Here is a 114,872-nt window from a genome sequence, read left to right as displayed (position 1 = left end):
CCTTTCTCGATGACTTTAATGTTCGCGCCTTCGCGGGAAAACAGCGGCTTCACCACGTAGTGATCCAGTTCCGGATGCGGGTCTTCGGCAAAATAAGCCGGTAACAGGTTCGGGTGATCCGGGAACATTTCCCACAACAGCGGTAACAAGGCTTTATTCGACAGAATGGCTTTCCAGGCCGGTTCCAGCCAGCGAACACCGGCATCTTCCAGTTTGGTCGCGAAGACTTCGCGGAACATGAATTCCCACGGATACAGCTTGAACAGATTCGAAATCACCTGATTCTGCGTATCGGTGAATTGTCCGCGTTCTCCCAGCCCGATTTCCTCGATAAACAGGAATTCGCTGGCCAGTTCTGCTTCCAGCGCGCAGTCCTGCAAATATTGCACCGTACCGCGATCTTCTTCAGTGTCCTGACAGCAGGCGATGTGCAGCAACGAGAAACCATGCTGATTTTTCAGCTCGGCAAAACGCTCAATCAGCTTTTCCTGCAGACTGTTGTACTGATCAGCGTCTTGCGACAAATTGCCTGCCGCTATCTGATCTTCAAGCCATAGCCACTGGAAGAAAGCGGCTTCATACAAAGACGTCGGCGTATCGGCGTTATTTTCCAGCAGCTTCGGCGGATTGACGCCGTCATAGGCCAGATCCAGACGTGAATACAGCGAAGGCTGTTGCGTGCGCCATGAACTGCGGACAAATTCCCAGACATGTTTTGGGATCTGGAATTTCGCCATCAGTTTGTCGTCATTCACCACGCGCTCAACGACCTTCAGGCACATCTGATGAATCTCCGCTGTCGCGTCTTCGATCTCTTCGATCTGCGCCAGCGTGAACTGGTAATAAGCATCTTCACACCAGTAGGGTTCGCCATACATGGTGTGGAAGTTGAAGCCAAACTCCGTGGCTTTTTCGCGCCAGTCCGGGCGCTCGTTAATGGCTAAACGTTTCATCAGAGTCTCTTAGCCACCCATGCTGCGGCCAGGGCTGCGTGACGTGGCAGAAGAGCTGCGTTGCATTGACGTTTGTTTTGCCACGCTGTCGCCAAAACCGCCACGGGTGATGGTGTTGGTCACGGCAGGTTTAGGGGCCATCGCCGTTCTCGGAACGTTCATGGTCCGGCCGCCCGCAGTTGCCGGGCCGTAGTTTTTACCGGTCGCATCGACGAATTTACCGTTCGCCGGGCTGGCCGGGTTTTTTGAGCTGAATAATGGCTGTTGCGCGTAACCGCCACCGCTCATCATGCGGCCCATCATGTAACCTGCCATCAGCGGCATCCACATGCTGCCACCGCTGCTCTGGTTTTCAGCCGTCGCGACGCCAGACTGTGCCGGAGCCTGAGTACACTGGCCTTCGCCGAATTCAGCGATACAGTCTTCGCGGCTGGCATATTTTGGTGCGGTTTTAGCCGCTTCCTGTTTCGCTGCATCATACGCTGCGACACATTGCGCGCTGCCGGAAGGATTGGCTTTCGAGCAGTCATCAGCGTTCTGATACAGAGAAACGGTTTCGTCGGTTTTCTCGCAGCCGGCCAGCATAAAGACTGCGCTGACTGCCAGAGCGACAGGAGTGATTCGAGAGCTACGCCATGATTTACGGAAGGTAGCCAGGTTAACGCGTTGTGTCCGTTTCATCGTTCTTATCCCATGTGTAGGGCTTTTTTGCCCTTTCCCAGTAGGGCCTAAGAATAGGGGAAAGCGGCTGATTGTTAAAGCAGCGACAGGCAATTGTTACGAGACTTTACAGAGCGGCGTGACACAGGCAAAAAAAAGCAGCCTTTTCAGGCTGCCTTAGTCGAAACGCAGGGAAACTTTTCCGTATCAGTTCTGGAAAGGATTGCCGCTTTTCTTCGGTGTGGTCGTTGCTGTGGATGCGCTGGCTTGTTGAACGCGTGGTGCAGATGCAGCCGCGGTTTTGTTGCCGTAACCGTCTGCAGCGGCATCCTGATCTGGCGTTTCTGGCGCAACCTGATCGGGGGCTGTCGGAACAGGTTTACCCAAAGCACCGTTCAGTGCCAGCAGGTCGCTTTCGTTCAGCGTACCCAGTGCTGATTTAATGTTCAGCTGGTTAATCAGGTACGTGTAACGTGCGCTGGAAAGCTGTTGTTTGGCGTTGTACAGCGTGGTGGTGGCATCCAGCACATCAACGATTGTACGGGTACCGACCTGATAACCGGCTTCCATCGCATCTAAAGAACTCTGTGCAGAAACAACGGCTTGTTTATACGCGTTGATGCTGCTGATCGAGGCAGAGATGTTGTTGAAGGAAGAACGAACGGTTTGCACGACGCTGCGGTGTGCGCTTTCAAGCTGTTCGCTGGCACCCACGAAATTATACTGCGCCTGTTTCACCTGAGAGGTGACAGAACCGCCGCTGTACAATGGCAGGGAGAAGCTCAGACCAATTTTGTTCTGGCCTGCGTCAGCATCCTGATAGCTTGAAGAACCGCCGGTTTTGTCGCCGTGGTATTTGGTATTGCTGATACCGGTAGAGGCCGTCAGATCAACCGTTGGCATGTGGCCGGTTTCCGCATAGCGGATTTGCTCACGTGCCAGATCCTGTGACAGACGCGCAGACAGCAAGCTCAGGTTACGGCTTTCAGCTTCTTTCAACAGCGTGGCGACCGGTTGCGGACGCGTGGTGTTGAAGTTGTCGACATTCAGGGAAGACAGTTGCGGATAATACATACCGGTAACCTGACGCAGGGATTCCAGCGCGTTATCCAGGTTATTACGGGCAGTCACTTCGTTTGCCAATACGGTGTCGTATTGTGAACGGGCGTTCTGCACGTCGGTAATAGCCACCAGGCCCACGTTAAAACGCTGAGTGGTTTGATCCAGCTGACGATAAATAGCCTGTTTCTGCGCTTCGGTATACGAGAGTGAATCGATCGCACTCAGGACGTTGAAATAAGCCGTTGCGGAATTCAGGATCAGTGATTGTTGATCAGTCTGATAAGACACATCCTGAATACCGGCAGTTTTTTCCTGCAGCGTCAGGGCGCGCCATTTTGACATATCAAAGATGGTCTGCGTTAATTGCAGGCTGGCGCTGCCAACATCGCTGTTAACGCCATTCGCATCACGGTAGCCATTGGTATAATTGTAATCCGCACCTAATCCGAGTTGCGGTAATAAAGGACTGCGGCTTTCGTTAATTTTTTCGAATGCAGCATCCCGGTCAGCAGCAGATTTGCGCAGGTCCGGGTTACTTGTCCTGGCTTGCTGATAGACCTGCATCAGGTTTTCGGCCTGGCTTATCGTACTAAAGCCGCCCAGGCTGAGTCCGATGAGAAGGGGGAGCAGTTTCTTCATTTGCATTCCTTGTTGTGCAGCAATGTTGTTATGTATGGTGGCGCAGTCAAATTAACCAATAGACGCGGATTCTAGCAGAGTCAGGCTAGCGGGGCGGTTGGCTTAACGTGCCTTCCCGAGTGAATGAGCCTAAATCTATCACAAACAACCTTGATTATTATTAACGCATTTTCATCAAATTGACCTCAAAGGGCGATAAATTACCTTTATGAGGGATAAGGAAACATTCCATGTCTTCATTTAAACGGTCACCGGTTACTTTCGGCAAAGATGATGTAGAAATTATTGCACGTGAGACGCGATATAAAGGTTTTTTTTCTATTATTGCATATCGGTTTCGCCATCGGCTGTTTAATGGGGAAATGAGCGGCGAAGTCGTCCGTGAAGTCTTTGAGCGCGGTCATGCCGCCGTATTATTACCTTATGATCCGAAAAGGGATGAAGTCGTGCTGATCGAACAGATCCGCATCCCGGCTTTGGATTCCAGTGATACTCCTTGGCTTCTGGAGATGGTCGCCGGTATCATTGAAGAAGGCGAGACAGTTGAAGATGTTGCCCGCCGCGAAGCACTCGAGGAAGCGAACATTGTGGTGAAACGCTGCAAACCGGCTGTGAATTACCTGGCAAGTCCGGGCGGAACCAGCGAGCGTCTTTCCATTATGGTTGGTGAAGTCGATGCCTCGACGGCAGAAGGAATTCACGGTCTGGAAGCAGAGAATGAAGACATCCGGGTACATGTGGTTAGCCGTGAACAGGCTTACCGCTGGGTGGAAGAAGGAGCGATAGACAATGCGGCGTCAGTGATTGCCCTGCAATGGCTGCAGCTGCACCATGAATCCCTGAGAAAAGAGTGGGCCAACTAATGATTAAGCGCTATACCCCTGATTTCCCTGAAATGATGAGATTGTGCGAAACTAATTTTGCACAATTGCGCCGTTTGATGCCACGTACCGATGAACCTGGTGAAACTGTGGCATATCAGGTGAGTAGCGCAACGTATTGCCTGACGATCCTCGAATCAACGCGTTACACATCCCTGATAGAAATCAAACAGACCGCACCGGCGGTGAGTTACTGGAGCCTGCCTTCGCTCACCGTTCGCCTGTACCATGATGCGATGGTGGCCGAAGTGTGTGCGAGTCAGCAGATCTTTCGCTTTAAAGCACGCTATGATTATCCGAATAAAAAGTTGCATCAGCGTGATGAAAAGCATCAAATTAACCAGTTCCTTGCGGATTGGCTGCGTTATTGCCTTGCGCACGGAGCGATGGCAGTTCCGGTTTGTTAGACAGACTTCAACAACAAAGGAAACGATTTGGAAAGCCTGTTTACACTGCCTTTGGTGAATGGGGCCAAAGTCAGGATTCTACAGATTACTGATACCCATCTTTTTGCCGGTGAAGATGAAACGTTGTTAGGCGTGAATACGTTTAACAGCTATCGCGCGGTGCTGGACGCCATCAAAGCGCAGCAGCGTGAAGTCGATATTATCGCGGCAACAGGTGACCTGGCACAGGATCAGTCGGTGGAAGCCTACCATCAGTTTGCCCGCGGCATCAGCGAGCTGACCGCGCCCTGCGTCTGGCTGCCGGGCAATCATGATTTCCAGCCTGCCATGGTCAATGCCTTGCAGGATGCGGGGATCAGTCCTTCTAAACACGTTCTGCTCGGCGAACATTGGCAAATTATCCTGCTTGATACGCAGGTGTTCGGTGTGCCGCACGGCGAGCTGAGTGAATATCAGCTGGAATGGATGGAGCGCTGTCTGAATGCGTACCCCGATCGTTTCACTCTGCTGATGTTACATCATCATCCGCTGCCTTCTGGCTGCACATGGCTCGATCAGCACAGCCTGCGCAATGCGCATATGCTGGCGAACACCCTGGTAAATTACCCGAAAGTGAATACGCTTTTGTGCGGACATATTCATCAGGAGCTGGATCTCGACTGGTATGGCCGCCGTCTTTATGCCACGCCGTCAACCTGCGTACAGTTCAAACCGCATTGCACCAATTTCACGATTGATACCGTTGCGCCGGGCTGGCGCTACCTTGATTTGTATCCGGATGGCCGTGTGGAGACTGAAGTCTTCCGTCTGGAAACCAATGAGTTTCATCCTGACACGGAGTCGGACGGCTACGAATGAACACCTTACTTTACCTGCACGGATTCAACAGTTCTCCCAACTCGGCAAAAGCCACGGCGTTAAAAAACTGGCTGGCGGTTAATCATCCCCATATCGATATGGTTATCCCGCAATTACCGCCTTATCCGGCCGAGGCTGCCGAAGAACTCGAGAGTCTGGTGATCAGCAATGCAGGTAAAAAACTGGGGATTGTCGGCTCCTCGCTGGGCGGCTATTACGCTACCTGGTTGTCGCAATGTTTTGCCGTGCCGGCTGTGGTGGTGAACCCCGCCGTGAAGCCGTATGAGCTGCTGATCGACTTCCTGGGACAAAACGAGAACCCCTACACCGGCCAGCAATATGTGTTAGAGTCACGCCACGTTTACGATCTGAAAGTCATGCAGGTCGAACCGCTGGAGTCGCCGGATTTACTCTGGTTACTGCAACAAACGGGCGATGAAATTCTCGATTACCGTCAGGCTGTGGCGTACTACACCACCTGTCGCCAGACGGTCGAACCCGAGGGGAATCATGCATTTGTCGGCTTTGAACGCTATTTTTCGCCGATTGTAGATTTCCTGGAACTGGCCGCAGACTAACATCGTCAGGGTGACTTTTTCCCCCGGATTTATAGCGTCTGCTTGCTGCCAGAGCTTCCACCCGCCCACATACTGTATCGTTAGCCCACAAACCTATGAGCCACGAATAATCAACGATGAGCCAATCAACTTATAACGCGGATTCCATAGAGGTCCTCAGCGGACTCGAACCGGTGCGCCGCCGTCCGGGCATGTACACCGATACAACCCGGCCAAACCATCTCGGCCAGGAAGTTATTGATAACAGCGTGGATGAAGCATTAGCTGGCCACGCCAAACGCATCGAAGTGATCCTTCACGAAGACCAGTCTCTCGAAGTCATTGATGACGGTCGCGGCATGCCGGTGGATATCCACGCGGAAGAAGGCGTTCCGGCGGTCGAGCTGATCTTCTGCCGTCTGCACGCGGGCGGTAAATTCTCCAACAAAAATTACCAGTTCTCCGGCGGCCTGCATGGCGTGGGGATTTCGGTGGTTAACGCCTTATCAAAACGCGTCGAAGTGGCGGTAAAACGCGGTGGCGAAGTGTATGAAATGGCGTTTGAAAATGGCGATAAAGTGCAGGATCTGCACGTCACCGGTACCTGCGGCAAACGCAACACCGGAACCAGCGTTCATTTCTGGCCTGACGGCAGCTTTTTCGACAGCCCACGTTTTTCGGTCAGCCGCCTCAGCCATTTGCTGAAAGCGAAGGCCGTACTGTGTCCTGGCGTAGAAATCCTGTTCAAAGACAAAGTGAATAACACCGAGCAACGGTGGTGTTATGACGATGGTCTGACTGATTACCTGATGGAAGCGGTCAACGGCCTGATTACTCTGCCTGAAAAAGCGTTCGTCGGTAATTTTGCCGGTGATACTGAAGCTGTCGACTGGGCGCTGTTATGGCTGCCGGAAGGCGGTGAATTGCTGACCGAAAGCTACGTCAACCTGATCCCAACCATGCAGGGCGGTACACATGTTAACGGTCTGCGCCAGGGCCTGCTCGATGCCATGCGTGAGTTCTGCGAATACCGCAATATTCTGCCACGCGGCGTCAAGCTTTCTGCAGAAGATATCTGGGAACGTTGTGCGTATGTGCTGTCGGTAAAAATGCAGGATCCGCAATTCGCCGGCCAGACCAAAGAACGTTTGTCTTCGCGTCAGTGCGCGGCCTTCGTTTCCGGTGTGGTGAAAGATGCCTTCAGCCTGTGGCTGAACCAGAACGTTCAGGCGGCAGAACAGCTGGCGGAACTGTGCATTTCCAGTGCTCAGCGCCGTCTGCGTGCCGCAAAAAAAGTTGTGCGTAAGAAACTGACCAGCGGCCCTGCGCTGCCGGGCAAACTGGCTGACTGCACGTCACAAGATCTGAACATGACAGAATTGTTCCTGGTGGAAGGGGATTCCGCAGGCGGTTCTGCCAAACAGGCGCGTGATCGTGAATATCAGGCGATCATGCCGCTCAAAGGTAAGATCCTCAACACGTGGGAAGTCTCTTCTGATGAAGTGCTGGCCTCGCAGGAAGTGCACGACATTTCTGTGGCGATCGGTATCGATCCGGACAGTGAAGATCTGACGCAACTGCGTTACGGCAAAATCTGTATCCTGGCGGATGCGGACTCCGACGGCTTACACATCGCCACCTTGTTGTGCGCGCTGTTTGTCCGTCACTTCCGCTCCCTGGTGCGTGGCGGTCATGTGTATGTGGCAATGCCGCCTTTATACCGTATCGATCTGGGCAAAGAAGTGTTCTATGCGCTGGATGAGCAGGAAAAAGAAGGCGTGCTGGAGCAACTGAAACGTAAGAAAGGCAAGCCGAACGTGCAGCGTTTTAAAGGTCTGGGTGAAATGAACCCGCTGCAACTGCGCGAAACCACGCTCGATCCGAACACCCGTCGTCTGGTGCAACTGACCATCGATGAGGACGACATCGACCAGACGCTGCGCATGATGGATATGCTGCTGGCGAAGAAACGGTCTGAAGATCGCCGTAACTGGTTGCAGGAAAAAGGCGATACCGCCGAACTTGACGTCTGATCCTTTCGCCGTCGCCATAAAAAAATGCCGGACGCTTTGCAGCGCCGGCATTTTTGTTTCCGAATTTAGCGATGTTCAGAAAATCAGACTTTCTCAATAATGTGGATCACCACATCCAGCACGTCGGCTTTGATGTTTTCACGGTGCTTATCCATGTGCTCAGCCTGCTGATGCGCTTCGAGGTGCGCCAGGCTTTCCCAGTCTTCCAGCATGAAAATGGAATCAGGTACTGTTTTACGCCAGGGGATCTGGCCGTTGAAATCAACATATGGCTCATAACGATGACAGCCTTTCTCTGCCAGAACGCTGGGCAGAAGTGCTGTAATTTTTTCTATAACCGAATCGCGACGGCCTGGTTTTACTTTGATTTCAGCAATAACAGTGATCATAAAAACCTCTTTCCCGGGTGACCTTCAACCTTAGGCCTGACCGAATACATTTTCAAGGTGAGCACGATAGCGTGCGAAATCGCCTTCCACATCAGGTTGTTTGATCACGTCGTTACACATAAAGGTTGGCAATGTATCAAGGCCGATAAACTGGTTGGCTTTGTGCTGTGCCATGTATACGCCGTCAACGCCTACGCCGTGGAAGAACTGTTCTTTATCTTCGAACGCTTCCAGCGGTGCGTTCCAGGTCACAGACAGCATGTAGCATTTGCCGTGCAACAGGCCGCCGGAACCGTATTTTTTCGATTCATCAGAACGGGTACGTCCATCGCTGGCGTACAGTTTACCGTGGCCTTCTGTGAACACTTCATCGATGTATTTTTTCAGTGTCCATGGCATCCCCATCCACCAGCCCGGCTGCTGATAAATGATGGCGTCCGCCCACAGATAGCTTTCGATTTCGGTCTGCGCGTCGTAACCGTCTTCCAGAACAGTCACGCGCACGTCGTGGCCTTTGTCACGCAGAAAGCCGGTGGCGACGTCGGTCAGGCTGTTGTTCAGCGCGCCTTTGGAATGGGCAAAGGTCTTACCGGCGTTGATTATCAGGATGTTGCTCATGGTTTTTTCCTTATCGGGAATGCTTAAATTCTGGTGGTCAGGCTGTTACCACGTAGTGTACTGAACTCTGCATGGCAGAAAAATGTGATATTGCGCACAAGACTATTGACTCAGATGCAATAATTGAAGAAAGAACGCGGCAATTTAACCATTTTGTTGTGCAAAAACTGTTTAAAAATAAAGCATGAACACAGCAACTGTGACAGTCATACGGCAGATGATGTACTATCGCGAACATCATTGCCTCGCGGCAGCGGACATCGCGCGCCTGCGGGTGCAAGCTTCCTTAATTTCCAAAACGATAACGCCACGGGTCTGAGGATTAAACATCAATGAGCGAAATGACTCATGACGGAACAGAACGTTTAGCTCTGCACACGTTTACTGAGAACGCCTATCTCAACTATTCCATGTACGTCATCATGGACCGCGCGCTGCCGTTTATCGGTGACGGGCTCAAGCCGGTGCAGCGTCGTATTATTTACGCGATGTCCGAGCTGGGCCTGAGTAATAACGCCAAATTCAAAAAATCCGCGCGTACCGTCGGTGACGTGCTGGGTAAATATCATCCGCATGGCGACAGCGCCTGCTACGAAGCCATGGTGCTGATGGCGCAGCCATTCTCTTACCGCTATCCGCTGGTTGACGGGCAGGGAAACTGGGGCGCGCCGGATGACCCGAAATCCTTCGCCGCGATGCGTTATACCGAATCGCGCCTGTCAAAATATGCCGAAGTTCTGTTACGTGAATTAGGTCAGGGCACGGTTGATTATGTGCCGAACTTTGACGGCACCATGCAGGAGCCGAAAATGCTGCCTGCGCGTCTGCCGAATATTCTGCTTAACGGTACGACCGGCATCGCGGTCGGGATGGCGACCGATATTCCACCGCACAACATCCGTGAAGTGGCTGCCGCTGCGGTGGCATTACTTGAGAAACCGAACAGCTCGCTCGAAGATCTGCTGGAATTCGTACAGGGGCCTGATTTCCCGACAGAAGCTGAAATCATTACGCCGCGCAATGAAATTCGCAAAATGTACGAGTCGGGTAAAGGCTCGGTGCGCATGCGTGCGGTCTGGCACAAAGAAGACGGCAGTGCGGTGATCACTGCGCTACCGCATCAGGTTTCCGGCGCGAAAGTGCTGGAGCAAATTGCCAGCCAGATGCGTGCCAAAAAGCTGCCAATGGTTGAAGACCTGCGTGATGAATCAGATCATGAGAACCCGACCCGCCTGGTCGTCGTGCCGCGCTCCAACCGTATCGATCTGGATCAGGTGATGAATCACCTGTTTGCGACTACCGATCTGGAACGCAGCTACCGCATTAACATGAACATGATCGGTCTTGATCATCGTCCGCAGGTCAAAGGGCTGCTTGAGATCCTGACGGAGTGGCTGGCATACCGCCGCGATACCGTACGCCGTCGTCTGAACTTCCGCCTTGATAAAGTGCTGAAACGCCTGCATATCCTCGAAGGTTTGCTGACCGCGTTCCTTAATATCGATGAAGTGATCCACATCATCCGTACGGAAGATGAGCCGAAACCGGTACTGATGCAGCGTTTCGAACTGTCAGATACGCAAGCAGAAGCTATCCTTGAGTTGAAATTGCGCCATTTGGCGAAACTCGAAGAAACTAAAATCCGTGGTGAGCAGGATGAGCTGGCGAAAGAGCGCGATCAGTTGCAGGCATTGCTGGCGTCAGAACGTAAACTCAGCACGCTGATCCGCAAAGAGATTCAGGCAGATGCCGAAGCCTTTGGTGACGAGCGACGTTCGCCGATCACTGAGCGTGAAGAAGCCAGGGCGATGAGCGAGCACGATTTTATTCCGTCCGAGCCGGTGACCATCGTGTTGTCAGAGTCAGGCTGGGTGCGCAGCGCCAAAGGCCACGACATCGATGCTTCCGGCCTGAGTTACAAAGCCGGTGACAGTTTCCGCGCTGCGGCCAAAGGCAAGAGCAATCAGCCCGTGGTGTTTATGGACTCCACCGGCCGCAGTTATGCGCTCGATCCGACCACGCTGCCTTCTGCGCGCGGCCAGGGCGAACCGCTGACCGGTAAACTGACACCACCGCCGGGCGCAACCATCGAGCACGTACTGATGGCGGCGGACGACCAGAAACTGCTGATGGCATCAGATGCCGGTTATGGCTTCGTTTGTACTTTCAACGATTTAGTGGCCCGTAACCGTGCCGGTAAAGCGATGATTACCTTGCCGGATAACGCCAAAGCCTTCACGCCAATGGAACTTCATGGCAGTGACGATATGCTGTTGTCGATTACTGCAGCGGGACGTATGTTGCTGTTCCCGGTGGCGGATCTGCCACAGTTGTCGAAAGGCAAGGGTAACAAAATTGTTTCAATTCCGGCAGCGCAGGCGGCCAGTGGCGAAGATAAACTGGCGTGGTTGCTGGTTCTGCCACCGCAAACGTCGATCACGTTGCATGTCGGTAAACGTAAGCTGGTTCTCCGTCCGGAAGACCTGCAGAAATTCCGTGCCGAACGTGGCCGCAAAGGAACGCTTCTGCCGCGCGGGCTGCAACGTATCGATCGTGTTGAAGTCGATTCACCTGTTCGCATCAGCGGCGGTGACAGCGAAGAATAAGACCGCTGTTAATCGGCAAAAGTCAGGGCACATTTGTGCCCTGAAATCTTTCGATGGAATTCAGTGGCCTGAGACTGCCGCGCAGTGCAAAGATTTTACATTTGTATTAATAAAACCGTTGTGCCGTGTTGAATGAGGCTTGAGAATAGTTCACCGCACAGGGAGCGAAACTGCACAGGTTTCTTACCGGCTTCGGCTGTAGTTTTAAGAGGATGTTATGTTATTTATTTTGCGTCTGATTATCGTGGTGATTTACTCGATTCTGGTTAGTGTCTTTGGTTGCATCTACTGTCTTTTCAGTCCGCGGAACCCGAAACATGTGTCGACTTTCGGTAAGCTGTTTGGTCGTCTGGCACCGGTATTTGGTCTTCGTGTTGAAAAACGTATTCCTGCAGAAGCCGTGAATAATGGTAACTGTATTTATATTGCCAACCATCAAAACAATTACGACATGGTGACGGCTTCGTCCGTCGTCATGCCCGGTACGGTCACCGTGGGCAAAAAAAGCCTGGCCTGGATCCCGTTCTTTGGTCAGCTTTACTGGCTGACGGGCAACCTGCTGATTGACCGTGATAATCGCGCCAAAGCGCACGGTACTATTTCTCAGGTTGTGGCCCAGATTAAGAAAAAGAATCTGTCGATCTGGATGTTTCCGGAAGGTACCCGCAGCCGTGGTCGTGGCCTGATGCCATTCAAAACAGGCGCTTTCCATGCGGCGATTGCTGCCGGCGTGCCGATTGTGCCGATTTGTGTATCGAACACCAGCAACAAGGTGAAATTAAACCGCTGGTCTAACGGGCTGGTGATTGTCGAAATTTTGCCACCGATCGACACCAGTGGTTACACCAAAGAACGCCTGCGTGAATTGTCCGAGCATTGCCGTCAGATCATGGCGGACAAAATCGCCGAGCTGGATGCCGAAGTGGCACAGCGCGAAGCCGCCGCAAAAAAATAATACTATTTATAAATCCACTAAATAATTCGAGCTGCCAACGCACCCGCAGCCTGAAGTATGACGGGGATTCTTCCCGCTGCCATTGATGGCGGCGGCGTTCAATACAGTTTATGGTTCGTTTTCATGGAGAAGATATGTCACTCAGTCGTCGCTCGTTCCTGCAAGCCTCCGGCGTGGCTCTTGCCGCAGGTGCTCTGCCTTTAAAAGCAGAAGCGAGTGGTTCGCAACCGGCATTACCTGTTCCCCCGTTGCTTGAATCGCGCCGCGGGCAACCGCTGTTTCTGACGTTGCAGGCCGCGCACTGGTCATTCCTGGGTGGCGCAAAGGCACCGGTCTGGGGCATTAATGGCATGTACCTCGGTCCGACCGTCAAAGTGCACAGCGGCGATGACGTCAAACTTATTTACAGCAACCGGCTGGCTGAACCGGTTTCTATGACCGTCAGCGGCCTGCTTGAACCAGGAACGTTAACCGGTGGCGCAGCGCGTCTGATGCAGCCAGGCGTGGACTGGTCTCCGGTATTGCCTATTCGTCAGGCGGCGGCCACCTGCTGGTATCACGCCAATACCCCCAACCGCATGGCGCCACACGTTTATAACGGGCTGGCGGGGATGTGGATTGTTGAGGATGAAGTCAGCAAGAATCTGCCGTTACCGAATCACTACGGCGTGGATGATTTCCCGATTATCATTCAGGACAAGCGTCTGGATGGGTTCGGTGTGCCGCAATATGACACGCCAGCTTCAGGCGGGTTCTTCGGTGACACCATGCTGGTAAACGGTGTGCAAAGTCCTTATGTCGAGGTTTCGCGAGGCTGGGTGCGTCTGCGCCTGCTGAATGCATCGAATGCCCGCCGTTACGAACTGAGCATGACTGATAACCGCGCGTTTCACGTCGTGGCTTCCGATCTTGGTTTTCTGCCTGCGCCTATGACTGTTAAACGTCTGTCGCTCGGACCGGGAGAACGCCGCGAAGTGCTGGTGGATATGTCGCAGGGCGAAGAAGTGTCGATTACTGCCGGTGAAGCCGCAGGCGTGATGGACAGACTGCGTGGCCTGTTTGAACCCTCGAGCATTCTGGTGTCGACGATCGTGTTGACGCTGAAACCGACCGGCTTGTTGCCGCTGGTGACGGATAATCTGCCGATGCGTTTGCTGGCCGATCAGATCCTCTCCGGTAACGTTGTCCGCACCCGTGATTTGCGTCTCGGTGACAGTGAGCCGGGAATCAACGGCGCGATGTGGGATATCAACCGTATCGACCTGACTGCGCAACAGGGCACATGGGAACGCTGGACCGTTCATGCGGACATGCCGCAGACATTCCATGCAGAAGGCGTGTCCTTCCTGGTGAAAAGCGTCAACGGTGCGGCACCGCTGGTGGAAGATGCCGGATTCAAAGACACGGTCTGGGTGGATGGCGATGTCGAATTACTGGTGTATTTCAATCAGCCTTCCTATGAGCATTTCCCGTTTGTCTACCGCAGCGGAGCGCTGGAACTGGCTGACCGTGGTTCAGCGGGAAATATGCTGGTTCAGCCGTCGATGTAACGTTGTTCTGCTACATAAAAAACCCGCCATGGCGGGTTTTTGCGTTATGACATTGACTGAATGGCTTACAGGCCTTTTTCCGGATCCGGCCCCAGACGGTGCTCTTTATCCAGCTTGGTGACTTCCGCCAGTTCTTCCTTCTCCAGTTTAAAGTCAAACACGTCGAAGTTTTCACGAATACGTTTAGGTGTCACCGATTTCGGGATAACAATCAGTCCGTTATCCAGATGCCAGCGGATGACAATCTGCGCAGGTGTTTTGTCATATTTTTCTGCCAGTTTCTGGATCAGCGGCTGATCAAATACCCCTTCGCCGCCCTGCGCCAGCGGGCTCCAGGATTCAGTGGCGATGGTGTGGGTGGCATTCCAGGTGTGCAACTGGCGCTGTTGCATCAGCGGGTGTAACTCAATCTGATTCACAGCAGGGAAAATACCGGTTTCGTCTTTCAGCTTCTGTAAGTGTTGCAGCGGGAAATTACACACGCCGACACTTTTCGCCAACCCTTGCTCTTTGAGTTTCAGCAGGGCTTTCCAGGCATCGACGTAATGCCCCTGGGCCGGTTGTGGCCAGTGGATCAGGTACAAGTCGACATAATCAGTTTTCAGCTTTTTAAGGCTGGTTTCCAGCGCCTGTGGCGCGTTTAGCTGATCGTCATTCCACAGCTTAGTGGTAATAAACAGCTCTTCACGCGGAACAAGGTTAGCAGCAATTGCTTCGCCGACGCCTTCCTCATTTTTGTAGATGGCGGCGGTATCGATGTGGCGATAGCCGGTTTCAATCGCCGTTTTCACCGCACTGGTGGCTTCCTGATTACTGGCTTTCCATACGCCAAGTCCTAACTGAGGCATCAGATTGCCATCGTGAAGTTTGATGATGGGTTGCGTTGCCATGAGTTTCTCCTTTCAGGGCAGAGTGCCCGCCGGAATGCACGGGCACCGTGTAGGGATTGACGTTAAGTCTAGTTAACGAAACGGCATCTTGCTGAGCAGGCTACTTATTTTAAGTGTAAAAAATACCTAAGCATGCATATCCAGTACCACGCGGTAGCGCGCTTTCCCTTCATGCAGATGCTCCACCGCGTCATTGATTTTACTCAGCGGGAAGTGCTCAACCTGCGGGGTAATGCCATGACGGGCGCAGAACGCCAGCATGTCGGCAAGACGGGAAGGGGCACCGGTCGGTGAACCGGAAATTTCTGCCTGTTTGCTGATAAGCGCCATCACATGCAGCGGTACGGCTTCGGGCACCACCCCCACAAAGTGCAGACGGCCTTTGGGTGCCAGCGCGCCGAGAATGGCGTCCCAGTCCAGCGAGGCATTGGCGGTCACCATAATAAAGTCCAGCTGACCGGCGATTTTCTTCAGTTCTTCGCTGTCTCGGGTGGCGATAACGCGGTGCGCGCCAAGTGAAATCGCTTCGTCACGTTTAGCCAGTGATGACGTAAAGGCGGTGACTTCGCAGCCCCATGCATTCAGGAAGCGCAGCGCCATATGACCTAAACCGCCGATGCCAATCACACCGACGCGGTGAGTTGGCAGTACGCCAAACTGCAGCAGCGGGTTGAAGACGGTGATACCGCCACAGAACAGCGGACCGGCGCTGGTGATATCCACGCCTTCCGGCAGCGGGATCGCCCACGCCCAGTGGCTGCGGATGCGGTCAGCGAAGCCGCCGTGATGGCCGATGATGGTGGCTTCCACGTCATGACAAAGGTGCTGATCGCCGGACATACAAGGATGGCAATGCATGCAACTGCCACGGTTCCAGCCCACGCCGACAATCTGGCCGACTTTCAGCCCTTTGTTTTGCGCATGATTACCTATTTTGACGATTTTACCGACCACTTCATGGCCTGGTACGAACGGATACTGCGTGATACCCCAGTCATTATTGAGCATAGACAGATCTGAATGACAGACGCCGCAGTAATCAATCGCGACTTCAATTTCTTCATCGCCAATCGGACCTGCGTCGAAAGCAAATGCTTCCAGTGGCTGGTTCGGGCCGGCAGCGGCCCAGGCGTTAAAGGTGTTTTCAGCAGCAACAGGTGCAGACATACAATCCTCCGAACTTTCGGGTTAGACAAATAATGAATTGAAATAAGAAGTTATCAGAAAAATGAATCGGCGAACGAAGGTCGCTCACGATCAGCGAATCAAAAGTGCGTTCATACAGACTAGCAGTTCATCGCGTTTATGCAGGTGTGTCCCCCTGCGGAAGGCGACATTAACTGTAAGAGAAAATGCGCAACAGGATGATGCCCATTTCTGCGAGAGTCTTGCCTGATTCTGCTTCTCTCTGTAGGAACGTAGGGTGTTATGGCAAAATCAATGTCAGTTTAATGAATGTGTGGAGCGGAATGATGGAAAACGTGAACAGCCTGTGCACCCGCATGGCAGCCAGAGTCGCCCGGCTCAGCGGAGATAAAAACCTGATGCCGTCGGCGGTACCGCAGGTGACGCTGATGTACACCACGCGTTACCATCCGCGCCAGCCGGTTTTGTACAATCCCGGCATCGTGATCCTTTTTCAGGGACGCAAAGTCGGTTATCTGGGCAAGAAAACCTTTTCCTACGATCCGCACAATTATCTGATGCTGACCGTGCCGTTGCCTTTCGAATGTGAAACGTTCAGCAGCCCCGAAGAGCCGCTGGCCGGTATCCAGATCAGTATTGATAACCTGATGTTGCAGGATTTACTGATGGATATGGGCGACGAAAGCGTGGTGCGTCAGAAAGAACCTTCAACCGGTATCAACTCCGGCGTGCTGGATGGCGATATTCTGTGTGCCACAGAGCGTCTGCTGGATGTGATGGATAAACCGCTGCATGCCCGCATTCTGGGGCCGAAGATCATCCGCGAAATCCTGTTCTTTATTCTGACCAGCGAAAATGGCGGGGCGTTACAGGCGCTGGTCAACCGTCATACCCATTTCAGCCAGATTGCTAAATCCCTGCGCCGGATTGAAGCGCAGTACGCCGACAATCTTAGTGTGGAAGCGCTGGCCAGCGAAGTGAACATGAGTATTTCTGCGTTTCACCATAACTTCAAAGCCGTGACCAGCACGTCGCCACTGCAGTATCTGAAAACCTATCGCCTGCACCGCGCGCGTACGCTGATGATTTTTGATGGTGTGAAAGCCAGTGTGGCGGCACTGCAGGTCGGGTATGAAAGCGCGTCACAATTCAGTCGTGAATTTAAGCGCTATTTTGGCGTCACGCCGAGTGATGAGATGGCACGTCTGCGCGAAGGGAGTTCCGGTGTGCTTGCGTTAGCGGATGTGGCGTTTAAAGCCTGAACTGCGTGTTCAGGCCCGGCATTTGCGTTTCTTCCACACCACCACCAGTCCGCCAGCCAGCCCCATCACCAGCAACAGAACCGGTAAAATCATCAGCCCCGCCATGACCTGATCTTCATGGCGTTTAACCACCGGAATGTGGCTCAGCGCAAAACCGATGGTGATCACTCCGCCGACCCACAAAATGGCGCTCAGCCAGTTGAAGAACTGGAAGCGGGCATTGTTCAGACCGGAGATGCCCGCCATCGTCGGCAGCAGGGTGCGGATAAACGCCAGAAAACGGCCCACCAGTAAAGCCATCAGCCCGTGTTGGGTAAACATCTGATGTGCGCGCTGATGATAATGCGCCGGAAGCTGTAACAGCCAGCCTTTTACCAAGCGGGTATGTCCGAGCCAGCGCCCCTGAATATAGCTCAGCCAGCAGCCCAGGCTGGCAGCGGTCACCAGGATAATCAGGGTCGGGAAGAAGCTCATGACGCCTTTGGCGATAAGCGCGCCGGTCAGCAGCAATAAGCTGTCGCCGGGCAGGAAAGCGGCGGGAAGCAGCCCGTTTTCGAGAAAAAGCGTGGCGAACAGAACAGCGTAAATAACCCAGAGAAGTTTCGGGTCGGCGAGCATAATAAAATCATGTCGCCAGAGCGCATGAAAAATGTCGCAAATAACTGCCATATTCTGTCCTGTTTCTGTTCATTAAAAACTGTCACTTGCCAGTGTACCGCGATTTGCGCCGGAAGACGTTGATCTGAGGACACTGTGAAAAAGACAGAATGCTCCGGCGTAAATTTACCGGAGCTAAAAGTAGAGCTTACAGATTATTCTCATTTTGCGAACGAAAATACGTCACACACCTTACCGATCTGCGCGGTGTGTCGCAATCTGTGCGGTTCAGGATGTCGCAATCCGTTCAAAGGCTGTTGAAAGATCGGCGATCAGATCGTCACAGTTTTCCAGCCCGATATGTAATCTAACCAGCGTGCCGGTAAAGTCGACGGTTTCCGCCGGGCGGATAGCCTGAATTTCTTCCGGCTGATTGGCTAAAACCAGTGATTCAAAACCGCCCCAGGAATAGGCCATGCTGAAATGTGCGAAGTGATCGAGATAGTCGGAAAGTTGCTGTTTGCTCAGGCGCTGTTTCAGCACGAAAGAGAACAGGCCGCAACTGCCGGTGAAATCACGTTTCCAGAATTCATGGCCTTTGCTGCCGGGTAATGCCGGATGGTTGACCACCGCCACTTCCGGCCGCTCTGCCAGCCACCGCGCAATGCGGAGACTGCTTTCTGCATGCTGTTTCAGCCGCACGCCCATGGTGCGTAAACCGCGGCTGGCCACATACGCGGTATCAGCATCGACCATCTGGCCCATCAGATATGAGTGTTCCCGCAGTTGCTCCCAGCAACGTTCATTAGAAACGGCGGTGCCAATCATCGCATCAGAATGACCGACGATATATTTGGTGCCTGCCTGAATCGAAATATCGATATCGAATTCCAGCGCTTTAAACAGAATGCCCGCCGCCCATGTGTTGTCGATCATGATGACGATGTCCGGATTCACGGCCCGCACGGCTTTCACCATCGCCGGAATGTCCGGGACTTCCAGGGTGATTGAACCCGGCGATTCCAGGAACACCACTCTGGTGTTGGGTTGCATCAGCGAACCTAACCCCGCGCCGATATTGGCCGGAAAATAGGTGGTGGATACGCCGAGTTTTTTCAGCACTTTTTCGCAGAAATCCTGCGTCGGTTCGTAGGCTGAACCGGCCACCAGAATGTGGTCGCCACTGCTGACAAATGAGAGTACGGCGTTACTGACTGCCGCCGCGCCACAAGGATACAGCGCGCAACCTGCGCCGCCTTCCAGCTCCACCATCGCTTCCTGGAATGAGAAATGCGTCAGGGTGCCACGACGACCGTAAAATAGTTCGCCGTTGGCGCGGTTAGCGGTGGCGTGTTTTTTATCCGCCACGGTTTCAAACACCAGCGATGAGGCGCGCTGGATCACGGCATTCACTGAACCCTGCGTGAATTTCTTGTCCCGTCCGGCGCTGACCAGCGCGGTTTCAATTTTCTTAGACGACATAATCCGTATTTCACCCTGTTTTATAGCGCGGTGCTCTCTGCATCCGCCGATATGTCATTAACTTAACATGATGAATTTCAGGGATCAGGCTTTTGGCGGGTGGATGAGAAAATTTCAGCAGCACGGCCAAAAAAAAGCCCGTCGTCACGACGGGCAAGGGAGAAACGAGTTTTGGGCATCAGCCGGTATAAACGCCAAACAGTTTGGGCAGGAACAGCGAAATGGTCGGAATATAGGTCACCAGCATCAGCACCACGAACAGCACGCAGTAGAACGGCAGCATGGCTTTCACCACTTTTTCGATGCTCTGTTTACTCACCGCGCTGGCCACAAACAGCACCGAGCCGACCGGCGGGGTGATCAGGCCAATCCCCAGATTCACCAGCATGATCATGCCGAAATGCACCGGGTCGATGCCGAGCGATAACACCACCGGCAACAGCACCGGCGTCAGGATCAGGATGATCGGCGCCATGTCCATCAGTGTGCCGATCACCAGCAGCATGATGTTGATCCACATAAGGATCACGTACTTGTTGTCAGAGATCGAGGTGAAGAATTCGGTGATGCGCATCGGCAACTGCATGTAAGTCATGACTGCGCCAAAACTGGCGGCAAACCCTATCAGGATCATCACGATGCTGACGGTTTTCACCGTGCGATACATCAGTTTCGGTAGTTCGCTCCACTTGTAATCGCGGTAGATAAACATGGTGACGAAGAATGACCACAAACACGCGATCGCTGCGGATTCCGTCGCGGTAAATATCCCGCTGAGAATGCCGCCCATGATGATCACGATGGTCATCAGCCCCCACAGCGTGTCGATAAAAATCTTCAGCGCCTGGCGGAACGGCACGCGCTCACCTTTCGGGTAACCGCGTTTGTGAGCAAACACCACGCACATCACCATCAGCGTCAGGCTGAGCAGTAAACCGGGCAAAATACCGGCGATGAACAGCGCGGCAATCGACACCGTACCGCCGGTCGCCAGCGAGTAAATCACCGAGTTGTGGCTGGGTGGCGTCAGGATCGCCTGTACCGAGCCGCTGGCGGTTACCGCCGCCGCAAAGTCACGCGGATAGCCTTTCTTCTCCATTTCCGGGATCATCACCGACCCGATCGATGCGGTATCCGCCACGGAAGAACCGGAGATCGCGCCAAAAAATGTCGAGGCCACAATGTTCACCAGCGACAGCCCGCCGCGGATAAACCCGACAAAGATGTAGGCAAAACTGACCAGCCGGCGGGCGATCCCTCCCTCAGCCATGATCGCGCCCGCCAGAATAAAGAACGGGATCGCCAGCAGTGAAAATTTGTTCACGTCGTTGGTCAGTTGGATCATCAGCGCTTCAAACGGCAGGTCAATCCACCAGGCTCCTGCCAGCGCGCTCAGCCCGACGGCGTAAGCGACCGGCACGCCAATCGCCAGCATCACCGCCAGCGTTAACAACAAGATTAATGCATCCATAACAGGCTCCGGTCAGGCGTCAGAATTGCCCAGCATCACCACAGGCCGCTGATGTTGCGGGCCGGCAATGATCTGCTCAATGATGAATAACAACGTCAGTGCAGAACCTATAGGTAGCGGCAGATAGGTTTGTCCGGCGGTCAGCAGCGGGAATTCCGCCACCGGCTGTTGCCAGAGTTCACTGCACAATTGCAGGCTGTACCAGAAAATAAACACGCTGATGGCGAGCATCATCAGGTCAGCCAGCAGGGCAGAAAATTTTTTCAGCGCAGGTGGCAGGCGGTCAGTGACCATCGCAACGACGATGTGTGAACCAGCGCGGTAACTGACAGCGGCTCCGATAAAGGTGAATGTCACCATGCACATAATCGCGATCGGCTCCGGCCACGACAGGGCGCTGTTCATCACGTAACGGGCAAAGATCCCAACCGGGATCACCGCCACCATCAGCAGCAACGCGATGCCCGCGATCCACATCGCGCAGCGGTAAAGAATGTCCATCAGGGTGTGATAACTCGAAACCATAAATCCCCCGGCGAAAGATCAGAAAGAAGCAGCCCGCAGGCTGCCGGTGTCAGGGTTTACTTCACGTCAGCGATTTGCTGCATCAGATCCTGATGGTCTTTGCCGAATTCATCGCGCACGGATTGCGTGGCTTTGACATACGTCGCGGGGTCAATCTCATAGAATTTCACGCCGCCCGCTTTCATCGTGGCGAGGGCTTTCTCGTTATAGGCTTTCCACAGCTCGCGCTGTTCGTCCTGTGCTTCTTTCGCCAGTTTGAGGATTAACTGCTGGTCTTCCGGTTTCAGTTTGTCCCATTTCACTTTTGAATACAGGAACAGCTCCGGGATGATGAAATGGCGGCTGTAGGTATAGTTTTTCACTACCGGCAGGTAGTTATGGGCGACAAAGGTTGGCGGGTTGTTTTCGGTGCCGTCGATGACGCCGGTCTGCATGCCGCTGAACACTTCACTGACGCCCATCGCCACCGGATTGGCACCCATCGCTTTCAGCGTTGCCAGCGCAATCGGACTGCCCTGTACGCGGATTTTCATGCCGTGCAAATCTTCCGGTTTCACCACCGGTTTTTTGGTGATCAGGTTACGCGTCCCGCCATCCATCCAGCCGAGAAAAACCAGTCGCGAATTCGGGTTGTTGGTGATTTTATCGCCGATTTCTTTACCGATCTGACCGTCGAGCACTTTGTGCATATGGTCTTCGTCGCGGAAAATATAGGGCAGGGTGAAGACATTAATTTCTGGCAAAATCGAAGCAACCGGCGTCATCGACACACGGATGATATCCAGCGCACCGAGCTGCGCCTGTTCAATTTCCTGCTTTTCATCTCCCAGCACGCCGCCCGGAAACGTTTTAATTTCGAGGCGTCCGTCTGTTTGCTTTTGCAGTTTTTCGCCCATGTGCTGGACGGCGACCACGTTGGGATAGCCTTGCGGATGCACGTCGGCGGCTTTCAGCGTTTGTGCTGACACGCCATGCGTAAATAAGAGGGTCGCGGAACTCAGGCAAAGGCTGAGAAGTGCTTTTTGCATTTTCATCAGTTTGTCTCCAGGGTACTCGGTAAGGGAAAGATAAATGTAAACAAGTATCGAACAGGACGGGCGCAGAGGCGTTGCCGGTTCATTTTGAAAAATGTCTGAATAAGCTTTTAAATGATAGGGATGCATGACGTGCCGGTGTGAGGTCTTCGCCAGTGAATGCACCTTATCCTATTTTTTGTTGTGCGGTATTTGAGCGTTATCACAAACTCGTAACAAATGTAAAAAGCTGTTGCTTAATATTTAAAACATTGTTTTAACTTGAGTAATGAAGCTCAGATGATTGATTTACTGTGTGATTTTTTTTGAAAGTGTGACGGAGGTTAAATTGTTCAACCTTTGTACAAACAGGAAAAACCTTGTCATCTGTCAATGACACGTCGGGCGGCAGGCGGGACAATGTAAATAATAATGAGAACGACTATCAATTAGGCCTTTTTCTTTGATATCATTCGGCGTTATTCATTCCTTCTACACACTGATTCTGGCTGGAGGCGACGCGTGAAAACGGCTCGCAATAAGATGAAAGAGGCGACCTCATTACTGATGTCGTTAATGTTGGTTGCTGGTCTGAGCGGCAACGCGATGGCTGCACCTGCGACGCCGGCGGGACAAGCCGTCAATTCTGCAGCAACTCAACCTGCAACGGCTGACGCACCGGCGACCGGTGACGCAACGCCAGCTCCGGTGATGCAACCCGCGCCAGCAGAGACGGCACCCGTGATCCCAACCGATTTGTCTGTTATGGGCATGTACCATCACGCTGATGTGGTGGTGAAGACCGTCATGATCGGTCTGCTGCTGGCTTCTGTAGTCACCTGGGCATTGTTATTCAGCAAGGGTGCGGAAGTCTTCACGGGCAAACGCCGTATGCGCCGTGAATTTGATGCGTTGTCCTCCGTTCGTACGCTGGACGAAGCCGCCGAGCAGGCTGAAAGTTTCGCTGCCAGCAGCATCAGCGCGCAGATGATCCGCGATGCGCAGAACGAGCTGGAACTGTCTGCCGGATCGACTGACAACAACGGCATTAAAGAGCGTACCGGTTTTCGCCTTGAGCGCCGCGTCAGCGCCGCGGGTCGTTACATGGGCCGTGGCAACGGTATTCTGGCGACCATCGGGGCAATCTCTCCCTTCGTCGGTCTGTTCGGTACCGTGTGGGGCATCATGAACAGCTTCATCGGTATCGCACAGACGCAGACTACCAATCTGGCGGTCGTCGCACCGGGTATCGCCGAAGCCTTACTGGCCACGGCTGTGGGTCTGGTTGCAGCCATCCCTGCGGTGGTCATCTACAACATTTTCGCCCGTACCATCACCTCTTACCGTCATCAGGTAGGCGATGTGGCGGCGCAGATTATCCTGTTACAGGGCCGTGATTTGGATCTGGCTGCCAGCGAAGGCAATGCGCCACGCGGTCAGACAGGTCAGTTACGCGTAGGGTAAGAACAGATTATGGCTATTCGGTTAAACGACGATATCGACGAAAGTGGTGAAATGCATGACATCAACGTCACGCCTTTTATCGACGTCATGCTGGTATTGCTGATCATCTTCATGGTGGCGGCACCGCTGGCCACCGTAGATGTGCGGGTGGATTTACCGGCTTCGACGGCAAAACAGCAGCCGCGTCCGGAGAAACCGATCTTCCTGTCGGTGAAAGCTGACAAGCAACTGTTCCTCGGCGACACGCCCGTGAACAGCGATAATATGACCGCGATGCTGGATCAGCGTACTCAGGGTAACAAGCAGAGTACGATTTTCTTCCGCGCGGACAAAAGTGTCGATTACGAAACGCTGATGAGCGTGATGGATAACTTGCGTAAAGCCGGTTACCTGAAAGTCGGGCTGGTGGGTGCAGAACAAACCGGTGCCGCTGCGGCGCAGTAAGTTGTGAATTAAATCAGACGCACAAAAAAGGCCAGCATTGCTGGCCTTTCGTTTATCTGCAAAACGGTAACTCAGGTCACCGGCGCCGGGTTAAACACCGCCAGCGCATTATGGATGCCCCAGGTGTCTGACCAGGTTTTCTTGCGACCGCTGGCGATGTCCAGAATGAAATGGAACAGTTCCCAGCCCACATCCTCGATGGTGGCATCACCGGTCGCAATTGTCCCGGCATTGATATCCATCAGATCGTGCCAGCGGTTTGCCAGCGTGGTACGTGTTGCCATTTTAATCACCGGCACGGCAAGCAGGCCATATGGCGTACCGCGTCCGGTGGTGAATACCTGAACGGTAATACCGGAAGCCAGTTGCTGTGTCCCGCAGACGAAATCGCTGGCAGGTGTGGCGGCGTAAATCAGGCCTTTTTTGGTCGGACGTTGTCCCGGAGACAACACTTCTGAAATCGCACTGGTACCGGATTTAGCAATCGAACCCAGGGCTTTTTCAACCACGTTAGCCAGACCGCCTTTTTTGTTGCCCGGAGACGGGTTGGCGCTGCGGTCGGTCTGACCCAGCGACAGATAATTATCGTACCAGGCCATTTCTTCCAGCAGACGTTTACCCACGTCGACGTCCGCTGCACGCGGTGTCAGCAGATGGATAGCGTCGCGCACTTCTGTGACTTCTGAAAACATCACTGTTGCACCGCAGCGCACCAGCAAATCCGAAGCGTAACCGACTGCCGGGTTGGCGGTGACACCGGAGAAGGCATCACTGCCGCCGCATTGTGTGCCCACAACCAGATCGGAAGCCGGACAGGTTTCGCGCTGGCGGCGGTTCAGGCGTTCCAGATGAAATTGTGCGACCGTCAGGATATCGTCAACCATCGACTGGAAACCGACATGTTGCTCATCCTGCAAACGCACAATGTGCGTGTCATCGAGTGAAATCGCCTGCACATCCGGCGTGCCTTCCAGCAGGCGCTCGGGTTGCAGCTTCTCACAGCCCAGACCGACCACCATGACTTCGCCGCCAAAGTTCGGGTTCAGCGCCAGATTGTGGATGGTACGGATCGGGATAATGGCCGCAGGGGCGTTAATCGCCACACCGCAACCGTACAAATGATTCAGTGCCACGACACCGTCGACGTTGGGGAATTTCGGCAGCAAATCACGTTCAATGATTTTCACTACGTAATCCACTACGCCCGCCACGCAGTGCACACTGGTGGTGATTCCCAGCAGATTTTTGGTGCCGACGCTGCCGTCGGCATTGCGGTAGCCTTCAAAGGTATAGCCTTCGAGTGGTGGCAGCGCGGGTGGCACACGGGTGGCCAGCGGCAGGCTGTAAAGTTCAGGGGCGACCGGTAATTCCACCAGGGATTCATCAATCCAGCTGCCCTGCGCGATATCCCGTACGGCATAACCAATGACTTCTCCGTAACGAATAATATCGCCGCCTTTAGCAATGGGTTCTAACGCCACTTTATGGCCTTGCGGAATATGCTCAATTAATTCCAGACCATTCGCAAATCGGGTGCCGGCTTTTAAGCCGTTGTCATTCACAATAATCGCCACGTTATCGCTTTCATGAACTTTAATAAAAAGCGCTTCGGTAGCGTGTTCTTTATCTTTATTACGTGACATAACTGTCTCCGCGTTTATTAAACATCCCGGAAAAAAATTCCGGTAAATTATCTGAAGTTGACGCTCAATAATGTTCTTGTAAACATGCTCTGGTAATACAGGGTATGGCATCCATTATAAGGCAGTCTTCCGGCAACCTCATTGTGCAACTGACCAGCTTTTTGCCCGATGAACGTCATTCTGTGTGGCAGGTGACAGAATAAATGTGATGTAAATCACCCTTTGATTTGAGCGGTTATCGGTTCCACACAATCTGTGATTCTCCTCCCACACCGATGTGTGGATGCAAAAGAATAGTCACAATCAACGGGGCTATTCTTGGGCGAATGCACAGTGTTATTTCGTGGCCTCCTTTTTATACTGTATTGGCCCTCTGAAGGTGACGTTGAAAGTAATACAGGTAAATTTCAGGCGATCATAAATAAAGTGTTTATTGCCTGTTTCGAATTAAGACGCTGTGCGGCGAATAACCACAGGTGAACGAAAAACGTTATTTCAATAACGGTGAGCTCCCTGAAAAATTTTCGCATTATGACAATGAGGGGCACCATGAACATTCAATCTCAGTCCGGGACAATCGCGCAAAGTAAGGTACGGACTCATATCCGTTACTATATTTTGCTGATTATCTTTTTAATCACGGCGGTGAATTACGCTGACCGCGCCACGCTCTCTATCGCGGGAACCGAGGTCGCGCGTGAGCTGGGCCTGGATGCTGCCGACATGGGACAAATCTTTGCCGCGTTCGGCTGGGCTTATCTGATTATGCAATTGCCCGGCGGCTGGCTGCTGGACAGATTTGGCTCCAAAAAAGTGTACACCTACAGCCTGTTCTTCTGGTCGCTGTTCACCCTGTTGCAGGGTTTTGTGGGCTGGTTCCCGCTGGCGTACGGCGCACTGACGCTGTTCATGTTGCGTTTCATGCTCGGTTTCTCCGAAGCTCCATCGTTTCCGGCGAACGCCCGTATTGTGGCTGCCTGGTTCCCGACCACTGAACGCGGCACGGCTTCCGCGATTTTTAACTCCGCACAGTATTTCTCACTGGCACTGTTTTCGCCTTTGCTGGGCTGGCTGACTTATGCCTGGGGCTGGGAACATGTTTTCATCGTGATGGGCGTGCTGGGTTTTGTGCTGACGCTGGTGTGGATCAAATTCATTCACAACCCGCCGGAACATCCACATATTTCTAAAAGTGAGCTGGAGTATCTGACAGACGGCGGTGCCGTTGTTGATATCGACCACAAGAAAACGGACAGCGCGAAAAGTGGCCCGAAATGGAGCTACGTTCGTCAGATGCTGAGCAGCCGCATGATGCTTGGGATCTTCTTCGGACAGTATTTCATTAACAGTATTACGTGGTTCTTCCTGACCTGGTTCCCGATTTATCTGGTTCAGGAAAAGGGCATGTCTATTCTTAAAGTGGGGATGATTGCCGCAATTCCTGCGCTGTGTGGTTTTGCGGGCGGTGTGCTGGGGGGCGTGTTCTCAGATTTTCTGATCAGACGCGGCTACTCGCTGACCGTGGCGCGTAAAATTCCTATCGTGCTGGGCATGTTATTAGCCACCAGCATCATTTTGTGTAATTACACGGACAATAACGTACTGGTCGTCACCCTGATGGCGCTGGCGTTCTTCGGTAAAGGTTTCGGAGCGCTCGGCTGGCCGGTGATTGCGGATACTGCGCCAAAAGAAGTCATCGGCCTGTGCGGCGGCATCTTCAACGTGTTCGGTAACGTGGCCTCCATCGTGACGCCGCTGGTGATCGGCTACATCGTGAAAGGTCTGCATTCTTTCAATATGGCATTAATTTTTGTGGGCTGTTCAGCACTGATGGCGATGCTTTGCTATCTGCTGGTGGTCGGCGATATCAAACGTCTGGAACTTAAGAAATAGTAAATTGCGATGCGGGGTAATCCGGGCATCCCGGCTCTGCCCCCTTTTATGAGGTCAGATATGAGTAATCAAATGATTCCAAACCGGTTCCGCCAGGACTTATTGCAAGGGAAAACCCTGATTGGCTGTTGGTCAGCATTATCCAGCCCGATCTCAACCGAAGTGCTTGGCCTCGCAGGTTTTGACTGGCTGCTGCTCGACGGCGAACACGCGCCAAACGATGTTAGCACTTTTGTGCCGCAGCTGATGGCGCTGAAAGGCAGCCGCAGCGCGCCGGTAGTTCGTCCGCAATTCAACGATCCGGTGGTGATTAAACGTCTGCTGGATATCGGTTTCTACAATTTCCTGGTGCCGTTTGTGGAAACTCAGGAACAGGCTGAGCTGGCCGTTGCTTCTACCCGTTATCCGCCTGCCGGGATCCGCGGCGTTTCCGTTTCCCACCGCAGCAACATGTTCGGCACCGTGCCGGATTACTTCAACAGTATCAATGACAACATCGCGGTGATGGTGCAAATCGAAAGCCAGCAGGGCGTCGATAATCTGGACGCGATTGCTGCCGTTGATGGCATCGATGGCATTTTCGTCGGCCCGAGTGATCTGGCCGCAGGCATGGGGCATCTGGGCAACGCCGGACACCCGGACGTGCAGGCCGCTATCCGTCACATTTTTGCGCGTGCAAAAGCGCATGGCAAACCGAGCGGTATTCTGGCACCGGTTGAAGCGGATGCGCGCCGTTATCTGGAGTGGGGCGCGACCTTCGTGGCGGTTGGCAGTGATTTAGGCGTTTTCCGTGCAGGCACACAGGCGCTATGCGATCGTTTCACCCAGTGATCCGCTCTCATTACATCAATACAAAGAGGATACCCGAATGAAAATTGGCTTTATTGGTTTAGGCATCATGGGCAAGCCTATGAGCAAAAACCTGCTGAAAGCAGGTTACGAGCTGGTCGTTATGGACCGCAATCAGGATACCGTCGGCGAAATTGTCCAACTCGGCGCGACAGCCGCAGACACACCAAAAGCGGTGGCTGCGGTTTCTGATGTGATCATCACCATGCTGCCAAACTCGCCGCAAGTGAGAGACGTGGCGCTGGGCGAAAATGGTCTGATTGAAGGCGCTCGTCCGGGCACCATTTTCATCGACATGAGTTCTATCGCGCCGCTGGCAAGTCGTGAAATCAGTGAGGCGCTGGCCGCTAAACAAATCGCGATGCTCGATGCGCCGGTCTCCGGTGGTGAACCAAAAGCCATCGACGGCACCATGTCCGTGATGGTGGGTGGCGACAAAGCCGTGTTTGATAAATGCTATGAAATCATGAAATCCATGGCAGGTTCGGTGGTGCATACCGGTGATATTGGTGCGGGCAACGTGACCAAGCTGGCGAACCAGGTGATTGTGGCGCTGAACATTGCGGCGATGTCAGAAGCACTGGTGCTGGCAACCAAAGCGGGCGTGGATCCGGATCTGGTTTTCCAGGCAATTCGTGGTGGTCTGGCAGGCAGTACCGTGCTGGAAGCGAAAGCGCCGATGGTGATGGATCGCAACTTCAAACCGGGCTTCCGTATTGATTTACACATCAAAGATTTAGCGAACGCACTGGACACCTCACACAGCGTCGGCGCACAACTGCCTCTGACCTCGCTGGTCATGGAAATGATGCAGGCATTGAAAGCGGATGGTCACGGGCAATCTGACCATAGCGCTATTGCACGCTATTATGAAACCTTAGCGAAGGTTGAAGTTACCCGTTAGTCTGCGGCGGACGCGCGGCGCTGAATGAACACGGCTGGCGCGCGGCCCTTCAGGCAGGATGCAAAACTGACAGGACGCTTTTCCACATCGGCGCGTGCAGTTTATGAAGGTAATGACTTTATGAAAATAGTGATCGCACCGGATTCATACAAAGAAAGTTTGTCTGCTTTGGATGTGGCAAAAGCCATCGAGAGTGGGTTCCGTGAGATTTTCCCCGAGGCAGAGTACGTCAAGTTGCCGGTTGCCGATGGCGGCGAAGGCACGGTGGAGGCCATGGTGGCGGCTACCGGTGGGCGTGTGGTGAAGGTGAACGTCACCGGACCACTGGGCACCCCGCTTGAAGCGTTTTTTGGCCTTTCAGGTGATGAGAAAATCGCTTTCATCGAAATGGCGGCGGCCAGTGGGCTGGAAAGTGTTCCTCCGGCGCAACGTAATCCGCTGAAAACCACGTCGTATGGTACAGGGGAATTGATCCATTCTGCTCTCGGCCACGGCGTAAAACATTGCATTATCGGGATTGGCGGCAGTGCGACCAACGATGGTGGCGCTGGCATGATGCAGGCGCTGGGCGCGAAGTTGCTGACCAAAGATGGCAAATCTATTGGTCAGGGCGGAGGTGAGCTGGAAAAACTGCACCACATTGATATCAGCGGTTTGGATCCGCGAATTAAAACATGCCGCTTTGAAGTGGCCTGTGACGTCACGAATCCGCTGACCGGCAAGGACGGAGCTTCTGCCATCTTCGGCCCGCAAAAAGGGGCAACACCGGAGATGATCGAACAGCTCGACGGCTATCTGCATCATTACGCCCGGGTGATCAAACAGGATCTGGGTATCGACGTTGAGCATGTTCCCGGAGCCGGTGCTGCCGGTGGCATGGGAGCGGCACTTTACGGGTTCTGTCATGCCGAACTGCGCCAGGGCATTGAGATCGTCACCGATGCGCTGGGGTTGGATGAACTGGTGAAAGATGCCACGCTGGTGATTACCGGTGAAGGGCGGATTGACAGTCAGAGCATCAATGGCAAAGTGCCAATTGGTGTGGCACGGGTGGCTAAACGTTACAACAAGCCCGTGATTGGTATTGCCGGCAGTCTGACAAAAGATGTTGATGTCGTTTACGACCATGGTCTGGATGCTGTTTTCAGCGTGCTCTACAGCATTTGTACGCTCGATGATGCCCTGAAAAACGCCGCAGACAACTTGCGTAAATCAGCACGAAATATTGCCGCCACTATTAAGTTATCGCAAAAGCTTTAACCGACAGCACTCAGGATATAAAACCGGTGTTCAGGCCCAGCCTGCGCCGGTTTTTGTATTTTATTTCCCTCGGTTTTACGTTAGGTTTTAAAGACATTCGCCAATGAGAAAACACGTATGTCAGAGATCGATTTTTCACAGCAGCCGGTTAATACGCAAACGAAAGGGCTGGGGCCGCTGAGTGACGGTGCGCGCATGCGCGATATCCGTGAACAGGGCTGGAATATCCTGCGTGAAGACGTCAGCCTGCCGGTGGCGGTGCTGCTCGAAGAGAGAATCGAACACAACCTTTCCTGGATGCGTGAATTTATCCAGCGTTATCAGCTCAAACTGGCACCGCACGGCAAAACCACCATGAGCCCTGAGTTGTATCAGATGCAGCTGGAATTCGGCGCATGGGGCATCACGCTGGCAACGGCACCGCAGGTTAATGCCGCGTTCCGGCACGGTGTGCGCAAAGTGATCATGGCGAATCAGCTGGTGGGGAAAGGCAACATGGCGATCATTGCCGGGTTGCTGCGTGATGACCCGGCATTTGATTTTACCTGCATCGTGGATTCTGCTGAGAACGCCGATGCGCTCGGGCACTATTTTGCCAGCCAGCGGCAGAAACTGCGGGTGATGTTTGAGTACGGCATAACGGGCGGGCGCACCGGTATTCGCACCGAACAACAGGAAGCCGACGTACTGGCGGCGGTGAAGCGCTGGCCGCAGTCACTGGCGCTGGTCGGCGTCGAGCTTTATGAAGGCGTGAGCAATGATGAAGCGGTGATCCGCAGCTTCCTGCGTCACGTGATGACACGTACCGAAGCGCTGGCGCAGGCCGGAGAATTTGCTGAACCCCAGGTGATTTTGACCGGTGCAGGTTCCGCCTGGTTCGATGTGGTTGCCGAGGAACTGACGCGGGAAGAAACCCATCTCGATACAGAAAAACGCTACGTGCTGGATATCATTCTGCGTTCCGGTTGTTACGTGACACATGACGTTGGCGCGTATCAGGCGGCGCTGGAACGCATGCAAACCAGCAATCCGGTGGCGCGTGAAATGAACAGCAGTTTACAGCCAGCGTTGCAGGTCTGGGCAGCCGTGCAGTCGTTGCCGGAACCGGGCAGGGCCATTATTGCGTTCGGCAAACGTGATGCCGGTTATGATGCCGGATACCCGAAAGCGGCCGGACATTTTCGTCCGCGCAGCGCCACACAGGCCGGATACACCACGGTGGTGCCCGCGCCTGACGACTGGAAAGTATTCGCGATGATGGATCAGCATGCGTTTATGTCGATCCCGGAAGATGCGGATTTGAAAGTCGGCGACATGCTGGTGTTTGATATCTGCCATCCGTGCCTGACGTTCGACAAATGGCGTCAGTTATTGCTGGTGAATGAACAGTGGGATGTGACCGGCGCGGTGACGACCTGGTTCTGACGACACGAAAACGCCCGGACGATGCCGGGCATTAATCTTTTTAATGACTACCTCGGTAAATACGCCACTGCTGCGCGCTTCACGTTGTCAATTTCATCAAGGAGTTCAAACCATTCCGGTTCCAGCGTTTCCACGCTGACGCCCTGACGAAGCTGTTGTTCAATGTAGAAACACAGTCGTTTCAGACGGGGTACGCCGCTGTAGCTGCAACTGCCATGAAGCTTGTGGATCAGCGCCAGAATATCGTCGTCCGGTTCGCCACGCGTGACGGCTTCCACCCGTTCTGCCACCTGCGGCAGAAACTCCACCAGCATTTGCAGCAAATCCTGCGCCAGCGCGACTTTATTGGCTGACTGACTCAGTGCCAGTTGCCAGTCGAGTGTGCTGATCGGCGCGAGTGACTCGCTGGCCTGCAACGGTGAATCCAGCTGTGTCTGATGCTGATGATGGCGCGACAGAACATTTTTCAGCATGCTTTCATCAATGGGTTTAGACAGGTAATCGTCCATCCCCAGTTTCAGTAACTGTTCACGCTCGCCGCTCAGCGAGTGCGCGGTGACGGCCACCACCGGCGTTTTGGCATGGCGCGCCATCTGGTGGATGATTTCGCTGGCGCGAATGCCGTCGATATCCGGCATCTGAATATCCATCAGAATAATATCCAGATCGGTATGACGTGCGACATCGATGGCTTCTTCACCGCTGTGACAAAGCACGGTGGTTTCCACCAGTTCTTCCAGCAAGGCGCCAATCAGTTTGAGGTTTGCCGGATTGTCATCCACCGCCATGGCGGTCAGCGGCAGACGCGAGGTTTTATCTTCGTCGTTACCGATCACCCTGACGGAAGCCTGTTGTTCATGTAACAACAGCGGCAGCAGGCGGATACTCGACATCGGTTTAATCAGACAGGCCTGAACGCCACGCCTTTTCAATTCTTCGGCATCCACCTGGAACTGACTCGGCAGCGCCAGCAGAAGGTGCTGTGTCATGCCCAGCACTTTCTGCAATTTACCCTCGTAGTCCGCCAGAACCTGATCCGGTTTGACCGGAATGCTGCACAACATGATGTCGTACCATGGCTCAGGAAGCGCAGCCAGCGTGGTGCGATGTGTGATATCCAGCGGGGTGGCCTGCAGGATTTCCATCGTGGCTTTCGCCGCCGCCGGATTGGCTTCAACATAGGCCAGACGTTTGCCTTCAAGATGATTCATGGAAACCGGCGTGATATGACGGTTTTCATTCAGCTCGAGCGTGACGTGGAACCAGAAGGTCGAACCGCGGTTCAGCTGGCTGTAGAAACTGATGTCTCCGCCCATTTCTTTCACCAGACGCTGGGTGATCACCAGCCCTAATCCGGTGCCGCCATGTCGGCGCGAAATGCTGGCATCAGCCTGACGGAAAGCCTGGAACAATTGCGACTGCTGACGTTCGGAAATCCCGATGCCGGTATCGTGGATCTGCACTTCCAGTTCCACCTGCAAATTGTTCTGCGAACGCAGCTCGACATTGATATCGATGTTGCCGGTTTCAGTAAATTTAATCGCATTTCCCAGCAAGTTAGTCACCACTTGCTGCATGCGCATTGGATCGCCCAGCACGTTTTCCGGCACGTTGTTGTGGACGTTCAGCGTCAGTTCCAGACCTTTATCATGCGCGGTGTGCGCCAGCAAAATAACCACTTCATCGAGCATTTCACGCAGCGAGAACGGAATATGCTCGAGCACCAGTTTGCCAGCTTCCAGCTTGGAGAAATCCAGCACGTCATTAATGATGGTTAACAGGTGATTCGCGGAGCGCTCAATGGTTTGCAGATAGTCCGCCTGCGTTGGCGAAAGCGGTGTTTTCAGTGTCTGGCGGGTAAAGCCGATCACGCCGTTGAGCGGTGTTCGCAGCTCGTGGGACATGTTCGCCAGGAATTCAGATTTGATACGCGCCGCTTCCTGGGCACGTTTCTTCGCCAGATCCAGCTCGACGTTTTGGATTTCCATCTGCTCGAGCGTTTCGCGCAGGTCTGACGTTGCCTGATCGATATTCTGCTGCACTTCTTCGTGGTAGGCCGTCAGCGACATCGCCATCGAGTTAATGCCGTTTTTTAGCATGCTCAGTTCGCCCGGCATGTTGCCTTCCACGCGGCTGTCGAGCTGCCCGCGGCGGATGCGGTCAACGGTATTCACCATGTTACGGATCGGCCCTGTCACGTCGCGCATCAGGCGGTAAGCGAACAGTGTGGCGATACCCAGACACAGCAATAACAGCATGGTGGATACGAATGCTTCCTGATATTGCGCCAGTTTTACCGAACGTAAATCCAGTTCAATGGCGATATAACCCAGCCGGTTGTCCGGCGAGGCACTGAAGGTTTCGTCATCCGCTTCCGTATGGTTTTCAGCCTGAATGGGCGTGCGCAGGATCAGCACATCGCCGGAACGGGTTTTCGTCAGCTCGCGCGGAATGTCTTCGATGCGTTTTACCTGCAACGGACTGTCATCATGCTGGCTGGTCGAACTGGCAAACAGTTTGTTCTCGCCATCAAACACACTGATGCTGCGTACAATATCTGAGTGATTACGGTGCAGACGGCTGATCAGCCGTTTCACCGGTTCGCGTTCCCGGAACGTCATGCCATATTCGCTTGCGACTGCCAGAGGCTCGATAATACTGGCTCCGGCTTCTGTCAGCTGGTTCTGCAACTCGTTGTAGCGGTGCACCACAAAGAAGGTGCTGAGCAGCAAACCGATCATTAATGTCGGTGCCAGGATCAGGATCATCATCCGTGCGCGAAGGCTATATTTGGTCATGAGGTTCCAATGTGGGAGAATTAGCTAAAGTAAGCTTAATAAACCAGCGTGTAATCGACAATAATGGCTCAATTCTACTCTCCGAACCGTCGCGTGACGACCCGGCAAACGATAACTGTGACCGCCACCGACCTTGATACTTTCGGGCAAGGTGTGGCACGCCACAATGGCAAAGCCGTATTTGTCAGTGGTTTACTGCCCGGCGAACAGGCAGAAGTCACTTTAACAGAAGATAAAAGCAAGTACGCCAAAGGTAAGCTGAAGCGTTTGCTGACCACCAGCGACGATCGGGTAAAACCGCTGTGTCCGCACTATTCCACTTGCGGCGGGTGTCAACAGCAGCACGCCAGCGAGGCACTGCAACAGCGCAGTAAATCAGCGGCGTTATTACGCCTGATTTCCCGCGAAACCGGTATTCTGGCAGATCCGCTGCCAGTGATTGCCGGTCCGCAATACGGTTACCGCCGTCGTGCGCGTCTGGGATTGCAAATTGCGGGCGTTAAACCGGGGCGTAAAGCCGGTGCCGTCAGCGGCCCGCTGGTGATGGGGTTCCGTCAGGAAGGCTCCAACGATCTGGTGGCCATCACTAAATGTCCTGTTCTGCGGCCTGAACTGGAGCAACTGCTGGTGCCGGTGCAGGAATGTTTGTCGTCATTATCGGCGGCGAAACGCCTCGGGCATCTGGAAATGGTGCTGGCGGATAACGGCCCGCTGTTGGTGCTGCGTCATCTTGATCCGCTCAGTGAAGCCGATCGTGCGCGCCTGACGGCGTTTGCGGCGCAACATCAGTTAACGATTTTTCTGGCGCCTGACAGCGAGACTCTGGAGCCTTTGTGCGGCGAACCCCCTTATTATCAGATTGATGGTTTGAATCTGAAATTTGGCCCGCGCGATTTTATTCAGGTGAATGATGCCGTTAACCAGCAAATGGTGGCGCAGGCCCTGGACTGGCTGGAACTGACGCCGGAAGATCGCGTGCTGGATTTGTTCTGCGGGATGGGGAATTTCACCCTTCCGCTGGCAAAAAGAGCTAACCAGGTTGTCGGCGTCGAAGGTGTTGCTACACTGGTGGCGAATGGGCAAGATAATGCCCGGAATAATGGATTAGAGAATGTGTCCTTCTTCCATGAGAATCTGGAAGATGATGTCAGTAAACAACCCTGGGCGGCACAAGGTTTCAATAAAATCTTGCTGGACCCGGCCCGGGGTGGCGCTGCTGGCGTGATGACGCATATTGTTAAGCTTGCCCCGGCGCGTGTGGTGTATGTGTCATGCAACCCCACAACATTGGCGCGGGACAGTAAAATTTTGTTGGAGGCGGGTTATCGTTTGGCCGGGGTGCGTATGCTGGATATGTTCCCGCACACCGGTCACCTTGAATCGATGGCTCTGTTTATCAACCCGTCTGACACAGGTGTTGTGTCAGAAACGTAGGGAGAGGGTATGGTTGCGGTAAGAAGTGCACATCTGAACACGGCTGGCGAGTTCGCGCTCGACGACTGGATCAATAGTTTAGGACTGTCCAGCCAGCAATCATGTGAGCGTTTAGCCGAAACCTGGCGCTACTGCGAGCAACAAACGCAGGGCCATCCTGACGCCTCGCTGCTGCTATGGCGCGGTCTGGAGATGGTTGAAATCCTCTCGACCCTCAGCATGGATAACGACAGTATGCGTGCGGCGCTGCTGTTCCCGCTGGTTGATGACGGCATCATTGATGAAGACACCCTGACCCAACAGTTCGGTAAAGCCATTACTGATCTGGTACATGGCGTGCGTGATATGGATGCCATCCGCCAGCTGAAAGCCACGCAAAACGATTCCATGGCTTCCGAGCAGGTGGACAACGTCCGCCGCATGCTGCTGGCGATGGTGGAAGATTTCCGCTGCGTGGTGCTGAAACTGGCTGAACGTATCGCTCATCTGCGCGAAGTGAAAGATGCGCCGGAAGAAGAGCGCGTACTGGCGGCCAAAGAATGTACCAATATTTATGCGCCGCTGGCTAACCGTCTGGGTATTGGCCAGTTGAAATGGGAGCTGGAAGATTTCTGCTTCCGTTATCTGCATCCTGACGAATACAAACGCATTGCCAAACTGTTGCATGAACGCCGTATCGACCGTGAGCAGTACATCGACGATTTTGTGTCGACCGTTAAAAATGCGATGGCCGAAGAGGGCATCAAAGTTGATGTTTACGGCCGTCCCAAGCATATCTACAGCATCTGGCGCAAGATGCAGAAAAAATCCCTGTCCTTCGACGAACTCTTCGACGTGCGTGCCGTGCGTATTGTGGTGGAGCGTTTACAGGATTGTTACGCCGCGTTAGGGATTGTGCACACTCATTTCCGCCATCTGCCTGATGAGTTCGACGATTATGTCGCCAACCCGAAACCGAACGGTTATCAGTCGATTCACACTGTGGTGCTGGGGCCGCGTGGGAAAACGCTGGAAGTGCAGATCCGCACGCGTCAGATGCATGAAGATGCTGAGCTGGGCGTCGCGGCGCACTGGAAATACAAGGAAGGCACCGCTGTGGTCGGTGGCCGCAGCGGGGGCTACGAAGGTCGTATTGCCTGGCTGCGAAAACTTATCGCGTGGCAGGAAGAAATGGCCGATTCGGGCGAAATGCTCGACGAAGTGCGCAGCCAGGTGTTCGACGATCGCGTCTACGTGTTTACGCCAAAAGGCGACGTGATCGACCTGCCGATGGGCTCCACGCCGCTCGACTTTGCGTATCACATCCACAGTGATGTGGGGCACCGGTGTATCGGGGCGAAAATTGGCGGCCGCATCGTGCCGTTCACCTATCAGCTGCATATGGGCGATCAGATTGAAATCATCACCCAGAAGCATGCGAACCCAAGCCGCGACTGGCTGAACCCAAGTCTGGGTTACGTCACGACCAGCCGCGGGCGCTCGAAAATTCAAAACTGGTTCCGTAAACAGGATCGCGATAAGAACATTATTGCCGGTAAACAAATCCTCGATGACGAGCTGGACAGACTGGATATCAGCATCAAAGATGCCGAGAAACTGCTGCTGCCGCGCTACAACGTCAACTCGCTGGATGAAGTGCTGGCCGCAATCGGTAACGGCGATATCCGTCTGAATCAGATGGTGAACTTCCTGCAATCGCAGCTGAAAAAGCCGAGTGCGGAAGAGCTGGATAAAGAAGCTTTGCGCCAGCTGACGCAGAAAACCACGCCGCCACCGACCCGTACCAAAGACAATGGCCGCGTGGTGGTTGAAGGTGTCGGTAATCTGATGCACCACATTGCGCGCTGTTGTCAGCCGATCCCGGGCGACGAAATCGTCGGTTACATCACTCAGGGCCGCGGGATTTCCATCCACCGTGCCGACTGTGATCAACTGGAAGATTTACGTTCGAATGCGCCGGAACGTGTGGTCGATGCCGTATGGGGCGAAAGTTACTCCAGCGGGTATTCACTGGTGGTACGTGTGGTGGCTAACGACCGCAGCGGCCTGCTGCGTGATATCACCACGATTCTTGCCAATGAAAAAGTGAACGTACTCGGTGTTGCCAGCCGCAGCGACACACGCCAGCAACTGGCGACCATCGACATGGATATCGAAATCTACAACCCGCAGGTGTTGGGACGTGTGATTGCCAAACTGAACCAGTTGCCGGATGTAATTGAAGCCAAGCGGCTTCACGGCAGCTGATCAAACGCTTATAAGGCCCGCCAGTCGGGCCTTTTCTTTTATGTTTTTGACTCATCTCTTTTAAAACGGACAGATCCTATGACCGACTCTTCTTTACAACGCCTGCTCACCATTATGAAAACCCTGCGCGACCCAGAAGCGGGCTGCCCGTGGGATAAAGAGCAAACTTTCGAGACGATTGCCCCGTACACGCTGGAAGAAACCTACGAAGTACTGGATGCCATCGCCCGCAAAGATTACGACGATGTGCGCGACGAACTGGGTGATCTGCTGTTTCAGGTGGTGTTTTACGCGCAGATGGGCAGCGAACAAGGGCTGTTTGAGTTTGACGATATCTGCAATGCTATTTCGGACAAATTAGAGCGCCGCCATCCGCAAATCTTTGGGCAGGAAGCGGCCTGGTCGAAAGACGCCAGCAGTCAGGATGTGCTGGTCAAATGGGAAGCGCGTAAGGCGCAGGAGCGGGCAGAGAAATCCCTGCATTCGGCACTCGATGACATTCCTTCCGCGTTGCCTGCGCTGATGAAAGCACACAAAATTCAGAAACGTTGTTCGAATGTCGGGTTCGACTGGACCACCCTCGGGCCGGTGCTCGACAAAGTCTACGAAGAGATCGACGAAGTGATGTTTGAAGCGCGTCAGGCAGTGATCGATGAAGAAAAGCTCGGCGAGGAAATCGGCGACCTGCTGTTCGCGACGGTTAATCTTTCCCGCCATTTAGGCCACAAAGCGGAAGATGCGTTGCAGGCGGCCAACCGCAAGTTTGAGCGCCGTTTCAGGCAGGTCGAGGAAATTATCCGTGGAAAAGGCTTAAACATGGAAGATGCTACACTTGAACAGATGGAAGACGCCTGGCAGCAGGTGAAAAAGCAGGAAGGCTGAGTTAGCTCTCCGACTTTGATCGGAAACAAGATCTGAATCTGCTGAAACGGTTAAGCTCAATGTCATTCAGTGCTTAACCGGCTGATCTGAGAGCAGTAAAGTCCAACAAATTGAAATCTAAGATGTTTTAGTGCGTCATGCGAACAACACAGCACTTTTTACAAGCTAACTGTTTGTTTTTGAAAGAATGAAAGAACAGCGCTGGCAGGGTTAACCCTTCTGAACTGACGGTAAGGAAAACGATGATGGACAGCAAAACGTTTATTTGTGGCGCACACAAGGTTCCGGTATACTGTTTTCCCGTCTTGGTTACTCCATCATCTTTAAACCTAACCTCTCAGGTTCAGCATGACAACTAATTATATTTTTGTGACCGGCGGGGTCGTATCCTCTCTGGGTAAAGGCATTGCCGCAGCCTCTCTGGCGGCTATTCTCGAAGCCCGTGGCCTCAACGTGACCATCATGAAACTGGACCCGTATATCAACGTGGATCCGGGTACGATGAGCCCAACTCAACATGGCGAAGTCTTCGTGACCGAAGATGGCGCTGAAACCGATCTCGATCTGGGTCACTACGAGCGCTTCATCCGCACCAAGATGACTCGTCGCAACAACTTCACCACTGGCCGTATTTATTCCGACGTGCTGCGCAAAGAGCGCCGTGGCGACTATCTCGGCGCAACCATCCAGGTTATCCCGCACATCACCAACAACATTAAAGAACGCATCATTGAAGGCGGCGAAGGCCACGATGTCGTGCTGGTTGAAATTGGCGGTACTGTCGGTGATATCGAATCCCTGCCGTTCCTGGAAGCGATTCGTCAGATGGCAGTTGAAGTGGGCCGTGAGCATACGCTGTATATGCACCTGACACTGGTGCCTTACATGGCGGCAGCCGGTGAAGTGAAAACCAAACCGACCCAGCATTCTGTAAAAGAACTGCTGTCTATCGGTATCCAGCCGGACGTGCTGATTTGCCGTTCTGACCGCGCAGTGCCTGCCAACGAACGCGCGAAAATTGCGTTGTTCTGTAACGTGCCGGAAAAAGCGGTTATCTCCCTTAAAGACGTTGATTCTATTTATAAAATCCCGGCCCTATTGAAATCTCAGGGTCTGGACGACTATATTTGTAAACGTTTCAGCATCAACGCACCGGAAGCCAACTTGTCCGAATGGGAACAGGTTGTTTACGAAGAAGCCAATCCGGGCGGTGAAGTGACTATCGGCATGGTCGGTAAGTACATTGAGCTGCCAGATGCTTATAAATCTGTGATTGAAGCGCTCAAACACGGCGGCCTGAAAAATCGTCTGACCGTGAACATTAAACTTATCGATTCTCAGGATGTCGAAACCCGTGGTGTCGAGGTGCTGAAAGGCCTGGACGCGATCCTTATCCCGGGTGGCTTCGGCTACCGTGGTGTGGAAGGGAAAGTGGCAACGGCGCGTTATGCACGTGAAAATAACATTCCTTATCTGGGCATTTGTCTGGGTATGCAGGTTGCGCTGATTGAGTTCGCCCGTAACGTTGCGGGTATGGAGAACGCCAACTCCACCGAATTTGTGCCAGACTGTAAGTTCCCGGTGGTTGCACTCATCACCGAATGGCGCGATGAAGAAGGTAACGTCGAAGTACGTTCCGAAGACAGTGATTTAGGCGGCACCATGCGTGTGGGCGGACAGCAATGTCACCTGAACGACGGTAGCCTGGTTCGTGAGATGTACGGCGAGCCGACAATAGTTGAACGCCATCGTCACCGTTACGAAGTGAACAATATGCTGCTCAAACAAATCGAAGCCGCAGGTTTACGCGTAGCCGGTCGCTCTGGCGATAAGCAACTGGTGGAAATCATCGAGCTGCCTAACCATCCGTGGTTTGTCGCTTGTCAGTTCCATCCAGAATTTACGTCAACGCCGCGTGATGGTCATCCGTTGTTTGCAGGCTTCGTGAAGGCTGCCGGTGAGTATCAGAAGCGTCAGGTAAAATAAAATACCGGGGAAGAGATGCGCCATTGGCGCATCTCTTGTCTGAAGCTTTAGTTAACTTGTACTGAGGAAATCTTAATGTCTAAAATCGTTAAAGTTATCGGCCGTGAAATCATCGACTCCCGTGGTAACCCGACCGTAGAAGCTGAAGTTCATCTGGAAGGTGGTTTTGTTGGTCTGGCTGCTGCGCCATCTGGTGCTTCTACCGGTTCCCGCGAAGCGCTGGAACTGCGTGACGGTGACAAATCCCGTTTCCTGGGCAAAGGCGTACTGAAAGCCGTTGCTGCGGTTAACGGTCCTATCGCTCAGGCTGTAACCGGTAAAGACGCGAAAGATCAGGCTAACATCGACAAGATCATGATCGATCTGGACGGTACTGAGAACAAATCTAAGTTCGGTGCTAACGCGATTCTGGCTGTTTCCCTGGCTGCTGCTAAAGCGGCTGCGGCTTCTAAAGGTCTGCCACTGTACGCACACATCGCAGAACTGAACGGCACCCCGGGCAAATACTCTATGCCACTGCCTATGATGAACATCATCAACGGCGGCGAACACGCTGATAACAACGTTGATATTCAAGAGTTCATGATCCAGCCTGTTGGCGCTAAAACGCTGAAAGAAGCTATCCGCATGGGTTCTGAAGTGTTCCACACCCTGGCTAAAGTGCTGAAATCTAAAGGCATGGGTACTGCTGTTGGTGACGAAGGTGGCTACGCGCCAAACCTGGGTTCTAACGCAGAAGCGCTGGCTGTCATCGCTGAAGCGGTTAAAGCAGCAGGCTACGAACTGGGTAAAGACATCACTCTGGCGATGGACTGTGCGGCATCTGAGTTCTACAAAGATGGCAAATACGTTCTGGCTGGCGAAGGCAACAAAGCATTCACTTCTGAAGAGTTCACTCACTTCCTGGAAGACCTGACTAAACAGTACCCAATCGTTTCTATCGAAGACGGTCTGGACGAGTCTGACTGGACTGGCTTTGCTTACCAGACTAAAGTTCTGGGCGACAAAATCCAGCTGGTAGGTGACGATCTGTTCGTCACCAACACCAAGATCCTGAAAGAAGGTATCGACAAAGGCATCGTTAACTCCATCCTGATCAAATTCAACCAGATCGGTTCTCTGACCGAAACTCTGGCTGCGATCAAAATGGCGAAAGACGCTGGCTACACTGCCGTTATCTCTCACCGTTCAGGCGAAACTGAAGATGCGACCATCGCTGACCTGGCTGTGGGTACCGCTGCTGGCCAGATCAAAACCGGTTCTATGAGCCGTTCTGACCGTGTTGCTAAATACAACCAGCTGATCCGTATCGAAGAAGCGCTGGCGGCTGCGGGTACTCCTGCTCCGTTCAACGGTCTGAAAGAAGTTAAAGGTCAGTAATTACTGCCCCGTAACGCTTTCATAAAAACCCGCTCCGGCGGGTTTTTTTATGTCTGCAATTCAGGGAGATCGTTAAGATCTCCGTCTTACAGCAATAAAGAAAGCGTGGCACTCGCGCTGTGTTCGCTGGCTTGCAAATAATCCGGGGAGTGCGTTAACAGCTGATTGATCAGTAATTCCACCAGCAGCATCCCGCCGACTTTGGACGTCAGTAAACCCGCCGTCAGCGGACCTTCGGGTTTGGCGGCCACCAGTAAAATATCGGCCAGTGAGGAAAGCGGGCTGCGCAACGTATTGCTGATACCGATGACTGTGGTGCCCTGACGCTTCGCCAGCGCGGCGGCGTGCAACACATCTTTAGTGGAACCTGAGCTGGAAACCACGACCACAATATCCTGACTATCCAGGCTCACAGCATTCATCGCCGCGCGGTGCATATCAGCGAAACATTGCGACGCTTTGCCCAGACGCAGCAGCTTGTAACCCAGATAATCCGCCACGATAGCGCTGGCTGCAACACCATACACCTGAACGGAACGCGCGTTATGAATGCGAAACGCGGCGTCCGCCAGCACCTGCCGATCGAGCAGTTTTCCGGTATCACGCAGGGCAGTGATGCTGTCTTCGATCAGCGTCTGAACGTCGTCATTCCCTTCAGCGGACGGCAATGTCGGATTTTGTCGCGTCTCAAGCGCGAGACCCATCTTAAATTCGGTAAACCCTTTGCAACCGAGCTGGCGGCAAAGCCGCGTGACGCTGGCTTCACTGGTATCACTCTCACGCGCCAGTTCAGTGATGGTCAGGTAAAGCACACGCTGCGGCTGTTCCAGCACAAAACTGCCCAGCTTGTGCAGCGTCGGACTGTAATTCTCCAGTCCCTGACGCATTCGCAGTAACAGCGTGCCTGTTTCCTTGGTCTGACTCACTCGGCTCTCCTCAGAATAATTGACCTGACTAGTTTGGCTGATGTGACGCAGTTAACGCCAGAAGAATTCCATATGGATAACGTCGCACATTTGATGGTAATTATTATTTTAATTATATAGTGTGGTGAAAATAATTATCACAACAACACAACGCGGAGTCATCTCATGTCAATATTCAATGGTTCAGGGGGCGGGGCGTGGTTCGAAAGAGCCCAGAAGTTTGGCAAGTCTTTCATGTTGCCTATCGCTATTTTGCCCGCAGCCGGATTGCTGCTGGGTATTGGCGGGGCGCTTTCCAACCCCAATACCTTAACGGCATATCCGTTTCTGAATATTCCGGCCTTGCAGGCGATTTTCACCGTCATGGCCAGTGCCGGATCGATCGTCTTTGCCAATCTGGCGGTGTTGTTTGCCGTCGGGGTCGCCGTCGGGCTGGCACGCAGTGATAAAGGAACCGCAGGCTTGTCCGCGCTGCTCGGATACCTGGTGATGAACGCCACCATCAACGCCATCCTGATCCTCAAAGGGCAACTGGTGACCACCAATCTCAGTGCCGCCGGGCAGGGAATGGCGCTCGGCATTCAGACGCTGGAAACCGGCGTGTTTGGCGGCGTGGTAATCGGTCTTGTGACGTGGTGGCTCCATCAGCGCTACAACAAAATCGAATTGCCGCAGTTTCTCGGGTTTTTTGGCGGTTCCCGCTTTGTACCGATCATCTCCTCCGTTGCGGCCATCGTGGTCGGGGCGTTGATGTTCTTCATCTGGCCACATTTCCAGAAATTGATTTTTGGCATGGGCGGGCTGGTGGATGCGACGGGATACCTCGGCACCTTCATTTACGGTTTTGTGCTACGTATGCTCGGCCCGTTCGGCCTGCATCATATTTTCTATCTGCCTTTCTGGACCACCGCACTCGGCGGCAGCGAAGTGATTAACGGGCATCTGGTGGAAGGCACGCAGCGGATCTTCTTCGCCCAGCTTGCAGACCCTAATACGCAGCAGTTTTATATCGGCACTTCACGGTTTATGTCCGGGCGCTTCATTACCATGATGTTTGGTCTGGTGGGTGCGTGTCTGGCGATGTACCACACGGCGCGGCCTGAGAATAAAAAACGCGTCGCCGGGTTGCTGCTTTCGGCGGCACTGACCTCCTTCCTGACCGGGATCACCGAACCTATTGAGTTCTCGTTCCTGTTTGTCGCGCCGATGCTGTATGTCCTGCATGCGGTATTCGACGGTCTGGCGTTTATGATTGCCCACATTTTGCAGATCACCATCGGACAAACTTTCTCCGGCGGCTTTATCGATTTCATTCTGTTTGGGGTTTTACAGGGTGAAAGCAAAACGCACTGGATGTACGTCCCGCTGGTCGGCGTGCCGTGGTTTGCCCTTTATTACTTCTCTTTCCGCTACCTGATCAGGCGCTTCAACCTGAAAACGCCGGGGCGTGATGAGGCTGAAATTCAGCAGGATAACGTCGTGACCGATCGCGCCGGACTGATTATCGAAGCACTCGGCGGCGCGACCAATATCGCGGAGCTGGATTGCTGCGCAACGCGTTTGCGCATCAGCGTTCATCAGGCTAGCGAAGTGAATGAAAACAAGCTGAAGTCGAGCGGTGCACGCGCCGTGCTGATCCGCGGAAACGGTATTCAGGTGATCTACGGACCGCATGTCACGATTATTAAAAATGAAATTGAGGAGATGTTGGGAGTATGAATCAGTCAATGTTAACGACCGTCAGGGGACAGTTGATCGTGTCCTGTCAGGCGCTGGATGACGAACCGCTGCACAGCGATTTTATTATGAGCCGTATGGCACTGGCCGCTATGCAGGGCGGTGCCGCGGGGATCCGCGCGAACAGTGTTGCTGATGTAAAAGCCATTCGCGCCACCGTTCCGCTGCCGGTTATCGGGATCATCAAACGTGATTACCCCACAAGCGATGTCTATATCACGGCAACCCTGAAAGAAGTCCGTGAGCTGATGACTGTTGCGCCGGACATGATCGCGATGGATGCCACGTTCCATCAGCGTCCGGGGGAATTGCAACTTGCGGCGCTGCTACATCGTATCCGTGAGGAGTTCCCGTCCCTGTTGCTGATGGCGGATATCGCGACCTTAGAAGAAGCGCAAAACGCGCAGGCTTTAGGTTTTGATTGTATCGGGACAACATTGCACGGCTATACTCAGGAGACGCAGGGCAGCAAACTCTGGCATGACGACTTCGCTTTCCTGCGTCAGGTGCTGGCGCAGTGCACGACGCCGGTCATTGCCGAGGGAAACGTGGATACCCCAGAAATGGCGGCGCGATGTTTAGCGCTGGGGGCGCATTCCGTTGTGGTCGGCGGGGCAATTACCCGCCCGCAGCAGATCACGCAACGCTTTACTGACGCCATCCGCTCTTTGCGCTGATAAACATTTTTGCACACACTCCCGCTGCGCCCTGTATTTGGCGCAGCGCCTGCGATCTGCGATAATGCGCGCTGATTTTTTTTAGAGATGACTGAGAAACCGATGCAGTACCCGATTAATGAGATGTTCGAAACCCTGCAAGGGGAAGGCTATTTTACCGGCGTGCCGGCGATTTTCGTTCGCCTGCAAGGCTGTCCTGTGGGTTGCAGCTGGTGCGATACCAAACACACCTGGGATAAAATTGCCGATCGGGAAGTCGATATGCAGCGCATTCTGGTCAAAACCGAAGAGAGTGATGCCTGGGGTAACGCCACCTCAGAACAACTGCTCGAGGTTATCGCGCAGCAAGGTTACACCGCGCGTCATGTGGTGATCACCGGCGGCGAGCCATGTATTTACGATCTGACTGAACTGACATCATTACTGGAAAAGAGCGGCTTCAGTTGCCAGATTGAAACCAGCGGCACGCACGAAGTCCGTTGCTCGGTGAATACCTGGGTGACGGTTTCCCCGAAAGTGAATATGCGTGGCGGTTACGACATTGTGCCGCAGGCACTGAAACGGGCCGATGAAGTGAAACATCCGGTGGCGCGTCAGCGGGATATCGACGCTCTGGATGCCCTGCTGGAAACCCTGACTGACAGCAAAGCGCGGATTATTGCCCTGCAGCCAATCAGTCAAAAAGAAGAAGCCACCAGACTGTGCATTGCGACCTGCATTGCAAGAAACTGGCGGCTTTCAATGCAGACACATAAGTATCTCAACATTGCATAAGAGATATGCTGAGTTAACCTTTATATACGCAACCCGCGGTGCAGGTTTCTTTCACGCGCACGGCGCTGAGCAGTGGCAGCTTAGGTTTCATCTCGTTCCAGATCCACGCGGCCAGCACTTCGCTGGTCGGGTTTTCTAAGCCCGGAATGTCGTTCAGATTATAGTGATCGAGACGATCCAGAGTCGGATTAAACGCAGCTTTCAGTTCGGCGAAATCCATCACCCAGCCGGTATGCGGATCCACTTCACCGGTGATTTCTAAACGGACGGTGAAAGAGTGGCCGTGCAACCGTCCGCACTTATGCCCGGCGGGCACATGCGGTAAATGGTGGGCGGCTTCAAACTGAAAATCTTTAAATAATGTGGTGGTCATGAGGCATGTCTCGTTGCTCGAAAAAACGCGGCATAGTACCGGAATACCGGCTTACGTGCCATGACTTAACTGCGCTTTTCTTCACCAAATCCTGACTTTTACTCTCTTTACTCCGCCCGCATTGCTGGCATACAGTGAGCCGGTAGAAACTAACTTGTTGAGATAGTGAATGATTACTGTGCTTCGTTGCGCTGTTCTGGCGTTGTTGTTCTCGGCTGGTGTTCAGGCAGAGACCACTGCCACCCCTCAGCAGTCCGTCCCCGCTGCGGCTAAACCGGTTCAACCCGCGGTTAAAGCCTCTCCGGTTGCCAAAACTCCGGTCAGTAAAGCACCTCTGGTTTTCCCACCGGGATCCGGTGTGATGCATATTGCACTGGCACCGGGTAAAAAGCCGCTGGAAGTTTTCACCTACCAACCGGCCGGTGCGGATGAGACTACGCCGGTGGTGATGGTGATGACCGGCGTGGACCGTAACGCCGCGACTTACCGCAATGACTGGATGACCGTTGCCGATCAGTATCATTTGCGCGTGGTCGTGCCGCATTTCAGTGAGCAGGATTTTCCCGGCGCCGCAGGCTATAACCTCGGTAATCTGACCGACAGCAAAACCCATCACCGTTTGCCGAAATCGCAGTGGGCGTTCAGCATTGTCGATAACTTGTTTACGACGCTGCAAAAGCAGGGCGTCACCAGCCAGAAACAATACTATTTATTTGGAAACAGCGCGGGCTGCCAGTTTGTACATCGCATGCTGACGCTGTTGCCTGAGCCGAATGTGAAAGCCGCGGTCTGTGCGGCGGCAGGCTGGTGGACATTACCGGATACCGATCAGCGCTGGCCTTATGGTTTACGCGAAGCGCCGGTGGCGGTCAGCCAGCAGCAACTGAATGATTACTTTGCCAAACCGGTGCTGATTGCCGTGGGGGCTGAAGACGACGATCCGGAAAACCGCCTGCTGCGCAAATCCAAGCAGGCGATGGCGCAGGGGACAAACCGTCTGGAGCGCGCCGAGAGTTATTTCACCACTTCCCAGCAACGCGCTGAACAGAACAACACACCGTTTAACTGGCACTTTATGGACCTGTCAGATGTTGGCCACAGTGGCAGTAAAATGTCAGTATTTGCCGCCGGACAGTTCGCCTGGTTTGAACAGCACAACGCTTTTCATCTTTAAAATCGTCACGCTTAGCTGAATCCTGAAAAATATTCATCACCCCGCTCCGGCGGGGTTTTTCTTTATGTATCCGGCACTTTGCAAAGAGCCTGCTCGCAGTGAGGTAAATTTTTTAGCGATTTCAGTAGGATAAAAATCATGCCTTACCAGTTTTTCAGATAGACCTTACCTCTAAATCCTCTTAGTCATTTTGGTTATTTATTATTTCCATCACTTCTTTAATTGTTATTATCCTGCTCGTTAACCTACATCCTCTGAAAGGTTTTTCCCGCGCGAACATATACTGTAAAAAGCGCCGGAGGCCGGATTGATGACTTGCTTTTGCATAAGGGAATTCGTACCGCGATGACGACTCAGGCTCCTCCAACTTCACTGCTCCCGCTGACCCCCGAGCAAATGGCCCGCCTTCAATCGGCGATTGGTGATTATTCACCGACTCAGATGGCCTGGCTGTCAGGGTATTTCTGGGGCATGGTTAATCAGCAACCGGGTGCGGTGGCAGCTCCTGCTCCGGTACAGAATGCCGCGTCAGTCACTCTGATTTCCGCCTCGCAAACGGGTAACGCCCGCCGTGTTGCCGAGCAACTGCGTGATGACCTGATCGCCGCGAAAATTAACGTCAATCTGGTGAATGCCGGTGACTATAAATTCAAACAAATTGGTCAGGAAAAGCTGCTGCTGATCGTGGCCTCTACGCAGGGCGAAGGCGAACAGGCTGAAGAAGCCGTCGCGTTGCACAAATTCCTGCAATCCAAAAAAGCCCCGCAAATGAAAGACACGGCTTTTGCGGTGTTTGCGCTGGGTGATACCTCTTACGAATTCTTCTGTCAGGCAGGTAAAGATTTCGATACCCGTCTGGGCGAGCTGGGTGCAGAACGTCTGTTAGACCGCGTTGATGCCGATGTGGAATATAAAGAAGCCGCCGAAAACTGGCGTAAGCGTATTGTCGATGTGCTGAAACAGCGCGTACCGGCTGACACCGGGGCGCAGGCGGCTCCGACGCTGGCAGGCAGTGTGAATCAGGTCGACAGCAGCCCTTACACCAAAGAAGCGCCGCTGACCGCGACACTTTCCGTTAACCAGAAAATTACCGGCCGCGATTCTGATAAAGACGTGCGTCATCTGGAAATCGAACTCGGTGATTCCGGCCTGCGTTACCAGCCGGGCGATGCGCTGGGGATCTGGTTTGAAAACGATCCGCAACTGGTGCAGGAAATCGTTGAACTGCTGTGGCTGAAAGGTGATGAAATTGTCGAGGTGAACGATAAAAAATTGCCGCTTTCAGAAGCGCTGCAACATCACATCGAACTGACCCAAAACACCACGCCGATTATCGAAAAATATGCCGCGCTGTGCCGCGATGAACACCTGACCGGTCTGCTGGCTGACAAGCCTGCGCTGCAGCAATACGCCCAGACCGTGCCGTTTGCTGACATGGTACGCCGCGCACCGACTGAGCTGGATGCCCAGCAACTGGTGGATTTACTGCGTCCGCTGACGCCGCGTCTGTATTCGATTGCCTCCTCGCAGGCTGAAACTGAAACAGAAGTCCATATTACTGTTGGCGTGGTGCGTTATGACATCGATGGTCGACCGCGCTCTGGTGGCGCGTCCGGCTTCCTGGCCGATCGTCTGGAAGAAGACGGCGAGGTGAAAGTCTTCATCGAGCATAACGACAACTTCCGTCTGCCAGCGAATCCGGAGACGCCGGTCATTATGATAGGACCCGGTACCGGCATTGCGCCATTCCGCGCCTTCATTCAGCAGCGTGATAACGACGGCGCCACCGGCAAAAACTGGCTGTTCTTCGGCAACCCGCACTTTACCGATGATTTCCTGTATCAGGTCGAGTGGCAGCGTTACGTGAAAGACGGCTTGCTGACCCATATCTCTCTGGCATGGTCACGCGACCAGGCGGAAAAAGTATATGTACAGGACAAGTTGCGTGAGCAGGGCGCTGAAGTCTGGCAGTGGTTGCAGGAAGGCGCGCACGTGTATGTCTGTGGCGATGCCAACCGTATGGCGAAAGACGTAGAACAGGCGTTACTGGAAATCATCGCGAAATATGGCGAAATGGATCTGGAAACGGCCGACGAATATCTCAGTGAATTACGTCTTGATCGCCGTTACCAGCGCGACGTCTACTAATGCCCTGCATCCTTCTAATTGCAGGGGCGTTGGCTTCCTTCAGTCACCCGAATCACTGACTTGAGTCAGCTCATCGGGATTCCTTCAGTTGCCGCCTACCTGCAACTCGAATGATTTTGGGCATAAAGTTATGAGTGAAAAAATTATGAGCAACAAGTTGTGGAGTGAACTCAATCCCGGTCCGGGCCCGCTGATCGTCGATGCCCCGCTGGCTGACGCCGAACGCCTGAAGAAGGAAAGTAATTTCCTGCGCGGCACCATCACTGAGGATTTAAAAGACGGTCTGACCGGTGGCTTCAACGGAGATAACTTCCTGTTGATCCGCTTCCACGGCATGTATCAGCAGGATGACCGTGATATCCGTGCGGAACGCGCTGAGCAAAAGCTGGAACCGCGTCATGCCATGATGTTGCGTTGCCGTTTGCCGGGCGGCGTGATGACGCCTGCGCAGTGGCTGGGCATCGACAAATTTGCTGAAGACAGCACGCTGTACGGCAGCATCCGTATTACTAACCGTCAGACTTTCCAGTTCCACGGCATTCTGAAACCGAACGTAAAACCGGTGCATCAGTTGCTGAATAAACTTGGTCTGGATGCACTGGCTACGGCTAACGACGTTAACCGTAACGTGTTGTGTACCTCGAATCCGGTGGAGTCTGAACTGCATCAGGAAGCGTATCAGTGGGCGAAGAAAATCTCCGAACACTTGCTGCCGCGTACCCGCGCTTACGCCGAAGTGTGGCTGGATCAGGAAAAAGTCGAAACCACCGACGAAGAGCCGATTCTGGGGGCGACCTATCTGCCACGTAAGTTCAAAACCACCGTGGTGATCCCGCCGCAAAATGACGTGGATCTTCACGCCAACGACCTGAACTTTGTGGCGATTGCCGATAACGGCAAACTGGTCGGCTTCAACGTGCTGGTCGGCGGCGGGCTTTCTATCGCCCACGGTGATAAAGCCACTTACGCACGAACTGCCAGCGAGCTGGGCTTTATTCCGCTGGAGAACACGCTGGCTGTTGCCGAAGCCGTGGTGACCACGCAGCGCGACTGGGGTAACCGTACCAACCGTAAAAACGCCAAAACCAAATACACGCTGGAACGCGTCGGCGTGCCGGTATTCAAAGCCGAAGTTGAAAAACGTGCAGGCATTCAGTTTGGTGATATTCGTCCTTACGAATTTACCGGTCGCGGCGATCGTATCGGCTGGGTAAAAGGCATCGACAAACAATGGCATCTGACGTTGTTTATCGAAAATGGCCGTATTCTCGATTATCCGGGCAAGCCGCTGAAAACCGGACTGGCAGAAATTGCTAAGATCCATAAAGGTGATTTCAGGCTTACTGCTAACCAGAACCTGATCGTGGCCGGTGTCGCTGAAAAAGACAAAGACGCGATTGAAACCCTGGCGCGTAATCACGGCCTGATTGACGACGGTGTCACCGAGCAACGTAAAAACTCGATGGCCTGCGTGTCTTATCCGACCTGCCCGCTGGCGATGGCGGAAGCGGAACGTTTCCTGCCTGAGTTTGTGACCAAAGTAGAAGGCATCATGCACGGCCACGGCGTAGGCGATGAACACATCGTTCTGCGTGTGACCGGTTGCCCGAACGGTTGTGGGCGTGCGCTGCTGGCCGAAATTGGTCTGGTGGGGAAAGCGATGAACCGCTACAACCTGCACCTTGGCGGTAACCGCGCCGGAACACGTATTCCGCGCATGTACCGCGAAAATATTTCTGATGCAGAGATCCTGGGCATCATTGACGAACTGGTCGGACGCTGGTCGAAAGAGCGTGAGAACGGTGAAGGCTTTGGCGACTTTGTGATCCGCGCAGGGATCATTAAGCCCGTGCTGGATCCGGCACGTGACTTTTATGATTAAGAGCGATAACCGACAGGAGGCGATATGAGTTTGCTGAACCTTACTCTGGCTGAACTGAATGAACTGCCGAAGTCCGGACAATCCATGGCGCTGGCGGAAATTAACGTCAGCCTCGAAAAATTGTCCGCGCAGGAGCGTGTGCAATGGGCGCTGGAAAATATGCCCGGTGAATTCGCGCTGTCTTCCAGCTTCGGCATTCAGGCGGCGGTCTGTCTGCACTTAGTCACACAGCAGAAACCGGACATTCCGGTGATCCTGACCGATACCGGCTATCTGTTCCCGGAAACCTATCAGTTCATCGATACATTAACCGAACAGCTGAACCTGAATCTGCAGGTATTCCGCGCTGAACATTCGGCAGCCTGGCAGGAAGCGCGTTACGGCAAACTGTGGGAGCAGGGCGTCGAGGGCATCGAGAAATATAATCACATCAATAAAGTCGAGCCGATGAATCGGGCGATTCAGACGCTCGGCGTGCAGACCTGGTTCGCCGGTCTGCGTCGTGAGCAATCAGGCAGCCGTGCGCATCTGCCGGTGCTGGCGGTGCAACGTGGTGTGTTTAAAATCCTGCCGATTATCGACTGGGATAACCGTCAGATCTTCCGTTATCTGCAAGACAACGGCCTGAGTTATCACCCGCTGTGGGATCAGGGCTATCTTTCCGTCGGTGACACGCACACCACGAAAAAATGGGAAGAAGGCATGAAGGAAGAAGACACGCGCTTTTTTGGACTGAAACGCGAATGCGGCCTCCATGAATAAATCCCCGTCATACTTCGGGTTGCAGATGCGTTGGCTGCGCGCTCTTACCCCGGTCACATAGTAATCTATGCTCCCGGGGATGCGTTCACTTGCCGCCTTCCTGCAATCCGAATTATTTAGGGGATTCCTGTAATTAACGTCTCAACTCCCCATATTTAATCAGGCGTGTTTCGCCGGTTTCGCCAGATCCTTCAGCAACGGGAATAACACTTTCACCGTATCGCGGGAACGTTTTTCAATGCGTCCCGGCAGGGCTTTATCCAGATACTGCAGATTATCGAACTGGCTCTGATAACGCGTGGTACCCAGCGGGAAGTGGCTGGTGATCGCGCGTTGCTGGAGGCCGTCTTTCTTACCCAGCGCATAGTTAGTCGCCGTCACGTTCAGCAGCGGCAGCCGTGCGTCATCCAGCGCTTTTATGCCATCGCAGCAATGTACGCCTTCGTGGCTTTCTGCCGGAATACCCAGACTGTGCGCAATATTCAGCGCCCGTATGCGGGTGAGTTTCGCCACGGCCACGGAAGTATTCGCGCCGCTGTTGAAATACAACCGGTCACCGGTGATCAGCGAATTCAGGTTGATCACCAGCAGCGTATTTTTCTTCTCTTCAGCACTCATGCGGTTCACAAAGTCTTCCGCGCCTTTAGCACCGGTTTCTTCCGCACTCAGCGCCACGAAACGCAAGCTGTAGTGCGTCGGGATGGCCTGCATGCGTTCGGCCAGCTCAAGCATCACACTGACGCCGGAAGCGTTGTCATCGACCCCCTGCAGCGTCAGGCCGCCGAGATTATGGTTGGTATCACTGTCGCTTTGCGGCACATAGGTATCGAAATGCGCCATCACGATGATTTGCTGCGGCACTTCTCCTGCACGTGCGGCAATCACCGACGTGGCGTGAATATTTTGCCAGTTCTTTTTGCCCGCATTGCTGGTGTAAAGATAGCGGGTATCGAAGCCACGTAAATCGCTCGTATATCCTAATTTATTGAACTGCTGATTCAGATAATCCGCGGCGATCAGTTCTGCCGGGCTGCCGGCCATGCGTCCGGGAAAATAGGTGGCGATATGGCGAATTTGCTGACTGGCGATCATCCCCACCGGCGGAAGCGGGGCGGACGCCGCCATCGCATGACCCATACAGACACAGCTCAGGCTCAGCGCCAGCAGCGTCCGCTTCATGCGTAAAAAAGAAAACATAGCCAAAAATCCTTATTTGCTGGTCAATATGACCGGAAGGCAATCAAACAACAGGCCGCGTGTGGCGGTCTTTCTGGGGCGTACAGTATGCGATTGTCTGTGCGATTAGACAATTTCCCGTTATCCCAAACCGCTCTTTTTGCCGGGCTATATTCCATTTAGTAACTAATCATTCCTTTTCGTCATTTCAGATCAATTATTGCCTGCACGTATAGTTTGTTTATTAACTCTGACAATCATTAAAGGCTTTTGTGGACTATCTACCAATATTTGCCGACCTCAAACAACGCCCTGTGCTGGTCGTGGGAGGTGGCGAAGTCGCTGCTCGCAAAATTGATCTCCTCCTGCGGGCAGGTGCGCAAGTACGGATAGTCGCACAGGCACTTTCTCCCGAGCTGGAACAACGCAGACAGGCCGCAGAAGTTAGCTGGTCGGCACAGGCATTTCTGCCGGAACAGCTCGACGATGTTTTTCTGGTGATTGCCGCCACCGACGACGCCGCGTTAAATGCTGAGGTTTTTGAACAGGCCAACCGCCGTCATGTTCTGGCTAACGTGGTTGACGATCAGCCGAAGTGCTCGTTCATTTTCCCTTCTATTGTCGACCGTTCGCCGATTGTGGTCGCGATTTCTTCCAGCGGTAAAGCGCCGGTACTCGCCAGAATGTTGCGCGAGAAGCTGGAAACTCTACTGCCGGGCAGCCTGGGGCAAATGGCCGATATCGCCGGACGCTGGCGCGACAATGTGAAAGCACAGTTCAGTTCAATGCGTGCGCGTCGCCGTTTCTGGGAACAACTGTTTGCCGGACGCTTTGCCAGCCTCGCTTCTGCGGGAAAGCTCGCAGAAGCAGAACAGGCGCTGCAACAACAGTTAGAAAACGCGGAAGACATCTCGCATAGCGGGAATGTCACGCTGGTCGGTGCCGGGCCCGGTGATGCAGGATTGCTCACCCTTCGCGGGCTGCAGGTGATGCAGCAGGCCGATGTCGTGCTTTACGACTATCTGGTCAGCGAAGACGTGCTGGATTTAGTGCGCCGCGATGCGGACAAGATTTGTGTGGGTAAACGTGCGGGCAGCCATTCTGTCGCGCAGGAAGACACTAACCGTCTGCTGGTCGAACTGGCGCAGCAGGGGAAAAAAGTCGTGCGCCTCAAAGGCGGTGATCCGTTTATTTTCGGACGCGGCGGCGAAGAATTACAGGCGGTGCAGGCGGCAGGCATTCCTTTCCAGGTGGTGCCGGGTGTTACCGCGGCTGCCGGTGCGACAGCCTATGCAGGTATTCCGCTGACGCACCGCGATTACGCGCAGAGTGTGATATTCGTGACCGGGCATTGCCGTCCGGAAAACAACGGCGTGCAGTGGGAGACCCTCGCGAAAGGCCAGCAGACATTGGCGATTTATATGGGCACGCTTAAAGCTGCCGAAATCAGCCAGCAACTGATCGCTCATGGTCGCGCAGCGCATACGCCCGTTGCGGTCATCGGACGGGGAACGCGTTCTGATCAGCAGGTGCTGACCGGAACACTCGATAATCTTGAACATCTGGCTCAGCAGGCGCCGGCGCCGGCGTTACTGGTGATTGGTGAAGTGGTATCACTTCATCAGCAACTGGCCTGGTTTGGGCATCATCCTGAGACTGACGGCACCCAACGCCCGTCGGTTGTGAATTTGGCTTAAAGGATCTGTTATGGACGAAAAACGACTGACTCATTTGCGGCAACTGGAGGCGGAGAGTATCCATATCATCCGTGAAGTGGCTGCTGAATTCGCCAACCCGGTGATGATGTACTCCATCGGGAAAGATTCCTCGGTGATGTTGCATCTGGCGCGCAAAGCTTTCTTCCCGGGCACCTTGCCGTTCCCGCTGCTGCATGTGGATACCGGCTGGAAATTCCGCGAAATGTACGACTTCCGTGACCGCACGGCGAAGAATTACGGTTTTGAGCTGCTGGTGCATAAAAACCCGGAAGGTGTGGCAATGGGCATCAACCCGTTTGTGCACGGCAGTGCCAAACATACTGACATCATGAAAACTGAAGGTCTGAAGCAGGCGCTGAATAAATATGGCTTTGATGCCGCTTTCGGCGGTGCACGCCGTGACGAAGAAAAATCCCGTGCCAAAGAGCGTATCTATTCGTTCCGTGACCGCTTCCACCGCTGGGATCCAAAAAACCAGCGTCCTGAACTGTGGCACAATTACAACGGCCAGATTAACAAAGGCGAAAGCATCCGCGTATTCCCGCTCTCTAACTGGACTGAGCTGGATATCTGGCAGTACATCTATCTGGAAAATATCGAGATCGTTCCGTTGTATCTGGCCGCGCCGCGTCCGGTGCTGGAGCGCGACGGTATGCTGCTGATGGTTGATGATGATCGTATTGATCTGCAACCGGGCGAAGTGATCGAGAAGAAAATGGTGCGCTTCCGCACATTAGGCTGCTGGCCGTTGACCGGTGCTGTTGAATCTGAGGCACAAACGTTGCCGGAGATCATCGAAGAGATGCTGGTATCGACCACCAGTGAACGTCAGGGACGCGCGATCGACCGTGATCAGGCCGGTTCGATGGAACTGAAAAAGCGTCAAGGATACTTCTGAGGAGCCGCAGCTAATGAATAACGCAATTGCACAACAAATCGCGGAGCAGGGTGGCGTTGAAGCTTACCTGCACGCTCAGCAACACAAAAGCCTGCTGCGCTTTCTGACCTGCGGCAGCGTCGATGACGGCAAAAGCACCCTGATCGGGCGCCTGCTGCATGACACCCGTCAGATCTACGAAGATCAGCTGTCTTCTCTGCATAACGACAGTAAACGTCACGGCACCCAGGGCGAGAAACTGGATCTGGCACTGCTGGTGGATGGCTTACAGGCCGAACGCGAACAGGGCATTACTATCGATGTGGCTTACCGTTATTTCTCTACCGAGAAACGTAAGTTCATCATTGCGGACACGCCGGGGCACGAACAGTACACCCGCAATATGGCGACCGGTGCATCGACCTGTGATCTGGCGATCCTGTTGATCGACGCCCGTAAAGGCGTGCTGGATCAAACCCGTCGCCACAGCTTTATTGCGACCTTGCTCGGGATCCGTCACCTGGTGGTTGCCGTCAACAAAATGGATCTGGTGGATTACAGCGAAGCGGTATTCGAGCAGTTTAAACAGGATTATCTGGATTTCGCGCAGCAACTGCCGACCGATCTGGACATCAAATTTGTGCCGCTTTCCGCGCTGGAAGGCGACAACGTTGCCACACCAAGCGAGAAAATGAACTGGTACACCGGCCCGACGTTGCTCGACGTGCTGGAAACGGTAAACATTATTAACATTCGTGAACAGCAACCGATGCGCTTCCCGGTGCAGTACGTTAACCGCCCGAATCTTGATTTCCGTGGCTATGCGGGAACGCTGGCATCCGGTTCTGTCCGTGTCGGTCAGAAGGTGAAAGTATTGCCATCCGGTGTGGAATCTACCGTGGCACGCATTGTGACCTTTGACGGTGATTTGCAGGAAGCCTGGGCGGGCGACGCGATTACGCTGGTGCTGGCCGATGAGCGTGATATCAGCCGTGGCGACACGCTGGTCGATGCAGAAGAAACGGTTAAACCGGTACAGAATGCCAAAGTCGACGTGGTGTGGATGGCCGAGCAGCCACTGAGCGTCGGGCAGAGTTACGACATCAAAGTCGGCGGCAAGAAAGCCCGTGCGCGTGTGGAAAATATCGAATATCAGGTGGAAATTAACTCGCTGACGCAGCGTGTGGTAGAAAACCTGCCACTGAATGGTATCGGACTGGTGGAACTGGCCTTCGACGAACCACTGGTGCTGGATAACTATCAGAGCAACGCGGTGACCGGCGGCATGATCTTTATCGATCGGCTGACCAACGTTACCGTGGGTGCTGGTCTGGTACGTGAAGCCATTGAACAGGTATATCAGGAATCGGATAAATACAGCGCATTTGAGCTGGAACTGAACAGCCTGGTTCGACGTCACTTCCCGCACTGGGGTGCGCGTGACCTGCTGGGTGGCAAATAAGATGGCGTCACAAGACAGCACTTTTTTAAAAGATGAGAATGTTGTCTGGCATCCGCACACGGTGACTCGTGCGGATCGCGAAAAGCAACATGGCCATCGTGGTGCGGTGCTGTGGTTCACCGGGCTTTCTGGCTCGGGGAAATCCACAGTGGCCGGTGCGCTTGAACAGGCGCTGTATGCGCAGGGCGTCAGCACTTATCTGCTCGATGGCGATAATGTCCGTCACGGACTGTGCCGTGATCTGGGCTTCACCGACGACGACCGGCGTGAAAACATCCGTCGTGTAGGTGAAGTGGCGAAACTGATGGTGGATGCCGGGCAGGTCGTGCTGACGGCGTTCATTTCACCTCACCGCGCCGAGCGTGAAATGGTGCGTGATTTGCTGGAAGATGGTCAGTTTATTGAAGTGTTTGTGGATACGCCGCTGGCTATCTGTGAGGCTCGTGATCCGAAAGGTTTGTATAAAAAAGCCCGTGCGGGTGAACTGAAAAACTTCACCGGTATTGACTCAGAATATCAGCCGCCGGAAACCCCGGATGTGCATCTTGATGGTGAACAATTGGTAACACAATTGGTGCCTCAATTATTAGAAGTGATGCGCCAGCGCGCTATTATCAATCCCTGAATGTTGCCGGCCAAACGTCACAGAGCGTGCCGGTTTACACTGAAATACAGGGATCATCTATGCAGGCGTTATTTAGCAGACTTGTCAGTCGGAACCGCGTGGATCGCACCGGGGAAATTACCCCCCGGACACGCGTGCCGATACCGGAAACCGACAGTGCAGACACCGAAGATCCTTCCTACTCCATGCAGGGCGGATTCATCGGGTTTGTCTTCTACTGGCTGGCGTTCGCGATCCCTTTTCTGGTTTATGGTTCCAACACCCTGTTTTTCCTGCTCTACACCTGGCCGTTCTTCCTGGCGCTGATGCCCGTTTCCGTCCTGATAGGCATTGCGTTCAGCACGTTCTTTGGCGGTGGCTGGTTTAAAACCTCTCTGGCCAGCGCGGTCTGCGTTATCGGCATGTTCTGGACAGTCTTCTCTTTCCTGTCTGGCTGGTGACTTTTCCTGGCGGTTTTCGCTGCAAATTCCCTTCACGATGTAACCCATTGTGTCATTCTCACCCTTAATTGCGTGCGTAAGTCTGATTCTCACCGGCTTTACCACTGCCACAGTGGAGTCAGAGGGAAAGTTGTGGGATGATTGTCCAGCTTTTTTAGGGGGCGGGGATGGGCAAACTAACACTGCTATTACTGATTTTACTTGGCTGGCTACAGTATTCGCTGTGGCTGGGTAAGAATGGTATTCACGATTATGTACGTGTAAACGATGACGTTCAGGTGCAACAAGTTAATAACGGCAAACTGAAATCACGTAATGATCAACTTTTCGCAGAAATCGACGATTTAAACGGCGGTCAGGAAGCGATCGAAGAACGCGCACGCAATGAACTGGGCATGATTAAACCCGGCGAGACTTTTTATCGTCTGGTGCCTGACAACAAACGTGCGCCTGGTAGCACCGTTTCGCAAAACAACCTGAATCAATAGCCATGAGCCATATCGCAGTTTCCCTTCCAGAGGTTATTGCCGTGTTACCGGCTGCCGGCATTGGCAGCCGTATGCAGGCAGAATGCCCCAAGCAATATCTTTCTATTGGCGGTAAGACGCTGATAGAACACTCAATTTGCGCTTTGCTGCAAAGCGGCAAAGTCAGTCAGGTTATCGTGGCATTAAGCCCGCACGATACGCAATTCGAACAACTTCCCATTGCCCGTGATCCGCGTATTCGCGTGGTTGCAGGCGGTGCGGAACGTGCTGAGTCGGTGATGGCCGGGCTGGATGTTGCCGGAGACAGCGGCTGGGTGTTAGTACATGATGCGGCGCGTCCGTGTCTGCATCCTGACGATCTCCATAATCTGCTGGCGATTGCCACCACCAGTAAAGTGGGCGGGATCCTTGCCGCCCCCGTGCGCGACACGATGAAGCGTGGTGAACCGGGTCTTACAGCGATTGCACATACGGTCGATCGTCAGGACCTGTGGCATGCACTGACGCCGCAATTTTTCCCGCTCGAATTACTGAAAACCTGCCTGCGCCGTGCACTCAATGAAGGTGCGGTGATCACAGATGAAGCCTCGGCAATGGAATATTGCGGTTTTCATCCTATGCTGATCCCGGCACGGGCCGATAATATTAAAGTCACCCGACCAGAAGATCTGGCGCTGGCTGAATTCTATTTAACCCGCTTATCCCAGGAGGAGAACGCATAATGCGTATCGGTCACGGTTTTGATGTACATAAATTTGGCGGCGAAGGCCCGCTGGTGATCGGTGGTGTGCGTATCCCTTATCCGCAGGGTTTACTGGCGCATTCAGATGGTGATGTTGCCCTGCACGCGGCTACTGACGCACTGCTTGGTGCCGCTGCGCTGGGAGATATAGGTAAACTTTTCCCGGACACTGACCCGGCCTTCAAAGGTGCTGACAGCCGCGAACTGCTGCGCGAAGCCTGGCGCCGTATCCGTGCAAAAGGCTACAAGCTGGGCAATATGGATATCACGATCATTGCACAGGCACCGAAAATGGCTCCGCACATCCCGCAGATGCGCGTGTTTCTGGCAGAAGATCTGCAATGTCATATGGATGACGTCAACGTGAAAGCCACGACAACCGAACAGCTGGGCTTTACCGGCCGTGGCGAAGGTATTGCCTGCGAAGCCGTTGCTTTGCTGATTAAGGAATGATGTTGTGGAAGATTACCGCATGATAGATATGTCCCGTCTCACCTGGTTGCTGGGCGAGCCTGTTGCCACCGGCCTGCTGAAAGCCAATCCCGAAGACTTTATTGTCGAAGAGGATCTGGGTTTTGAGCCGGATGGCGAAGGTGAACATCTGTTGGTGCGGATCCGCAAAAATGGCTGTAACACGCAGTTTGTCGCGGAGCAACTGGCGAGATTTGCCAAAGTGCATCCGCGCGATGTCAGTTATGCCGGTCTCAAAGACCGCCATGCCGTTACCGAACAATGGTTTTGCCTGCATCTGCCGGGCAAGACTGATCCCGATTTAAGCCAGTTTGATCTCGAAGGCTGCGAAGTTGTCCGCGCCTCACGCCATCGCAAAAAGATGCGTATCGGTACGCTGAAAGGCAACGCGTTTACGCTGGTGCTGCGTCAGGTAAGCGATATGGCTGATGTCGAGGCGCGTCTGGAAAAAATCACCCAACAGGGCGTACCGAACTATTTCGGCACTCAGCGTTTTGGCCGTGGTGGCAATAATCTGGTGCAGGCGAAGCGCTGGGCAACCAATGAAGCCCGTCCGAAAGAACGCGCAAAGCGCAGTTTTTATCTTTCCGCCAGTCGTAGTGCGATGTTCAATATCGTCGCCAGCCAGCGTCTTGCCGCGGGGACCGTGCGTCTGCCGATGCTGGGTGATGCCCTGCAACTGAGTGGCCGTGGCAGTTGGTTTGTGGCGAAAGCCGAAGAGTTTGAATCGCTGCTACCGCGCGTTGAAAACGGTGAATTGCTGGTAACCGCACCGTTGCCGGGAGATGGCCCGCTGGGCACACTCGAAGACGCTGAAGCCTATGAGCTGGCCTGTCTGAATGGTCAGGAGGATTTACTGTCGCTGCTTAAACGTGAGAGGGTCGAACCGGCACGTCGTGCCATCATGCTGCAACCTTTGCAGATGCAATGGCAGCGCTGGGATGATGTTACTCTGGAACTCAAATTCTGGTTACCGGCCGGCAGTTATGCCACCAGCGTGGTGCGTGAACTGATGAATCTGGATGAAAGTGATGCGGATATTACTGAGTAACGACGACGGCGTACTGGCTCCGGGCATACAGGCGCTGGCGTCAGCACTGCGTGAATTTGCTGACGTGACGCTGGTGGCCCCTGATCGTAACCGCAGCGGCGCATCTAATGCGTTGACGCTGGACGGCCCGTTGCGTATTCAGTCTTACCCTAACGGTGATACCGCCGTAATTAACGGTACGCCGACCGATTGTGTGTATCTTGGCGTGAATACGCTGATGCGCCCTAAGCCAGATATAGTGGTCTCTGGCATCAATGCGGGGCCGAATCTGGGTGACGACGTCATCTATTCCGGTACGGTTGCCGCCGCGATGGAAGGCCGCCATCTGGGCTTTCCCGCGCTGGCGGTCTCACTGGACGGCCATCAGCATTATGACACGGCGGCGATCATCACCTGTCGGATCCTCAGGGCTCTGGCGCGTGAGCCTTTGCGTACTGGCAAAATTCTGAATATTAACGTCCCGGATTTGCCACTTTCGCAGATCAAGGGGATCAAGGTGACGCGTTGCGGTAGCCGTCATCCGGCCGAGCAGGTATTTTGTCAGCAGGACCCGCGTGGTCAGGACTTGTACTGGATTGGCCCGCCGGGGGATAAATTTGATGTCGCACCTGATACTGATTTTGCTGCTGTCGCGCAAGGTTATGTTTCAGTGACGCCACTTCAGGTGGATTTAACCGCCTATGCGGCTCAGGATGTCGTGGTCTCATGGTTGGAAAAGGCCGGGGTGAGCGCGAATGGTGAATAAACCGATGTACAACCTGCTGGAACAACTTCGCCAGCAGGGCATTCATGATGAAAAACTGTTGCATGCCATAGAATCTGTGCCGCGTGAGCGTTTCGTGGATGAGGCATTTCAGCATAAAGCTTACGAAAACACTGCGTTGCCTATTGGCTCCGGTCAGACCATTTCTCAGCCTTATACCGTGGCGAGAATGACCGAGCTGCTGCGCCTTGAGCCCACTTCACGCGTGCTGGAAATTGGCACCGGGTCAGGCTATCAGACTGCGATTCTGGCACACCTGGTTGAACATGTTTTCTCGGTTGAGCGCATCAAAGGGTTGCAGTGGCAGGCCAAAAGACGCCTCAAGCAACTCGATTTGCATAATGTCTCCACCCGTCATGGTGACGGCTGGCAGGGCTGGCCTTCGCGTGGCCCGTTCGATGCCATTATTGTCACTGCTGCACCTCCTGAAATACCTCAAGATCTACTGCAACAACTCGATGATGGCGGCGTATTAATTCTGCCCGTGGGCGAAGAAAATCAAACATTGCAACGGGTCACACGACGTGGTGATGAGTTTGTTGCAGAGACTATCGAAGCCGTTCGTTTTGTCCCGCTGGTGAAAGGCGAGCTCGCCTGAAACCGGTGATAAGCCGATCCCTGCAGGACTAACCTCTTAAAATTTAAATACAACTGTTATATGGTGCTGTACTGGCGATGTTGATAGCATCCACTACAGTTTTTTATGGCACAGCGGCATTTGGGCAAAGGCCTGAATGGGCATGTTGCCTGCCCGCACCGTGTCTGATGACACGAAAAGCGCCAGCTGGCGCGGTGTGCGAGGTTAAAGAGATATTCTGAGATTGCCGTAACGGGGGAAATATGAGCACGGGAAGCCCAATAAAAACACTAAGCCGCATTGTAATGTGTACTTTTATCAGTGCCTGGATGGCGGGATGTACGAACAATTCAACGACATCTGCACCCATCAGCAGCGTTAATGGCGGCGGTGGCAGTGGCAATAGTAGTCAGAATACTCTGAATTCCACTCCGCAAATGGCGCCTGCTGTCGGCCCTGGCGGACACATTGTGTACAACCGCAGCTATAACTCAATCCCTAAGGGAAGTTACAGTGGCAGCACCTATCAGGTGAAGCGTGGCGACACACTGTTTTATATTGCATGGATCACGGGCAATGACTTCCGCGACCTGGCCGCGCGCAATAATATCCCAGAGCCATACAGCCTCGAAGTTGGCCAGACAATCCAGATAAATAACGTCTCTTCCGCAGCAAGTACCGGGGGTGCGATAGCGGTCACAGATGCCACAAATGGCGGTGTTCCGAAAGTTCCAACCGGGGGCATGCTCACAGGTTCTGTGGTTGCATCTCAACCAACTACCACGTATTCTGATTCTTCTGGTAAACAGAATGTAGGCAAGATGTTGCCTTCATCAGGTGCAGTTACTACCACCACAACACCTGTTGCTGTAGCCAGCACTCCCGTCGCCACATCTACAAATAATGGCGGTCCGGTTTCCTCCTGGAAATGGCCGACTGACGGGAAAATTATCGATAATTTCTCAGCTTCTGAAGGGGGAAATAAGGGGATCGATATTGCTGGTTCGCGTGGACAGTCTGTCGTAGCAACCGCCTCGGGGCGTGTGGTCTACGCCGGTAATGCTCTTCGCGGTTACGGTAATCTAATCATCATCAAACACAATGATGATTACCTGAGCGCCTATGCACATAACGATACAATGCTGGTCCGGGAACAACAAGAAGTGCAGGCGGGTCAAAAAATAGCGACTATGGGTAGCACCGGAACCAGTTCAGTAAGATTGCATTTTGAAATTCGTTACAAGGGGAAATCCGTAAACCCGCTGCGTTATCTTCCGCAGCGATAAATCGGGGCAGAGCATCGATTCTGCCCTCGGGACCACGGGTAGGAGCAGCTTATGAGTCAGAATACGCTGAAAGTTAACGAGTTACATGATGATGTAGATTTCGATGAGAACAGCGCTGAAGCCTTTGACGAGAAAGCAATAGTCGAAGAGACTGCCGACAACGATGCTGAAGAAGAATTGTTGTCGCAGACTGTAAGCCAACGAGTGCTGGATGCCACTCAACTGTACCTCGGTGAAATCGGTTATTCCCCTCTGCTTACCGCAGAAGAGGAAGTTTATTTCGCACGACGCGCGCTGCGGGGAGATGTTCCTTCCCGCCGCCGTATGATTGAAAGTAATCTGCGTTTGGTGGTTAAAATTGCCCGCCGCTACAGTAACCGCGGTCTGGCACTGCTGGATTTGATCGAGGAAGGTAACCTGGGTCTGATCCGTGCGGTTGAAAAATTCGACCCTGAGCGCGGCTTCCGTTTCTCTACCTATGCAACATGGTGGATCCGTCAGACAATCGAACGGGCGATTATGAATCAAACCCGTACTATTCGTCTGCCGATTCATATCGTTAAAGAACTGAACGTTTACCTGCGTACCGCACGTGAACTTGCACATAAACTGGACCATGAACCGAGCGCTGAAGAGATTGCTGAGCAACTCGACAAACCGGTACATGACGTCAGCCGTATGTTGCGCCTGAATGAACGCATCACTTCTGTAGACACCCCATTGGGTGGTGACTCAGAGAAAGCGTTGTTAGATATTCTGGCGGATGAAAAAGACAACGGCCCGGAAGACACCACACAAGACGACGATATGAAACAGAGTATCGTGAAGTGGTTATTCGAGTTGAATGCAAAACAGCGTGAAGTGCTGGCGCGTCGTTTTGGCCTGTTAGGCTATGAAGCGGCAACGCTGGAAGATGTGGGCCGCGAAATCGGTCTGACACGTGAACGTGTTCGTCAGATTCAGGTAGAAGGTTTGCGTCGCCTGCGTGAAATCCTGCAGGGGCAAGGACTGAGTATCGAAGCACTTTTCCGTGAGTAAATAACTCACAGGCAATTGCCACAATATGCAGCATCCAATAAAAACGGTGGGTTAATCCCCACCGTTTTTTTATGCATCCGGTTCAGTTCAGCGGACGTTTACACCATATCTTTCAGACGATAGATCCATTCCAGCGCCTGACGTGGCGATAACGAATCTGCATCCAGTGACTCCAGTGCCTCAACTGCCGGAGATACTTCTTCGGTCAGTAAAGCCAGTTGCGGACCGTCAACTTTGCTGGCGGCAGCGTTGTTCGACAACGTTTCCAGCTCTTTCAGTTTCTGACGGGCGCGCTTAATCACATCACGTGGCACACCAGCCAGTGCGGCAACGGCCAGACCATAACTCTTGCTGGCGGCGCCATCCTGTACGCTGTGCATAAACGCGATAGTGTCGCCGTGTTCGATAGCATCCAGATGCACGTTGACGGTGCCTTCCATTTTTTCCGGCAGGGTGGTCAGCTCGAAATAATGGGTGGCGAACAACGTCATGGCTTTAATACGGCTGGCAAGGTTTTCCGCACATGCCCATGCCAGCGACAAACCATCGTACGTTGATGTCCCGCGCCCGATTTCATCCATCAGCACCAGGCTGTTTTCCGTCGCGTTATGCAGGATATTGGCAGTTTCAGTCATTTCCACCATAAAGGTTGAACGTCCGGAAGCCAGATCGTCCGCGGCACCGACACGGGTGAAGATGCGATCCACCGGCCCGATGACAGCGGCTTCCGCCGGTACATAGCTGCCGATATGCGCCATCAGAACAATCAGTGCTGCCTGGCGCATATAGGTACTTTTACCGCCCATGTTCGGACCGGTGATAATAAGCATCCGTCGCGCCGGGGACATGTTCAGCGGGTTAGAAATAAACGGTTCACTTAGCACCTGCTCAACCACCGGATGGCGGCCGCCGGTAATATTAATGCCTGGTTTTTCACTCATGGTCGGACAGGCGTAATTCAGTGTGTACGCGCGTTCCGCCAGATTACTCAGCACATCCAGTTCGGCCAGTGCACTGGCGCTTTGCTGTAATGCAGACAGGTGCGGCATCAGCAGGTCGAACAGCTCTTCATACAGCGCTTTTTCCAGAGACAGGGCTTTGCCTTTGGAGGTCAGTACTTTGTCTTCGTATTCTTTCAGCTCAGGAATGATGTAGCGTTCGGCATTTTTCAGCGTCTGGCGACGGACGTAATGAATCGGCACCAGATGGCTCTGCCCACGGCTGACCTGAATGTAATAACCGTGAACGCCGTTGAAACCGACTTTCAGCGTATCCAGCCCCAACTTTTCACGTTCGCGGATCTCCAGACGATCGAGATAATCCGTCGCGCCGTCTGCCAGCGCACGCCATTCATCCAGCTCAGCGTTGTAACCCGGTGCGATTACGCCACCGTCACGCACCAGAACCGGCGGGCTTTCGATCACAGCGCGTTCAAGCAGTTCCACCAGTTCGGTAAAGTCACCGGTTTGCTCCACCAGCGTTTTCACATGAGCGGCTTCGGTTCCCTGCAAGATCTCGCGGATTTCCGGCAGTTGCTGCATGGCATGACGCATACGGGCCAGATCACGCGGACGTGCGCTGCGCAGTGCCAGACGTGCCAGAATACGCTCGAGGTCGCCGACCTGACGCAGCACCGGCTGTAAATCGGCGGTGATATCCTGTAACGCACCAATCGCCTGCTGACGATGCGTCAGCAGTTTGATATCGCGGCTCGGCATGTGGATCCAGCGCTTGAGCATGCGGCTGCCCATCGGCGTTACGGCCTGATCCAGCACTGCCGCCAGCGTGTTCTCTACACCACCCGCCAGATTTTGCGTCAGCTCAAGATTACGGCGCGTGGCCGCATCCATAATAATCCCATCCTGCTGGCGCTCCATGGTGACGCCACGGATATGCGGCAGCGCAGTGCGCTGGGTATCTTTTACGTATTGCAGCAGACAACCGGCAGCACGCAGCGCCTGAGCAGCCTGCTCAACGCCGAAGCCGCTCAGATCGCGGGTGCCGAATTGCAGGTTGAGCTGCTGTTTCGCGGTTTCCAGCTCGAATTCCCACATCGGACGGCGGCGCAGGCCACGGCGGGAGGAAATCAGCGACATGGCTTCAAAGCTTTCCGGGTAGAGTAATTCCGCCGGATTGGTGCGCTGTAATTCGGCTGCCATGGTTTCCAGATCGTCAGGCTGTGCGACGCGGAAACGGCCGGAACTGATATCCAGCGTGGCATAACCAAACCCGCGCCCGTCCTGCCAGATAGCCGCCAGCAGGTTATCATGACGCTCGCTGAGCAACGCTTCGTCACTGACGGTGCCCGGCGTGACGATGCGTACCACTTTGCGTTCAACCGGCCCTTTACTTAGGGCCGGGTCGCCAATTTGTTCAGCAATCGCGACGGATTCCCCTAGCTGGACCAGTTTCGCCAGATAACCTTCTACCGCATGATAAGGCACGCCCGCCATCGGGATCGGCTCACCGGCAGAAGCGCCGCGTTTGGTCAGGGAGATATCCATCAGCTGAGATGCGCGTTTCGCATCGTCATAAAACAGTTCGTAAAAGTCACCCATGCGATAGAACAGCAGAACTTCCGGGTTCTCAGCTTTCAGACGCAGATACTGCTGCATCATTGGTGTGTGGGCATCCAGGTTTACATTATTTGTCATAGACTTAATCTTTTTAATCCATTTTTCGACGCGATGGGTTTAAGGATTTTTTCTGTTGCGTATCTTAGCCCAGCGGGCAAGAAGCTGTCACAACTAAAAATGGAAAGCATCGCGCAAACCAGACATGTAACACCCCCTTCGTTTGCAGAGCGTAAAGGTCAGGGGATTTGAACATGTTGCAACGGGCGTAATAATAGAGTTTTTATTTTTTTGAGAATAATAATAAGGGGGTGATAATAATAAAAAACGTGCCGTTATATTAATGGGTTAGTTGTTCGTAATATTATTAATAATAAGTATATAAAATGAATTAAGTGTGGATATGAATGTTTTACTCCTCTGCTAGGGTGATGGCTGTTCCCGGATGACCTTATTAATACGGGATTTTCCACGCTATTTATCCATCTTTGCGGAGAAGTATTATGCAATTGCAATTTAAATTAAACATGATCAACGATGCCTGGTATCCCACTCTCGATTTGAATGAGATTAAATCAACGTCTGGCGGCGCGGTTGATATTAAAGAAAAGTTAGTGATCGTATTTTCAGCACCCGGAAAAATAACTGCCGGTGATATTAATGTCGAAACCAATCCGTGGAAACCGCTCGGCACGAAAGTGGAATCCACGGAAGTTGGCGGCGGGATTTTTGATGTCAAAGTGACGATTGAGCCGACCGATGGACAGCCTGTGGGCGATGCCATTCAGAAAATTCATATGGGGCTGAACGTCTCCTCTGCGGATTCGCCTGCCTGGTCTGATTTCCGCGAAACCTTTGCGCTGGCCGCTGATGAAGAACCGGGTGTTACCGGTGAATTGTCGGTCAGTTGTCCGCCGTTGCCTGCCGGGCTGACAAATGCCGCACTCGAACTGCGTCTGGTGCGCGGCGATAAAACATTGCGCGTTTTGCCAGAGTTTGGTCACGTCTCTAAATTTTCCGTCAATGCGGGGAATTACAGTGTCTTTGCAGCAGAATTAAGCACGGAAGACGGTACTGTCCGCGTGCCTGTCAATCTCGGACAGACAGAAATCACCATTGATAAAGGCCGTACCACCTCGCTGGCCGTCACTTTCGGCGCTGTGGATCGCAGTACGACCATTGATGTTGCATTGAATTTCTCAGGCATTGCCGGTTTGCGCGATGAAGAGCTGACGCTGATTTGCAGCGAGAACGGCACAGATAAACTGAGCCTGCCGGTACGCTCCGGCCAGCAATATCGTCTGGAACATTTACCTGCTACCGGCCGCTTTGAAATCCGTATTGCCGATTTACGTCTGAACAATATTCATTATCTGTTTGATGATTACGACGGTCAGTTCGACGGCCAGTATCACAGCATTAACTTCACTCAGGCGCAGGTCAGCCAGCGTGGTGATTCACAGCCAAATGCTGCGAAGCTGACGGTCAGTGTGAAAGCGGAAAGCGCGGTCAGTAAATCCATTTCCCTGCGACTGACAGACAATTCCGCCACACCTCGTCAGTACCGCTTCGATGCGATTGCCGCGCAAAATGGCAGCATTGAGCAGCCAGTTCTGGTTGTGCCGGGTTCTTATACCGTGGTCTCGGGAACCTTTATTCACAACGGCATCGTACATTACGTGGATGTCAGCCCTCAGCCGTTACTGGTCAGCGCGAATGCACCGGCACAGCTGAATGTGACGATTGTCAAAGGGGCGAATCTGCACGTGAAAGGTTTCCCTGAGTTCCTCACCTTTGGTGCCTGCGCCAATATGGTGCCGACTAACGTGGATGATTTTGCCGCGGCGCGTGTGTCTTCAATTTTCAAATATTCCGGTGATGACGGCATGGGCGATGCGGGCGATTATCTGTCACCGTCTAAAGAACCGACGCTGCAAATTATTAAAATGGCACGGGACGTCTCCGCCAAACTGAATGAACCCGTGTTGCCGCTGATGGTGTCTTACACCTGTAACTTATCATTGGGTGATGTGCCGAATATTATTGCTGATCCGGTACGCCATAAATTCAGCTTCGCCAACTTTATTCAGTCGTTGCAAATGGCGCAATCCCAGCAGGATGCGGAACATCCGGTACCAGCCGGGTATATTGTGAATCCGGATTATCTCGGCGAATGCCAGAAATACGGTTTCCTGCCAACGTATGAAATTCCGGTTCGTCAGCCTCTGAGCGAAGCACTTGCCCACCACAATGTGAATGTGCAGGTTCCGGCAGGCATCACCAATACCCTGAAAGGCTATATCCGGGCGGTAAACTGGCTGACGCGCGTGGTTGCGCCAGACGTCGTACTCGGCTGGCAGGTCAACCTGTGGGGAGTGGCAGGTTCGCAGTGGATTTATAAAGATTTCGTCTACGATGATGTTTTTGATGCCGCTGACGGGCAACATAAAAAAATGACGGTTGATCCGTTCACTGCGGGCAGACTGACGGCGCAATATGCATTGCTGGTCGGCGTGTTTGATGACATCGAATATATCCGTGCAGACGGTTCTCCTGACGTGGCGAAGGGCGCTGATTTTATGGCCGCTGACCGTTATGAGGCTGATGACTTCACTATCCGTTCATATGCCAATGGTTATTGTTATTCGCCATACGAATGGGAGCGTACGTTCGATTTCTGCGCATCCTTAAGTCGCCACCTGCGTCAACCGGTTCTGCCATGGCAGATCCCGGCCAGCCATCTGCCAACTTCCGCAGATGAGGTTAATGCTGATTTCAACACCCAGAACTGGGGCAGCGGCGGCAGCTACCTGATGGGGCATTCCGAAATTGGTGCCTCGGTGGATGCCATCCATGAACGCCTTCTGCCGCTGAAATTCGATGCCGCTTATGCCTCAATGATGGGCCACGACACCCGGGAACTGTTCTCCCGGCATTCATGGGATCTTTCCACACCTAAGTATCTGGATTTCCCGTCACGCGGTATTTTCCATGTCCACCTGGGCGGCGGAGCGACGACCGGGGTGATCAGCGGCGTGGGTGATGCCAGCAGCTGGATGCGCAACAAGCTGAAAGCTTATCGTGATAATCCGGTGAAATTTGAGGAAAGCAGTACGCTTAAATCAGGCAGCCAGTGGCGTTCCAAGACGCCGTCGGTGAAATAATTACGCAGTATTTTTAACACGTGCGGGTCCGTTACAGCGGGCCCGTCACTTAGAATTTTTGTACCTTGTAAAGACGATGATTTTCAGTTTTTTCGGCTTTAATAATGCTCTACCATATCCGCACCTCTTTTATTGCATGGTTACGGATATCCGATGCGCCACCTGGCAGTCATTCTTCCCCTGGTTCTTACACTTTCTGCATGTAGCAGTAATAAGCCCGCACCTCAACCTGAAGGCCCGCGAAATCCTTTTTCCGATGGAAGAAATGCCAGCGCGAATACGGTTCCCGCTGGTGGTTTTCTGCTGCAGGCTGAGCACACCGGTGCCGTCCAGACCGGTGATTTCGCCTATGATCCGGCCATGAACCAGTTTGTTGACAAAATGGTGCGCGAGCACGGATTTGACCGTCAGCAATTGCATGATGTCCTGTCGCAAACCAAACGTCTGGGATTTGTATTACGACTGATGGATCAGCAGGCGCCATCTGGCCCGCCATCTACCGTGCCGAATGGCGCATGGAACCGCTATCGCAGCAAATTCATTACGCCGGATAACGTGCAAAACGGCGTAGTGTTCTGGAATCAGTATCAGGATGCGTTACAGCGTGCGGAACAGGTTTACGGCGTGCCGCCGGAAATCATTGTCGGGATTATCGGTGTGGAAACCCGCTGGGGACGCGTAATGGGTAAAACCCGCATAATCGATGCGCTGGCGACCTTATCCTTTGCTTATCCGCGCCGGGCAGAATATTTCTCCGGCGAGCTGGAAACCTTCCTGCTGATGTCCCGCCGTGAAGGCGATGATCCGCTGAGTTTACGTGGTTCCTTTGCGGGCGCGATGGGCTACGGCCAGTTTATGCCATCCTCTTATAAGGACTACGCCGTAGACTTTAACGGTGATGGTCATGCCAACCTGTGGGATCCGATTGATGCCATCGGCAGTGTCGCCAATTATTTCAAGGCACACGGCTGGACGAAAGGCGCACCGATTGCGGTGCCGGCAGCAGGCCAGGCGCCTCTGCTGGAGAATGGCTTCAAAACCAAGTATCCGCTGTATACGCTCAAAGCAGCGGGGCTTAGCCCGCTGGGTTCACTGGGCAATTATCAGGAAGCCAGCTTGCTGCGCCTTGATATGGGCACTAATTACCAGTACTGGTACGGATTGCCGAATTTCTACACCATCACCCGCTACAACCACAGCGTGCATTATGCGATGGCGGTATGGCAACTGGGTGAAGCGGTGAAAGCCGCGCGCTAACGCCGGTGAGTTAATCTTTCATGAGGGCCGCAGATTGTGGCCCTTCTTTTTCTTTTTATTCCAATTCTGAATACATCGCGCAAAACGCTTCGACGGGACTCACAGACCGGAAGAGAAATGCTAACATCGGGTCAGTTTCAGATGACCCGCCAGGAGGGAGTATGAGCGAAAAACGTTTACATGAACTGAGTGTGGAAATCGGGGCGGCGCTGAAAGCGAAGGGATGGTGGGTAACCTGTGCGGAATCCTGTACCGGTGGCCTGATTGCCAAAGCGATTACCGATATTGCCGGAAGCTCCGCCTGGTTTGACCGCGGATTTGTCACTTACAGTAACGCGGCCAAGCATGAATTGCTGGGCGTTTCTGAAAGCACGCTTGAGCAATATGGCGCAGTGAGTGAGCAGGTGGTGCATGAAATGGCACTGGGCGTGTTACATGCGGCGGGTGCTGATGTGGCGGTTTCGGTCAGCGGTATCGCCGGCCCTGACGGAGGTTCTGCAGAAAAACCTGTCGGCACTGTCTGGTTTGGATTTGCCGGAAAAGACGGACGGGTTCTGACCGCGAAACAGCAGTTTTCCGGCGATCGCGAAGCAGTGCGTTTGCAAGCTGCTGTTTTTTCGTTACAAACTGCATTGCGTGAGTTTATTAAAAATTAGGCTTGATACTGTATGAGCATACAGTATAATTACTGCCAATTACCTGTACATAAATTATATTCAGTGATGCAGGCGGGATGTTCCCCTGTATCAGACGAGGAGTAAAAATGGCTATTGATGAGAACAAGCAAAAAGCGTTAGCTGCAGCACTGGGCCAGATTGAAAAGCAATTCGGTAAAGGCTCCATCATGCGTCTGGGTGAAGATCGCTCCATGGACGTCGAAACGATCTCTACCGGCTCTTTGTCTTTGGATATCGCGTTAGGTGCTGGCGGCTTGCCAATGGGCCGTATCGTTGAAATTTATGGTCCGGAATCCTCCGGTAAAACCACGCTGACTCTGCAGGTTATCGCTGCTGCACAGCGTGAAGGCAAAACCTGTGCGTTCATCGATGCAGAACACGCGCTGGACCCTATCTACGCTAAAAAACTGGGCGTCGATATCGATAACCTGCTGTGTTCTCAGCCAGATACCGGTGAACAGGCTCTGGAAATCTGTGATGCGCTGACCCGTTCAGGCGCCGTTGACGTTATCATCGTTGACTCCGTTGCCGCACTGACGCCAAAAGCTGAAATCGAAGGCGAAATTGGTGACTCTCACATGGGCCTCGCAGCTCGTATGATGAGCCAGGCGATGCGTAAGCTTGCGGGTAACCTGAAAAACGCCAATACCCTGCTGATCTTCATCAACCAGATCCGTATGAAAATCGGTGTGATGTTCGGTAACCCGGAAACCACCACCGGCGGTAACGCCCTGAAATTCTATGCCTCTGTACGTCTGGATATCCGTCGTATCGGCGCTATCAAAGAAGGTGATGTGGTTGTCGGTAGTGAAACACGTGTGAAAGTCGTGAAGAACAAAATCGCCGCACCATTTAAACAAGCTGAATTCCAGATCCTGTACGGCGAAGGTATCAACATCAACGGCGAACTGATCGACCTGGGCGTTAAGCACAAACTGATCGAGAAAGCGGGTGCATGGTACAGTTACAACGGCGAGAAGATTGGTCAGGGTAAAGCGAACTCTTGTAACTACCTCAAAGAAAACCCGAAAGTTGCTGCTGAACTGGACAAAAAACTGCGTGATATGCTACTGAGCGGCACCGGTGAATTGAGCGTTGCGACTACTGCTGAAGACGCTGACGACAACATGGAAACCAGCGAAGAGTTTTAATTTCGCGGTTGTCTGACAAAGACATTTGAAGGGCAGGGGACTTTGTCCGCTACTTTCAACAGTCGTTAAAATGCCAGTCTGGTTTCCAGACTGGCATTTTGCATATCAGGGGGAAATCTTATGCCCGATGAAAAAATACTTAATGAAAAAATCGTCGACCTGAAAAAATTGCTGGAAGACGTTGCGCAAAACAGTGAGTCCACGCTGTTTGAGCCGCAGAAAAAAGACGGTGATGCAGCGAAAATCAACACGCTGATTAACCGCGCTATGCGCCTGCTTTCTCAGCGTGATCACGGCGAAACCGAGTTGCGCCGCAAGTTGCTTATTCCACCGATGCCTTTTGTTAAACCTCAGAATAAGAAAAACAGCTGGTCATCACGTAAAAAAGCGGAGCAAAATGCGTTTGTTGACGAAGAGGTGGTGAGAGCTAAACCTCAGCCGCGGCCAGTGCCAGAAGAAATTGCGGAAGAACATGTGCAGGCGGTGATTGACTACTGCTATCAGCATCACTGGCTCGATGATGCCAAATTTGCCAGCCGTTATATTTCCGGTCGCAGTAACAAAGGTTACGGTGCGCAGCGCATCCGTTCGGAATTACTGCAAAAAGGTGTCGATAAAGAAATCATTACAGTGGCGCTGGAAAACACTGAGGTAGACTGGTGCGTTCTGGCACGGGATTTGGCCGTCAGGAAATTTGGTGAAAATTTACCGACTGACTGGAAAGAAAAATCAAAAGTTCTGCGTTATTTGCTCTACCGGGGCTTCTTTCAGGAAGAAATACAGTCTATTTATCGCGATTTTGACGATTGACCGCATACGGTATTTTACTTCCCCGCGCAGAAATTTTATCTTATCCGCACTTTTTCGTTCGTGAGCTGAACAGATTGCTGCCATATGCAGCGTTATCCGGCTCAAGAGCCGTTCTTCCAGCATGATTCCGGGACATTTATGAGCAAGAGCACCGCTGAGATCCGTCAAGCGTTTCTCGATTTCTTCCATAGTAAGGGACACAACATTGTTTCAAGCAGTTCGCTTGTCCCGACAAACGATCCGACACTGTTGTTTACCAATGCCGGGATGAACCAATTTAAAGATGTTTTCCTCGGTCTGGATAAGCGTGATTACAACCGCGCCACCACATCTCAGCGTTGCGTCCGTGCAGGTGGTAAGCACAATGACCTCGAAAACGTCGGTTATACTGCACGTCACCACACCTTCTTTGAAATGCTGGGTAACTTCAGCTTCGGTGATTACTTCAAACACGATGCCATCAACTACGCCTGGGAACTACTGACCGGCGAAAACTGGTTTAATCTGCCGAAAGAGAAGTTGTGGGTCACCGTCTATGAGACTGATGACGAAGCCTTCGAAATCTGGGAAAAAGAAGTCGGCGTTCCAAAAGAACGTATTATCCGCATTGGCGATAATAAAGGCGGCGCATTTGCTTCTGATAACTTCTGGCAGATGGGCGATACCGGCCCTTGCGGCCCTTGTACCGAGATTTTCTATGATCATGGCGATCACATCTGGGGCGGTCCTCCGGGTTCTGCTGAAGAAGATGGCGACCGTTATATCGAGATCTGGAACCTGGTGTTCATGCAGTTCAACCGTCAGGCTGACGGCACCATGCTGCCACTGCCAAAACCATCCGTAGATACCGGGATGGGGCTTGAGCGTATCACTGCGGTTATGCAACATGTGAACTCAAACTACGACATCGACTTGTTCCAGAAACTGATCGCTGCGGTGGCAGAAGTCACTGGCGCGACCGATTTGAGCAACAAATCCCTGCGCGTTATTGCTGACCATATCCGTTCATGCGCATTCCTGATTGCAGATGGCGTTATCCCGTCGAATGAAAACCGTGGCTATGTGTTGCGCCGTATCATTCGCCGTGCTATCCGTCACGGCAACATACTGGGCGCGAAAGACACGTTCTTCTACAAACTGGTTGCTCCGCTGATTGAAGTGATGGGGCCGGCTGCGACAGAACTGAAAGAACAGCAGGCGATGGTTGAGCAACTGCTGAAAACCGAAGAAGAACAGTTTGCCCGTACTCTGGAGCGCGGACTGGCGTTGCTGGACGAAGAATTGTCCGCTCTGAAAGGCGACACTCTGGACGGCGAAATTGCTTTCCGTCTGTACGACACCTTTGGTTTCCCGCTGGATCTGACTGCTGACGTTTGCCGTGAACGTAATCTGAAAGTGGATGAAGCCGGTTTCGAAAAAGCGATGGATGTTCAACGTCGCCGTGCACGTGAGTCCAGCGGTTTCAGCGCGGACTACAACAGCATGGTGCGTGTTGACGGCGTGACTCAGTTCTCAGGCTACGAACATTTGCAGCGCCATTCCAAAGTCGTGGCGCTGTTTGTCGATGGGCAGCCAGTGAATGATATTCAGGCTGGCGTTAATGCTATCGTGGTTCTGGATGACACGCCGTTCTACGGTGAATCTGGTGGACAGGTTGGCGATAAAGGCATTCTGAAAACGACTACTGGCGTATTCTCTGTTTCTGATACCCAGAAATATGGAAAAGCGATCGGTCATCAGGGCGCACTGAGCGCAGGTAAACTGAGTATCGGCGACAGCGTCGAAGCAGAAGTTGATGTCGCCCGCCGTGACCGCATCCGTCTGAACCACTCGGCAACGCACTTGCTGCATGCCGCGCTGCGTCAGGTGCTGGGAAAGCACGTGGCTCAGAAAGGATCTCTGGTTAACGACAACTATCTGCGTTTCGACTTCTCACATTTTGAAGCAATGAAACCAGAGGAAATTCGCCAGGTAGAAGATCTGGTGAATGCCCAAATTCGTCGCAACTTGCCGATTCAGACCACCATCATGGATCTGGACGAAGCGAAAGAAAAAGGTGCAATGGCGCTGTTTGGTGAGAAATACGAAGACAGCGTTCGTGTGCTGAGCATGGGCGATTTCTCTACCGAATTGTGTGGCGGTACGCACGCCAGTCGTACCGGCGATATCGGCCTGTTCCGTATTCAGAGTGAATCCGGTACTGCAGCAGGTGTTCGTCGTATTGAAGGGATCACCGGTGAAAACGCGATTAATGCCCTGCATCAGCAAAGTGATTTGCTGCAGGATGTCGCGCATCTGGTTAAAGGGGATGTGAGCAGCATCACCGATAAAATTCGTTCTTTGGTTGAGCGTTCACGTACGCTGGAAAAAGAACTTCAGCAGGTGAAAGGTCAGCAAGCCGCGCAGGAAAGTGCATCACTGTCCAGCCAGGCGAAAGAAGTGAAAGGCGTTAAACTGTTGGTTCGTCAATTGGATAACGTAGAGCCTAAAATGCTGCGTACAATGGTTGATGACCTGAAAAATCAGTTAGGATCAGTGATTATTGTCCTGGCAACCATTGCCGATGACAAAGTCAGCCTGATTGCAGGTGTCACAAAGGATCTGACCGATCGTGTTAAAGCCGGTGAGCTGATTGCTTCTGTGGCACAGCAGGTCGGTGGCAAAGGTGGTGGTCGTCCTGATATGGCGCAGGCTGGCGGCAGCGATGTACAGGCATTGCCTGCCGCGCTGGCGACTGTTGAAGCCTGGGTTGAAGCTAAGCTGTAATAAGAAATAAATAGCTAACCATGAAAACGTCATAATGTATTGTGCTGTATGGCGTTTTCAGTCTTAATGGCAATGTAAGCTTCGCGATTAAAGTCGCGACAATGACGATATCGGCTAAACTTAAAGTACTCATGGCTGAAGTTGCAGGCTGCTTACATTTTATGTAGGGGTCATGGCTTACGTTTTACCCGCTTATGATCGATAATGGCCGGGAAACTGAGAGACCCGACTCTTTTAATTATTCAAGGAGCAAAGAATGCTTATTCTAACTCGCCGAGTTGGTGAAACCCTCATGATTGGCGATGAGGTTACTGTTACCGTATTAGGTGTTAAAGGTAATCAGGTGCGCATTGGTGTGAATGCGCCGAAAGAGGTCTCTGTTCACCGTGAAGAGATTTATCAGCGTATTCAGGCTGAAAAGTCACAGCAGACGAGTTACTGATTTACGAGGCGTCTCGCTAATGGCGAGGCGCTGAACCTCTTTTGTGTGTGTTATCCCTTATTCTTCCCTCGTTTTCCTGCGTTTTAGTTTTTAATTTCTTCCTGTGTCTTATCTCCTGAATTGTCTTTTTCTAAAAATGAAGGCGTTTTTTACGCGTTCGCGGCCTGTTATTGTGTTCAAACTGCGCAGGTTGCGCGTGAAATGTCCAAACGGGTGATTGTTAGGAAAAAAGGGTTTGACTTATAAGGGCCAGAAAGTAATATGTGCGCCACGCAGTGCCGATGAGCTTGAACAAAGTTAGTCAGCACACTCGCAAGAGGCGTATGGTGAGGTGGCCGAGAGGCTGAAGGCGCTCCCCTGCTAAGGGAGTATGCGGTCAAAAGCTGCATCCGGGGTTCGAATCCCCGCCTCACCGCCATTTAAAATGCACCCATAGCTCAGCTGGATAGAGTACTCGGCTACGAACCGAGCGGTCGGAAGTTCGAATCTTCCTGGGTGCACCATACTTTCCTGAATGTATGTTGATTTGCAATCAAATGAGCGTGAAGGGCAAAAGCGAAAGCTGATGCAGTACGGTAAAATGGTCAGGTAAATCTGCAGTAAGAATCAAAATGCACCCATAGCTCAGCTGGATAGAGTACTCGGCTACGAACCGAGCGGTCGGAAGTTCGAATCTTCCTGGGTGCACCATTCTTTTAGCAATTTCCGAAATAAAATCTGTAGTAACCCAATGCACCCATAGCTCAGCTGGATAGAGTACTCGGCTACGAACCGAGCGGTCGGAAGTTCGAATCTTCCTGGGTGCACCATATTCTAAACGTGTTTGAGCGACGACTTTCGTATAGGGTCCTCCGGCATGAAGGTAGCAAGAAGGAAGATAACGTTGCTTTAGCAACGGCCCGCAGGGCGAGGCCTAGCCGAGTCATCTTCCTGGGTGCACCATATTTTGTGTATGTTGAAGCGATTTTTGTCTTTCAGCATTAGAAAACCCGCTTCGGCGGGTTTTTTGTTTTCTGGATTTCACGTCTGTATCTCACTCTTCTTTTTCATTTTCCTGATCTTTCTGACGTGTTCTGATGTGCTGTGCGCGTGGACAAAATGCGACTTTCTAAAGACTTTGCGATAAAGTAGTTTTCCTGTTTTTTCGTGATCATGGAGCATCCGATGTACGATCGATACGAAGGGCTAATATTTGATATGGATGGCACCATATTGGATACCGAACCTACGCACCGTAAGGCATGGCATCAGGTCTTGACCAAATACAGCATGCGGTATGATGTCGACTCCATGGTCGCTCTGAATGGCTCTCCAACCTGGCGCATCGCCAAGTTTGTTATAGACAGTAATAATGTTGAGATGGACCCCCATCTTCTTGCTGCTGAGAAAACGGCTGCCGTGCAGGAAATGTTGCTCGATACCGTACGTCCTCTGCCGCTGATTGATGTCGTGAAGGCTTATCATGGCCGGCGTCCAATGGCGGTAGGAACAGGAAGTGAGCACTGGATGGCGGATGCACTCTTACGGCATTTAGGGTTGCGCGATTGCTTTGATGTGATTGTGGGGGCCAATGACGTGAAGAATCACAAACCTGCACCGGACACTTTTTTGCGTTGTGCGGAGCTGATTGGCGTGCCTCCTGAAAAATGTGTCGTCTTTGAAGATGCAGATTTCGGTATTGAGGCAGCAAAACGCGCCAATATGGATTTTGTGGACGTGCGTACGCTGTGAGCAGCTCCCTGGCGCTGGCTTCCTTATTCGGCAGCAGCTTTTTAAGTGCCACATTATTGCCTGGAAATTCAGAAGTCTTATTAGTGGCTTTATTGTCAGCTGGCAGCGCAATGCCAGCGGCACTGGTTTTGTCTGCATCAGTTGGCAATACCTTAGGTGGCATAACCAACGTCATCATCGGACGCTTTTTGCCGCAGCTTAAGCCTCAACGTGGACTCAATGTTGCACAGGGCTGGCTGAAGCGCTTCGGACCTGCGGCGTTATTGCTGAGCTGGTTGCCGGTGATTGGTGATGTGTTATGCGTATTAGCAGGTTGGCTGCGAATGCCGTGGGGTCCTGTCGTCTTTTTCATGTTTATCGGAAAAGCAGTGCGTTACATCCTTTTGACTTTTGTAACGCTGGAGGGGCTCTCATGGTTCGGTTAGATTGGCATCAGCTATCAATTATGGTCACATCTATGCAGATTCAGTATGCTTGCAAATTAATGGTTTCACCAAACGGGAGGTCAATTTGATCCCGGATGTATCTCAGGCGCTTTCCTGGCTGGAAGCCCACCCTCAGGCATTAAAAGGTATTCGTCGTGGTATCGAGCGTGAAACGCTTCGGGTTAATCCTGACGGTTCATTAGCGACTACGGGCCACCCGGAATCTTTAGGTGCGGCTCTGACGCATCGCTGGATCACCACCGATTTTGCTGAAGCCTTATTAGAATTTATTACGCCCGTCGATGACAATATTGAACATCTGATGGCGTTTCTCCGTGACATTCATCGTCATGTGGCCCGTGAGCTTGGTGACGAGCGTATGTGGCCGTTCAGCATGCCCTGCTTTATCGAATCCGGACAGGATATCGAACTGGCGCAATATGGTTCGTCGAACATCGGGCGTTTAAAGACACTTTATCGCGAAGGCCTGAAAAACCGCTATGGCGCGCTGATGCAGGTAATTTCCGGCATCCATTACAATTTCTCGCTGCCGATGACGTTTTGGCAGGAGCGGTTGGGCGTGACTGATACGGAAAGCGGGAAAGAGGCGATCTCTGCAGGTTATTTCAAACTCATCCGTAACTATTACCGTTTCGGTTGGGTGATCCCGTATCTGTTTGGGGCTTCGCCTGCAATCTGTTCCTCATTCCTCAAAGGACGTGAAACGGATCTGCCTTTCGAATATACCGAAGGGGGATTGTGTTATCTGCCTTATGCGACATCACTGCGTCTGAGTGATTTAGGGTATACCAATAAGTCACAGAGCAATCTGGGCATCACTTTTAATGATCTGAACACCTACGTTCAGGGCGTGAAGAAAGCGATCCGCACACCGTCTGCTGAATATGCGGAAATGGGTGTGAAAAAAGACGGGAACTATCTTCAGCTGAACACCAATGTGTTACAGATTGAGAACGAACTTTATGCGCCAATCCGTCCTAAACGGGTCACCAAATCGGGTGAAACACCTTCGGATGCGCTGATGCGCAGCGGGATCGAATATATTGAAGTCCGCTCGCTGGACGTCAACCCGTTCTCTCCGGTGGGGATTGATGCAACCCAGGCGCGTTTCCTGGATCTGTTTTTGGTATGGTGTGCTTTAGCGGATGCGCCGGAAATGAACAGCGATGAGCTGCTTTGTACGCGTAAAAACTGGAACCGTGTGATCCTCGAAGGACGTAAACCAGGCCAGACGATTGGTATCGGGTGTAACGATGAACGTCAGCCGTTAGCCAGCGTTGGCAATGCGTTGTTTGCTGATCTGAATCGGGTGGCTCAGATCATGGATAACCAAAACGGTGATCATCTCTATCAGGATGTTTGTAAAGAGCTGGTTGCTGCGTTTGATGATCCTGAACTGACTTACTCTGCCCGCATCCTCAAGGATCTGAAACAGCAGGGCGTCGGTAACCTCGGGCTGGAACTGGCAGAAAAATATCGTCAGATGCTGGTGAGTGAACCGCTGGAAGTGTTGGATGAAAGCGCTCTGATGGCTGAACAGGATGGTTCATGGCAGCGTCAGCGCACACTGGAAGCCAGTGATAAGCTAAGCTTTGAAGAATACCTGGCTGCGAATGCAGGCAGTAGCAATGAGTAGAAAAGAAAAAGGCCACAATTAATGTGGCCAAATAAACATCTCTGTTTACAGGGATGATGATAACAAATGCGCGTCTTTCACTAATTAAGACCCGCATGCTGGGAAAAGGTTTCCTGAGTTCGTAAAAAAAATTAATTTATTTAGGAGAGGTGACGATATGCCACTGTTGGATAGCTTTACCGTAGACCATACCCGTATGGCAGCACCTGCTGTTCGCGTCGCAAAAACCATGAAAACCCCGCACGGGGACACGATCACTGTGTTCGATCTGCGTTTCTGCCGCCCGAATATTGAAGTGATGCCGGAACGTGGTATCCACACGCTCGAACACCTGTTCGCGGGTTTCATGCGTAATCATCTGAACGGTAACGGTGTTGAAATCATTGATATTTCTCCGATGGGTTGCCGTACCGGTTTTTACATGAGCCTGATTGGTGTGCCGGAAGAGCAACGGGTTGCTGACTCCTGGAAAGCAGCGATGGCTGACGTTCTGAAAGTGAAAGAGCAGCGCCAGATCCCGGAGCTGAATGAATACCAGTGCGGGACTTACGAAATGCATTCCCTGAAAGAAGCCCAGGAAATTGCACAGCACATTCTCGATCATGATGTTGTTGTGAACCGTAACGATGATCTGGCTCTGCCAAAAGAGAAATTGTCCGAACTGCACATCTAGTTTTTAGTTTGTGCTGATGACAAAAAAGACGCGAAATTCGCGTCTTTTTTATGTCTGAAATTCAGAGGATTAGCGCTGATTCACACTGCTTTGCAACGGTTGTAACGGACGGACCTGCACCTGTTTGATCATGTTGTCCTGAACATCCAGGATCTCAACTTCATAGTCCTCAATGCGCAGATTAGTACCGATTGTCGGGATCTCTTCCAGCACTTCCAGCAGCATGCCGTTGATAGTTCTCGCTTCTTCGGCTGGCAGATGCCAGTTAAAGGCTTTATTCAGTTCCCGCACGTTCGCGCTGCCTTCGATCAGTACTGAACCATCACTTTGCGGCGTGACTTCTTCTGCCAGCGTTGGCGACATCGACGTCGTGAAATCACCGACGATTTCTTCGAGGATATCCTCAACCGTTACCAGCCCCTGAATATCACCGTATTCATCAACCACGATGCCCACTTTCTTTTTATTCCGCTGGAATTTTACCAGCTGAATATTCAGCGGCGTGCCCTCCGGAATATAGTAAATCTCGTCAGCGGCGCGCAGCAGATTTTCTTTGGTGAACTCTTTTTTCTCGGTCATCAGGCGATAAGCTTCGCGCAAACGTAGCATCCCAATAGCGTCGTCGAGTGAGTCTCGGTAAAGCACAATACGGCCATGAGGTGAGTGGGTAAGCTGACGAATAATCGATTTCCAGTCGTCATTGATATCAATACCGACGATTTCATTGCGCGGAACCATGATGTCATCAACAGAGACTTTCTCAAGATCAAGCACGGAAAGCAGCATGTCCTGATTCCGGCGCGAGATATTCGAGCGTGACTCGTTCACGATGGAACGCAGCTCTTCTTTACTGACGGCGTCACTGAGGCTTGTGGTGGTTTTGATACCAAACATTCTCATCAGCAAACGCGAGAGACTGTTAAGGATCCACACCAGCGGCATCATAATGGTTTGCAGCGGACGCAACAAAATGCTGCTCGGAAACGCGATGCGTTCAGGATTCAGGGCGGCAAATGTTTTAGGCAGCACTTCTGCAAACAGCAGTACGACAAATGTCAGTACACCCGTGGCAATCGCTACACCGGCATCGCCGTAAAGACGGATGCCCACAATGGTTGCCAGAGCGGAAGCAAGGATGTTGACCAGGTTGTTACCGATAAGTACCAGACTGATCAGCTGGTCCGGGCGTTTTAACAGCTTTTCGACGCGACGCGCCGCGCGGTTACCCTGTTTAGCCAGGTGACGTAACCGGTAACGGTTGAGTGTCATCATACCGGTTTCGGAGGCTGAAAAATAAGCCGAAACCACCACCATGATGATCAATGTGATGATCAGGGTTGTTGTTGAGACGTGCTCCAACGGGTATTCCTTTTAATTAATGAACCATGATTTGCTGGATCAGGCGACTGCCAAAATAGGCAAGAGTAAGCAGGATGGCGCCCGCCATGCTGAACCATACCACGCGACGGCCACGCCAGCCTTCGTGATAATGGCCCCACAGCAGAACGATATAAACAAACCATGCCAGTATCGATAAGACAGCCTTGTCGATATTCTCTGGGCTGAACAGGTTGTTCAGATAAAGTAATCCGGTGCACAACGTCAGCGTCAGTAAAATGACGCCAATCTGAGTGATGTGAAAAAGTTTGCGTTCAATACTCATTAACGGCGGCATATCAGCCGTAAACGTCAGGCGTTTATTCTTTAGCTGATAATCCAGCCACGCCAGTTGCAACGCGTAAAGGGCGGCAATCATCAGCGTGGCATAAGAGAATAATGCCAGGCCGATATGTACCAGTAAGCCTTTGCTTTCTTCAAGATGCGTGATGAATTCGCCAGGAAGAAACGTCACGAACGCCAGATTGATCAGCGAAAAGCTGTAAACAATTGGCAAAACAAACCAGCCGCGATTGCGCGAGGCTACGATGGTCATCACCGTTCCGATGATTAAACTGACCACCGAGCCGATATTGACCAGGCTGAGGTTCTGGCCGGTGCTGACGTCGAAAATACGTTGCTGCAATGCGACAGCGTGGCAAACAAGTGCCACCACAACGGAAATCAGTGCTAAACGCCGGTATGCGCTGTTCTTCCGGATGATGCTCGGAATAATCAGTGCAAGGCTGAGCAGATAGGCCAACATGGCGACGAGAGCAAAAACTGACATAGCGTTTCGGTAGCATCGAAAAGTGAATGAGAACCGCAGTATAACGTTACCCGCGTCACGCTCCAACCTATCTGAGATGCCAAAGCAGAGATCGTCCGCGCTTCGTGTTATAATCCCGCAATTACGTCGCAAAAGCGGCCTGTCATTACGTTGAGCAAGAGACGATGTTTGAGAATTTAAGCGATCGATTGTCGCGCACACTGCGCAATATCAGCGGCCGCGGGCGGCTGACCGAAGAAAATATCAAAGAGACATTACGTGAAGTGCGTATGGCCTTACTGGAAGCGGATGTTGCGCTGCCGGTCGTACGCGACTTCATCAACCGGGTGAAGGAAAGCGCTGTTGGCCATGAGGTCAATAAGAGTCTGACGCCGGGGCAGGAATTCGTCAAAATTGTCCAGAAAGAACTGGAAACTGCGATGGGCGAGGCTAACACCGAGCTTAACTTAGCGGCGCAGCCTCCGGCCGTGGTTCTTATGGCGGGTTTACAAGGTGCTGGTAAAACAACCAGCGTCGGTAAACTGGCGAAATTCCTGAAAGAAAAGAAAAAGAAAAAAGTACTGGTGGTGTCCGCCGACGTTTATCGCCCTGCGGCGATCAAACAGCTGGAAACCCTGGCGCAGCAAGTTGAAGTGGATTTCTTCCCGTCTGATGCACAGGAGAAGCCGGTTGATATCGTTAGCCGCGCCCTGCAGCAGGCGAAACTGAAATTCTACGACGTGCTGATTGTCGATACCGCCGGTCGTTTACACGTCGACGAAGCGATGATGGACGAAATCAAACAGGTACATGCCGCGATTAATCCGGTTGAAACCCTGTTTGTGGTCGATGCTATGACCGGTCAGGATGCCGCGAATACCGCGAAAGCGTTTAATGAGGCCCTGTCGCTGACCGGTGTGATCCTGACAAAAGTCGACGGTGATGCCCGCGGCGGTGCTGCGCTGTCGATTCGTCACATCACCGGCAAGCCGATTAAATTCCTGGGTATGGGTGAAAAAACCGATGCGCTGGAGCCGTTTCATCCGGATCGTATTGCCTCCCGTATTCTGGGTATGGGCGACGTTCTCTCTCTTATCGAAGATATTGAGAGCAAAGTTGACCGCGCGCAGGCTGAAAAACTGGCCAGCAAACTCAAGAAAGGCGACGGCTTTGACCTGACCGATTTTCTCGAGCAGCTCAAGCAAATGCGTAATATGGGCGGCATGGCGAGTATGATGAGCAAACTGCCGGGTGTCGGTCAGTTGCCGGATAACGTCAAATCCCAGATGGATGACAAAGTGCTGGTGCGGATGGAAGCGATCATCAACTCGATGACGCTGAAAGAGCGCGCTAAGCCAGAAATTATTAAAGGTTCCCGTAAGCGTCGTATCGCGATGGGTTCCGGCATGCAGGTGCAGGACGTCAACCGCTTACTTAAGCAGTTCGACGATATGCAGCGCATGATGAAGAAAATGAAGAGTGGCGGCATGGCGAAAATGATGCGTGGCATGAAAGGTATGATGCCACCAGGTTTCCCTGGCCGTTAATCGACGTCACTGCCTATATATCAGCCATATAGGTGGCTCATGCAAAATGGTGGCTAAGGTTTCTACGCTTTAGATTGCTTTTTGCGCCAAAATGAGTAAAATTTTCGGGCTTTTTATATTGCAACCAGACCCCGTTCCCCGATGGGGTCTGGTTGTTTTATTAACTAAAGAGGATGTTATGGTAACAATTCGTTTAGCACGTGGCGGCGCAAAAAAGCGTCCGTTTTATCAAGTAGTAGTGACCGACAGCCGCAACGCTCGTGACGGTCGTTTCATCGAACGCGTAGGTTTCTTCAACCCATTGGCTTCTGGCCAGGCTGAAGCACTGCGTATGGATCTGGACCGTGTTGCCCATTGGGTTGGTCTGGGTGCTACCGTTTCTGATCGCGTTTCTGCGCTGATCAAAGACGCTAAGAAAGCGGCTTAATCTGTCGCGGTGGTGGCAATGAGCAAGCAATCCAATCCAGTGGTACCCGCTGAGCCGCTAGTTCTTGGCAAAATGGGTTCAACGTACGGCATTCGTGGTTGGCTCAGAGTGTTTTCATCCACCGAAGACGCTGAAAGCATCTTTGACTACCAGCCCTGGTTTATCCAGCGTGCCGGTAAGTGGCAAGTTGTCGAGCTGGAAGGCTGGAAACGCCACACTCAGGACCTGATTATCAAAGTCAAAGGCGTTGATGATCGGGATGCCGCGAATCTTCTGACTAATTGCGAAATTGTCGTCGATTCAAAGCAACTGCCTCCACTGGAAGACGGTGACTACTACTGGAAAGACCTTTTCGGTTGCCAGGTAGTGACAACTTCCGGTTACGAACTGGGCAAAATCATCGATATGATGGAAACCGGTTCTAACGATGTGATGGTAGTTAAAGCCAACCTGAAAGATGCCTTCGGACTCAAGGAGCGGTTGATTCCGTTCCTCGATGGGCAGGTTATCAAGAAAGTCGATCTCGCTACTCGCACTGTTGAAGTAGATTGGGATCCTGGTTTTTGACCTCCGTAGTGTTTACTGATGTAAACAACGTCTGGTTGAGTGGTCAAACATTTGGAAGGGGTAGGCTATGTGGATTGGTATAATTAGCCTGTTTCCTGAAATGTTCCGCGCAATTACGGATTACGGGGTAACTGGCCGGGCAGTTAAGAATGGCCTGTTGAGCGTAAATTGCTGGAGTCCTCGTGACTTCGCATACGATCGACATCGTACCGTGGATGAGCGCCCTTATGGCGGTGGTCCCGGGATGCTGATGATGGTGCAACCCTTACGGGAAGCTATTCATGCAGCAAAAGCAGCGGCAGGCGAAGGTGTGAAGGTGATTTATCTTTCACCTCAGGGGCGCAAACTGGATCAAACCGGTGTTTGCGAGCTGGCGGCCCATCAGAAAATTATTCTGGTTTGTGGCCGTTATGAAGGGATCGATGAGCGCATAATTAAAACCGAAATTGATGAAGAATGGTCAATTGGCGATTATGTTCTTAGCGGTGGAGAGTTGCCGGCAATGACTCTGATTGATTCAGTTTCCCGCTTTATACCGGGCGTTCTGGGTCGTCAGGCTTCAGCAGAAGAAGATTCTTTCGCTGACGGATTGTTGGATTGTCCCCATTATACCCGCCCTGAAGTGTTGGAAGGCATGGAGGTACCGCCAGTTTTACTGTCGGGCAACCACGCTGATATACGTCGCTGGCGCCTGAAACAGTCGCTGGGTCGAACCTGGCTTAGAAGACCTGAACTTCTGGAAAACCTAGCTCTGACTGACGAGCAAGAGGTGTTGCTGAGAGAGTTCCAAAAGGAACATCGGCTCAGTCAACAAAACTATGAAGGGAACGCCAAAGCATAACGCGAGGCCGTCCCGATATATCAGTTTACCTAGGGTAAGAGACATATTATGAGCAATATCATTAAACAAATCGAACAAGAGCAGATGAAGCAAGACGTACCTGCATTCCGTCCAGGTGATTCTCTGGAAATTAAGGTATGGGTCGTTGAAGGTTCTAAAAAGCGTCTGCAGGCATTCGAGGGCGTGGTTATCGCTATTCGTAACCGCGGTCTGCACTCTGCATTCACTGTTCGCAAAATTTCTAACGGCGAAGGTGTTGAGCGTGTATTCCAGACTCACTCCCCGGTAATCGACAGCATTACTGTTAAACGTCGTGGCGCCGTTCGTAAAGCTAAACTGTACTACCTGCGTGAGCGTACTGGTAAGTCTGCTCGTATTAAAGAGCGTCTTAACTAAGGTATCGCTAACGCGACATCTACTAGTTAATATAGAACAAGGGGTTAGCCATCGGCTAACCCCTTTTTTTTTCCATCAGTGACTACAAAATGGCTACGCAGAGGCAGGTTGGCTACCCGGTTTTGAGATAACCCGGGCGACCGATTCATGCGTCGCAAAAGTACAACTGCATTTGATATTCTGGCACTGATGATAGCGTTCCTTGGTCGATTCACTCAGATAGCGGCTCGAACGTGTATGGGCTACTTTTCCGCAAAGTGGACAATGCATCATAAAAACCTCCGGCATAACAGGTAAGCGATGAGGTAATTATGAACTCATAACTTGCAAAAGCAAGTTATAATTGCAAAATTGATGACTGATAAGTGATATCTGCAATATAAAGTTTCAGAATCAATTTGGTAGTAAAACCTTTCTCATTAATCTCATGCAGAGCGGAATCAATCACCCAGCGCTGACTGTCGATCACGTCTTTAAACCCTTGCACATTGACCGGAGATTGCGCACTCAAATCAGCACGTCCCAGGGCCAGCCGTATGCTGAATGTTGCGGCATCATTCTGAATCTGATTGAACACTGAATCCGCAGCCCGCTTAGCAGTCTCTTCGTCAGGAAATATTTTGCCCAGTTCAAGAACATTGGTCCCGGATCCCGCGATGTAACTGGCAGGCTGGGTTTCTTTGCCTTCTGCGGGCGAACGCTTGAGAGCAACATTGCTGGTGGTCGCCGTTTTGAGATCATGCCACTGCGCCTTCACACCATCGTATGCTTTCTTATCGATCATCTGATAGTTGTGGTTATCGCCGTCGCTGCGGACAATGGTTTTCCAGGGGATTGCTTGTCCGGAAGAGGTTCGACCGGTGCCTGCTTTAAAAAATAAAATTGCGCCGTTTTTAACCGTTACCTGCGCACCATAGCGTTGTGCCAGCCGGGTGAGAAAGTAGCCGTCCGTTTCGCTGGTCTGGTCAATATGCGGGATCTTAACGCTATCAAGTTCCTGCGGGATTACTGGCAGATCTAATTTATTCCGGCTTGAAATGATTCTGACAATCGCGCCGAGCGTGTAATCATCGTAAGACTGGCTGATTTTGTTATCAAAGGAACCGCGGAAATCTGCGCTGCGGGCAACCACTCCTATTTTGTCCGGAGAGCCGGAATGAGTGACTGTATCGACCGTGAAATAGCCGCAGTCATAGAGCGCCTGTTTCGACCACCCCAGATGCAGATGTAAAACGGTGCCGCGAACGGGCATTTGCAATTGCCCGTCGCTGTCATCGAAGGTTAAATTCAAGGTGTCTGCGGTAAAACCGCTGTTATCCGTGACAGATAAACTGATGATCCGAGCAGAGATATTTTCTTCCAGCACCTTATTTTTTATCGTCAGCGTGAATGCGGGTGCGATGCGAGCCCCCACGGGTAACTGAAGATCAGTAAGCATGATCAGACTCCGCTGGCGAAATTGTTGAGTGCCGAACTGGCCTTGTTATATAAGCCCTCGGCCTGAGTCAGCAGATCGCCGAACATGGCGGCCTGCGATTCATCGACGCGCGTCAGATTGAGCGTGAAATTGATGCTTCGCGCCTGGCCGCTGGAAGTAAACTCGGCATTGTCATTGGCTATACTTTTGATAACGAACATGCCGTAAATCGTGCCACTGCCTTCAATGAGCGGCCATGCCCGCCCTGAATCGGCCATGCTCTGCAGTGCCTGCAAATAGCGCATGCCGCCGGTCATTTCAGGCAATAATTGCCCGGTGATTTTTATCGTTTCCTCACCCAGCCCGAGAAACTGCGAGACCGGACGCTGTCCGAAACGCGCGTTCGCCCCCCAGCCATAGTTCACCTGACGGTTCGTATTCTGATAGGGCAGCGTGCTCAACTTAAACACAAATAAACCCAGTGACATCATCATGAGTAAATCCCTCCGTTGTTGTACTGGCTGAGGAGATTGTTGGTATTGTTCCATTCCCGCTGGTTAATGGAATCCTCGATCCAGGCTCTGACCTGGCTATGATCCGTCTCCGGGGTAGCTGTGAAACTTAAATTTACCGTCGTTGCCCGGTTATCCGTCAGGTTGTTGGCCACGCTGCTTTTAGCTGGCTGATACAGGTTCAGCGCACCGCCGGTTGGGGAGATGCCATCTAATGGCGGTGTTGAGATATCCGGGCGTTCAGCGGGTTCACTGTCACCAAAAATGGAGTCCCATCCTTTTTTCGCCCAGCTAAAGACTTCGCCGATTTGAGAGACGGCTTTATTCAGCGTGACGAAAATCTCTGCGATCGCTTCTCCGACCTCTTTGCCGATATCAGTGAAGCCGCTCAGGGTGTCCTGAGTGAAGTGGATTGGCTCAAACAAATCCGTAATCCATCCCAGCGCGGTTCTGAACGGTGTAAACGCGCCACTTATTGGCCCCATTGCCGCAGTAAATCCGTCAATCACTCCGCCGACAAAGGCACTGATCGGTTCCCAAAGTTTCACTACGGCGATACCGATCCCGGCAATCAGTGCGATGACGGGCAGAAGTGGCAGCCCGATGGCCGTGAACGCTGCGGCAATCATGCCACCGGTACCGGTAAAAATAGTCCCAAGTAAACCGGCTCCCGCCATCAGCATACTGATGCCGCTGAGTACTGGCGCGATGACCATGCCGAGCGCACCCATACCGCCGACAATGCCCGTGATGCCTAATGCCAGACCGAGCAGGGAATTCACCAGCATGGGATTATCGGTGATCCAGGTATTGATCGTGCCCAGCCAGCTGGTAGCCGTTTGCGTCAGTTCACGCAGGGCGGCACTTTGTCCGTCAAAAAGATTGATACGGATAGTGTCCCAGGTGGCAAATAGCTTAGTGATATCGCCATCCAGATTGTCGCCTTTCACGGTCACCGCCATCTGCGCAGCAGGCGTTGCGCCATTCAGTGCCGCCGGTGTTTGTTCCAGAACCTGATCGGCATTCATTCCGCCTTTCGCTAATGCCTGCTGTCTGGCGACAACCTCCGCCGGCGAATGGCCGGAAGCCGCCATCGAAAGACTTTGCTGACGCAGAGCGGCAACGTGCGGATCGTCATTTTTCAGTCCGAGGACCGACTGCACTTCAGCCAGCCCGGCCTCCAGATCTGCACCCGGTTTGAGAAAAGTTTGCGCCAGCGCCAGTTTCGGTTGTGCAAAGGAAAGGGCTGATGAGCTGATATTTTTTAACTGGCCAATTTTCAGTTCGCGATTTTTAAACTGTTGCGCGATCTCCAGCCCTTTCTGTTCCATTTGCATCGGGCGTTGCTGCCGCAACTTTTCTGCCGACTGGCTGGCCACCGCCTTTTTCAGGCCGGAAAATGCCTGCGTTTCGGTTTTGCTGTCCGGGGCGAAAAGCGACTTTTCAAACTGAAGGGAAGCATCAGTGATGTCTTCTGAGACGACGCTGAATAATGTCTTCCCGGGCAGCATCAGCAGGTTTTCTCTGACCTTGTCGGTTTCGGCCCTGAAGGCGGCCAGATCCTGATTTATTTTTTCCAGCGTGTGAGGTAACTGTTCGAGATTACTCATCTGTTTTTACTCCGCTGCGTTGCAGTGCCTTATGTCGCCAGTTCAGCAGATCGGTGAGTGACATACCGTCCATCTCGGACGGCGGCCAGTGAAATATCACCGCGATATCTGCCATCAGGTCATCCACGGTGAGGCGGGGCGCAATACTTACGCCACCGGTTTCGGCGATAAAAAACCTATCACCTTACCTGCCAGCGCGATCAGATCGGGAAGCTCCAGGCGTGAGCATTCTTCTTTGGTCAGATTCGGATACGTGATGCGCGGCAAAATAGTGATCAGCGCGTCCACATCGGCGTTCGCCAGCGCCGCGAGGCCGATACCCCGCAGGCTACCGGCTGTGGGTTTAGTCACCTGAACTTCAGTGATTTCCATTTCACCGCGTTTTAGCGGAACATCCAAAATCACGGTGTTGTCGTTGATATCAGTGAGATTCATACGTTTTCCTGCTTAAATCGGAAATCAAGCCGGCAAAAGCTGCCGGCTCAGGGAAGGGATTACAAGCCGAGCGCGGTGCGGTGTTCCGCCAGACGGTCAACGCCGTTGACGACTTCCACCATATTGACGGTGTCGATCTCAATCAGTTCTTTGCCGTCGATGGTCAGTTTGAAATACGTACACTGGGTGGTGACTTTGGTTTCAGTGTCTTCACCCTGTTTGTACTCGCCGAAATCAAACTCTTTGTGACGGCCACGCATCATCACTTCGACTGCGGAGACATCACCGGTGTCGTCCCGTTGCAATGAACCGGCAAACCGCAGCGGAATGTCTGATGTGCTGCCCCATTGTTGCAGAACCAGCTCATCCAGACCGCCGATGGACCATTCCAGCGTCAGCGCGTCGTCATCCAACCCGAAGTCCACCGCGACCGAACCGCTCATGCCGCCGCCACGATAGTTTTGCAGTTTACGGGTGAGTTTCGGCAGCGTCAGTGAGGAGACCAGACCGAGGTAGCTATTCCCGTCATTAAACAGGTTCAGGTATTTCAATTTCTTAGGAAGTGCCATGAGTTTTTGTCTCCTTAGCTGTTTACGGACGCGGCAAAGTTCACCAGGTAAGAGTCGGTGATACGCTGGCGCAGGGTCAGATCTTCCAGTGGAGGAACCGGAGTGTAGTCGTAATCGATATACAACTTACCGGCCTTCAGAGTTTCAGCGGTGTTCGCGGTTTCGTCATACCAGCAGTCGCCGTCAATGATGTAACCCGCTGATTTCATTTCGCGCATTTTGGCTTTGATGCCGTCAATCATGTCGCGCACCAGTGTCGGGGTCATTGGTTTATCGACCGCCCACATGTGCGCTTCGGCCATTGTATCGGCCAGAACCTGCGCTGTACGGGTGTAGTTTTCGAACAGGAACAGTGTGTCATCGCTGCAGGTCCGGTTGCCCCAGAAACGGAAACCGTCTTTGCGCACCAGTGTTGTCACACAGGCTTCGTTCAGCAAATCGGCATCAGTGCCGGTCGCCTGCAAATCCCAGAAGACGCTGGCTGAAAGGCCGGTCACCCCGTTCACGCCGACGTTTGACAGGGTTTTATGCCAGCCAGTGTCCTGGTCAATTTTGGCGCGTAAACCCAGAGCGCGAGCGGTGGCATAAGCGATATCCGACTGGCTGGTGGCGGTATTCCAGTTAACAAAGTCCGGCCAGATCAGCATCAGTTCGCGCTGACTGAAGTTTTCGCGGTATTTAATCGCATCGGGAATCGTTTTTGCGCCATAGACGCCGACATAACCAAAGGCACGCAGTTGCTGGCAAACACCTGCCAGCGCGGTTGCGACTGCCTGATTATCCAGACCAGGAACGCCGAGAATGCGTGGTTTAACGCCAAGCTCAGCCTGAGCAGAAAGCAGCGCTTTCATGCCGGTATAACGGCCATTGGCATCAGAACCGCCGATGATATTACTGGTGGTCTCAGCCTCATCTTCGCCCGTGGCAACACGCACCACGACCGTGACCGGTTTACACTGGTCAGCAATCGCCAGAAGCGCTGAGCGCAACGTGCCGCTGGTGCCTGCTTTACCGCTGGCGGCCAGAACGTCAGTGATCAGAACCGGGGTATTCAAAGGGAAAACAGTCGCATCCGCATCTTCTGCGGTACAAACCATGCCGATAATTGCTGTGGAAACGGTGGAAATAACGCGGGTGCCGTCGTTGATTTCGACAATACGCACGCCGTGATGATAATCAGCCATCAGGGTGACTCTCTCTGTTGTGGGTGGTGAAGCAAGGATGCCGGTTCGCAACAGAAAGCGCATTTGATCAGGGGCGTGGGGGCGGTGGCACAACAGAGGGGGAATAAAAAAGGAGATAAGTTATTTTATCTCCTTAAAAACATGACATTAATTGATATTTTTACTTTCAGAATCTGAAGGTAAGAAAAAGTTTAGGCTGCACGAACTATGTAATTGAACGCAATGCTGCGTGGACGGTTTTCATTAGCAGTTGGGACAACTCGGGATGCGTCAAAATAGAAATCGTCGTTGCGATTAACTTTAGTGGCAGTTGTAGGTTCATTTGCGTCTTTGGCACCAGAATCATAAAAAGCACCACTGAAACTGTCAAATGACACGCCTGTTGTACCACTAACCATACCTGTAATATTTCGTATCGCATCACCTTGATTGCTCAATATTGTTCGTCCCGCATCAACTCCCCTTCCATCGTCCCAGCCACGAATAAATTCGCCTCGTAAATCAGGCAACAAGCCCAGTGGGTAAACAGCGGCTAGTTTTGGATACTTTGCCTTATCAAATGCCGCGCCATTACATTTTAACCAACCGGCTGGCGGTGTTGCTGTCGGCCAGGGAAGGGGGATACCAACAGGTATTTCATATTGTGGATGAGGCGAAGCTGCCGCCAGGTGAGCAGCCATAAGACTGTCTGCATAGGCCTTAACCTCAATGACTTTATCATCGACATATTTGCGTGTTGCCAGTACCACAGACGGATCAATTTTCAGCGTTATCGCGTCAGTGCTGTTTACCACTAAAATCATACGTACGGTTTGAGTGCGGCCGCTGCCTTCCTGTAACAGGGGTTTATAGGTTTCAGGGCAGTTGGCGATAGCAATCAGCGTATTGTCCTGATCAAATAAGCCAATTTCTCGGATCCAGAATCCGCCCTGATCCTCAGGGATAATTTGTTCGGCGATAATCTGATTAGTATTTGCCGGATCAACACTCAGTGAATTGAGCGCCGCCCGGCGTTTCTCACCAATTAACTGAGTTTGAGCCGGGTCGGGTGTTGGCAAAATACCGCCGCCATCACCGACAGCCATTTGCGTCAGACTTAGTTGTGTACCCAGCGCGGTAGCATTGGCCAGTTTCGCTGCACCCAGATTGGTCAGCAACGCATAATATTTAGCTGTCATAATTAACTCTCAGGTTGTCGATTAAATGAATGGCTGAACCGGTATAGACAGAGCCGGATGCAGTAATGGTTTCAGGGAAATAGGGATAAACCGTCAGTTCTTCGCCGTCGTAAGTCGCTGCGGCGATATAAAAATCACCGGTGACGTCCAGATTGATGGAGAGCCCGATCAGATGACGGCTACAGGGTTTGGCATCGGTGATCAGGCGTTCGAGTTCCTGGTACATTTCTTCCGTAATGCCCGTTTCAAGTACGCCGACATCAAGGCGAAAAGTGCCCGGAACATCGTGGGTCTGCCACCATTCGGTGACGCGAATTAAATATCCCAGCGGTTCAACGACCCGTCGCAATGCGCCGATGGTGCCTTTGTGTTTATGAACGAACCAGGCGGCGAGAACGGCAGAGCGTTTCGCCGGTTCGGTCCAGTTTTCATCCCAGCGATCGACCGAAAATGCCCAGGCAAGATAAGGCAGCAACTCCAGCGGGCAGGTATCAGGATCCCAGAGTTCATGCAGAGGAACGCTGAGATTACCGATTTGCGACAGCGCCTGTGCGGCCGCAACTTCAAGCTGAGTAGAACCCGAGGGTAACAGGCGATCACTCATCCGAGCCTCCCACTGTCAGTGAGTAACCGGTACAAAGTGACGCCTGAGTTTTATCAAGCACGATGTCTGCTAGCGGTGATGACAGTTCGACCCGCTGAACGCCCTCAACGTGCAAAGCGGCATAAATTGCAGAAAGCCGGATATCACGGCCTAGCCGACTTTGCGTATTGATATACGTTTTTAACTGCGCTTCAGAGGCCGCGCGAACAGGCTCAATTTCAGGTGTGGGCAAGACATACAGCACGGCATCAATCTGATAAGGCACAATCTCAGCTGCCTGTACTGTGACGCGATCGGCAACCGGTCGGACATCTTCATCGTTCAGGGCTTTCTCCACGGCAATGAGCAAATCACTGGAGGCAACGCCGTCGTTATCACGTGACAAAATAGTGACGGTCACTTCAGCGGGCGACGGGCTGATTGCCGATGCATCCGCAATGCGCCCGTCTGCCGAGCGCGCATGATATTCGTAAGCGCCGGTCGGGCCGGCCACGCTCAACCCTTCGAACGCCTGAGGGATGCGCAGACGTAAATCACTATCGGCTTCCAGAATGGCAGCCGTTGGCGGGATGGTGGTGTTATCCGCTGGCTGTAAAACCAGGCGCTGAACATTAAAATTCGCCGCCAGCTGATCCAGATCGCTTCCCGTCGCATACGCCACCATCACGGCGCGGGCGGATTCGTTCACCCGCTGGCGCAGGATCAGTTCGCGGTAGGCATTCTCCTGCAACAGCTTGACCAGCGGTTCGGATTCCAGCGTCAGTGTCCGGCTGACAGCTTCTTGTTGGTCTGCCGGGTAAAGCGAAATCAGCGTCGTTTTACGTTCTTCAAGCAGGCTTTCATAATCCAGTTCTTCGACCACATCAGGGGGCGGTAACTGGCTCAAATCGATCGTTGCCATAAGTGTCAGCTCACAGGAATATTCAGGGAAAAATCCGTTGCCGTGTCGTTACGGCTTCCGGTCAGTTCCACCACCATCTTGCCGGTGTAATCGGTCTCGAAAGTGATGGCATTCAGTGAAATGCGGGGTTCCCACTGCAACAATGCGGTGTAGCAAATTGCCATCATCTGCAGTTGTAGTGCGCCGTTTTGCGGCTGGTCGATCAACTCAGAAAGTAACGAACCGTAATTGCGGCGCATCACTCTGGAACCGACCGGTGTATTCAAAATGTCGCTCACGGACTGGCGGATATGGTCGAGATCTTCGATAGCCATACCGCTGTTTCTGTTCATCCCCAGGTACTTGGGATTGCTCATTGCGGGCCTCCTGTCTGACCGCCGCCGGTCTGAACACCGCTGTGGCGGTGAGTGTGCACAACGATGCCGTTGGATGTCAGGCTGCCGCCGCTGTGGGTTAAGTTGCCGGTCAGCGTGCCGCCTTGTTTCACTTCGAGAGATCTGGTGGTCAGTTTGCTGGTGCAAACTACTTCCGGCGTGTCGAGCGTGATGCGGGTGCTGGCGGTACAGCGGATTTCGGGTGCGGTCACCTCAACCTTTTGCGCTGCGTTAATCACGGCGGTTTTAATTCCCGTCACTTTCAGAGCGCTTTGTGCCGGTTCGTATTCAAAAACTGCGCCGTCCGGGAAGGCCAGATGAAAGGCGTCCGGCGAGGCAGATGGGGCGGGCGAAGCATCAGAGAATACTGCCGGTAACACGAATGCCGTATTAAGCTCGCCGCCCATCGAGAGCAGCAAAACCTGTTCACCGACGGAGGGCGCCCACCAGCTGCGCGTACGTCCGGCGCGATGCGTCATCCACGGCAGCCAGGCTGTCACGTTGCTGCCCGTTTTGACGCGGCAGCGGGCGTTGGCAAGATCCAGTTCGGAGACTTTGCCGATGCGTACCAGATTGCCAATCAGCCGCATTATGTCGTTGAGTTGAAGAGTCGTATTCATGGGATAAAGGATGCCGTTTCAGAGGGTTGAGCGACAACCGGTGACCGTTCGCCAGCGGCTGACACAACAAAGTTTATCGGGTTACACCGTCCAGCTGCTGATCAGTTCGCCGTTGAGATAAACCTGACGCGGCAGCGCCACATTTTCTGGCAGTGGCGGTTCCGGGAGATGAGTGATGGTGCGCACCTCATCCTTGTCACTTACCTGGACGCGCTCTGTCAGTTGCAGCACCAGAACGAGGCTTCGTTCCTGCTGAGTGAAGGTAAAATCATTTAGCCGATGCAAGGCGTTGCCGAGAATTTCAGGCTGATTAACCTGCAGCCAGTCGAGAACGGTGACCACGGCCAGATCGACCAGCGTTTCGCTGATCGCTTCATCCGTAATCGTCACTGTCAGCGGATAGCGATATTCAAAAGACAGCGACGGTGCCGACGTGGCCACCACGTTGCCGGCGCCGGTAGTCAGGGCCAGTTTTTCCGGTGCGGCAGTAAGCTGAGGGATTTGTTCAGTCAGCCGTTGTTGCAACTGAATCGGTTTTTGCATGTTGTGCCTCCTGACACTTTTTGATGGCTTCGATTTGTAAGCCGCAATCCATCAGCGCGGACTCCAGCTGAAGAATGTCGGTACTCAGATCTTCATTGGTGGCCGGTTTGCTGGCCGGAATAGGGCATGAGCTGACCGCCGGACAGCCAACGTAAATAATCGCTGGCGGAGCTGAAGGCGGGACGCTGGTGCAACCGGCTGATATCAGCAGGCAGACTGCTGTCAGCCCACTGACGGGTTTGCGGATCATCATGGAGGCTCCTCTGCCTTTGTTGCTCACGGCTTTGCATCACTTGCCGGGCGGTGTTCAGGTCTTCGCGTAACGCCAGTTCAGCTTGCTCGCGCTGGCGCATTTGCTGGTTCAGTGTGGCGATCAACTGCTCGCGTTGTTGTAACTGTGTAATCAGGGCATCGCGTTGCTGACTGGCATTGTTGAGGTCGTGCTGTAATGAGCGATTGGAAAGCAACAGGATGGCGACCAGTAAAACCATCCCCGCCAGAAGTGCTGTTAACAGACGCATTCAGACTCCTTTCAGGCAGAGAGTACGTTCGGCATTTCGCCTGCGTTCCAGACCCCGGTTGCGTTCACCATTAACGAAAACCCAGCGCGGCAACTGGTCGCAGGCTTGTTGCCACTGCTGCTGGTTGATGAAAAACGCCAGTGTTGATTTACAGGCGGCACCGGTGCCGACGTTAAAACTGAAGGACACCACGGCATCAAAAACCGGTTGCGGCATGATCACCGGCATACATTTTTTTACGGCGCGCTCTGTCTGCTGAATATCCCCCAGCAGGTTTTCAGCGGCCTGATGTTCGGTGACTTCCTGTGCCGGTTTAACGCCGGCCGTATGACCGATGCCGCTGGTCCATACGCCAGCGCTGCATTGATAGGGTTGCAGCTGACAGCCTTCAAAATCGGTGATCAACCGCAGACCCTCTTCTGACACCTGCAAAGAGCTGTAGCCTGGCAGTGCTGCTATCAGCCCCAGGACCACGGCGGCACTACAGCGTTTAAGAGTTGAGGTTTTCATAGTCGTCTTTGCTCAGGCCTTTACGTGCCAGCAACTGATAGCTTTTGCGCCGGTAGTACCAGTTGATCAAAAACGTGCCGACGCCAACTGCTGAGCCGACCAGAAAGGCGACGTCCTGCGATGTCAGACTGGCGAGCCAGGTCAGCGAAGTGGCGATGAAATAGGCGCAGCCTGAACTGATGCGCTCCGTATTCAGTCCCATAATTTGATCGTTTCCTGAACCGGTTGTTCTGCAATGTCGGGCATAAAGACGGCTGTGCCGTGAGGTAATAACGGGCCTAAATCCGCGATGCCAATATTGGCGGCATACACTTTTTCGACGACGAGTGCCGTGCGGTTGTAATAGCGCCAGCAAAGAGAATCGAGGGTATCGCCCTGTTCTGCATAGACTTTCATGAACTTTCTCCACAAGTGAGTGAAATCGTCAGGAGGTGAGTTCAGTCTGCGCAATAGCACGCCGGGCGGCAATCTGAGTGGGATGTGAAACGGCTGGCACAACAGGTAAGCAGACAGCGAAGAGGGGGAAAGGGCGGGGCGCTTAGTCCGGAGGGAAACCGGTCGGGCAAGCGCCAGTAATGTTGGCTACTACCGCCGCAGGATCTGGCAATCAGTGGGTGTCGTCAGTGCTCCCGTTGCAATACACAACGTCCTGGTTCTCGTCAGTCAGCGCCTGGCTGGCCAGCTCTGAGATCAGTGACATCACGACCAGAAATTCTTTTGGATTGCATTGCGCCGTCTGCGAAATGTCTGCGATCAATTGTATCCTGGACAACGTTAACTGTTGTTTAGTCAGGTTTTCCATTTTCTCCCCTCGCCAGATACTGTGTTTATATACAGTATTCTTTAATTGATCTGATACGTCAACAGCCAGAGTATTTTAAAATTTATAATCCATTGAATTTATGTATGAATTTTTATTGGCGCGGTTTTTGTATCAATGACTGACTTTGTCCGGCGGGAGGCGATCCACAGTTATTGACAGAACTCCAAGGTATACGAATCTTCGATATTTCCGTATAAGAAGGCCGGTGACGGACAATCCGCCACTGTGTAGTGTGTGTCAGAAAAATATGAGAGATGCCCAGATGAGGGGCATAAATGCCGATGACTTTATTGCGGGGCTCGTCGTAGGCATTTTTCTCCTCGCTGAGTTGACGGGCAACGCGAACCGTTTGCGCTTTGCGGGGAATGTGAATACCACCTTGTGCCTGAATATAACGGGCGAAATCACCTTCATCGGCAGCGCTGCGCACGTTTTCAACCCGTGCGTCAAAACGGCTGGTCAGATTCTGGTAGCGGATCCGCCTGCATTCGCGCCAGGCGCCGACCGAGGGGGTACCGATGGCGTGGAATTGTGGGATCCGCCACGTCGAGGCCCAGGAGGTGACCGCAGTGGCGATATCTGTCAGCAAGCGTCCTGAGTCAAAATCGGTTTCGCCATCGAGCGCGTATCCATCGATATTCTTGGCGACGTATTTCGCGATATAGCCGGCTGCGCCACCCCGGTTTAGCGGCTTGCAATTGAAACGTGACTCAGCGGCACCCGGTTCATCCGAATCTTCTTCAAGAGCATAACGGCGCATAACCTCTGTCACTTTTTGCTGCTGATGCTGCGGTGTGAACAACATCATGTGCCAGTGCGGCGTGCCGTCATGATGCGGTTCGACGACGCGCACGCCGTAAACTTTCAGGTTCCGGTCTTTAAAAGTGGTACGGATTTTTGCCCAGACAGCCACCAGATAACGCTGCGCATCTTTGGGGGTAAACGCGTGCTGATCCCATTTCTGGTTAAAAACGGGTGATGAACCGGTGCCAGTCGTTTTTAGCGGATGGTATTTTGACGGCGTGGTCAGCGTGATAAACAGGCCGCAGTCCCGCTGCTGGTCAGCAACATCTTCGACACCGGCGATCAGTGTCATCAGTTCCATACGACGAAGTTTGGGATTGGAAATGCTGGCCAATACGGTATCCAGCAAACTCAGCGTTTCACCGGATTCAACATTTTCGAGCTGGCACTGTTTCAGGTAGTTGATGGCGGATAAGCGGCGTGATACTACGTCACGGATGGCGTTTTTACTGGCATAAGGCGATGTCGCGCGGCTGACATAACCGCAGGCAATCATCAGGGATTCCCGCCACAAACGCTGTTTTGAACGCAGCTGTTTTTCCCACCATTCGCCGCTGACCAGACGTGAAATGCTGGCGACAGCCGAATGCGTTGTCATATGGCCTTTTTGCCATTTCTGCCAGTAAAGAGGTTGTACGCGGCAGGAACGTGCCATCGCGGCGACATGCCCGTAAATTTCCTGCTGTGTGCTGTCGCGCAACAAAATGCCGGGTTCGTCAGGACGGTTTTTCAGCCAGCATTCACAGTGATATTCATAGGCATCCTGCATTTGCACGGCAAGTTTGTTGGCCAGCCTTCTCAGACCGTCATCATTAAGATCGGGCAAGCGGTTAAACATTTCTTCTTCAGTGAGTAGCTTTTGCGAGATTTGACGATTCAGTGTGTTTCGCGCATTTACCAGCTTAATACGCGGCCATACGCGTTGCGTGAAAACTGTCATCAGGAAATGAAACGCCACGCGCACTCCTTTAGTTTCCAGTAAAAATGTATACCGCTGATATAACGGCGTGCGCACGCAACGGGGCAGTGCTGCCAGCTGAGAAAGGGCCGTTTGCTGGCGCTGACAAAAGTCACGGGTCAGTGGTTTTTCCAGCGGGCTGCTGAGCGCTGCGCGGGGGGCATTCCACCACCAGGTACCCGCAAAATATTGCCCTGATGTCCGGTTAAATGCAGGTGGGGGCGAAGGGATTGTTCTGCCTCTGATATTCTCTGACATACATTTATTCCGAAAAATAAAATAGAAAAACCTCTCCGGAAATAATATTATTTCCAGCGTGATGATTAATTTAAATAATATTAATTAGACTTTTTATACGGGGCGGTAATTCTTTCTTTTAATCTCCTCAATTTCCTGACATTCAATACATCGCTGTACACCGGGGATGATTTTCCTGCGTGGCTCCGCAATCGGAGAATCACAATCCACGCAGAAGAAGGCCGACAGTGAAGGCCGGGTACGGGTTGCCTGCGTAATCTGCGCTTCGAGGATTTTTAACTGATACTCCTGCGATTCATCTATCCAGTCTGCCATCAGTAAAGTTCTCCTTTAAATATCGCCGTGAAGTGGCGAAGTGATAATAATGCCTGCATTATTTTCATTTTTTCCTCATTATTTAATTGTGAATATGTCAGTAAGGTATGATGGCGTTTAAGACCGGCGTGAAAACATAATGTGAGTTTCCATTTTTCAGGAGCCTGATCATAAATAACCTCAACCTGATTCTTACTCTGAACGAAATAAGTTTCTTTCAGATGAGCGATATGGCGCAGGCCGGTCTGGCGCTGCTGCTCTGTTCCTAAAAACATCGCGTCTCCTTATTTCTCCACGACGCCGTAAATTTGGTATCATGGTCGTCTGTCGGTACATTACATAATCAATCTAAACTTGCATTTGCGAGTTGTCAAGATGATATTTACAGATTCAGGGGTTTTCGCCAGATGCAATTAGATGAACTTGAAGGTGGAAAAGCTGTTCTGACGCGTATGCTTCAGGCTTACGGCTTTAGCATGCAGAAGGAACTGGGGGATCTGTATGGATTATCATCTGGCACGATAAGTACCTGGGTAAGAAGAGATTATTTCCCCGGTGATGTGGTCGTGGCCTGTGCACTGGATACCGGCGTCTCGTTGCGCTGGCTGGCAACGGGCAAAGGCGTGATGCAGGATGCAAGCTCTTCGGCTGCCGTGGCGTCAGGTGAAATCCGCCAGCTTAAAAAATTGAGATTGCGCGGCGGGGAGCTTGAGGAGGAAGGCCTCTGGACGGTTGACCCTTCGCTGCTGGACGATTCGCTGGCGCAGCCTGCGTATATCGTGAAAGGCAATCATTCATGGATTATCGATCTGGGCAGCACACATCCCGGCAATGGTCGCTGGCTGTTGGACATTGATGGTGATCTGGACGTTTATGATGTGGCCCGTATTCCTGGTAACCGTCTGAGCGTGACGCGTCAGGAAAGCCATTTCGAGTGTGGCGTGGATGAAGTGACTGCTTTAGGGCAGGTATTTATTACCCTGGATCGTAATCTGTAAATTTCGTCTCCTCAGCAGCTCCCTGTTGCTGAGGGCATTTCTGACGTTGTTCTCCTTCCCTCCCCTGAAATTCCTTTTTCACCGCTGACAAACCGTGTGTAATATTTACGGTACATCCTTTTCGTCTGATTCGCTTTTTATGTAAAGTTAACTTTCCATTGCTCGCATATCAATGGTGAAATGGTAATGTTAAGTTTACAACTAAGGCTTGCTAAGTTTACGTGCTGTGTTAATGTTGTCCGCAGATGCCGCCGTGGCAGCCCATTTTCCTTATAACGGAACACGATCATGCAAAAAGACGCCCTGAATAATGTTCATATCACTGCTGAACAAATCCTTATCACTCCTGAAGAGCTGAAAAACCGTTTTCCTTTAAGCGTTAGCGACGAAAACAGTATTTCCGAAGCACGTAAAACCATCGCGGATATCGTCCATGGTCGTGATCCTCGTCTTCTGGTGGTGTGTGGCCCTTGTTCAATTCATGACGTGGATGCGGCGCTGGATTACGCGCGTCACCTGAAAACACTGGCGGCCGAACTCAGCGATCGTTTGTACATCGTGATGCGTGTTTACTTTGAAAAACCGCGGACCACTGTCGGCTGGAAAGGGTTAATTAACGATCCGCACATGGACGGCACGTTTGATGTGGAGGCGGGTCTGCACATTGCCCGTGATTTGCTGCTGCAACTGGTCGGCATGGGGTTACCGCTGGCAACAGAAGCGCTGGATCCCAACAGTCCGCAATACTTAGGTGATCTGTTCAGCTGGTCAGCAATCGGTGCGCGTACGACCGAATCTCAGACTCACCGCGAAATGGCGTCTGGTCTGTCAATGCCTGTGGGCTTCAAGAACGGGACTGACGGCAGCCTGGGTACGGCGATCAATGCGATGCGTGCTGCAGAAATGGCGCACCGCTTTGTGGGGATCAATCAGGCTGGTCAGGTTTGCCTGTTGCAGACTCAGGGCAACCCGGACGGGCATGTGATTTTGCGCGGCGGCAAAATGCCAAACTACAGCGAGCAGGACGTTCAGGCCTGTGAAAAACAGATGGCCGATGCGGGACTCCGTCCTTCCTTGATGATAGATTGCAGTCACGGTAACTCAAACAAAGACTATCGTCGCCAGCCTGTCGTGGCTCAGTCTGTCATCGATCAGATTAAAGCCGGTAACCGCTCTATCACGGGGCTGATGCTGGAAAGTCATCTGAACGAAGGCAGCCAGTCTTCTGAACAACCGCGTTCAGAAATGAAATACGGTGTGTCTGTTACGGATGCCTGCATTAACTGGGAAACCACGGAAAACCTGCTGCGCACGATGCATCAGGAACTGGGCGACGCGCTGGCGGCACGAATCGCAGGAGAGTAAGTTTTTATGGTGGCAGAACTTAACGCGTTGCGCGATCAGATCGACGACGTTGATAAAGCGTTGTTAGATCTCTTATCACGGCGTCTTGCGCTGGTGGCAGAAGTCGGGGAAGTCAAAAGTCGTTATGGTTTGCCGATTTATGTCCCTGAACGGGAAGCGGCAATGCTGGCTTCACGCCGTCAGGAAGCGCAGAACCTCGGTGTTCCGCCCGATCTGATTGAAGATGTATTGCGCCGCGTGATGCGTGAGTCCTACTCAAGCGAAAACGATAAAGGCTTCAAAACATTGCATCCGGCATTGCGCCCGGTGGTAATTATTGGCGGAAACGGGCAGATGGGGCGCTTGTTCACTCGTTTGCTTGAACTTTCCGGTTATCAGGTAAAAGTGCTGGAGCAGGAGGACTGGCCGCAGGCAGAAACATTACTGGCGGATGCCGGAATGGTGATTGTCAGCGTACCGATCCATCTGACTGAAGAAGTGATCGCACGTCTGCCAAAACTGCCGGATGACTGTATTCTGGTGGATCTGGCGTCAGTGAAAAATCGTCCGCTGCAGGCGATGCTGGCGGTGCATGAAGGTCCGGTGCTTGGCTTGCATCCTATGTTTGGGCCGGATGTCAGCAGCCTGGCAAAACAGGTTGTGGTGTACTGCGATGGTCGTGAACCTCAGGCCTATCAGTGGTTGCTGGAGCAGTTACAGGTCTGGGGTGCTCGCCTGCATAAAATCAGTGCGGTCGAGCACGACCAGAACATGGCGTTCATTCAGGCGTTACGCCACTTTGCAACGTTTGCTTATGGCATGCATTTATCAGAAGAAAACGTTGAAATCGAACAGTTGCTGGCTCTGTCTTCACCGATCTATCGCCTCGAACTGGCGATGGTTGGTCGCTTGTTTGCACAGGATCCACAGCTTTACGCTGATATTATTATGTCGTCAGAAAGTAATCTGGCGCTGATCAAACGTTACTATCAGCGTTTTGGCGATGCACTTGCTCTGCTGGAAACGGGTGATAAACAGGCGTTTATCGATAAGTTCAGGCAGGTTGAGCACTGGTTCGGTGATTATGCACCGCGTTTCCTGAAAGAAAGTGGTGCGTTACTCCGTCAGGCCAACGACAACCGCAAGTAAGCTTTTCGGAAATGCTGTCTGTAAATGAAAAGAAGGGCGTTGCAGTTGTATGCAGCGCCCTTTTTGTTTGTGGAAAATTACAGGTCGACGGAAACGACGTTTTCGCTTGGATAACAGCCGAGAACTTTCAGCGAGCGTGTGATTGGAGCCAGATCCTTCAGCGCCTTTTTCATCTCTTCTGAACGCAGGTTTGCCTGCACATCGATATAAAACATCTCTTCCCACGGATTACCGTTGATCGGACGTGATTCCAGCTTGGTCATGATGATGCCCTGATCACGCAGCACCAGAAGCGCGTTCACCAGCGCCCCCGCTTGCTGGCCAGTGGCCATAATCAGCGTGGTTTTAGCCGGAACCTGGTCTGTCACTTCAATGGCTTTGCGCGCCAGAATAATGAAGCGGGTGATGTTTTCCTGCTGGTTCGCCAGGTTGTGTTCGAGCACCTGCAATTTGTACAATGCACCACCGGCTTCGCTGCCCAGCGCAGCCACGTGCGGAGAGTTGGCTGCCGCCACTTTTTCCATCGCCGCCGCAGTGCTTTCGCAGTATTCAATTTTCCAGTGAGGGAAGCGGTTAATGAACTGGCTGCATTGCTGGAAGGGTTGCGGATGGCTGTAAACCGTCTGAATCTGCGACAAATCCGTGTCTGCCGCCACCAGAACGCAATGATCGATAGGGTTTGTCAGCTCGCCCACAATTGACAAACTGGTGTGTTGCAGCAGGTCATAAACGTCATTGATTGAGCCGGAACTGGTATTTTCAATCGGCAATACCGCGTAATCAGCCTGGCCGGTTTCAACCTGAGAAAAGATATCCTGGAATTTCTGGCAGCCACATTCGATGAACTGGTCGAAATGACGTGCGGCAAACTGACGGGCAGCGAGATGTGAATATGAACCTTTCGGACCGAGGAAAGCGATGCGGGCTGAATCAGAAGAGGTTTTATTCAGATGTTGCTGCAGGAGTGCCTGCTGTGTGAGAACGGAATCTTCAATGATTAGCTGATAAACGCGGGTGATGTAATGGCCGTCCAGCCCCTGTTTTTTCCCTTCCTGAATCAGTGTGTTAATCAGTTCTGCTTCGCGTTCTTTATCGCGGATAGGGCGGTGAGAGTGCATTTTGGATTGCGCGACCTCAATCGCCATCGTACGTCGTTCTGCCAGCAGGGCCAGCAATTTCAGGTCTAATGCGCTGATGCGTTCGCGCAGAGCCAGTAATGAGTTCTCGGTCATGTTATTACCCTTTTAGATGTTCTTTCTTTCAGCAAAATGTGTGAAACGCAGGCATAAAAAAAGCCCCCTTTTCAGGAGGCTTTGTTGTTCGTCTTCGCATTCATTCTTTCGCGACGAAACGCCTCCCAATCAGGGGAAGGTAAAAAAGAATGCGAAGAAAAACAGACGGGTATTCATGTATACGTTGTTTCCATAAGTTTGATCAGAGTCTTAAAGTAACCGCTGGGTTTTCCCTGTGTCAATAAGATTCCTTCAGACACAAAAAACGCGCCCCTCAGAGCGCGTTGTTACTGACATGCCGGATAACCCGGTTATTCCTCTTCTTCCTGCACCGGTTCCAGATTGAGTTCTTTGACGCCGGACTCTGCACGGCGGGCCTCACCTTTATGCTGCGCTTTATTGAGCTGGCGCTCGAGTTTGGTCGTCATTTCGTTAATCGCAGCGTACATATCATCGTGCGTAGCACTGGCAACCAGTTTTCCGTTTGGTGTACTGATGGTCGCATCGGCGACAAATCCCTGAGGTTCTTTCGACAGGATTATGTGTGGGTTAATGAGCTGAGTTTGCCATTTATCCAGTTTTTTCAGACGCCCTTCGATGTGTTCACGAATCGCGGGGGTGATGTCCATTTGTTTACTGGTAATGTTGACTGTCATATAACTTACCTCTCTTCTTTCCGTCTCCGATGAATCCAACATACCAGCCTTTTTTACGAAATGCGTCCCTAAACTCGCGGTTTTTTGTCACTTTTTGTCAATGTTGAAGTTTATGTGACTCAGGGTAATTAATGGCCGGAAAGGCCTTGAGACTTCATTCAGGAGCAGGCATGATTGATAGGATCAGTACGTTATTCTTTCCTGTGTTTCTGCAATTATCCCCTAAAAAGAGCCAAAAAAAACGGCAGCCTGAGCTACCGTTTGTCCACGGACATGTAAAATTATGCTGCGCTGTTGGCGGCAATAATTTTCGCGACTTTATCAGCCTGAGTGTTCAGCTGCAGTTCACGGTAGGCGTTTTCCATCAACGGCAGCGCATCATGCGTTGCTTTCGTATCCGGATAATCTTTCAGCATTTGTTCTACACGGTTAACGACAGCGACGTAAGCACCGCGTTTAGTGTAGTATTGCACCACTGACAGCTCGTATTTCGCCAAACGATCTTTCAGGAATACCAAACGTTTAGTCGCGTCAGTGGCGTACTGGCTGTTTGGATACGTGTGGATCAACTGGCTGAAATCACGGAATGCTGCACGTGCATGCTGTGGATCACGGTCTGAACGATCAACACCGAAAAATCCTTGCAGGGCACTGTCATCCAACGCCATATCCGTTAAACCACGCATATACATGACGTAGTCGATATTCGGATGTGTTGGGTTCAGACGCATAAAGCGATCAATAGAAGCCTGAGCCATAGGCAAGTCAGCAGACTTGTAATAGGCATAAATCAGATCTAACTGAACTTGCTGCGAGTAAGGCCCAAACGGATAGCGGTTATCCAGCGCTTCTAATTGCGCAATAGCGCCTTTAAAGTTACCGTCCTGCAGCTTTTGCTGGGCAGTGGCATAAAGGACGTTAGGCGGGTTATCGGGAACCGTTTCTTTGGAACTGGAGCAACCGACCAGCGCCAGGCTCAACGTGGCTGCTGCCACCAGATATTTCACACGCGTCATGACGTTTTGATTATCCTCAGGTGTTATTCTGGGAGACTGTCCGTTAAGCTCCCGACAAAGACCAGCTACAATAGCACATTATTTTAAACGGCATCGCCGTGAAAACCCAACGTTAACCAAGAAGCTGCATATGGCACAACAAGTACAACTCACCGCAACGGTGGCCGAATCTCAACTCGGTCAACGGTTAGATCAGGCTTTGGCCGAATTGTTCCCTGATTATTCAAGATCTCGCATAAAAGATTGGATCCTTGAAGACAGGGTCACGGTCAATGGCAAAAAAGTGACCAAACCAAAAGAAAAAGTGTTGGGTGGCGAGGCTATCGCAATCGATGCGCAAATTGAAGAAGAAGCGCGTTGGCTGCCACAAGATATCGCTTTAGATATCGTGTATGAAGATACTGATATTTTAGTCATCAATAAACCCCGTGATCTGGTTGTTCATCCGGGCGCCGGGAATCCTGATGGCACGGTACTGAATGCGCTGCTGCATTATTATCCTGCAATTATTGATGTACCGCGCTGCGGCATCGTGCATCGCCTGGATAAAGATACCACCGGTCTGATGGTGGTGGCGAAGTCGGTGCCTGCACAAACGCACCTGGTGACCGCACTTCAGGCCCGCGAAATTACCCGCGAATATGAAGCCGTGGCGATTGGTACAATGACGGCAGGCGGCACAGTGAATGAGCCGATTGCGCGCCATTCCACCAAGCGTACGCATATGGCGGTTCATCCGACTGGCAAACCGGCGACGACACACTATCGCATCATGGAGCATTTCCGTGCTCATACGCGTCTGCGCTTGCGTCTGGAGTCCGGTCGTACACACCAGATCCGCGTGCATATGGCGCACATTAACCATCCTTTGTTAGGCGATCAACTGTATGGTGGCCGTCCACGTCTGCCAAAAGGTGCTTCAGAACCGTTCATTAATATGCTGCGCGGATTCGATCGTCAGGCTCTTCACGCTACCATGCTGCGTCTTTATCATCCGGTCACTGGTATTCAGATGGAATGGCATGCGCCACTTCCGCAGGATATGGTTGACCTGATCAATGCGCTTAAAGCGGATACCGAAGAGTTCAAGGACCAGATGAACTGGTAATGAGCGTGCTTATCCAGCCTCAGTGGCCGCAACCGGCATCGGTGCGGTCATGTGCGACAACCCGCGAAGGAGGTGTCAGTTTGCCTCCTTTCGGTTCGCTTAACCTTGGCGATCATGTCGGAGATTTACCTGAACATGTCGCCTTGAACCGTCAGCGTATAATCGAACTTGGCGGGCTTCCTGCTGCACCACACTGGCTGGAGCAGGTTCATGGGATCGACGTTGTTCGTTTGACGGCGCAAACCCCCCTTATTCCGACACAGATTGCCGATGCGGCCTATACCCGCGAGCCAGGCGTTGTCTGTGCAGCAATGACAGCCGATTGTTTACCGGTTCTGTTTTGCAGTAAAAACGGCGATGAAGTCGCTGCAGCGCATGCGGGCTGGCGTGGTTTGTGTGCAGGCGTGTTGGAAAATACGGTTGCCTGCTTTGAGGCGGCTCCCGCAGAAATCATGGCGTGGATGGGACCGACAATTGGTCCTGCGCATTTTGAAGTTGGCGGCGAAGTTCGCGAAGCCTTTATGGCTGTTGACTCTGCCGTATCCGTCGCTTTCAGACCTGCAGGTGCCAAATTCATGGCCGACATTTACCAGCTTGCACGGTTTCGCTTGCAAGCTGCGGGTATCACCGCCCTCTACGGCGGTGAATATTGCACTGTGACAGACAGCAACAAATTTTACTCTTACCGGCGCGACGGAATTACCGGACGGCTGGCAAGTTTAATTTGGCTGATATAACCTATCGAATCAAGACGATCCATCACGCATAACAGCTGTCCTCTGAATATACTGCCAAGATAACCTTGAAAACGTGAGGGTTGACCTCATCTAATCTCCAGTAGCAATTTTGTTCAGTATTGGAGGTGTTATGCGTCTGGATCGTCTTACCAGCAAATTCCAGCTTGCCCTCGCGGATGCCCAGTCACTCGCGCTCGGGCGCGACAATCAATTTATCGAACCTGTTCACCTGATGAGTGCTTTGCTTACTCAGGAAGGCGGAACCGTACGTCCTTTATTAACGGCGGCTGGGATAGATACCCAGAAACTGCGCACGGACGTTGATCAGGCTTTGGGGCGTTTGCCGCAAGTTGAAGGTACCGGCGGTGATGTTCAACCATCCCATGAGCTGGTACGTGTTTTAAATCTTTGTGACAAGCTGGCACAACAACGTGCCGATACTTTCATCTCTTCAGAACTGTTTGTTCTGGCCGTGATGAAAGACCGCGGCTCTTTAACGGATCTGTTAAAAGCCAGCGGTGCAACGGCCGAGAAAATCACAGCGGCTATCGATCAAATGCGTGGGGGTGAGAAAGTGGATGACCAGAATGCCGAAGACCAGCGTCAGGCATTAAAAAAATTCACTATCGATCTGACCGAACGTGCCGAGCAGGGCAAACTGGATCCGGTCATCGGTCGTGATGAAGAAATTCGCCGGACTATTCAGGTTCTGCAACGTCGTACCAAAAATAACCCGGTGCTGATTGGTGAGCCAGGTGTCGGTAAAACCGCGATTGCGGAAGGACTGGCACAGCGCATCATTAATGGTGAAGTGCCGGAAGGTCTGAAAAATAAACGTGTGCTTTCATTAGACATGGGTGCATTGGTTGCCGGTGCCAAGTATCGCGGTGAATTTGAAGAACGTCTGAAAGGCGTGCTGAGTGATCTGGCTAAACAGGAAGGCAACGTCATTCTGTTTATCGACGAATTGCATACCATGGTCGGTGCGGGTAAAGCCGATGGCGCAATGGATGCCGGCAATATGCTGAAACCGGCTCTGGCGCGTGGTGAACTTCACTGTGTAGGTGCGACGACATTAAATGAATATCGTCAGTTCATCGAGAAAGATGCGGCGTTAGAGCGTCGTTTCCAGAAAGTGTTTGTTGCCGAGCCTTCTGTTGAAGACACCATCGCTATCTTGCGTGGTCTGAAAGAACGCTATGAGCTGCATCACCATGTACAGATTACTGACCCGGCTATCGTTGCAGCAGCCACATTGTCGCACCGTTATATCTCGGATCGTCAGTTACCGGATAAAGCAATCGACCTTATAGATGAAGCGGCATCCAGCATTCGTATGCAGATGGACTCTAAACCGGAGTCTCTGGACCGTCTCGATCGCCGTATTATCCAGCTCAAACTGGAACAGCAGGCGCTGAAAAAAGAGTCTGATGATGCCAGTGTGAAACGTCTGGAAATGCTGGAAACCGAACTGAGCCAGAAAGAGCGTGAATATTCTGAGCTGGAAGAAGAGTGGAAAGCTGAGAAAGCATCCCTGACCGGCACGCAGAATATTAAAGCCGAGCTGGAGCAGGCAAAGATTACGCTTGAACAGGCTCGCCGCGTTGGCGATCTGGGCCGTATGTCAGAATTGCAGTACGGTAAAATCCCGGAACTGGAAAAACAGCTGGCAGCGGCAACTCAGGCAGACGGTAAAACCATGAAGCTGCTGCGCAACCGTGTGACAGATGTGGAAATTGCCGACGTGCTGGCGCGCTGGACCGGTATTCCGGTTGCCCGGATGCTTGAAAGTGAACGTGAAAAACTGCTGCGTATGGAAGAAGAACTTCATAACCGCGTGATTGGCCAGAACGAGGCGGTAGAAGCAGTATCGAATGCCATTCGTCGTAGCCGCGCAGGATTGTCAGATCCAAACCGTCCGATCGGGTCATTCCTGTTCCTCGGTCCGACCGGTGTGGGTAAAACAGAGCTGTGTAAAGCGCTGGCGACATTCCTGTTTAACAGCGATGACGCGATGGTTCGCATCGATATGTCAGAGTTTATGGAAAAACACTCCGTTTCACGTCTGGTCGGTGCGCCTCCGGGTTATGTCGGTTATGAGGAAGGGGGTTACCTGACCGAAGCGGTTCGTCGTCGTCCTTACTCTGTCATCTTGTTAGATGAAGTTGAGAAGGCGCACCCGGATGTCTTCAACATCTTATTGCAGGTGCTGGATGACGGCCGTTTAACTGACGGGCAGGGGAGAACAGTTGATTTCCGCAACACGGTTGTCATCATGACCTCTAACCTGGGCTCTGACATTATTCAGCAGCACTTCGGTGAGGCCAGCTATGCGCAGATGAAAGCGTCGGTAATGGAAGTGGTCACACACAGCTTCCGTCCGGAATTCATCAACCGTATAGATGAAGTGGTTGTGTTCCATCCGCTGGGTCATGGGCATATCAAGAATATCGCCAAGATCCAGCTGGCACGTTTGTATAAACGCTTAGAAGAACACGGCTACACGGCAACGCTGACCGATGCGGCGCTGGAACTGCTGGGTAACACAGGATTTGACCCGGTTTATGGTGCGCGTCCATTGAAACGTGCCATCCAGCAGGAGATTGAGAACCCGCTGGCTCAGCAAATCTTGTCTGGCAAGCTGATCCCAGGCAAACCAATTACTGTCGATGTGGAAGATGATCACATCATCGCAAGACAGTAAATAGATAAGTAGCGGCCTTATAACGGGCTCCGGAGTCATTCGGAGCCCGTTTTTTATGCATTACTTGTGTATTACTTATTCATTTGGTGGATTTATGAACGCTTGGTAAGAAAAGTGAAATTAGCCCTTGCGGCCTGCTGAGAACTCCCTATAATGCCGCTCCATCGACAGGGAACAACGTGAACAACATCACGAAGTGACCGGGTCGGAAA

The 114,872-nt window shown here is 52.6% G+C and carries 110 protein-coding genes, 4 tRNA genes and 1 other annotated feature (1 of these 115 running past the window's edge); of the genes, 67 read left to right on the top strand and 47 right to left on the bottom strand.

From position 1 onward, the window contains the following. The 3 genes from EX31_RS08110 to tolC all read right to left on the bottom strand — a co-directional run. Nucleotides 1–953, bottom strand: the 5' portion of a protein-coding gene (locus tag EX31_RS08110; protein ID WP_037034171.1) for a glutathionylspermidine synthase family protein. It extends 208 nt beyond the left edge of the window; only the first 953 of its 1,161 coding nucleotides appear in the window; it begins with the start codon at nucleotides 951–953; its stop codon lies beyond the left edge, outside the window. Between the two features lie 9 nt (nucleotides 954–962). Continuing rightward, nucleotides 963–1,634, bottom strand: coding sequence for a DUF1190 family protein (locus EX31_RS08105; protein ID WP_013573962.1), 672 nt, complete (start codon nucleotides 1,632–1,634; stop codon nucleotides 963–965). Between the two features lie 186 nt (nucleotides 1,635–1,820). After that, nucleotides 1,821–3,320, bottom strand: coding sequence for an outer membrane channel protein TolC (tolC, locus tag EX31_RS08100; RefSeq protein WP_369794775.1), 1,500 nt, complete (start codon nucleotides 3,318–3,320; stop codon nucleotides 1,821–1,823). 224 nt (nucleotides 3,321–3,544) lie between these two features. Between tolC and nudF the strand changes: the two genes are divergently transcribed. The 5 genes from nudF (at nucleotide 3,545) to parE (ending at nucleotide 8,050) form a co-directional block, all read left to right on the top strand. Beyond that, complete coding sequence (nudF, locus tag EX31_RS08095) at nucleotides 3,545–4,177, top strand: ADP-ribose diphosphatase (protein WP_037034169.1); 633 nt, start codon at nucleotides 3,545–3,547, stop codon at nucleotides 4,175–4,177. Further along, nucleotides 4,177–4,602, top strand: a complete 426-nt coding sequence (locus EX31_RS25980) for a DUF1249 family protein (protein ID WP_013573965.1) — start codon at nucleotides 4,177–4,179, stop codon at nucleotides 4,600–4,602. Before nudF ends, EX31_RS25980 begins: the two co-directional genes overlap by 1 nt. Nucleotides 4,603–4,629: 27 nt before the next feature. Beyond that, complete coding sequence (gene cpdA, locus EX31_RS25975) at nucleotides 4,630–5,460, top strand: 3',5'-cyclic-AMP phosphodiesterase (protein WP_013573966.1); 831 nt, start codon at nucleotides 4,630–4,632, stop codon at nucleotides 5,458–5,460. Further along, nucleotides 5,457–6,038, top strand: coding sequence for an esterase YqiA (yqiA, locus tag EX31_RS08080; RefSeq protein WP_013573967.1), 582 nt, complete (start codon nucleotides 5,457–5,459; stop codon nucleotides 6,036–6,038). The genes cpdA and yqiA overlap by 4 nt, the downstream gene beginning before the upstream one ends. A gap of 116 nt (nucleotides 6,039–6,154) precedes the next feature. Then, entirely contained in the window at nucleotides 6,155–8,050 is a 1,896-nt protein-coding gene (gene parE, locus EX31_RS08075; protein ID WP_013573968.1) for a DNA topoisomerase IV subunit B, read from the top strand. 83 nt (nucleotides 8,051–8,133) lie between these two features. Here parE and EX31_RS08070 read toward each other — a convergent pair whose 3' ends face one another. Continuing rightward, entirely contained in the window at nucleotides 8,134–8,439 is a 306-nt protein-coding gene (locus EX31_RS08070; RefSeq protein WP_013573969.1) for a putative quinol monooxygenase, read from the bottom strand. A gap of 30 nt (nucleotides 8,440–8,469) precedes the next feature. Next, nucleotides 8,470–9,057: an NAD(P)H-dependent oxidoreductase gene (locus EX31_RS08065; protein ID WP_037034167.1), complete on the bottom strand. Its 588-nt coding sequence runs from the start codon at nucleotides 9,055–9,057 to the stop codon at nucleotides 8,470–8,472. A 332-nt stretch (nucleotides 9,058–9,389) separates the two neighbouring features. On the opposite strand from EX31_RS08065, the gene parC reads away from it, so the two are divergent. The 3 genes from parC (at nucleotide 9,390) to ftsP (ending at nucleotide 14,168) form a co-directional block, all read left to right on the top strand. After that, nucleotides 9,390–11,663, top strand: coding sequence for a DNA topoisomerase IV subunit A (parC, locus tag EX31_RS08060; RefSeq protein ID WP_037034166.1), 2,274 nt, complete (start codon nucleotides 9,390–9,392; stop codon nucleotides 11,661–11,663). 217 nt (nucleotides 11,664–11,880) lie between these two features. Further along, nucleotides 11,881–12,618 (top strand): 1-acylglycerol-3-phosphate O-acyltransferase, encoded by a 738-nt coding sequence (locus tag EX31_RS08055; protein ID WP_013573972.1) that lies wholly within the window; start codon nucleotides 11,881–11,883, stop codon nucleotides 12,616–12,618. 134 nt (nucleotides 12,619–12,752) lie between these two features. Further along, entirely contained in the window at nucleotides 12,753–14,168 is a 1,416-nt protein-coding gene (ftsP, locus tag EX31_RS08050) for a cell division protein FtsP (protein WP_013573973.1), read from the top strand. Nucleotides 14,169–14,233: 65 nt separating this feature from the next. On the opposite strand, the gene dkgA is transcribed toward ftsP, so the two are convergent. Beyond that, a complete protein-coding gene (gene dkgA, locus EX31_RS08045) occupies nucleotides 14,234–15,058 on the bottom strand; it encodes a 2,5-didehydrogluconate reductase DkgA (protein WP_013573974.1) in 825 nt (274 codons plus the stop codon). 126 nt (nucleotides 15,059–15,184) lie between these two features. Further along, nucleotides 15,185–16,225, bottom strand: coding sequence for an NADPH-dependent aldehyde reductase Ahr (locus EX31_RS08040; RefSeq protein ID WP_013573975.1), 1,041 nt, complete (start codon nucleotides 16,223–16,225; stop codon nucleotides 15,185–15,187). Nucleotides 16,226–16,530: 305 nt separating this feature from the next. Here EX31_RS08040 and EX31_RS08035 point away from each other — a divergent pair, with 305 nt between their 5' ends. Next, nucleotides 16,531–17,466, top strand: coding sequence for an AraC family transcriptional regulator (locus EX31_RS08035; protein WP_037034165.1), 936 nt, complete (start codon nucleotides 16,531–16,533; stop codon nucleotides 17,464–17,466). A gap of 9 nt (nucleotides 17,467–17,475) precedes the next feature. On the opposite strand, the gene EX31_RS08030 is transcribed toward EX31_RS08035, so the two are convergent. From EX31_RS08030 to EX31_RS08010, 5 genes are all read right to left on the bottom strand, one after another. Then, the gene (locus EX31_RS08030) at nucleotides 17,476–18,135 is read right to left on the bottom strand and encodes a DedA family protein (protein ID WP_013573977.1); all 660 of its coding nucleotides are present in this window, start codon (nucleotides 18,133–18,135) and stop codon (nucleotides 17,476–17,478) included. 216 nt (nucleotides 18,136–18,351) lie between these two features. Beyond that, a complete protein-coding gene (gene metC / locus EX31_RS08025; RefSeq protein WP_037034164.1) occupies nucleotides 18,352–19,545 on the bottom strand; it encodes a cystathionine beta-lyase in 1,194 nt (397 codons plus the stop codon). Between the two features lie 178 nt (nucleotides 19,546–19,723). Continuing rightward, nucleotides 19,724–21,016: a TRAP transporter large permease gene (locus EX31_RS08020; RefSeq protein WP_037034162.1), complete on the bottom strand. Its 1,293-nt coding sequence runs from the start codon at nucleotides 21,014–21,016 to the stop codon at nucleotides 19,724–19,726. Between the two features lie 12 nt (nucleotides 21,017–21,028). Then, on the bottom strand, nucleotides 21,029–21,541 hold the full coding sequence (locus EX31_RS08015) for a TRAP transporter small permease (RefSeq protein ID WP_013573980.1): 513 nt from the start codon (nucleotides 21,539–21,541) through the stop codon (nucleotides 21,029–21,031). A gap of 56 nt (nucleotides 21,542–21,597) precedes the next feature. Beyond that, nucleotides 21,598–22,575 carry a TRAP transporter substrate-binding protein gene (locus EX31_RS08010; RefSeq protein ID WP_013573981.1) on the bottom strand — a complete coding sequence of 326 codons (978 nt, stop codon included), beginning with the start codon at nucleotides 22,573–22,575 and terminating at the stop codon, nucleotides 21,598–21,600. A gap of 522 nt (nucleotides 22,576–23,097) precedes the next feature. Here EX31_RS08010 and exbB point away from each other — a divergent pair. Both exbB and exbD read left to right on the top strand, forming a co-directional pair. Beyond that, complete coding sequence (gene exbB / locus EX31_RS08005; RefSeq protein ID WP_191996295.1) at nucleotides 23,098–24,018, top strand: tol-pal system-associated acyl-CoA thioesterase; 921 nt, start codon at nucleotides 23,098–23,100, stop codon at nucleotides 24,016–24,018. 9 nt (nucleotides 24,019–24,027) lie between these two features. Then, nucleotides 24,028–24,462, top strand: coding sequence for a TonB system transport protein ExbD (gene exbD / locus EX31_RS08000; RefSeq protein ID WP_013573983.1), 435 nt, complete (start codon nucleotides 24,028–24,030; stop codon nucleotides 24,460–24,462). 71 nt (nucleotides 24,463–24,533) lie between these two features. On the opposite strand, the gene garD is transcribed toward exbD, so the two are convergent. Further along, complete coding sequence (gene garD / locus EX31_RS07995) at nucleotides 24,534–26,105, bottom strand: galactarate dehydratase (RefSeq protein ID WP_013573984.1); 1,572 nt, start codon at nucleotides 26,103–26,105, stop codon at nucleotides 24,534–24,536. 549 nt (nucleotides 26,106–26,654) lie between these two features. On the opposite strand from garD, the gene EX31_RS07990 reads away from it, so the two are divergent. From EX31_RS07990 to EX31_RS07970, 5 genes are all read left to right on the top strand, one after another. Then, a complete protein-coding gene (locus EX31_RS07990) occupies nucleotides 26,655–27,998 on the top strand; it encodes an MFS transporter (RefSeq protein ID WP_015689387.1) in 1,344 nt (447 codons plus the stop codon). 60 nt (nucleotides 27,999–28,058) lie between these two features. After that, nucleotides 28,059–28,829 carry a 2-dehydro-3-deoxyglucarate aldolase gene (garL, locus tag EX31_RS07985; protein ID WP_013573986.1) on the top strand — a complete coding sequence of 257 codons (771 nt, stop codon included), beginning with the start codon at nucleotides 28,059–28,061 and terminating at the stop codon, nucleotides 28,827–28,829. Next, on the top strand, nucleotides 28,813–29,751 hold the full coding sequence (garR, locus tag EX31_RS07980) for a 2-hydroxy-3-oxopropionate reductase (protein WP_255347858.1): 939 nt from the start codon (nucleotides 28,813–28,815) through the stop codon (nucleotides 29,749–29,751). The genes garL and garR overlap by 17 nt, the downstream gene beginning before the upstream one ends. A gap of 120 nt (nucleotides 29,752–29,871) precedes the next feature. Further along, complete coding sequence (locus EX31_RS07975) at nucleotides 29,872–31,011, top strand: glycerate kinase (RefSeq protein ID WP_013573988.1); 1,140 nt, start codon at nucleotides 29,872–29,874, stop codon at nucleotides 31,009–31,011. A 117-nt stretch (nucleotides 31,012–31,128) separates the two neighbouring features. Then, entirely contained in the window at nucleotides 31,129–32,436 is a 1,308-nt protein-coding gene (locus tag EX31_RS07970; protein ID WP_037034160.1) for an amino acid deaminase, read from the top strand. A gap of 47 nt (nucleotides 32,437–32,483) precedes the next feature. Here the strand turns inward: EX31_RS07970 and barA are convergent, their stop codons facing one another. Next, on the bottom strand, nucleotides 32,484–35,234 hold the full coding sequence (gene barA, locus EX31_RS07965) for a two-component sensor histidine kinase BarA (protein WP_013573990.1): 2,751 nt from the start codon (nucleotides 35,232–35,234) through the stop codon (nucleotides 32,484–32,486). 63 nt (nucleotides 35,235–35,297) lie between these two features. On the opposite strand from barA, the gene rlmD reads away from it, so the two are divergent. From rlmD to eno, 5 genes are all read left to right on the top strand, one after another. Next, nucleotides 35,298–36,668 carry a 23S rRNA (uracil(1939)-C(5))-methyltransferase RlmD gene (rlmD, locus tag EX31_RS07960; protein WP_037034159.1) on the top strand — a complete coding sequence of 457 codons (1,371 nt, stop codon included), beginning with the start codon at nucleotides 35,298–35,300 and terminating at the stop codon, nucleotides 36,666–36,668. 9 nt (nucleotides 36,669–36,677) lie between these two features. After that, on the top strand, nucleotides 36,678–38,915 hold the full coding sequence (relA, locus tag EX31_RS07955) for a GTP diphosphokinase (protein WP_013573992.1): 2,238 nt from the start codon (nucleotides 36,678–36,680) through the stop codon (nucleotides 38,913–38,915). 78 nt (nucleotides 38,916–38,993) lie between these two features. Further along, complete coding sequence (mazG, locus tag EX31_RS07950; protein ID WP_013573993.1) at nucleotides 38,994–39,797, top strand: nucleoside triphosphate pyrophosphohydrolase; 804 nt, start codon at nucleotides 38,994–38,996, stop codon at nucleotides 39,795–39,797. Between the two features lie 348 nt (nucleotides 39,798–40,145). After that, entirely contained in the window at nucleotides 40,146–41,783 is a 1,638-nt protein-coding gene (gene pyrG / locus EX31_RS07945) for a glutamine hydrolyzing CTP synthase (protein ID WP_013573994.1), read from the top strand. A 75-nt stretch (nucleotides 41,784–41,858) separates the two neighbouring features. After that, nucleotides 41,859–43,163, top strand: a complete 1,305-nt coding sequence (eno, locus tag EX31_RS07940) for a phosphopyruvate hydratase (RefSeq protein WP_013573995.1) — start codon at nucleotides 41,859–41,861, stop codon at nucleotides 43,161–43,163. Nucleotides 43,164–43,249: 86 nt separating this feature from the next. Here the strand turns inward: eno and EX31_RS07935 are convergent, their stop codons facing one another. Next, nucleotides 43,250–44,050, bottom strand: coding sequence for a MurR/RpiR family transcriptional regulator (locus tag EX31_RS07935; protein WP_197060716.1), 801 nt, complete (start codon nucleotides 44,048–44,050; stop codon nucleotides 43,250–43,252). Nucleotides 44,051–44,254: 204 nt separating this feature from the next. Here EX31_RS07935 and EX31_RS07930 point away from each other — a divergent pair, with 204 nt between their 5' ends. The 3 genes from EX31_RS07930 to queE all read left to right on the top strand — a co-directional run bounded on the left by EX31_RS07930 (nucleotide 44,255) and on the right by queE (nucleotide 47,277). Continuing rightward, a complete protein-coding gene (locus EX31_RS07930) occupies nucleotides 44,255–45,808 on the top strand; it encodes a PTS transporter subunit EIIC (RefSeq protein ID WP_037034157.1) in 1,554 nt (517 codons plus the stop codon). After that, the gene (locus EX31_RS07925) at nucleotides 45,805–46,503 is read left to right on the top strand and encodes an N-acetylmannosamine-6-phosphate 2-epimerase (RefSeq protein WP_037034156.1); all 699 of its coding nucleotides are present in this window, start codon (nucleotides 45,805–45,807) and stop codon (nucleotides 46,501–46,503) included. The genes EX31_RS07930 and EX31_RS07925 overlap by 4 nt, the downstream gene beginning before the upstream one ends. 102 nt (nucleotides 46,504–46,605) lie before the next feature. After that, nucleotides 46,606–47,277, top strand: a complete 672-nt coding sequence (gene queE, locus EX31_RS07920; RefSeq protein WP_037034155.1) for a 7-carboxy-7-deazaguanine synthase QueE — start codon at nucleotides 46,606–46,608, stop codon at nucleotides 47,275–47,277. A gap of 13 nt (nucleotides 47,278–47,290) precedes the next feature. Here the strand turns inward: queE and queD are convergent, their stop codons facing one another. Next, nucleotides 47,291–47,650 carry a 6-carboxytetrahydropterin synthase QueD gene (queD, locus tag EX31_RS07915; protein WP_013574001.1) on the bottom strand — a complete coding sequence of 120 codons (360 nt, stop codon included), beginning with the start codon at nucleotides 47,648–47,650 and terminating at the stop codon, nucleotides 47,291–47,293. A gap of 169 nt (nucleotides 47,651–47,819) precedes the next feature. Here queD and EX31_RS07910 point away from each other — a divergent pair, with 169 nt between their 5' ends. The 4 genes from EX31_RS07910 (at nucleotide 47,820) to EX31_RS07895 (ending at nucleotide 53,616) form a co-directional block, all read left to right on the top strand. Continuing rightward, nucleotides 47,820–48,824 carry an alpha/beta hydrolase-fold protein gene (locus EX31_RS07910; RefSeq protein WP_037034153.1) on the top strand — a complete coding sequence of 335 codons (1,005 nt, stop codon included), beginning with the start codon at nucleotides 47,820–47,822 and terminating at the stop codon, nucleotides 48,822–48,824. A 345-nt stretch (nucleotides 48,825–49,169) separates the two neighbouring features. Next, nucleotides 49,170–50,972: an NADPH-dependent assimilatory sulfite reductase flavoprotein subunit gene (gene cysJ, locus EX31_RS07905; protein ID WP_037034152.1), complete on the top strand. Its 1,803-nt coding sequence runs from the start codon at nucleotides 49,170–49,172 to the stop codon at nucleotides 50,970–50,972. Nucleotides 50,973–51,117: 145 nt separating this feature from the next. Beyond that, nucleotides 51,118–52,854, top strand: coding sequence for an assimilatory sulfite reductase (NADPH) hemoprotein subunit (gene cysI, locus EX31_RS07900; protein WP_037034326.1), 1,737 nt, complete (start codon nucleotides 51,118–51,120; stop codon nucleotides 52,852–52,854). Nucleotides 52,855–52,878: 24 nt separating this feature from the next. Beyond that, nucleotides 52,879–53,616, top strand: coding sequence for a phosphoadenylyl-sulfate reductase (locus tag EX31_RS07895; RefSeq protein WP_013574005.1), 738 nt, complete (start codon nucleotides 52,879–52,881; stop codon nucleotides 53,614–53,616). A gap of 159 nt (nucleotides 53,617–53,775) precedes the next feature. On the opposite strand, the gene EX31_RS07890 is transcribed toward EX31_RS07895, so the two are convergent. Then, nucleotides 53,776–54,813 (bottom strand): aminopeptidase, encoded by a 1,038-nt coding sequence (locus tag EX31_RS07890; protein WP_037034150.1) that lies wholly within the window; start codon nucleotides 54,811–54,813, stop codon nucleotides 53,776–53,778. Between the two features lie 251 nt (nucleotides 54,814–55,064). Here EX31_RS07890 and cysG point away from each other — a divergent pair, with 251 nt between their 5' ends. From cysG to rpoS, 13 genes are all read left to right on the top strand, one after another. Continuing rightward, nucleotides 55,065–56,489 (top strand): siroheme synthase CysG, encoded by a 1,425-nt coding sequence (gene cysG / locus EX31_RS07885; RefSeq protein WP_037034148.1) that lies wholly within the window; start codon nucleotides 55,065–55,067, stop codon nucleotides 56,487–56,489. Between the two features lie 10 nt (nucleotides 56,490–56,499). Then, nucleotides 56,500–57,408 (top strand): sulfate adenylyltransferase subunit CysD, encoded by a 909-nt coding sequence (gene cysD, locus EX31_RS07880; RefSeq protein ID WP_013574008.1) that lies wholly within the window; start codon nucleotides 56,500–56,502, stop codon nucleotides 57,406–57,408. A 13-nt stretch (nucleotides 57,409–57,421) separates the two neighbouring features. Then, nucleotides 57,422–58,849 (top strand): sulfate adenylyltransferase subunit CysN, encoded by a 1,428-nt coding sequence (cysN, locus tag EX31_RS07875; protein WP_013574009.1) that lies wholly within the window; start codon nucleotides 57,422–57,424, stop codon nucleotides 58,847–58,849. Nucleotide 58,850: 1 nt separating this feature from the next. Next, on the top strand, nucleotides 58,851–59,474 hold the full coding sequence (cysC, locus tag EX31_RS07870; protein ID WP_013574010.1) for an adenylyl-sulfate kinase: 624 nt from the start codon (nucleotides 58,851–58,853) through the stop codon (nucleotides 59,472–59,474). 59 nt (nucleotides 59,475–59,533) lie between these two features. Continuing rightward, nucleotides 59,534–59,914 (top strand): DUF3561 family protein, encoded by a 381-nt coding sequence (locus EX31_RS07865; protein ID WP_013574011.1) that lies wholly within the window; start codon nucleotides 59,534–59,536, stop codon nucleotides 59,912–59,914. 167 nt (nucleotides 59,915–60,081) lie between these two features. Further along, nucleotides 60,082–60,402 carry a cell division protein FtsB gene (gene ftsB / locus EX31_RS07860; RefSeq protein WP_013574012.1) on the top strand — a complete coding sequence of 107 codons (321 nt, stop codon included), beginning with the start codon at nucleotides 60,082–60,084 and terminating at the stop codon, nucleotides 60,400–60,402. Nucleotides 60,403–60,404: 2 nt separating this feature from the next. Continuing rightward, the gene (ispD, locus tag EX31_RS07855; RefSeq protein ID WP_037034147.1) at nucleotides 60,405–61,124 is read left to right on the top strand and encodes a 2-C-methyl-D-erythritol 4-phosphate cytidylyltransferase; all 720 of its coding nucleotides are present in this window, start codon (nucleotides 60,405–60,407) and stop codon (nucleotides 61,122–61,124) included. After that, the gene (ispF, locus tag EX31_RS07850; protein ID WP_037034146.1) at nucleotides 61,124–61,597 is read left to right on the top strand and encodes a 2-C-methyl-D-erythritol 2,4-cyclodiphosphate synthase; all 474 of its coding nucleotides are present in this window, start codon (nucleotides 61,124–61,126) and stop codon (nucleotides 61,595–61,597) included. The genes ispD and ispF overlap by 1 nt, the downstream gene beginning before the upstream one ends. Before the next feature lie 22 nt (nucleotides 61,598–61,619). Continuing rightward, the gene (gene truD / locus EX31_RS07845; RefSeq protein WP_037034324.1) at nucleotides 61,620–62,666 is read left to right on the top strand and encodes a tRNA pseudouridine(13) synthase TruD; all 1,047 of its coding nucleotides are present in this window, start codon (nucleotides 61,620–61,622) and stop codon (nucleotides 62,664–62,666) included. Further along, nucleotides 62,647–63,411, top strand: a complete 765-nt coding sequence (gene surE / locus EX31_RS07840; protein ID WP_013574016.1) for a 5'/3'-nucleotidase SurE — start codon at nucleotides 62,647–62,649, stop codon at nucleotides 63,409–63,411. The genes truD and surE overlap by 20 nt, the downstream gene beginning before the upstream one ends. Next, a complete protein-coding gene (locus EX31_RS07835) occupies nucleotides 63,401–64,027 on the top strand; it encodes a protein-L-isoaspartate(D-aspartate) O-methyltransferase (protein ID WP_037034145.1) in 627 nt (208 codons plus the stop codon). Before surE ends, EX31_RS07835 begins: the two co-directional genes overlap by 11 nt. A gap of 242 nt (nucleotides 64,028–64,269) precedes the next feature. Continuing rightward, the gene (nlpD, locus tag EX31_RS07830) at nucleotides 64,270–65,292 is read left to right on the top strand and encodes a murein hydrolase activator NlpD (protein ID WP_013574018.1); all 1,023 of its coding nucleotides are present in this window, start codon (nucleotides 64,270–64,272) and stop codon (nucleotides 65,290–65,292) included. A 51-nt stretch (nucleotides 65,293–65,343) separates the two neighbouring features. Continuing rightward, nucleotides 65,344–66,330, top strand: a complete 987-nt coding sequence (gene rpoS, locus EX31_RS07825; protein WP_013574019.1) for an RNA polymerase sigma factor RpoS — start codon at nucleotides 65,344–65,346, stop codon at nucleotides 66,328–66,330. Between the two features lie 98 nt (nucleotides 66,331–66,428). Here rpoS and mutS read toward each other — a convergent pair whose 3' ends face one another. Continuing rightward, entirely contained in the window at nucleotides 66,429–68,984 is a 2,556-nt protein-coding gene (gene mutS / locus EX31_RS07820; protein ID WP_013574020.1) for a DNA mismatch repair protein MutS, read from the bottom strand. A 422-nt stretch (nucleotides 68,985–69,406) separates the two neighbouring features. Here mutS and EX31_RS07815 point away from each other — a divergent pair, with 422 nt between their 5' ends. From EX31_RS07815 to luxS, 15 genes are all read left to right on the top strand, one after another. Beyond that, nucleotides 69,407–72,067, top strand: a complete 2,661-nt coding sequence (locus EX31_RS07815; protein WP_013574021.1) for a hypothetical protein — start codon at nucleotides 69,407–69,409, stop codon at nucleotides 72,065–72,067. 153 nt (nucleotides 72,068–72,220) lie between these two features. Beyond that, nucleotides 72,221–73,324, top strand: a complete 1,104-nt coding sequence (gene mltB / locus EX31_RS07810; RefSeq protein WP_013574022.1) for a lytic murein transglycosylase B — start codon at nucleotides 72,221–72,223, stop codon at nucleotides 73,322–73,324. A 161-nt stretch (nucleotides 73,325–73,485) separates the two neighbouring features. Continuing rightward, entirely contained in the window at nucleotides 73,486–73,980 is a 495-nt protein-coding gene (pncC, locus tag EX31_RS07805; RefSeq protein ID WP_013574023.1) for a nicotinamide-nucleotide amidase, read from the top strand. A 107-nt stretch (nucleotides 73,981–74,087) separates the two neighbouring features. Beyond that, the gene (gene recA / locus EX31_RS07800) at nucleotides 74,088–75,152 is read left to right on the top strand and encodes a recombinase RecA (RefSeq protein ID WP_013574024.1); all 1,065 of its coding nucleotides are present in this window, start codon (nucleotides 74,088–74,090) and stop codon (nucleotides 75,150–75,152) included. Nucleotides 75,153–75,323: 171 nt separating this feature from the next. Then, nucleotides 75,324–75,962: a recombination regulator RecX gene (gene recX, locus EX31_RS07795; RefSeq protein WP_369794780.1), complete on the top strand. Its 639-nt coding sequence runs from the start codon at nucleotides 75,324–75,326 to the stop codon at nucleotides 75,960–75,962. Between the two features lie 138 nt (nucleotides 75,963–76,100). After that, nucleotides 76,101–78,728, top strand: a complete 2,628-nt coding sequence (gene alaS, locus EX31_RS07790; protein ID WP_037034321.1) for an alanine--tRNA ligase — start codon at nucleotides 76,101–76,103, stop codon at nucleotides 78,726–78,728. 256 nt (nucleotides 78,729–78,984) lie between these two features. Beyond that, nucleotides 78,985–79,170, top strand: a complete 186-nt coding sequence (csrA, locus tag EX31_RS07785) for a carbon storage regulator CsrA (protein ID WP_013574027.1) — start codon at nucleotides 78,985–78,987, stop codon at nucleotides 79,168–79,170. Nucleotides 79,171–79,495: 325 nt separating this feature from the next. Continuing rightward, nucleotides 79,496–79,588 (top strand) — tRNA-Ser (locus EX31_RS07780). Nucleotides 79,589–79,596: 8 nt separating this feature from the next. Next, nucleotides 79,597–79,673 (top strand) — tRNA-Arg (locus EX31_RS07775). A 110-nt stretch (nucleotides 79,674–79,783) separates the two neighbouring features. Further along, nucleotides 79,784–79,860, top strand: a tRNA-Arg gene (locus EX31_RS07770). Between the two features lie 42 nt (nucleotides 79,861–79,902). Further along, a tRNA-Arg gene (locus EX31_RS07765) sits at nucleotides 79,903–79,979 on the top strand. 355 nt (nucleotides 79,980–80,334) lie between these two features. After that, nucleotides 80,335–80,901, top strand: coding sequence for a fructose-1-phosphate/6-phosphogluconate phosphatase (gene yqaB, locus EX31_RS07760; protein ID WP_037034143.1), 567 nt, complete (start codon nucleotides 80,335–80,337; stop codon nucleotides 80,899–80,901). Further along, entirely contained in the window at nucleotides 80,898–81,326 is a 429-nt protein-coding gene (locus EX31_RS07755) for a YqaA family protein (RefSeq protein ID WP_037034142.1), read from the top strand. The genes yqaB and EX31_RS07755 overlap by 4 nt, the downstream gene beginning before the upstream one ends. Nucleotides 81,327–81,411: 85 nt before the next feature. Beyond that, nucleotides 81,412–82,983: a glutamate--cysteine ligase gene (gshA, locus tag EX31_RS07750; RefSeq protein ID WP_037034319.1), complete on the top strand. Its 1,572-nt coding sequence runs from the start codon at nucleotides 81,412–81,414 to the stop codon at nucleotides 82,981–82,983. A gap of 157 nt (nucleotides 82,984–83,140) precedes the next feature. Next, a complete protein-coding gene (gene luxS / locus EX31_RS07745; protein WP_037034141.1) occupies nucleotides 83,141–83,656 on the top strand; it encodes an S-ribosylhomocysteine lyase in 516 nt (171 codons plus the stop codon). Nucleotides 83,657–83,725: 69 nt separating this feature from the next. On the opposite strand, the gene EX31_RS07740 is transcribed toward luxS, so the two are convergent. Both EX31_RS07740 and EX31_RS07735 read right to left on the bottom strand, forming a co-directional pair. After that, nucleotides 83,726–85,015, bottom strand: a complete 1,290-nt coding sequence (locus EX31_RS07740) for an HlyC/CorC family transporter (protein WP_013574032.1) — start codon at nucleotides 85,013–85,015, stop codon at nucleotides 83,726–83,728. Between the two features lie 16 nt (nucleotides 85,016–85,031). Continuing rightward, entirely contained in the window at nucleotides 85,032–85,823 is a 792-nt protein-coding gene (locus EX31_RS07735) for a cytochrome C assembly family protein (protein ID WP_013574033.1), read from the bottom strand. 164 nt (nucleotides 85,824–85,987) lie between these two features. Here EX31_RS07735 and ffh point away from each other — a divergent pair, with 164 nt between their 5' ends. From ffh to rplS, 5 genes are all read left to right on the top strand, one after another. Then, entirely contained in the window at nucleotides 85,988–87,349 is a 1,362-nt protein-coding gene (gene ffh / locus EX31_RS07730) for a signal recognition particle protein (RefSeq protein ID WP_037034140.1), read from the top strand. 178 nt (nucleotides 87,350–87,527) lie between these two features. Next, a complete protein-coding gene (gene rpsP, locus EX31_RS07725) occupies nucleotides 87,528–87,776 on the top strand; it encodes a 30S ribosomal protein S16 (RefSeq protein ID WP_015689395.1) in 249 nt (82 codons plus the stop codon). Between the two features lie 18 nt (nucleotides 87,777–87,794). Continuing rightward, nucleotides 87,795–88,343, top strand: coding sequence for a ribosome maturation factor RimM (gene rimM / locus EX31_RS07720; RefSeq protein ID WP_013574036.1), 549 nt, complete (start codon nucleotides 87,795–87,797; stop codon nucleotides 88,341–88,343). Nucleotides 88,344–88,410: 67 nt separating this feature from the next. Next, nucleotides 88,411–89,184, top strand: coding sequence for a tRNA (guanosine(37)-N1)-methyltransferase TrmD (gene trmD / locus EX31_RS07715; protein WP_013574037.1), 774 nt, complete (start codon nucleotides 88,411–88,413; stop codon nucleotides 89,182–89,184). Between the two features lie 48 nt (nucleotides 89,185–89,232). Further along, nucleotides 89,233–89,580, top strand: a complete 348-nt coding sequence (gene rplS / locus EX31_RS07710) for a 50S ribosomal protein L19 (protein ID WP_013574038.1) — start codon at nucleotides 89,233–89,235, stop codon at nucleotides 89,578–89,580. 93 nt (nucleotides 89,581–89,673) lie between these two features. On the opposite strand, the gene EX31_RS25245 is transcribed toward rplS, so the two are convergent. The 23 genes from EX31_RS25245 to EX31_RS07605 all read right to left on the bottom strand — a co-directional run bounded on the left by EX31_RS25245 (nucleotide 89,674) and on the right by EX31_RS07605 (nucleotide 103,991). Continuing rightward, complete coding sequence (locus EX31_RS25245; RefSeq protein WP_072012267.1) at nucleotides 89,674–89,853, bottom strand: ogr/Delta-like zinc finger family protein; 180 nt, start codon at nucleotides 89,851–89,853, stop codon at nucleotides 89,674–89,676. Between the two features lie 64 nt (nucleotides 89,854–89,917). Next, nucleotides 89,918–91,018, bottom strand: a complete 1,101-nt coding sequence (locus EX31_RS07705) for a contractile injection system protein, VgrG/Pvc8 family (RefSeq protein ID WP_037034139.1) — start codon at nucleotides 91,016–91,018, stop codon at nucleotides 89,918–89,920. 2 nt (nucleotides 91,019–91,020) lie between these two features. Next, nucleotides 91,021–91,491, bottom strand: a complete 471-nt coding sequence (locus EX31_RS07700; protein ID WP_015689398.1) for a phage tail protein — start codon at nucleotides 91,489–91,491, stop codon at nucleotides 91,021–91,023. Then, nucleotides 91,488–93,119 (bottom strand): phage tail tape measure protein, encoded by a 1,632-nt coding sequence (locus EX31_RS07695; protein ID WP_037034138.1) that lies wholly within the window; start codon nucleotides 93,117–93,119, stop codon nucleotides 91,488–91,490. The genes EX31_RS07700 and EX31_RS07695 overlap by 4 nt, the downstream gene beginning before the upstream one ends. Then, the gene (locus tag EX31_RS07690) at nucleotides 93,112–93,246 is read right to left on the bottom strand and encodes a GpE family phage tail protein (RefSeq protein ID WP_013574043.1); all 135 of its coding nucleotides are present in this window, start codon (nucleotides 93,244–93,246) and stop codon (nucleotides 93,112–93,114) included. The genes EX31_RS07695 and EX31_RS07690 overlap by 8 nt, the downstream gene beginning before the upstream one ends. A gap of 20 nt (nucleotides 93,247–93,266) precedes the next feature. Beyond that, the gene (locus EX31_RS07685) at nucleotides 93,267–93,554 is read right to left on the bottom strand and encodes a phage tail assembly protein (protein ID WP_013574044.1); all 288 of its coding nucleotides are present in this window, start codon (nucleotides 93,552–93,554) and stop codon (nucleotides 93,267–93,269) included. 59 nt (nucleotides 93,555–93,613) lie between these two features. After that, entirely contained in the window at nucleotides 93,614–94,123 is a 510-nt protein-coding gene (locus EX31_RS07680; protein WP_013574045.1) for a phage major tail tube protein, read from the bottom strand. A 14-nt stretch (nucleotides 94,124–94,137) separates the two neighbouring features. Further along, nucleotides 94,138–95,307 carry a phage tail sheath protein gene (locus EX31_RS07675; RefSeq protein WP_037034136.1) on the bottom strand — a complete coding sequence of 390 codons (1,170 nt, stop codon included), beginning with the start codon at nucleotides 95,305–95,307 and terminating at the stop codon, nucleotides 94,138–94,140. Nucleotides 95,308–95,498: 191 nt separating this feature from the next. Next, nucleotides 95,499–96,485, bottom strand: a complete 987-nt coding sequence (locus EX31_RS07670; protein ID WP_037034135.1) for a phage tail-collar fiber domain-containing protein — start codon at nucleotides 96,483–96,485, stop codon at nucleotides 95,499–95,501. Then, nucleotides 96,475–97,089 (bottom strand): phage tail protein I, encoded by a 615-nt coding sequence (locus tag EX31_RS07665; RefSeq protein ID WP_037034133.1) that lies wholly within the window; start codon nucleotides 97,087–97,089, stop codon nucleotides 96,475–96,477. Before EX31_RS07665 ends, EX31_RS07670 begins: the two co-directional genes overlap by 11 nt. Continuing rightward, nucleotides 97,082–97,990, bottom strand: a complete 909-nt coding sequence (locus EX31_RS07660; RefSeq protein ID WP_037034132.1) for a baseplate assembly protein — start codon at nucleotides 97,988–97,990, stop codon at nucleotides 97,082–97,084. The genes EX31_RS07665 and EX31_RS07660 overlap by 8 nt, the downstream gene beginning before the upstream one ends. Nucleotides 97,991–97,995: 5 nt before the next feature. After that, nucleotides 97,996–98,346 (bottom strand): GPW/gp25 family protein, encoded by a 351-nt coding sequence (locus tag EX31_RS07655; protein WP_013574050.1) that lies wholly within the window; start codon nucleotides 98,344–98,346, stop codon nucleotides 97,996–97,998. Then, nucleotides 98,343–98,984, bottom strand: coding sequence for a phage baseplate assembly protein V (locus EX31_RS07650; RefSeq protein WP_037034130.1), 642 nt, complete (start codon nucleotides 98,982–98,984; stop codon nucleotides 98,343–98,345). Before EX31_RS07650 ends, EX31_RS07655 begins: the two co-directional genes overlap by 4 nt. Before the next feature lie 81 nt (nucleotides 98,985–99,065). Further along, nucleotides 99,066–99,527 carry a phage tail protein gene (locus EX31_RS07645; protein ID WP_037034128.1) on the bottom strand — a complete coding sequence of 154 codons (462 nt, stop codon included), beginning with the start codon at nucleotides 99,525–99,527 and terminating at the stop codon, nucleotides 99,066–99,068. Beyond that, nucleotides 99,490–99,732, bottom strand: a complete 243-nt coding sequence (gene lysC, locus EX31_RS26305) for an Rz1-like lysis system protein LysC (protein ID WP_231576040.1) — start codon at nucleotides 99,730–99,732, stop codon at nucleotides 99,490–99,492. The genes EX31_RS07645 and lysC overlap by 38 nt, the downstream gene beginning before the upstream one ends. Beyond that, entirely contained in the window at nucleotides 99,620–100,048 is a 429-nt protein-coding gene (gene lysB, locus EX31_RS07640; RefSeq protein ID WP_037034126.1) for an Rz-like lysis system protein LysB, read from the bottom strand. The genes lysC and lysB overlap by 113 nt, the downstream gene beginning before the upstream one ends. Next, the gene (locus EX31_RS07635) at nucleotides 100,049–100,558 is read right to left on the bottom strand and encodes a lysozyme (protein WP_037034125.1); all 510 of its coding nucleotides are present in this window, start codon (nucleotides 100,556–100,558) and stop codon (nucleotides 100,049–100,051) included. Then, nucleotides 100,539–100,760 (bottom strand): HP1 family phage holin, encoded by a 222-nt coding sequence (locus tag EX31_RS07630; protein ID WP_013574055.1) that lies wholly within the window; start codon nucleotides 100,758–100,760, stop codon nucleotides 100,539–100,541. The genes EX31_RS07635 and EX31_RS07630 overlap by 20 nt, the downstream gene beginning before the upstream one ends. Beyond that, nucleotides 100,751–100,954 (bottom strand): tail protein X, encoded by a 204-nt coding sequence (locus EX31_RS07625; protein WP_013574056.1) that lies wholly within the window; start codon nucleotides 100,952–100,954, stop codon nucleotides 100,751–100,753. The genes EX31_RS07630 and EX31_RS07625 overlap by 10 nt, the downstream gene beginning before the upstream one ends. Nucleotides 100,955–101,165: 211 nt before the next feature. Further along, entirely contained in the window at nucleotides 101,166–101,360 is a 195-nt protein-coding gene (locus EX31_RS07620) for a hypothetical protein (RefSeq protein WP_013574057.1), read from the bottom strand. Between the two features lie 112 nt (nucleotides 101,361–101,472). Then, nucleotides 101,473–103,401, bottom strand: a complete 1,929-nt coding sequence (locus tag EX31_RS07615) for a replication endonuclease (protein WP_037034124.1) — start codon at nucleotides 103,399–103,401, stop codon at nucleotides 101,473–101,475. Between the two features lie 93 nt (nucleotides 103,402–103,494). Continuing rightward, nucleotides 103,495–103,716, bottom strand: coding sequence for a TraR/DksA C4-type zinc finger protein (locus EX31_RS07610; protein ID WP_037034123.1), 222 nt, complete (start codon nucleotides 103,714–103,716; stop codon nucleotides 103,495–103,497). Beyond that, nucleotides 103,716–103,991: a DUF5347 family protein gene (locus tag EX31_RS07605; protein WP_037034122.1), complete on the bottom strand. Its 276-nt coding sequence runs from the start codon at nucleotides 103,989–103,991 to the stop codon at nucleotides 103,716–103,718. The genes EX31_RS07610 and EX31_RS07605 overlap by 1 nt, the downstream gene beginning before the upstream one ends. A 132-nt stretch (nucleotides 103,992–104,123) precedes the next feature. Between EX31_RS07605 and EX31_RS07600 the strand changes: the two genes are divergently transcribed. From EX31_RS07600 to tyrA, 3 genes are all read left to right on the top strand, one after another. Further along, the gene (locus EX31_RS07600) at nucleotides 104,124–104,714 is read left to right on the top strand and encodes a helix-turn-helix domain-containing protein (protein ID WP_037034121.1); all 591 of its coding nucleotides are present in this window, start codon (nucleotides 104,124–104,126) and stop codon (nucleotides 104,712–104,714) included. A 288-nt stretch (nucleotides 104,715–105,002) separates the two neighbouring features. Further along, nucleotides 105,003–106,079: a 3-deoxy-7-phosphoheptulonate synthase gene (locus tag EX31_RS07595; protein ID WP_037034120.1), complete on the top strand. Its 1,077-nt coding sequence runs from the start codon at nucleotides 105,003–105,005 to the stop codon at nucleotides 106,077–106,079. A 6-nt stretch (nucleotides 106,080–106,085) separates the two neighbouring features. Continuing rightward, nucleotides 106,086–107,207, top strand: a complete 1,122-nt coding sequence (tyrA, locus tag EX31_RS07590) for a bifunctional chorismate mutase/prephenate dehydrogenase (protein WP_013574063.1) — start codon at nucleotides 106,086–106,088, stop codon at nucleotides 107,205–107,207. A 77-nt stretch (nucleotides 107,208–107,284) separates the two neighbouring features. On the opposite strand, the gene pheA is transcribed toward tyrA, so the two are convergent. The 4 genes from pheA to bamD form a co-directional block, all read right to left on the bottom strand. Next, nucleotides 107,285–108,439: a bifunctional chorismate mutase/prephenate dehydratase gene (pheA, locus tag EX31_RS07585; RefSeq protein ID WP_013574064.1), complete on the bottom strand. Its 1,155-nt coding sequence runs from the start codon at nucleotides 108,437–108,439 to the stop codon at nucleotides 107,285–107,287. Between the two features lie 53 nt (nucleotides 108,440–108,492). Further along, nucleotides 108,493–108,617: a sequence feature (Phe leader region), on the bottom strand. Further along, a complete protein-coding gene (locus EX31_RS26545; protein WP_369794779.1) occupies nucleotides 108,569–108,616 on the bottom strand; it encodes a hypothetical protein in 48 nt (15 codons plus the stop codon). (Overlaps the previous feature by 48 nt.) Before the next feature lie 133 nt (nucleotides 108,618–108,750). Further along, complete coding sequence (gene raiA / locus EX31_RS07580; protein WP_013574065.1) at nucleotides 108,751–109,095, bottom strand: ribosome-associated translation inhibitor RaiA; 345 nt, start codon at nucleotides 109,093–109,095, stop codon at nucleotides 108,751–108,753. Nucleotides 109,096–109,376: 281 nt separating this feature from the next. Beyond that, nucleotides 109,377–110,111 carry an outer membrane protein assembly factor BamD gene (gene bamD, locus EX31_RS07575; RefSeq protein ID WP_013574066.1) on the bottom strand — a complete coding sequence of 245 codons (735 nt, stop codon included), beginning with the start codon at nucleotides 110,109–110,111 and terminating at the stop codon, nucleotides 109,377–109,379. Nucleotides 110,112–110,241: 130 nt separating this feature from the next. Here bamD and rluD point away from each other — a divergent pair, with 130 nt between their 5' ends. The 3 genes from rluD (at nucleotide 110,242) to clpB (ending at nucleotide 114,660) form a co-directional block, all read left to right on the top strand. After that, a complete protein-coding gene (gene rluD / locus EX31_RS07570; protein WP_037034119.1) occupies nucleotides 110,242–111,219 on the top strand; it encodes a 23S rRNA pseudouridine(1911/1915/1917) synthase RluD in 978 nt (325 codons plus the stop codon). After that, nucleotides 111,219–111,956: a purine nucleoside phosphorylase YfiH gene (gene yfiH / locus EX31_RS07565; RefSeq protein ID WP_037034118.1), complete on the top strand. Its 738-nt coding sequence runs from the start codon at nucleotides 111,219–111,221 to the stop codon at nucleotides 111,954–111,956. The genes rluD and yfiH overlap by 1 nt, the downstream gene beginning before the upstream one ends. 130 nt (nucleotides 111,957–112,086) lie before the next feature. After that, entirely contained in the window at nucleotides 112,087–114,660 is a 2,574-nt protein-coding gene (clpB, locus tag EX31_RS07560) for an ATP-dependent chaperone ClpB (RefSeq protein ID WP_037034117.1), read from the top strand. Nucleotides 114,661–114,872: the final 212 nt, after the last annotated feature.

The sequence above is a fragment of the Rahnella sp. WP5 genome (genome assembly GCF_000745615.1).
In the GTDB taxonomy this organism is placed as follows: domain Bacteria; phylum Pseudomonadota; class Gammaproteobacteria; order Enterobacterales; family Enterobacteriaceae; genus Rahnella; species Rahnella aceris.
The sequence above is the reverse complement of the archived record's forward strand: the minus strand, read 5'-3'. Positions and strand labels throughout refer to the sequence as shown.

What these genes read in the sequence shown, in the direction of transcription:
- EX31_RS08105 (WP_013573962.1), bottom strand. Translation starts at nt 1,634, where the DNA reads ATGAAACGGACACAACGCGTTAACCTGGCTACCTTCCGTAAATCATGG.
- tolC (WP_369794775.1), bottom strand. Translation starts at nt 3,320, where the DNA reads ATGCAAATGAAGAAACTGCTCCCCCTTCTCATCGGACTCAGCCTGGGC.
- nudF (WP_037034169.1), top strand. Translation starts at nt 3,545, where the DNA reads ATGTCTTCATTTAAACGGTCACCGGTTACTTTCGGCAAAGATGATGTA.
- EX31_RS25980 (WP_013573965.1), top strand. Translation starts at nt 4,177, where the DNA reads ATGATTAAGCGCTATACCCCTGATTTCCCTGAAATGATGAGATTGTGC.
- yqiA (WP_013573967.1), top strand. Translation starts at nt 5,457, where the DNA reads ATGAACACCTTACTTTACCTGCACGGATTCAACAGTTCTCCCAACTCG.
- parE (WP_013573968.1), top strand. Translation starts at nt 6,155, where the DNA reads ATGAGCCAATCAACTTATAACGCGGATTCCATAGAGGTCCTCAGCGGA.
- EX31_RS08070 (WP_013573969.1), bottom strand. Translation starts at nt 8,439, where the DNA reads ATGATCACTGTTATTGCTGAAATCAAAGTAAAACCAGGCCGTCGCGAT.
- EX31_RS08065 (WP_037034167.1), bottom strand. Translation starts at nt 9,057, where the DNA reads ATGAGCAACATCCTGATAATCAACGCCGGTAAGACCTTTGCCCATTCC.
- parC (WP_037034166.1), top strand. Translation starts at nt 9,390, where the DNA reads ATGAGCGAAATGACTCATGACGGAACAGAACGTTTAGCTCTGCACACG.
- EX31_RS08055 (WP_013573972.1), top strand. Translation starts at nt 11,881, where the DNA reads ATGTTATTTATTTTGCGTCTGATTATCGTGGTGATTTACTCGATTCTG.
- ftsP (WP_013573973.1), top strand. Translation starts at nt 12,753, where the DNA reads ATGTCACTCAGTCGTCGCTCGTTCCTGCAAGCCTCCGGCGTGGCTCTT.
- dkgA (WP_013573974.1), bottom strand. Translation starts at nt 15,058, where the DNA reads ATGGCAACGCAACCCATCATCAAACTTCACGATGGCAATCTGATGCCT.
- EX31_RS08040 (WP_013573975.1), bottom strand. Translation starts at nt 16,225, where the DNA reads ATGTCTGCACCTGTTGCTGCTGAAAACACCTTTAACGCCTGGGCCGCT.
- EX31_RS08035 (WP_037034165.1), top strand. Translation starts at nt 16,531, where the DNA reads ATGGAAAACGTGAACAGCCTGTGCACCCGCATGGCAGCCAGAGTCGCC.
- EX31_RS08030 (WP_013573977.1), bottom strand. Translation starts at nt 18,135, where the DNA reads ATGGCAGTTATTTGCGACATTTTTCATGCGCTCTGGCGACATGATTTT.
- metC (WP_037034164.1), bottom strand. Translation starts at nt 19,545, where the DNA reads ATGTCGTCTAAGAAAATTGAAACCGCGCTGGTCAGCGCCGGACGGGAC.
- EX31_RS08020 (WP_037034162.1), bottom strand. Translation starts at nt 21,016, where the DNA reads ATGGATGCATTAATCTTGTTGTTAACGCTGGCGGTGATGCTGGCGATT.
- EX31_RS08015 (WP_013573980.1), bottom strand. Translation starts at nt 21,541, where the DNA reads ATGGTTTCGAGTTATCACACCCTGATGGACATTCTTTACCGCTGCGCG.
- EX31_RS08010 (WP_013573981.1), bottom strand. Translation starts at nt 22,575, where the DNA reads ATGAAAATGCAAAAAGCACTTCTCAGCCTTTGCCTGAGTTCCGCGACC.
- exbB (WP_191996295.1), top strand. Translation starts at nt 23,098, where the DNA reads ATGAAAGAGGCGACCTCATTACTGATGTCGTTAATGTTGGTTGCTGGT.
- exbD (WP_013573983.1), top strand. Translation starts at nt 24,028, where the DNA reads ATGGCTATTCGGTTAAACGACGATATCGACGAAAGTGGTGAAATGCAT.
- garD (WP_013573984.1), bottom strand. Translation starts at nt 26,105, where the DNA reads ATGTCACGTAATAAAGATAAAGAACACGCTACCGAAGCGCTTTTTATT.
- EX31_RS07990 (WP_015689387.1), top strand. Translation starts at nt 26,655, where the DNA reads ATGAACATTCAATCTCAGTCCGGGACAATCGCGCAAAGTAAGGTACGG.
- garL (WP_013573986.1), top strand. Translation starts at nt 28,059, where the DNA reads ATGAGTAATCAAATGATTCCAAACCGGTTCCGCCAGGACTTATTGCAA.
- EX31_RS07975 (WP_013573988.1), top strand. Translation starts at nt 29,872, where the DNA reads ATGAAAATAGTGATCGCACCGGATTCATACAAAGAAAGTTTGTCTGCT.
- EX31_RS07970 (WP_037034160.1), top strand. Translation starts at nt 31,129, where the DNA reads ATGTCAGAGATCGATTTTTCACAGCAGCCGGTTAATACGCAAACGAAA.
- barA (WP_013573990.1), bottom strand. Translation starts at nt 35,234, where the DNA reads ATGACCAAATATAGCCTTCGCGCACGGATGATGATCCTGATCCTGGCA.
- rlmD (WP_037034159.1), top strand. Translation starts at nt 35,298, where the DNA reads ATGGCTCAATTCTACTCTCCGAACCGTCGCGTGACGACCCGGCAAACG.
- relA (WP_013573992.1), top strand. Translation starts at nt 36,678, where the DNA reads ATGGTTGCGGTAAGAAGTGCACATCTGAACACGGCTGGCGAGTTCGCG.
- mazG (WP_013573993.1), top strand. Translation starts at nt 38,994, where the DNA reads ATGACCGACTCTTCTTTACAACGCCTGCTCACCATTATGAAAACCCTG.
- pyrG (WP_013573994.1), top strand. Translation starts at nt 40,146, where the DNA reads ATGACAACTAATTATATTTTTGTGACCGGCGGGGTCGTATCCTCTCTG.
- eno (WP_013573995.1), top strand. Translation starts at nt 41,859, where the DNA reads ATGTCTAAAATCGTTAAAGTTATCGGCCGTGAAATCATCGACTCCCGT.
- EX31_RS07935 (WP_197060716.1), bottom strand. Translation starts at nt 44,050, where the DNA reads ATGCGTCAGGGACTGGAGAATTACAGTCCGACGCTGCACAAGCTGGGC.
- EX31_RS07930 (WP_037034157.1), top strand. Translation starts at nt 44,255, where the DNA reads ATGTCAATATTCAATGGTTCAGGGGGCGGGGCGTGGTTCGAAAGAGCC.
- EX31_RS07925 (WP_037034156.1), top strand. Translation starts at nt 45,805, where the DNA reads ATGAATCAGTCAATGTTAACGACCGTCAGGGGACAGTTGATCGTGTCC.
- queE (WP_037034155.1), top strand. Translation starts at nt 46,606, where the DNA reads ATGCAGTACCCGATTAATGAGATGTTCGAAACCCTGCAAGGGGAAGGC.
- queD (WP_013574001.1), bottom strand. Translation starts at nt 47,650, where the DNA reads ATGACCACCACATTATTTAAAGATTTTCAGTTTGAAGCCGCCCACCAT.
- EX31_RS07910 (WP_037034153.1), top strand. Translation starts at nt 47,820, where the DNA reads ATGATTACTGTGCTTCGTTGCGCTGTTCTGGCGTTGTTGTTCTCGGCT.
- cysJ (WP_037034152.1), top strand. Translation starts at nt 49,170, where the DNA reads ATGACGACTCAGGCTCCTCCAACTTCACTGCTCCCGCTGACCCCCGAG.
- cysI (WP_037034326.1), top strand. Translation starts at nt 51,118, where the DNA reads ATGAGCAACAAGTTGTGGAGTGAACTCAATCCCGGTCCGGGCCCGCTG.
- EX31_RS07895 (WP_013574005.1), top strand. Translation starts at nt 52,879, where the DNA reads ATGAGTTTGCTGAACCTTACTCTGGCTGAACTGAATGAACTGCCGAAG.
- EX31_RS07890 (WP_037034150.1), bottom strand. Translation starts at nt 54,813, where the DNA reads ATGTTTTCTTTTTTACGCATGAAGCGGACGCTGCTGGCGCTGAGCCTG.
- cysD (WP_013574008.1), top strand. Translation starts at nt 56,500, where the DNA reads ATGGACGAAAAACGACTGACTCATTTGCGGCAACTGGAGGCGGAGAGT.
- cysN (WP_013574009.1), top strand. Translation starts at nt 57,422, where the DNA reads ATGAATAACGCAATTGCACAACAAATCGCGGAGCAGGGTGGCGTTGAA.
- cysC (WP_013574010.1), top strand. Translation starts at nt 58,851, where the DNA reads ATGGCGTCACAAGACAGCACTTTTTTAAAAGATGAGAATGTTGTCTGG.
- EX31_RS07865 (WP_013574011.1), top strand. Translation starts at nt 59,534, where the DNA reads ATGCAGGCGTTATTTAGCAGACTTGTCAGTCGGAACCGCGTGGATCGC.
- ftsB (WP_013574012.1), top strand. Translation starts at nt 60,082, where the DNA reads ATGGGCAAACTAACACTGCTATTACTGATTTTACTTGGCTGGCTACAG.
- ispD (WP_037034147.1), top strand. Translation starts at nt 60,405, where the DNA reads ATGAGCCATATCGCAGTTTCCCTTCCAGAGGTTATTGCCGTGTTACCG.
- ispF (WP_037034146.1), top strand. Translation starts at nt 61,124, where the DNA reads ATGCGTATCGGTCACGGTTTTGATGTACATAAATTTGGCGGCGAAGGC.
- surE (WP_013574016.1), top strand. Translation starts at nt 62,647, where the DNA reads ATGCGGATATTACTGAGTAACGACGACGGCGTACTGGCTCCGGGCATA.
- EX31_RS07835 (WP_037034145.1), top strand. Translation starts at nt 63,401, where the DNA reads ATGGTGAATAAACCGATGTACAACCTGCTGGAACAACTTCGCCAGCAG.
- nlpD (WP_013574018.1), top strand. Translation starts at nt 64,270, where the DNA reads ATGAGCACGGGAAGCCCAATAAAAACACTAAGCCGCATTGTAATGTGT.
- rpoS (WP_013574019.1), top strand. Translation starts at nt 65,344, where the DNA reads ATGAGTCAGAATACGCTGAAAGTTAACGAGTTACATGATGATGTAGAT.
- mutS (WP_013574020.1), bottom strand. Translation starts at nt 68,984, where the DNA reads ATGACAAATAATGTAAACCTGGATGCCCACACACCAATGATGCAGCAG.
- EX31_RS07815 (WP_013574021.1), top strand. Translation starts at nt 69,407, where the DNA reads ATGCAATTGCAATTTAAATTAAACATGATCAACGATGCCTGGTATCCC.
- mltB (WP_013574022.1), top strand. Translation starts at nt 72,221, where the DNA reads ATGCGCCACCTGGCAGTCATTCTTCCCCTGGTTCTTACACTTTCTGCA.
- pncC (WP_013574023.1), top strand. Translation starts at nt 73,486, where the DNA reads ATGAGCGAAAAACGTTTACATGAACTGAGTGTGGAAATCGGGGCGGCG.
- recA (WP_013574024.1), top strand. Translation starts at nt 74,088, where the DNA reads ATGGCTATTGATGAGAACAAGCAAAAAGCGTTAGCTGCAGCACTGGGC.
- alaS (WP_037034321.1), top strand. Translation starts at nt 76,101, where the DNA reads ATGAGCAAGAGCACCGCTGAGATCCGTCAAGCGTTTCTCGATTTCTTC.
- csrA (WP_013574027.1), top strand. Translation starts at nt 78,985, where the DNA reads ATGCTTATTCTAACTCGCCGAGTTGGTGAAACCCTCATGATTGGCGAT.
- yqaB (WP_037034143.1), top strand. Translation starts at nt 80,335, where the DNA reads ATGTACGATCGATACGAAGGGCTAATATTTGATATGGATGGCACCATA.
- luxS (WP_037034141.1), top strand. Translation starts at nt 83,141, where the DNA reads ATGCCACTGTTGGATAGCTTTACCGTAGACCATACCCGTATGGCAGCA.
- EX31_RS07735 (WP_013574033.1), bottom strand. Translation starts at nt 85,823, where the DNA reads ATGTCAGTTTTTGCTCTCGTCGCCATGTTGGCCTATCTGCTCAGCCTT.
- ffh (WP_037034140.1), top strand. Translation starts at nt 85,988, where the DNA reads ATGTTTGAGAATTTAAGCGATCGATTGTCGCGCACACTGCGCAATATC.
- rpsP (WP_015689395.1), top strand. Translation starts at nt 87,528, where the DNA reads ATGGTAACAATTCGTTTAGCACGTGGCGGCGCAAAAAAGCGTCCGTTT.
- rimM (WP_013574036.1), top strand. Translation starts at nt 87,795, where the DNA reads ATGAGCAAGCAATCCAATCCAGTGGTACCCGCTGAGCCGCTAGTTCTT.
- trmD (WP_013574037.1), top strand. Translation starts at nt 88,411, where the DNA reads ATGTGGATTGGTATAATTAGCCTGTTTCCTGAAATGTTCCGCGCAATT.
- rplS (WP_013574038.1), top strand. Translation starts at nt 89,233, where the DNA reads ATGAGCAATATCATTAAACAAATCGAACAAGAGCAGATGAAGCAAGAC.
- EX31_RS25245 (WP_072012267.1), bottom strand. Translation starts at nt 89,853, where the DNA reads ATGATGCATTGTCCACTTTGCGGAAAAGTAGCCCATACACGTTCGAGC.
- EX31_RS07705 (WP_037034139.1), bottom strand. Translation starts at nt 91,018, where the DNA reads ATGCTTACTGATCTTCAGTTACCCGTGGGGGCTCGCATCGCACCCGCA.
- EX31_RS07700 (WP_015689398.1), bottom strand. Translation starts at nt 91,491, where the DNA reads ATGATGATGTCACTGGGTTTATTTGTGTTTAAGTTGAGCACGCTGCCC.
- EX31_RS07695 (WP_037034138.1), bottom strand. Translation starts at nt 93,119, where the DNA reads ATGAGTAATCTCGAACAGTTACCTCACACGCTGGAAAAAATAAATCAG.
- EX31_RS07685 (WP_013574044.1), bottom strand. Translation starts at nt 93,554, where the DNA reads ATGAATCTCACTGATATCAACGACAACACCGTGATTTTGGATGTTCCG.
- EX31_RS07680 (WP_013574045.1), bottom strand. Translation starts at nt 94,123, where the DNA reads ATGGCACTTCCTAAGAAATTGAAATACCTGAACCTGTTTAATGACGGG.
- EX31_RS07675 (WP_037034136.1), bottom strand. Translation starts at nt 95,307, where the DNA reads ATGGCTGATTATCATCACGGCGTGCGTATTGTCGAAATCAACGACGGC.
- EX31_RS07670 (WP_037034135.1), bottom strand. Translation starts at nt 96,485, where the DNA reads ATGACAGCTAAATATTATGCGTTGCTGACCAATCTGGGTGCAGCGAAA.
- EX31_RS07665 (WP_037034133.1), bottom strand. Translation starts at nt 97,089, where the DNA reads ATGAGTGATCGCCTGTTACCCTCGGGTTCTACTCAGCTTGAAGTTGCG.
- EX31_RS07660 (WP_037034132.1), bottom strand. Translation starts at nt 97,990, where the DNA reads ATGGCAACGATCGATTTGAGCCAGTTACCGCCCCCTGATGTGGTCGAA.
- EX31_RS07655 (WP_013574050.1), bottom strand. Translation starts at nt 98,346, where the DNA reads ATGAGCAATCCCAAGTACCTGGGGATGAACAGAAACAGCGGTATGGCT.
- EX31_RS07650 (WP_037034130.1), bottom strand. Translation starts at nt 98,984, where the DNA reads ATGAATACGACTCTTCAACTCAACGACATAATGCGGCTGATTGGCAAT.
- EX31_RS07645 (WP_037034128.1), bottom strand. Translation starts at nt 99,527, where the DNA reads ATGCAAAAACCGATTCAGTTGCAACAACGGCTGACTGAACAAATCCCT.
- lysB (WP_037034126.1), bottom strand. Translation starts at nt 100,048, where the DNA reads ATGCGTCTGTTAACAGCACTTCTGGCGGGGATGGTTTTACTGGTCGCC.
- EX31_RS07635 (WP_037034125.1), bottom strand. Translation starts at nt 100,558, where the DNA reads ATGAAAACCTCAACTCTTAAACGCTGTAGTGCCGCCGTGGTCCTGGGG.
- EX31_RS07630 (WP_013574055.1), bottom strand. Translation starts at nt 100,760, where the DNA reads ATGGGACTGAATACGGAGCGCATCAGTTCAGGCTGCGCCTATTTCATC.
- EX31_RS07625 (WP_013574056.1), bottom strand. Translation starts at nt 100,954, where the DNA reads ATGAAAGTCTATGCAGAACAGGGCGATACCCTCGATTCTCTTTGCTGG.
- EX31_RS07620 (WP_013574057.1), bottom strand. Translation starts at nt 101,360, where the DNA reads ATGGAAAACCTGACTAAACAACAGTTAACGTTGTCCAGGATACAATTG.
- EX31_RS07615 (WP_037034124.1), bottom strand. Translation starts at nt 103,401, where the DNA reads ATGTCAGAGAATATCAGAGGCAGAACAATCCCTTCGCCCCCACCTGCA.
- EX31_RS07610 (WP_037034123.1), bottom strand. Translation starts at nt 103,716, where the DNA reads ATGGCAGACTGGATAGATGAATCGCAGGAGTATCAGTTAAAAATCCTC.
- EX31_RS07605 (WP_037034122.1), bottom strand. Translation starts at nt 103,991, where the DNA reads ATGTTTTTAGGAACAGAGCAGCAGCGCCAGACCGGCCTGCGCCATATC.
- EX31_RS07600 (WP_037034121.1), top strand. Translation starts at nt 104,124, where the DNA reads ATGCAATTAGATGAACTTGAAGGTGGAAAAGCTGTTCTGACGCGTATG.
- EX31_RS07595 (WP_037034120.1), top strand. Translation starts at nt 105,003, where the DNA reads ATGCAAAAAGACGCCCTGAATAATGTTCATATCACTGCTGAACAAATC.
- tyrA (WP_013574063.1), top strand. Translation starts at nt 106,086, where the DNA reads ATGGTGGCAGAACTTAACGCGTTGCGCGATCAGATCGACGACGTTGAT.
- pheA (WP_013574064.1), bottom strand. Translation starts at nt 108,439, where the DNA reads ATGACCGAGAACTCATTACTGGCTCTGCGCGAACGCATCAGCGCATTA.
- raiA (WP_013574065.1), bottom strand. Translation starts at nt 109,095, where the DNA reads ATGACAGTCAACATTACCAGTAAACAAATGGACATCACCCCCGCGATT.
- bamD (WP_013574066.1), bottom strand. Translation starts at nt 110,111, where the DNA reads ATGACGCGTGTGAAATATCTGGTGGCAGCAGCCACGTTGAGCCTGGCG.
- rluD (WP_037034119.1), top strand. Translation starts at nt 110,242, where the DNA reads ATGGCACAACAAGTACAACTCACCGCAACGGTGGCCGAATCTCAACTC.
- yfiH (WP_037034118.1), top strand. Translation starts at nt 111,219, where the DNA reads ATGAGCGTGCTTATCCAGCCTCAGTGGCCGCAACCGGCATCGGTGCGG.
- clpB (WP_037034117.1), top strand. Translation starts at nt 112,087, where the DNA reads ATGCGTCTGGATCGTCTTACCAGCAAATTCCAGCTTGCCCTCGCGGAT.